This is a genomic window from uncultured Tateyamaria sp. (assembly GCF_947497045.1).
Lineage (GTDB): Bacteria > Pseudomonadota > Alphaproteobacteria > Rhodobacterales > Rhodobacteraceae > Tateyamaria.
The window spans coordinates 221283-331776 of sequence record NZ_CANMEU010000001.1; the positions used below are offsets into that span (position 1 = coordinate 221283).

The 110494-nt window shown below is 60.4% G+C and carries 123 protein-coding genes, 1 tRNA gene, 1 other RNA gene and 1 pseudogene (2 of these 126 only partly in view); 57 read left to right on the forward strand and 69 right to left on the reverse strand.

The window, feature by feature from the left end:
• Both Q0859_RS01260 and ffs read left to right on the forward strand, forming a co-directional pair.
• On the forward strand, positions 1–1391 hold the 3' portion of the coding sequence (locus Q0859_RS01260) for a 5'-nucleotidase C-terminal domain-containing protein (RefSeq protein WP_299147034.1). The gene continues 424 nt to the left of window position 1, outside the view; 1391 of the gene's 1815 nt are visible here — the last part of the coding sequence; the start codon falls outside the window, past its left edge; it ends in the stop codon at positions 1389–1391.
• 41 nt (positions 1392–1432) lie between these two features.
• Positions 1433–1530, forward strand: an RNA gene (gene ffs, locus Q0859_RS01265) — signal recognition particle sRNA small type.
• A gap of 43 nt (positions 1531–1573) precedes the next feature.
• Here the strand turns inward: ffs and Q0859_RS01270 are convergent.
• Positions 1574–2443 (reverse strand): alpha/beta fold hydrolase, encoded by an 870-nt coding sequence (locus Q0859_RS01270; RefSeq protein WP_299147035.1) that lies wholly within the window; start codon positions 2441–2443, stop codon positions 1574–1576.
• Positions 2444–2535: 92 nt separating this feature from the next.
• On the opposite strand from Q0859_RS01270, the gene Q0859_RS01275 reads away from it, so the two are divergent.
• Positions 2536–3084: a TetR/AcrR family transcriptional regulator gene (locus tag Q0859_RS01275; RefSeq protein ID WP_299147036.1), complete on the forward strand. Its 549-nt coding sequence runs from the start codon at positions 2536–2538 to the stop codon at positions 3082–3084.
• 100 nt (positions 3085–3184) lie between these two features.
• On the opposite strand, the gene Q0859_RS01280 is transcribed toward Q0859_RS01275, so the two are convergent.
• Positions 3185–3328 carry a hypothetical protein gene (locus Q0859_RS01280; protein WP_299147037.1) on the reverse strand — a complete coding sequence of 48 codons (144 nt, stop codon included), beginning with the start codon at positions 3326–3328 and terminating at the stop codon, positions 3185–3187.
• Between the two features lie 195 nt (positions 3329–3523).
• Between Q0859_RS01280 and Q0859_RS01285 the strand changes: the two genes are divergently transcribed.
• From Q0859_RS01285 to Q0859_RS01295, 3 genes are read left to right on the forward strand one after another with little or no spacing between them, the layout of a single operon-like run.
• Positions 3524–5266, forward strand: a complete 1743-nt coding sequence (locus tag Q0859_RS01285; RefSeq protein WP_299147038.1) for a DNA polymerase III subunit gamma/tau — start codon at positions 3524–3526, stop codon at positions 5264–5266.
• Complete coding sequence (locus tag Q0859_RS01290; RefSeq protein ID WP_299147039.1) at positions 5253–5654, forward strand: hypothetical protein; 402 nt, start codon at positions 5253–5255, stop codon at positions 5652–5654. The genes Q0859_RS01285 and Q0859_RS01290 overlap by 14 nt, the downstream gene beginning before the upstream one ends.
• Before the next feature lie 19 nt (positions 5655–5673).
• Positions 5674–6018, forward strand: coding sequence for a YbaB/EbfC family nucleoid-associated protein (locus tag Q0859_RS01295; protein WP_299147040.1), 345 nt, complete (start codon positions 5674–5676; stop codon positions 6016–6018).
• 20 nt (positions 6019–6038) lie between these two features.
• Here Q0859_RS01295 and Q0859_RS01300 read toward each other — a convergent pair whose 3' ends face one another.
• Complete coding sequence (locus tag Q0859_RS01300; RefSeq protein ID WP_299147041.1) at positions 6039–6668, reverse strand: hypothetical protein; 630 nt, start codon at positions 6666–6668, stop codon at positions 6039–6041.
• A gap of 107 nt (positions 6669–6775) precedes the next feature.
• Between Q0859_RS01300 and recR the strand changes: the two genes are divergently transcribed.
• Positions 6776–7369, forward strand: a complete 594-nt coding sequence (recR, locus tag Q0859_RS01305) for a recombination mediator RecR (RefSeq protein WP_299147042.1) — start codon at positions 6776–6778, stop codon at positions 7367–7369.
• 4 nt (positions 7370–7373) lie between these two features.
• Here recR and ltaE read toward each other — a convergent pair whose 3' ends face one another.
• A complete protein-coding gene (gene ltaE, locus Q0859_RS01310) occupies positions 7374–8408 on the reverse strand; it encodes a low-specificity L-threonine aldolase (RefSeq protein ID WP_299147044.1) in 1035 nt (344 codons plus the stop codon).
• Positions 8409–8484: 76 nt separating this feature from the next.
• Entirely contained in the window at positions 8485–9246 is a 762-nt protein-coding gene (locus Q0859_RS01315; protein WP_299147046.1) for a DUF1013 domain-containing protein, read from the reverse strand.
• Positions 9247–9372: 126 nt separating this feature from the next.
• Here Q0859_RS01315 and Q0859_RS01320 point away from each other — a divergent pair, with 126 nt between their 5' ends.
• Positions 9373–10002 carry a ribonuclease T2 gene (locus tag Q0859_RS01320; RefSeq protein ID WP_299147048.1) on the forward strand — a complete coding sequence of 210 codons (630 nt, stop codon included), beginning with the start codon at positions 9373–9375 and terminating at the stop codon, positions 10000–10002.
• 303 nt (positions 10003–10305) lie between these two features.
• Here Q0859_RS01320 and Q0859_RS01325 read toward each other — a convergent pair whose 3' ends face one another.
• Positions 10306–11295 carry an NAD(P)H-quinone oxidoreductase gene (locus Q0859_RS01325; RefSeq protein WP_299147049.1) on the reverse strand — a complete coding sequence of 330 codons (990 nt, stop codon included), beginning with the start codon at positions 11293–11295 and terminating at the stop codon, positions 10306–10308.
• Between the two features lie 166 nt (positions 11296–11461).
• The gene (locus Q0859_RS01330; protein WP_299147050.1) at positions 11462–12157 is read right to left on the reverse strand and encodes a COQ9 family protein; all 696 of its coding nucleotides are present in this window, start codon (positions 12155–12157) and stop codon (positions 11462–11464) included.
• Positions 12158–12267: 110 nt separating this feature from the next.
• On the opposite strand from Q0859_RS01330, the gene rpsU reads away from it, so the two are divergent.
• Complete coding sequence (rpsU, locus tag Q0859_RS01335) at positions 12268–12474, forward strand: 30S ribosomal protein S21 (protein WP_007118112.1); 207 nt, start codon at positions 12268–12270, stop codon at positions 12472–12474.
• A gap of 86 nt (positions 12475–12560) precedes the next feature.
• On the opposite strand, the gene Q0859_RS01340 is transcribed toward rpsU, so the two are convergent.
• The 4 genes from Q0859_RS01340 to mscL form a co-directional block, all read right to left on the reverse strand.
• Entirely contained in the window at positions 12561–14309 is a 1749-nt protein-coding gene (locus Q0859_RS01340) for a methyl-accepting chemotaxis protein (protein ID WP_299147051.1), read from the reverse strand.
• On the reverse strand, positions 14306–14596 hold the full coding sequence (locus Q0859_RS01345) for a hypothetical protein (RefSeq protein ID WP_299147052.1): 291 nt from the start codon (positions 14594–14596) through the stop codon (positions 14306–14308). Before Q0859_RS01345 ends, Q0859_RS01340 begins: the two co-directional genes overlap by 4 nt.
• 75 nt (positions 14597–14671) lie before the next feature.
• The gene (locus tag Q0859_RS01350; protein ID WP_299147053.1) at positions 14672–15130 is read right to left on the reverse strand and encodes an Lrp/AsnC family transcriptional regulator; all 459 of its coding nucleotides are present in this window, start codon (positions 15128–15130) and stop codon (positions 14672–14674) included.
• A gap of 274 nt (positions 15131–15404) precedes the next feature.
• Positions 15405–15833, reverse strand: a complete 429-nt coding sequence (mscL, locus tag Q0859_RS01355; RefSeq protein ID WP_299147054.1) for a large conductance mechanosensitive channel protein MscL — start codon at positions 15831–15833, stop codon at positions 15405–15407.
• A gap of 149 nt (positions 15834–15982) precedes the next feature.
• On the opposite strand from mscL, the gene Q0859_RS01360 reads away from it, so the two are divergent.
• Entirely contained in the window at positions 15983–16678 is a 696-nt protein-coding gene (locus tag Q0859_RS01360; RefSeq protein ID WP_299147056.1) for a glutathione binding-like protein, read from the forward strand.
• 49 nt (positions 16679–16727) lie between these two features.
• Here Q0859_RS01360 and Q0859_RS01365 read toward each other — a convergent pair whose 3' ends face one another.
• The 5 genes from Q0859_RS01365 to Q0859_RS01385 all read right to left on the reverse strand — a co-directional run bounded on the left by Q0859_RS01365 (position 16728) and on the right by Q0859_RS01385 (position 22500).
• Positions 16728–18341, reverse strand: coding sequence for a GMC family oxidoreductase N-terminal domain-containing protein (locus Q0859_RS01365; protein WP_299147057.1), 1614 nt, complete (start codon positions 18339–18341; stop codon positions 16728–16730).
• Positions 18342–18455: 114 nt separating this feature from the next.
• Positions 18456–18902 (reverse strand): YtoQ family protein, encoded by a 447-nt coding sequence (locus tag Q0859_RS01370; protein ID WP_299147058.1) that lies wholly within the window; start codon positions 18900–18902, stop codon positions 18456–18458.
• A gap of 15 nt (positions 18903–18917) precedes the next feature.
• On the reverse strand, positions 18918–21317 hold the full coding sequence (gene pheT, locus Q0859_RS01375; protein ID WP_299147059.1) for a phenylalanine--tRNA ligase subunit beta: 2400 nt from the start codon (positions 21315–21317) through the stop codon (positions 18918–18920).
• 103 nt (positions 21318–21420) lie between these two features.
• Positions 21421–22023 (reverse strand): OsmC family protein, encoded by a 603-nt coding sequence (locus tag Q0859_RS01380; RefSeq protein ID WP_299147060.1) that lies wholly within the window; start codon positions 22021–22023, stop codon positions 21421–21423.
• Positions 22024–22059: 36 nt separating this feature from the next.
• Positions 22060–22500 carry a MarR family transcriptional regulator gene (locus tag Q0859_RS01385; RefSeq protein ID WP_299147061.1) on the reverse strand — a complete coding sequence of 147 codons (441 nt, stop codon included), beginning with the start codon at positions 22498–22500 and terminating at the stop codon, positions 22060–22062.
• Between the two features lie 58 nt (positions 22501–22558).
• Here Q0859_RS01385 and Q0859_RS01390 point away from each other — a divergent pair, with 58 nt between their 5' ends.
• Genes Q0859_RS01390 through Q0859_RS01400 form a run of 3 tightly spaced genes read left to right on the forward strand, consistent with a single transcriptional unit; the run spans position 22559 to position 23532 of the window.
• Complete coding sequence (locus tag Q0859_RS01390; RefSeq protein WP_299147062.1) at positions 22559–22732, forward strand: hypothetical protein; 174 nt, start codon at positions 22559–22561, stop codon at positions 22730–22732.
• A 39-nt stretch (positions 22733–22771) separates the two neighbouring features.
• Positions 22772–23140 (forward strand): hypothetical protein, encoded by a 369-nt coding sequence (locus Q0859_RS01395; protein ID WP_299147063.1) that lies wholly within the window; start codon positions 22772–22774, stop codon positions 23138–23140.
• Positions 23137–23532: a DoxX family protein gene (locus tag Q0859_RS01400; RefSeq protein ID WP_299147064.1), complete on the forward strand. Its 396-nt coding sequence runs from the start codon at positions 23137–23139 to the stop codon at positions 23530–23532. Before Q0859_RS01395 ends, Q0859_RS01400 begins: the two co-directional genes overlap by 4 nt.
• Here the strand turns inward: Q0859_RS01400 and Q0859_RS01405 are convergent.
• Both Q0859_RS01405 and Q0859_RS01410 read right to left on the reverse strand, forming a co-directional pair.
• Positions 23529–23840, reverse strand: a complete 312-nt coding sequence (locus tag Q0859_RS01405) for a DUF1244 domain-containing protein (RefSeq protein ID WP_299147065.1) — start codon at positions 23838–23840, stop codon at positions 23529–23531. The two genes, Q0859_RS01400 and Q0859_RS01405, sit on opposite strands and share 4 nt — an antisense overlap.
• Before the next feature lie 85 nt (positions 23841–23925).
• The gene (locus Q0859_RS01410) at positions 23926–24663 is read right to left on the reverse strand and encodes an N-formylglutamate amidohydrolase (RefSeq protein ID WP_299147067.1); all 738 of its coding nucleotides are present in this window, start codon (positions 24661–24663) and stop codon (positions 23926–23928) included.
• A 102-nt stretch (positions 24664–24765) separates the two neighbouring features.
• Between Q0859_RS01410 and pyk the strand changes: the two genes are divergently transcribed.
• From pyk to Q0859_RS01435, 5 genes are all read left to right on the forward strand, one after another.
• Entirely contained in the window at positions 24766–26211 is a 1446-nt protein-coding gene (gene pyk / locus Q0859_RS01415; RefSeq protein ID WP_299147068.1) for a pyruvate kinase, read from the forward strand.
• A 42-nt stretch (positions 26212–26253) separates the two neighbouring features.
• Complete coding sequence (locus tag Q0859_RS01420) at positions 26254–26466, forward strand: hypothetical protein (RefSeq protein ID WP_366523162.1); 213 nt, start codon at positions 26254–26256, stop codon at positions 26464–26466.
• A 147-nt stretch (positions 26467–26613) separates the two neighbouring features.
• The gene (rpmI, locus tag Q0859_RS01425; protein ID WP_027263382.1) at positions 26614–26814 is read left to right on the forward strand and encodes a 50S ribosomal protein L35; all 201 of its coding nucleotides are present in this window, start codon (positions 26614–26616) and stop codon (positions 26812–26814) included.
• 15 nt (positions 26815–26829) lie between these two features.
• On the forward strand, positions 26830–27192 hold the full coding sequence (gene rplT / locus Q0859_RS01430; protein WP_299147070.1) for a 50S ribosomal protein L20: 363 nt from the start codon (positions 26830–26832) through the stop codon (positions 27190–27192).
• Positions 27193–27361: 169 nt separating this feature from the next.
• Positions 27362–27799, forward strand: a complete 438-nt coding sequence (locus Q0859_RS01435; protein ID WP_299147071.1) for a BLUF domain-containing protein — start codon at positions 27362–27364, stop codon at positions 27797–27799.
• A 4-nt stretch (positions 27800–27803) separates the two neighbouring features.
• Here the strand turns inward: Q0859_RS01435 and Q0859_RS01440 are convergent, their stop codons facing one another.
• The 3 genes from Q0859_RS01440 to Q0859_RS01450 are packed head-to-tail and all read right to left on the reverse strand — an operon-like array spanning position 27804 to position 29101.
• Entirely contained in the window at positions 27804–28037 is a 234-nt protein-coding gene (locus Q0859_RS01440; RefSeq protein WP_299147072.1) for a hypothetical protein, read from the reverse strand.
• The gene (locus tag Q0859_RS01445) at positions 28034–28861 is read right to left on the reverse strand and encodes an OmpA family protein (RefSeq protein ID WP_299147073.1); all 828 of its coding nucleotides are present in this window, start codon (positions 28859–28861) and stop codon (positions 28034–28036) included. The genes Q0859_RS01440 and Q0859_RS01445 overlap by 4 nt, the downstream gene beginning before the upstream one ends.
• Before the next feature lie 30 nt (positions 28862–28891).
• Positions 28892–29101 (reverse strand): hypothetical protein, encoded by a 210-nt coding sequence (locus Q0859_RS01450; protein WP_299147074.1) that lies wholly within the window; start codon positions 29099–29101, stop codon positions 28892–28894.
• Positions 29102–29285: 184 nt separating this feature from the next.
• Between Q0859_RS01450 and pheS the strand changes: the two genes are divergently transcribed.
• Genes pheS through Q0859_RS01470 form a run of 4 tightly spaced genes read left to right on the forward strand, consistent with a single transcriptional unit; the run spans position 29286 to position 32399 of the window.
• Complete coding sequence (gene pheS, locus Q0859_RS01455; RefSeq protein WP_299147075.1) at positions 29286–30359, forward strand: phenylalanine--tRNA ligase subunit alpha; 1074 nt, start codon at positions 29286–29288, stop codon at positions 30357–30359.
• A gap of 22 nt (positions 30360–30381) precedes the next feature.
• Positions 30382–31314, forward strand: a complete 933-nt coding sequence (locus tag Q0859_RS01460; protein WP_299147076.1) for a glutaminase — start codon at positions 30382–30384, stop codon at positions 31312–31314.
• Between the two features lie 31 nt (positions 31315–31345).
• Positions 31346–31558 carry a phenylalanyl-tRNA synthetase subunit beta gene (locus Q0859_RS01465; RefSeq protein WP_299147077.1) on the forward strand — a complete coding sequence of 71 codons (213 nt, stop codon included), beginning with the start codon at positions 31346–31348 and terminating at the stop codon, positions 31556–31558.
• 31 nt (positions 31559–31589) lie between these two features.
• Positions 31590–32399 carry a polyhydroxybutyrate depolymerase gene (locus Q0859_RS01470; protein WP_299147078.1) on the forward strand — a complete coding sequence of 270 codons (810 nt, stop codon included), beginning with the start codon at positions 31590–31592 and terminating at the stop codon, positions 32397–32399.
• A 10-nt stretch (positions 32400–32409) separates the two neighbouring features.
• On the opposite strand, the gene Q0859_RS01475 is transcribed toward Q0859_RS01470, so the two are convergent.
• The 3 genes from Q0859_RS01475 to dgcN form a co-directional block, all read right to left on the reverse strand.
• The gene (locus tag Q0859_RS01475) at positions 32410–33270 is read right to left on the reverse strand and encodes a D-amino-acid transaminase (protein WP_299147079.1); all 861 of its coding nucleotides are present in this window, start codon (positions 33268–33270) and stop codon (positions 32410–32412) included.
• 2 nt (positions 33271–33272) lie between these two features.
• Positions 33273–34238, reverse strand: a complete 966-nt coding sequence (gene dgcA, locus Q0859_RS01480; protein ID WP_299147080.1) for an N-acetyl-D-Glu racemase DgcA — start codon at positions 34236–34238, stop codon at positions 33273–33275.
• A 91-nt stretch (positions 34239–34329) separates the two neighbouring features.
• Complete coding sequence (gene dgcN / locus Q0859_RS01485; protein ID WP_299147081.1) at positions 34330–35331, reverse strand: N-acetyltransferase DgcN; 1002 nt, start codon at positions 35329–35331, stop codon at positions 34330–34332.
• Positions 35332–35595: 264 nt separating this feature from the next.
• On the opposite strand from dgcN, the gene Q0859_RS01490 reads away from it, so the two are divergent.
• Entirely contained in the window at positions 35596–36555 is a 960-nt protein-coding gene (locus Q0859_RS01490) for an L-malyl-CoA/beta-methylmalyl-CoA lyase (protein WP_299147082.1), read from the forward strand.
• 60 nt (positions 36556–36615) lie between these two features.
• Here Q0859_RS01490 and Q0859_RS01495 read toward each other — a convergent pair whose 3' ends face one another.
• On the reverse strand, positions 36616–37086 hold the full coding sequence (locus tag Q0859_RS01495; protein ID WP_299147083.1) for a lytic transglycosylase domain-containing protein: 471 nt from the start codon (positions 37084–37086) through the stop codon (positions 36616–36618).
• Positions 37087–37231: 145 nt separating this feature from the next.
• On the opposite strand from Q0859_RS01495, the gene Q0859_RS01500 reads away from it, so the two are divergent.
• Positions 37232–37705, forward strand: a complete 474-nt coding sequence (locus Q0859_RS01500) for a DUF302 domain-containing protein (protein WP_299147085.1) — start codon at positions 37232–37234, stop codon at positions 37703–37705.
• On the opposite strand, the gene Q0859_RS01505 is transcribed toward Q0859_RS01500, so the two are convergent.
• The gene (locus tag Q0859_RS01505; RefSeq protein WP_299147086.1) at positions 37702–38154 is read right to left on the reverse strand and encodes an Lrp/AsnC family transcriptional regulator; all 453 of its coding nucleotides are present in this window, start codon (positions 38152–38154) and stop codon (positions 37702–37704) included. The genes Q0859_RS01500 and Q0859_RS01505 overlap by 4 nt on opposite strands.
• A gap of 73 nt (positions 38155–38227) precedes the next feature.
• Here Q0859_RS01505 and Q0859_RS01510 point away from each other — a divergent pair, with 73 nt between their 5' ends.
• Positions 38228–38821, forward strand: a complete 594-nt coding sequence (locus tag Q0859_RS01510; RefSeq protein ID WP_299147087.1) for a LysE family translocator — start codon at positions 38228–38230, stop codon at positions 38819–38821.
• Positions 38822–38879: 58 nt separating this feature from the next.
• Positions 38880–39842: an acetyl-CoA carboxylase carboxyltransferase subunit alpha gene (locus tag Q0859_RS01515; protein WP_299147088.1), complete on the forward strand. Its 963-nt coding sequence runs from the start codon at positions 38880–38882 to the stop codon at positions 39840–39842.
• Here Q0859_RS01515 and Q0859_RS01520 read toward each other — a convergent pair whose 3' ends face one another.
• From Q0859_RS01520 to Q0859_RS01530, 3 genes are read right to left on the reverse strand one after another with little or no spacing between them, the layout of a single operon-like run.
• Entirely contained in the window at positions 39843–40913 is a 1071-nt protein-coding gene (locus Q0859_RS01520) for a PAS domain-containing sensor histidine kinase (protein WP_299147090.1), read from the reverse strand.
• Positions 40914–40973: 60 nt separating this feature from the next.
• On the reverse strand, positions 40974–41624 hold the full coding sequence (locus Q0859_RS01525; RefSeq protein WP_299147091.1) for a GntR family transcriptional regulator: 651 nt from the start codon (positions 41622–41624) through the stop codon (positions 40974–40976).
• A 31-nt stretch (positions 41625–41655) separates the two neighbouring features.
• The gene (locus Q0859_RS01530; protein ID WP_299147092.1) at positions 41656–42348 is read right to left on the reverse strand and encodes a SprT family zinc-dependent metalloprotease; all 693 of its coding nucleotides are present in this window, start codon (positions 42346–42348) and stop codon (positions 41656–41658) included.
• Between the two features lie 132 nt (positions 42349–42480).
• Here Q0859_RS01530 and Q0859_RS01535 point away from each other — a divergent pair, with 132 nt between their 5' ends.
• Positions 42481–42813: a TIGR02300 family protein gene (locus Q0859_RS01535; RefSeq protein WP_299147093.1), complete on the forward strand. Its 333-nt coding sequence runs from the start codon at positions 42481–42483 to the stop codon at positions 42811–42813.
• A gap of 91 nt (positions 42814–42904) precedes the next feature.
• A tRNA-Ala gene (locus Q0859_RS01540) sits at positions 42905–42980 on the forward strand.
• Between the two features lie 189 nt (positions 42981–43169).
• Here Q0859_RS01540 and Q0859_RS01545 read toward each other — a convergent pair.
• From Q0859_RS01545 to Q0859_RS01555, 3 genes are all read right to left on the reverse strand, one after another.
• Positions 43170–44033: an ATP-binding cassette domain-containing protein gene (locus tag Q0859_RS01545; RefSeq protein ID WP_299147094.1), complete on the reverse strand. Its 864-nt coding sequence runs from the start codon at positions 44031–44033 to the stop codon at positions 43170–43172.
• Positions 44034–44238: 205 nt separating this feature from the next.
• Positions 44239–46644: an alginate lyase family protein gene (locus Q0859_RS01550; RefSeq protein ID WP_299147095.1), complete on the reverse strand. Its 2406-nt coding sequence runs from the start codon at positions 46642–46644 to the stop codon at positions 44239–44241.
• 217 nt (positions 46645–46861) lie between these two features.
• Entirely contained in the window at positions 46862–47515 is a 654-nt protein-coding gene (locus Q0859_RS01555; protein WP_299147096.1) for a peroxiredoxin, read from the reverse strand.
• 143 nt (positions 47516–47658) lie between these two features.
• On the opposite strand from Q0859_RS01555, the gene Q0859_RS01560 reads away from it, so the two are divergent.
• The gene (locus tag Q0859_RS01560) at positions 47659–49098 is read left to right on the forward strand and encodes an aldehyde dehydrogenase family protein (protein WP_299147097.1); all 1440 of its coding nucleotides are present in this window, start codon (positions 47659–47661) and stop codon (positions 49096–49098) included.
• Positions 49099–49225: 127 nt separating this feature from the next.
• Here the strand turns inward: Q0859_RS01560 and Q0859_RS01565 are convergent, their stop codons facing one another.
• Positions 49226–49873, reverse strand: a complete 648-nt coding sequence (locus tag Q0859_RS01565; protein ID WP_299147098.1) for a pseudouridine synthase — start codon at positions 49871–49873, stop codon at positions 49226–49228.
• A gap of 106 nt (positions 49874–49979) precedes the next feature.
• On the opposite strand from Q0859_RS01565, the gene Q0859_RS01570 reads away from it, so the two are divergent.
• Entirely contained in the window at positions 49980–50777 is a 798-nt protein-coding gene (locus Q0859_RS01570; protein WP_299147099.1) for an alpha/beta fold hydrolase, read from the forward strand.
• Here Q0859_RS01570 and rarD read toward each other — a convergent pair.
• From rarD to Q0859_RS01615, 9 genes are all read right to left on the reverse strand, one after another.
• The gene (gene rarD / locus Q0859_RS01575) at positions 50774–51670 is read right to left on the reverse strand and encodes an EamA family transporter RarD (RefSeq protein ID WP_299147100.1); all 897 of its coding nucleotides are present in this window, start codon (positions 51668–51670) and stop codon (positions 50774–50776) included. The genes Q0859_RS01570 and rarD overlap by 4 nt on opposite strands.
• 47 nt (positions 51671–51717) lie before the next feature.
• A complete protein-coding gene (locus tag Q0859_RS01580) occupies positions 51718–54165 on the reverse strand; it encodes an FAD-dependent oxidoreductase (RefSeq protein WP_299147102.1) in 2448 nt (815 codons plus the stop codon).
• A gap of 13 nt (positions 54166–54178) precedes the next feature.
• Positions 54179–55072, reverse strand: coding sequence for a homocysteine S-methyltransferase family protein (locus Q0859_RS01585; RefSeq protein WP_299147103.1), 894 nt, complete (start codon positions 55070–55072; stop codon positions 54179–54181).
• A 66-nt stretch (positions 55073–55138) separates the two neighbouring features.
• Positions 55139–57586, reverse strand: a complete 2448-nt coding sequence (locus tag Q0859_RS01590; RefSeq protein WP_299147104.1) for an FAD-dependent oxidoreductase — start codon at positions 57584–57586, stop codon at positions 55139–55141.
• Positions 57587–57590: 4 nt separating this feature from the next.
• Positions 57591–57962: a GFA family protein gene (locus Q0859_RS01595; protein WP_299147105.1), complete on the reverse strand. Its 372-nt coding sequence runs from the start codon at positions 57960–57962 to the stop codon at positions 57591–57593.
• A gap of 1 nt (position 57963) precedes the next feature.
• Positions 57964–58584 carry a LysE family transporter gene (locus tag Q0859_RS01600; RefSeq protein WP_299147106.1) on the reverse strand — a complete coding sequence of 207 codons (621 nt, stop codon included), beginning with the start codon at positions 58582–58584 and terminating at the stop codon, positions 57964–57966.
• The gene (locus Q0859_RS01605; RefSeq protein ID WP_299147107.1) at positions 58584–59156 is read right to left on the reverse strand and encodes a helix-turn-helix domain-containing protein; all 573 of its coding nucleotides are present in this window, start codon (positions 59154–59156) and stop codon (positions 58584–58586) included. The genes Q0859_RS01600 and Q0859_RS01605 overlap by 1 nt, the downstream gene beginning before the upstream one ends.
• Before the next feature lie 66 nt (positions 59157–59222).
• The gene (locus Q0859_RS01610; RefSeq protein ID WP_299147109.1) at positions 59223–59675 is read right to left on the reverse strand and encodes a GAF domain-containing protein; all 453 of its coding nucleotides are present in this window, start codon (positions 59673–59675) and stop codon (positions 59223–59225) included.
• A gap of 66 nt (positions 59676–59741) precedes the next feature.
• Positions 59742–60914 (reverse strand): acetyl-CoA C-acyltransferase, encoded by a 1173-nt coding sequence (locus tag Q0859_RS01615; RefSeq protein ID WP_299147110.1) that lies wholly within the window; start codon positions 60912–60914, stop codon positions 59742–59744.
• Positions 60915–61007: 93 nt separating this feature from the next.
• Between Q0859_RS01615 and Q0859_RS01620 the strand changes: the two genes are divergently transcribed.
• The 3 genes from Q0859_RS01620 to Q0859_RS01630 all read left to right on the forward strand — a co-directional run bounded on the left by Q0859_RS01620 (position 61008) and on the right by Q0859_RS01630 (position 63702).
• Positions 61008–61346 carry an STAS domain-containing protein gene (locus tag Q0859_RS01620; RefSeq protein ID WP_299147111.1) on the forward strand — a complete coding sequence of 113 codons (339 nt, stop codon included), beginning with the start codon at positions 61008–61010 and terminating at the stop codon, positions 61344–61346.
• Between the two features lie 28 nt (positions 61347–61374).
• A complete protein-coding gene (locus tag Q0859_RS01625; protein WP_299147112.1) occupies positions 61375–61824 on the forward strand; it encodes an ATP-binding protein in 450 nt (149 codons plus the stop codon).
• 303 nt (positions 61825–62127) lie between these two features.
• Entirely contained in the window at positions 62128–63702 is a 1575-nt protein-coding gene (locus Q0859_RS01630; RefSeq protein ID WP_299147114.1) for a gamma-glutamyltransferase family protein, read from the forward strand.
• A 30-nt stretch (positions 63703–63732) separates the two neighbouring features.
• On the opposite strand, the gene hspQ is transcribed toward Q0859_RS01630, so the two are convergent.
• Positions 63733–64059 (reverse strand): heat shock protein HspQ, encoded by a 327-nt coding sequence (hspQ, locus tag Q0859_RS01635; protein ID WP_299147116.1) that lies wholly within the window; start codon positions 64057–64059, stop codon positions 63733–63735.
• A gap of 85 nt (positions 64060–64144) precedes the next feature.
• Between hspQ and Q0859_RS01640 the strand changes: the two genes are divergently transcribed.
• Together Q0859_RS01640 and Q0859_RS01645 are read left to right on the forward strand one after the other, a co-directional pair.
• A complete protein-coding gene (locus tag Q0859_RS01640) occupies positions 64145–65026 on the forward strand; it encodes an AEC family transporter (RefSeq protein WP_299147117.1) in 882 nt (293 codons plus the stop codon).
• A 68-nt stretch (positions 65027–65094) separates the two neighbouring features.
• A complete protein-coding gene (locus tag Q0859_RS01645) occupies positions 65095–65670 on the forward strand; it encodes a lytic transglycosylase (protein WP_299147118.1) in 576 nt (191 codons plus the stop codon).
• Between the two features lie 7 nt (positions 65671–65677).
• Here Q0859_RS01645 and Q0859_RS01650 read toward each other — a convergent pair whose 3' ends face one another.
• The 4 genes from Q0859_RS01650 to Q0859_RS01665 all read right to left on the reverse strand — a co-directional run bounded on the left by Q0859_RS01650 (position 65678) and on the right by Q0859_RS01665 (position 71998).
• The gene (locus Q0859_RS01650) at positions 65678–66271 is read right to left on the reverse strand and encodes an outer membrane lipoprotein carrier protein LolA (RefSeq protein ID WP_299147119.1); all 594 of its coding nucleotides are present in this window, start codon (positions 66269–66271) and stop codon (positions 65678–65680) included.
• Positions 66272–66393: 122 nt separating this feature from the next.
• Positions 66394–69261 (reverse strand): DNA translocase FtsK, encoded by a 2868-nt coding sequence (locus Q0859_RS01655; protein WP_299147120.1) that lies wholly within the window; start codon positions 69259–69261, stop codon positions 66394–66396.
• Between the two features lie 13 nt (positions 69262–69274).
• Positions 69275–70456 carry an aminotransferase class I/II-fold pyridoxal phosphate-dependent enzyme gene (locus Q0859_RS01660; protein WP_299147121.1) on the reverse strand — a complete coding sequence of 394 codons (1182 nt, stop codon included), beginning with the start codon at positions 70454–70456 and terminating at the stop codon, positions 69275–69277.
• A 213-nt stretch (positions 70457–70669) separates the two neighbouring features.
• Positions 70670–71998, reverse strand: coding sequence for an amidase family protein (locus Q0859_RS01665; protein ID WP_299147123.1), 1329 nt, complete (start codon positions 71996–71998; stop codon positions 70670–70672).
• Positions 71999–72078: 80 nt separating this feature from the next.
• Here Q0859_RS01665 and Q0859_RS01670 point away from each other — a divergent pair, with 80 nt between their 5' ends.
• Positions 72079–73305, forward strand: coding sequence for an FAD-dependent monooxygenase (locus tag Q0859_RS01670; protein WP_299147124.1), 1227 nt, complete (start codon positions 72079–72081; stop codon positions 73303–73305).
• Between the two features lie 34 nt (positions 73306–73339).
• On the opposite strand, the gene Q0859_RS01675 is transcribed toward Q0859_RS01670, so the two are convergent.
• The 4 genes from Q0859_RS01675 to Q0859_RS01690 form a co-directional block, all read right to left on the reverse strand.
• A complete protein-coding gene (locus tag Q0859_RS01675) occupies positions 73340–73516 on the reverse strand; it encodes a Trm112 family protein (RefSeq protein ID WP_299147126.1) in 177 nt (58 codons plus the stop codon).
• Complete coding sequence (locus Q0859_RS01680) at positions 73513–74154, reverse strand: LON peptidase substrate-binding domain-containing protein (protein WP_299147127.1); 642 nt, start codon at positions 74152–74154, stop codon at positions 73513–73515. Before Q0859_RS01680 ends, Q0859_RS01675 begins: the two co-directional genes overlap by 4 nt.
• 27 nt (positions 74155–74181) lie before the next feature.
• A complete protein-coding gene (gene trxA, locus Q0859_RS01685) occupies positions 74182–75099 on the reverse strand; it encodes a thioredoxin (RefSeq protein WP_299147128.1) in 918 nt (305 codons plus the stop codon).
• 64 nt (positions 75100–75163) lie between these two features.
• Positions 75164–75952: an exodeoxyribonuclease III gene (locus Q0859_RS01690; RefSeq protein WP_299147129.1), complete on the reverse strand. Its 789-nt coding sequence runs from the start codon at positions 75950–75952 to the stop codon at positions 75164–75166.
• Between the two features lie 290 nt (positions 75953–76242).
• Between Q0859_RS01690 and Q0859_RS01695 the strand changes: the two genes are divergently transcribed.
• The gene (locus tag Q0859_RS01695) at positions 76243–76449 is read left to right on the forward strand and encodes a cold-shock protein (protein WP_005851393.1); all 207 of its coding nucleotides are present in this window, start codon (positions 76243–76245) and stop codon (positions 76447–76449) included.
• A 223-nt stretch (positions 76450–76672) separates the two neighbouring features.
• On the opposite strand, the gene Q0859_RS01700 is transcribed toward Q0859_RS01695, so the two are convergent.
• Positions 76673–77359, reverse strand: coding sequence for a response regulator transcription factor (locus tag Q0859_RS01700; protein ID WP_299147132.1), 687 nt, complete (start codon positions 77357–77359; stop codon positions 76673–76675).
• Positions 77360–77547: 188 nt separating this feature from the next.
• Here Q0859_RS01700 and ribA point away from each other — a divergent pair, with 188 nt between their 5' ends.
• Complete coding sequence (ribA, locus tag Q0859_RS01705) at positions 77548–78636, forward strand: GTP cyclohydrolase II (RefSeq protein ID WP_299147133.1); 1089 nt, start codon at positions 77548–77550, stop codon at positions 78634–78636.
• Positions 78637–78669: 33 nt separating this feature from the next.
• A complete protein-coding gene (locus Q0859_RS01710; RefSeq protein ID WP_299147134.1) occupies positions 78670–79164 on the forward strand; it encodes a L,D-transpeptidase family protein in 495 nt (164 codons plus the stop codon).
• Here Q0859_RS01710 and Q0859_RS01715 read toward each other — a convergent pair whose 3' ends face one another.
• The gene (locus tag Q0859_RS01715) at positions 79165–79821 is read right to left on the reverse strand and encodes a YggS family pyridoxal phosphate-dependent enzyme (protein WP_299147136.1); all 657 of its coding nucleotides are present in this window, start codon (positions 79819–79821) and stop codon (positions 79165–79167) included.
• Positions 79822–79947: 126 nt separating this feature from the next.
• Entirely contained in the window at positions 79948–80940 is a 993-nt protein-coding gene (locus Q0859_RS01720) for a porin (RefSeq protein WP_299147137.1), read from the reverse strand.
• 292 nt (positions 80941–81232) lie between these two features.
• On the opposite strand from Q0859_RS01720, the gene Q0859_RS01725 reads away from it, so the two are divergent.
• The 4 genes from Q0859_RS01725 to holA all read left to right on the forward strand — a co-directional run bounded on the left by Q0859_RS01725 (position 81233) and on the right by holA (position 85787).
• Positions 81233–81691 (forward strand): DUF3576 domain-containing protein, encoded by a 459-nt coding sequence (locus Q0859_RS01725; RefSeq protein WP_299147138.1) that lies wholly within the window; start codon positions 81233–81235, stop codon positions 81689–81691.
• A gap of 90 nt (positions 81692–81781) precedes the next feature.
• Entirely contained in the window at positions 81782–84319 is a 2538-nt protein-coding gene (leuS, locus tag Q0859_RS01730) for a leucine--tRNA ligase (RefSeq protein ID WP_299147508.1), read from the forward strand.
• 2 nt (positions 84320–84321) lie between these two features.
• Entirely contained in the window at positions 84322–84789 is a 468-nt protein-coding gene (lptE, locus tag Q0859_RS01735; protein WP_299147139.1) for an LPS assembly lipoprotein LptE, read from the forward strand.
• A complete protein-coding gene (gene holA, locus Q0859_RS01740) occupies positions 84786–85787 on the forward strand; it encodes a DNA polymerase III subunit delta (protein WP_299147141.1) in 1002 nt (333 codons plus the stop codon). Before lptE ends, holA begins: the two co-directional genes overlap by 4 nt.
• Before the next feature lie 95 nt (positions 85788–85882).
• On the opposite strand, the gene Q0859_RS01745 is transcribed toward holA, so the two are convergent.
• On the reverse strand, positions 85883–86299 hold the full coding sequence (locus tag Q0859_RS01745; protein WP_299147509.1) for a GFA family protein: 417 nt from the start codon (positions 86297–86299) through the stop codon (positions 85883–85885).
• 157 nt (positions 86300–86456) lie between these two features.
• On the opposite strand from Q0859_RS01745, the gene Q0859_RS01750 reads away from it, so the two are divergent.
• The gene (locus tag Q0859_RS01750) at positions 86457–87047 is read left to right on the forward strand and encodes a glutathione S-transferase family protein (RefSeq protein ID WP_299147142.1); all 591 of its coding nucleotides are present in this window, start codon (positions 86457–86459) and stop codon (positions 87045–87047) included.
• Positions 87048–87063: 16 nt separating this feature from the next.
• Here the strand turns inward: Q0859_RS01750 and Q0859_RS01755 are convergent, their stop codons facing one another.
• Together Q0859_RS01755 and Q0859_RS01760 are read right to left on the reverse strand one after the other, a co-directional pair.
• Positions 87064–88242, reverse strand: a complete 1179-nt coding sequence (locus tag Q0859_RS01755) for a TIGR03862 family flavoprotein (protein ID WP_299147143.1) — start codon at positions 88240–88242, stop codon at positions 87064–87066.
• Positions 88239–89570 carry a mechanosensitive ion channel domain-containing protein gene (locus Q0859_RS01760; protein ID WP_299147144.1) on the reverse strand — a complete coding sequence of 444 codons (1332 nt, stop codon included), beginning with the start codon at positions 89568–89570 and terminating at the stop codon, positions 88239–88241. Before Q0859_RS01760 ends, Q0859_RS01755 begins: the two co-directional genes overlap by 4 nt.
• Before the next feature lie 75 nt (positions 89571–89645).
• Here Q0859_RS01760 and Q0859_RS01765 point away from each other — a divergent pair, with 75 nt between their 5' ends.
• On the forward strand, positions 89646–89951 hold the full coding sequence (locus Q0859_RS01765) for an HNH endonuclease (protein ID WP_299147145.1): 306 nt from the start codon (positions 89646–89648) through the stop codon (positions 89949–89951).
• A 1-nt stretch (position 89952) separates the two neighbouring features.
• Here Q0859_RS01765 and Q0859_RS01770 read toward each other — a convergent pair whose 3' ends face one another.
• The 3 genes from Q0859_RS01770 to Q0859_RS01780 all read right to left on the reverse strand — a co-directional run bounded on the left by Q0859_RS01770 (position 89953) and on the right by Q0859_RS01780 (position 91551).
• Entirely contained in the window at positions 89953–90129 is a 177-nt protein-coding gene (locus Q0859_RS01770) for a hypothetical protein (protein WP_299147146.1), read from the reverse strand.
• A 64-nt stretch (positions 90130–90193) separates the two neighbouring features.
• Positions 90194–90802 (reverse strand): enoyl-CoA hydratase/isomerase family protein, encoded by a 609-nt coding sequence (locus tag Q0859_RS01775; RefSeq protein WP_299147147.1) that lies wholly within the window; start codon positions 90800–90802, stop codon positions 90194–90196.
• On the reverse strand, positions 90799–91551 hold the full coding sequence (locus Q0859_RS01780; RefSeq protein ID WP_299147148.1) for an SDR family oxidoreductase: 753 nt from the start codon (positions 91549–91551) through the stop codon (positions 90799–90801). Before Q0859_RS01780 ends, Q0859_RS01775 begins: the two co-directional genes overlap by 4 nt.
• Before the next feature lie 130 nt (positions 91552–91681).
• Between Q0859_RS01780 and Q0859_RS01785 the strand changes: the two genes are divergently transcribed.
• The 6 genes from Q0859_RS01785 (at position 91682) to lpxK (ending at position 97963) form a co-directional block, all read left to right on the forward strand.
• On the forward strand, positions 91682–93214 hold the full coding sequence (locus Q0859_RS01785; RefSeq protein ID WP_299147149.1) for a DUF2125 domain-containing protein: 1533 nt from the start codon (positions 91682–91684) through the stop codon (positions 93212–93214).
• Positions 93215–93317: 103 nt separating this feature from the next.
• Entirely contained in the window at positions 93318–94667 is a 1350-nt protein-coding gene (locus Q0859_RS01790) for a TldD/PmbA family protein (RefSeq protein WP_299147150.1), read from the forward strand.
• Positions 94654–95439: a 3'(2'),5'-bisphosphate nucleotidase CysQ gene (locus tag Q0859_RS01795; protein ID WP_299147151.1), complete on the forward strand. Its 786-nt coding sequence runs from the start codon at positions 94654–94656 to the stop codon at positions 95437–95439. Before Q0859_RS01790 ends, Q0859_RS01795 begins: the two co-directional genes overlap by 14 nt.
• A gap of 69 nt (positions 95440–95508) precedes the next feature.
• Entirely contained in the window at positions 95509–95751 is a 243-nt protein-coding gene (locus Q0859_RS01800) for a DUF4170 domain-containing protein (RefSeq protein ID WP_299147152.1), read from the forward strand.
• An 8-nt stretch (positions 95752–95759) separates the two neighbouring features.
• Positions 95760–96980 (forward strand): glycosyltransferase N-terminal domain-containing protein, encoded by a 1221-nt coding sequence (locus tag Q0859_RS01805; RefSeq protein ID WP_299147153.1) that lies wholly within the window; start codon positions 95760–95762, stop codon positions 96978–96980.
• Positions 96980–97963 (forward strand): tetraacyldisaccharide 4'-kinase, encoded by a 984-nt coding sequence (gene lpxK, locus Q0859_RS01810; protein ID WP_299147154.1) that lies wholly within the window; start codon positions 96980–96982, stop codon positions 97961–97963. Before Q0859_RS01805 ends, lpxK begins: the two co-directional genes overlap by 1 nt.
• 89 nt (positions 97964–98052) lie before the next feature.
• Here the strand turns inward: lpxK and Q0859_RS01815 are convergent.
• The 3 genes and pseudogenes from Q0859_RS01815 to Q0859_RS01825 all read right to left on the reverse strand — a co-directional run bounded on the left by Q0859_RS01815 (position 98053) and on the right by Q0859_RS01825 (position 100388).
• A pseudogene (locus Q0859_RS01815) lies at positions 98053–99172 on the reverse strand (CaiB/BaiF CoA-transferase family protein).
• Positions 99172–99870 (reverse strand): thioredoxin domain-containing protein, encoded by a 699-nt coding sequence (locus tag Q0859_RS01820; RefSeq protein WP_299147155.1) that lies wholly within the window; start codon positions 99868–99870, stop codon positions 99172–99174. Before Q0859_RS01820 ends, Q0859_RS01815 begins: the two are co-directional and overlap by 1 nt.
• Complete coding sequence (locus Q0859_RS01825; RefSeq protein WP_299147156.1) at positions 99867–100388, reverse strand: DciA family protein; 522 nt, start codon at positions 100386–100388, stop codon at positions 99867–99869. Before Q0859_RS01825 ends, Q0859_RS01820 begins: the two co-directional genes overlap by 4 nt.
• A gap of 82 nt (positions 100389–100470) precedes the next feature.
• Here Q0859_RS01825 and mutY point away from each other — a divergent pair, with 82 nt between their 5' ends.
• Positions 100471–101514, forward strand: a complete 1044-nt coding sequence (gene mutY, locus Q0859_RS01830) for an A/G-specific adenine glycosylase (protein ID WP_299147157.1) — start codon at positions 100471–100473, stop codon at positions 101512–101514.
• Positions 101515–101600: 86 nt separating this feature from the next.
• Positions 101601–102737, forward strand: coding sequence for an alkane 1-monooxygenase (locus tag Q0859_RS01835; protein WP_299147158.1), 1137 nt, complete (start codon positions 101601–101603; stop codon positions 102735–102737).
• Here the strand turns inward: Q0859_RS01835 and Q0859_RS01840 are convergent.
• From Q0859_RS01840 to Q0859_RS01860, 5 genes are all read right to left on the reverse strand, one after another.
• The gene (locus Q0859_RS01840; RefSeq protein WP_299147160.1) at positions 102734–103108 is read right to left on the reverse strand and encodes a GFA family protein; all 375 of its coding nucleotides are present in this window, start codon (positions 103106–103108) and stop codon (positions 102734–102736) included. The genes Q0859_RS01835 and Q0859_RS01840 overlap by 4 nt on opposite strands.
• Positions 103108–104460 (reverse strand): adenylate/guanylate cyclase domain-containing protein, encoded by a 1353-nt coding sequence (locus tag Q0859_RS01845; RefSeq protein WP_299147161.1) that lies wholly within the window; start codon positions 104458–104460, stop codon positions 103108–103110. Before Q0859_RS01845 ends, Q0859_RS01840 begins: the two co-directional genes overlap by 1 nt.
• 140 nt (positions 104461–104600) lie before the next feature.
• Positions 104601–105701 (reverse strand): site-specific DNA-methyltransferase, encoded by a 1101-nt coding sequence (locus tag Q0859_RS01850; RefSeq protein WP_299147162.1) that lies wholly within the window; start codon positions 105699–105701, stop codon positions 104601–104603.
• A gap of 112 nt (positions 105702–105813) precedes the next feature.
• Entirely contained in the window at positions 105814–106404 is a 591-nt protein-coding gene (locus Q0859_RS01855) for a ribonuclease HII (protein WP_299147163.1), read from the reverse strand.
• A gap of 199 nt (positions 106405–106603) precedes the next feature.
• A complete protein-coding gene (locus Q0859_RS01860) occupies positions 106604–107098 on the reverse strand; it encodes a hypothetical protein (RefSeq protein WP_299147164.1) in 495 nt (164 codons plus the stop codon).
• 166 nt (positions 107099–107264) lie between these two features.
• Here Q0859_RS01860 and Q0859_RS01865 point away from each other — a divergent pair, with 166 nt between their 5' ends.
• The 3 genes from Q0859_RS01865 (at position 107265) to Q0859_RS01875 (ending at position 109156) form a co-directional block, all read left to right on the forward strand.
• Entirely contained in the window at positions 107265–107546 is a 282-nt protein-coding gene (locus tag Q0859_RS01865; protein ID WP_299147165.1) for a hypothetical protein, read from the forward strand.
• On the forward strand, positions 107518–108222 hold the full coding sequence (locus tag Q0859_RS01870) for a hypothetical protein (RefSeq protein ID WP_299147166.1): 705 nt from the start codon (positions 107518–107520) through the stop codon (positions 108220–108222). Before Q0859_RS01865 ends, Q0859_RS01870 begins: the two co-directional genes overlap by 29 nt.
• Before the next feature lie 154 nt (positions 108223–108376).
• Positions 108377–109156 carry an HpcH/HpaI aldolase/citrate lyase family protein gene (locus tag Q0859_RS01875; protein ID WP_299147167.1) on the forward strand — a complete coding sequence of 260 codons (780 nt, stop codon included), beginning with the start codon at positions 108377–108379 and terminating at the stop codon, positions 109154–109156.
• A gap of 103 nt (positions 109157–109259) precedes the next feature.
• Here Q0859_RS01875 and Q0859_RS01880 read toward each other — a convergent pair whose 3' ends face one another.
• Positions 109260–110387, reverse strand: a complete 1128-nt coding sequence (locus Q0859_RS01880; protein WP_299147168.1) for a DUF3095 domain-containing protein — start codon at positions 110385–110387, stop codon at positions 109260–109262.
• A gap of 106 nt (positions 110388–110493) precedes the next feature.
• On the opposite strand from Q0859_RS01880, the gene Q0859_RS01885 reads away from it, so the two are divergent.
• Position 110494 carries a 1-nt sliver of an MFS transporter gene (locus Q0859_RS01885; RefSeq protein WP_299147169.1) on the forward strand. It continues 1172 nt past the right edge of the window, so only 1 of the gene's 1173 nt is visible here; the start codon is cut by the window's right edge — 1 of its three bases falls inside, at position 110494; its stop codon lies beyond the right edge, outside the window.

Consider the following 110494-nt stretch of genomic DNA (forward strand, 5'->3'; position numbering starts at 1 on the left):
ATGTTGAATGTTCGGACGACGAAACCCGGCAATTGGCCATCGGGGTCACCTCAGTTTTGCCCCCCCAAACCGCCATCTGGAACCACCGATATCTGTCGGGGCGCGTTGCCTTTGCCCGCGGTGTCGCGGCGGCCCGCCGGGCGGTACAGGCCCTCAAGACGGATGGCGCGGACCTGGTTGTCATGCTGTGCCACAGCGGTCTGGCCACCCCATCCGATGACGAGAATTTCGCCACAGCCATTGCCGCGCAGGTCAGCGGCATCGATGCGATGATCATGGGGCACACCCACCGGGAATTTCCTGCCATCATCCATAACGGGGGCGACAAGGCCAGCCCGGACGCGGGCACCGTGTGCGATGTGCCATCGGTCATGCCGGGATATGCGGCCGAGATGTTGGGGGTGATTGATCTGGCGTTGTCATACGGGGACGACACGTGGCAGGTCATGGGCCACAGCGTCGCCCTGCGACGCAACCACGCAACACAGATGCCAGACGCTGCGATCACCCGGATCGCGACCCCCGCAGTACGGCACACCCGCGCCGCCTTGGGCGAGGTTATCACGCAAACTGACACCGGATTTCACAGCTACTTTGAAATGCTGCAATCCGGGCCAAGCACACGGTTGATCGCAGATGCAATGATCGAAACGATCACGGACCATGTCGCAGGCACGGAACTGGCGGCACTGCCGGTCATAGCCTCAGTTGCACCCATGGCTCTTGGTGGGCGGGCGGGCCCCACAAACTTTGTCGAGGTCGCCGAAGGTCCGCTGACCTATGGCCATCTATCGACCCTTTGCCCCTATCCCAACGCGATCTGGGCCGCCGTGTTGACGGGCAGTGATCTATGGGCCTGGGCCGAACGATCTGCGGTCTATTTTTCCCCCACGCGCACCGGGCTCAGCAATTTGGTGAACCCCATGGCACCCTGTTTCAACTTTGATATCCTGCATGGGCCGACGACCCAGATCGACCCGTTTGCGATGCCCAGATACAGCCCTCAAGGGATCCCGACCCATGCTAATGCGGGCCGGATCACCGCGTTGACGCTTAACGGGGCAACCATTGCCGAGGACGCCCAATTCCTTGTCGGGATGACCAGTTATCGAGGTGCGGGCGGTGGGGCATATCCGGGTCTCACCGGAGACACGACACTGGTGCGCACCGATATTGAACTGAAATCGGCGTTGCGCGACCAACTGTCAACGCAAGGGATTGGCCCCGTGCGACAGTCCTCTGTCTGGGAATTCAGCGGGGCACATGACACCCCCACCGTCATCGAAACCTCTCCCAATGCCGCGCAACACCTTGATGACATTGCCGCCTTTGATCCAGTGCCCATCGGACTGAGCGACGAAGGTTTCCTGCGGATCAAGGTTTTGATCTGAGGACATCTTGCGTTGCGCACGCCAGCAACCTATATGCGGGTCGAGAGGTTGGCGCGGGCGAGCGCCTCGCCAACCCGGTCAGATCCGGAAGGAAGCAGCCGTAACGAGCCCCGCTTGGGTCGTTGTCAATCTCTCACCAACTGCCCCATCCGCACGCATGTGCGTGATGCGGGGCGGGCCGTTCAGCCCTCCAGTAGTGTCGCCCAGATCGCCCGATTGCGCCGCGAGAATGCGCCAAGGTGACCAATCGCATCAAGGTCGCAGTCCTTTGGATCTATCGTCACATGTTCGACCCCTGGCCCATAGACGGACCGTAAGCGTTCAACACAGTGGACGGGGATCAGGTCATCATCCGCAAAGGAATGGAGCCGCACCCGCGCAGCACTTTGCCAATTCGGCGCGGGCAAGCGGGTGCCGATATCGGCGTCATAAAAATCCCGCGACGTGCACCATTTGCGCCATTGCCAAAAGACGCCTGCGGGCAGGTCCTCTCCGAATCTCAAGCGTTTGGCAGGCAGATACCCGCACAGCCGGGTGGCGACGGGCCCGAGCCCGAACCAGAAGTTGAGCGCCATCGCACGGTAAGGCCATGGATGATCCGAATGGTGCACCATGCCCGATGCCACGCCGATAACCCGCACGACGTCGTCCATATCGGACTGGTTGGGCAACACCATCGCGCCCAGGGAATGGCCGATGATCCACAGCGAAACACCCGGCACCTCAACGCGCATGATACGACGCGCCGCAGTCTGATCACGGATGCCCCAGTCGGACATGTCCGCACCCACTTTGCGCATCGGTCCAGCATGAGATCGCCCCATCCCGCGATAGTCATAGGTGAGGCAGGCCATCCCCCGCTCTGCCGCCAGCCAACGGGCAAAATGGGTGTAAAACGTCTGTGGCACCCCCGTTGCGCTGTTCAGAACCACAGCCGCAAAAGGACGCCCTGATGGCAGATACAAGCGACCGACCAATTCGGCCCCATCTTCGGTCTTGAACGCGACCGACCGCTCGCGGACAGCACGTTGTGGCGCATCGGCATCGAACATGGTGGACCCTCTTTCAGCACAATCACGGGACTAGACCGAATGGTCTAATCTTGACGCTGGACCAATCGGTCTACTCCTGTCAAGATCAAAGAATGACCACCACCGCCCTCCCCACCAAAGACCGGTTGATCCAGTCGGCGGCCACGTTGTTTCGCACGCGGGGTTATCACGGGGTGGGTCTGGCCGATTTGCTGAGCCATGCCAAAGCACCCAAAGGGTCGCTCTACCACCACTTTCCAAACGGAAAGTCCGACCTCGCGATGGCGGCGGCCACATGGGCGTCAGACCAGATGCTGCGCCTGATTGCGGCCAGTTTCGATGGGGCGGACACGTTCAACGACGGGGCCACGACCTTGTGTTTCAAGCTGGCCAAGCTGTTCGATCTGACCGGATGGGACACGTGCCCGATTGCTGCGACGTTGTTCGAGGGACCGGACAACACCGATTTCCGCGCCCATGCCAGCCATATTTACGAAGGGTGGATCGCCGAAGTGCACGACCATGCCGAACGCTTCGGCCTGCCCGAGGATCAGGCCCAAACCAAGGCTGAAAACCTGTTCGTACTGATCCAGGGCGGGTGGATGCTGGCGCGCGCGCGGCGCAGTTCGGACGTTTTGCGCACCCTACCCGCGCTGTTGTAAGACACCCAGACGCAGAGCAGAGTACGCCGATGGCCAAGAGTGCCGTGTTGTGGTCCCTCTAAACCTCAAAGTCGAGCTGCGACAAACCTATCGCGATCCTTCATCTGACTGGGATCACCGCCGCGCTGTTCGGATCTGCCATGCGCAAAGGTATGGCATCGTAGATGATCGTTGCCGATCCCCGGACCGCCAGCGCGACCACGCCTGCGCCTCTTGCGATCTTCGATGTGGCGGTTTTGGTCATTCCACGCAGGTGCATGATGTTTCCCCGTTGTCATGGTGCGTCAACGCTCAGTGGGTCACAATAATTGCATCGCACGGGGATCTGAAAGGCTGTCACCCCATGCACACTTAGGTGACGCCAGCTGTGGACGCCGCCGCGCGTGGCCCGTAGGTTTGCACTGGCACCGCGAATCCACCCAATCCGACCCAGAGGCTTATGTCCGACGAAACCCAAAAATATCAGGTCCTCGCCCGCAAATACCGGCCCGAAACCTTTGTTGACCTTGTGGGTCAGGACGCGATGGTGCGCACGCTGAAAAATGCGTTCGAGGCAGACCGGATCGCGCAAGCCTTTGTTATGACGGGGATTCGTGGGACGGGTAAAACCACGACCGCACGGATCATCGCGAAGGGGATGAACTGCATTGGGCTCGATGGCAGCGGCGGGCCCACCACCGAACCCTGCGGGCAATGCGAACACTGCGTCGCCATCATGGAGGGGCGGCATGTCGATGTCCTTGAGATGGACGCCGCCTCGAACACCTCCGTCAACGACATCCGCGAGATCATCGATTCGGTGCACTACCGCGCTGCCTCGGCCCGTTACAAGATCTACATCATCGACGAAGTGCACATGCTGTCCAACAGCGCCTTCAACGCGTTGCTGAAGACGCTGGAAGAGCCGCCCGCCCACGTGAAATTCATCTTTGCGACCACCGAAATTCGCAAAGTGCCCGTAACTGTTCTGTCCCGCTGCCAGCGGTTTGATTTGCGCCGCATCGAACCCGAGGTGATGATCGCGCTGCTGCGCAAGATCGCGACAGCCGAAGGGGCCGAGATTGCCGCTGACGCGCTGGCGCTGATCACCCGCGCCGCCGAAGGATCTGCGCGCGATGCCACATCGCTGCTGGATCAGGCGATTTCGCACGGAGCCGGTGAAACCAGCGCAGATCAGGTACGCGCGATGCTGGGCCTTGCGGATCGGGGTCGGGTGCTGGACCTGTTTGACATGATCCTCAAAGGGGACGCGGCCAGCGCGTTGACCGAGCTTGGCGGGCAATATGCGGACGGGGCCGATCCGATGGCCGTTCTGCGGGATCTGGCCGAAATCACGCACTGGGTGTCGGTGGTGAAAATCACGCCCGAGGCAGCGGATGATCCAACCATTTCCCCGGATGAACGCGCACGTGGGCTAACGATGGCCAAAGCGTTGCCGATGCGGGTACTGACCCGGCTGTGGCAGATGCTGCTCAAGGCACTGGACGAGGTTGCCGCAGCCCCCAACGCGATGATGGCGGCGGAAATGGCTGTGATCCGCCTGACCCATGTGGCCGACCTGCCCAGCCCTGACGAGCTTGTGCGCAAGTTGCAGAACGCGACGCCCCCGACTCCGGCAGCCCCCCCGGCACAAGGCGGTGCATCCTCTGGCGTTCAGGCCGTGCAGCAAGCGCAGACCCGGATGGCGGCCCAGCCCAATACCGCAGGGCAAACGACCGCTCTGGCGCAGCATCGCGACGCGGCTTTGGCCCGCTACCCCAGCTTTGATCATGTGCTGGAGCTGATCCGCACCAATCGCGACGTCAAACTGTTGGTCGAGGTTGAAACGACCCTGCGGCTGGCCGCCTACCAACCGGGCCGGATCGAATTTGTGCCCACCGAAAAGGCACCCCGCGATCTGGCCCAACGCCTTGGTGCGCGCCTGCAATTGTGGACCGGCAACCGGTGGGCCGTCTCGGTCGTGAACGAAGGCGGCGCAGACACCATCGCCGAGGTGCGCGACGCCGCTGATCTGGCCCTGAAAGCAAAGGCCGAGGCGCATCCGCTGGTACAGGCCGTCATCGCCCAGTTCCCAAAGGCCACCATCACCGCCATCCGGAAAGCCGAAGACATCGCGCAAGAGGCCCATATCGAAGCGCTGCCCGAAGTCGACGATGAATGGGACCCCTTTGAAGAGGACTAAGCGCACCTTCGCCGCGATTGGTGCCGCTGTGTTGGCATGGCCGACCGTGGCGCATGCGTATGCCTGCACCACTTTGCGCCCGGATTGGGACGGCACGCCTGCGTCGGCAGTCGGCGAAACAATCGGGCTGCTGACCGCGCCGATGGGTCTCTTTTTGCTGGCGGCAACGGTCATGGCGGTTTTGGTGCGCAGCCAATGGGGCGGGCTGGTTGCCGTCCTGCTATGGACGGCTTTCATCACCTTCGTGACCATGGCTGATTCAGACGGACAGCGGACCCTGGCCATGGCAGAGGGCTGCGTTGGCCCGCCGACCTTGTTCATTGCGACGGCGGCTGCGATATGTGTTGCAATTGTTTTATACACCATGCCGCGCAAAAGCGGCGACTGACATGCGGAGATAGCGACAGATGCTCAAAGGACTTGGCGGCCTTGGTGATATGGCCGGGATGATGAAAAAAGCGCAGGAAATGCAGGCCAAGATGGCCGAGATGCAGGACGAATTGCACAGCATCTCGGTGACGGGCGAGTCCGGCGCGGGTCTGGTCAAAGCAACCGCAACGGCCAAGGGAGAGTTGACTGCACTGGATATCGACCCCTCGATTTTCAATGGCGACGACAAAGAAGTGGTTGAGGATCTGATTCTGGCTGCGATCAAGGACGCGCAGGTCAAAGCCTCCGAACGCGCGCAGGAAGAGATGGGCAAGCTGACCGAAGGGATGGGTCTGCCAGCCGGTATGAAACTGCCGTTCTAAACGCAGCCGTCAACGCCATACTAGGACTTGCGCGACAGACGCACGACCGCCGCCGGCATCAGCGCATCCACCACCAGAGCCGGCGTGCGCGTCGATGGCCCTCCGCGTTGGGTGCGTCGAATAATCACGACCGTGCTCAGGAATGCCATATAAAGGGCGAAAGTGATGCTCAACCGATTAAGCCCCTCACGAAACGTGAGCGCGGTGCCACTGCCCTCGTTTGCCCGGCGTGCGCCACTTTCTGCACCCTCTGCCGGCTCGGTTCCTGCGATATTGGAATTGCTGTCCTCGCATCCCTCGCGGATGGCAGTGGCCAGTCGTTCCGTGTGCCGCGTGTCAGCGGGCGATAATCGCACGCCATTGCCTTTGGCCAGTGAGGCAGACACGACCATAAGTGCGTTGACGGATCGCATGTTCGCACGCCTGAGTTCACCGGGTAGGGTTGTGCGCACCACTGCCGGGTCCAGGCGGCTTAACGCAAGACGCAAACGATTGCGTTGATGAATTGCGACCTCGGCACCGCTAAGGCGCACGTCATTCAACGTCTTTACCAATACCCGAATGGCAGGCGGATATGCACAGGCCAGCGCAGGGCCGGACACCATCACCGCACAAACCCATAAATAGCCAATAAACAAAACCCGACGCACTAAAACCCTCACTTTTTTTGACGTGACAGACGAAGCCTAGCGAGCGACCGTTTAAAACAAATGAACGCCCTTCCTGTTCGACCCAAACCGCAATAGATTGTGGCCGCATGAGCAGTACACGCGATATCGACGCCCTGATCGAGATGATGGCAAAGCTGCCCGGCCTTGGCCCCCGCTCGGCCCGGCGCGCGGTATTGCACATGATCCGCAAACGCGCGCTGTTGCTGACCCCGCTGGCCGATACCATGCAGACCGTCGCTGTGACCGCGCGCGAGTGCCTCAATTGCGGCAATGTCGGCACAGCCGATGTGTGCGATATCTGCACCTCGCCCAAGCGGGAAAACGGCGAATTATGCGTGGTCGAGGATGTGGCCGACCTGTGGGCGATGGAGCGGGCTGGCGTGTTCAAAGGCCGCTACCATGTGCTGGGCGGGACATTGTCCGCCCTGGACGCCATCGGCCCGGACGAATTGCGCATCCCACGTCTGATGGACCGGGTGGCCACCGAAGACATCACCGAGGTGATCCTGGCCTTGAACGCCACAATCGACGGGCAGACCACCGCGCACTATATCGCGGACCAGTTGGAGGGGAGGGTCACACTGACCTCGCTGGCGCAGGGCGTGCCGATCGGGGGGGAGCTGGACTATCTCGATGATGGTACTATCAGCGCGGCACTGAAGGCCCGCAAGGCGATCTGAGGGCTTAGGCCAGCGCCTGCTCAAACCCCGAAATCACAGCCTCCAGACCCGCATCCGTCACATCCTTATGCAGCACCAGACGGGTTGTTCCCAATGCCCCGCTCAGGCGCACACCCGAGGTTGCGAGGCGGGAAATAATCTGCGGCGTGATCCCGTTCCTGGGTGTGAAGAACACCATATTCGTGGCCTGGGTCACATCGCCATAGGCCGACAACGCCTGGCCCAGACGCGCGGCCCGCTGACGATCTTCGGTCAGGCGATCCACGTTATGCTTTAGCGCATGAAGGCTCGCGGCCGCCAGAATACCGGACTGGCGCGTACCGCCGCCCAGCATCTTACGCCAGCGCCGCGCACGCGCGATCAGGTCACGCGGCCCCACCAGCACGGAGCCAACCGGCGCACCCAGTCCTTTGGACAGGCAAATCGAAACAGTGTCGAAAATACCCGAAAGGTCAGTTTCCGCACAACCCAACGCCTCGACCGCATTGAAAAAACGCGCACCATCCAGATGGACCGACAGATCCGCCGCACGGGCCGCATCCACCGCCTGCTGGCAACGCGCCAGCGGCACGGCGTGGCCATTATGGGTATTCTCAAGACCAAGCAGACGCGTGATTGCATGATGCGAGTCGTCATCTTTGACGGCGGCTGCGATCGCATCGGGTTCCAATGCGCCATCGGCCGCTACATCCAGCGGATCAAGAGCAACACCGCCCAACACAGATGCACCTGCCGCCTCGTATTTGTAGATATGGTAACCGCGCCCGGTGATGATTTCATCGCCGCGCTGGCAATGGGCGAGCATACCGACAAGGTTGCTTTGAGTGCCTGAGGTCAGAAACAGACCAGCCTCTTTGCCCAATCGCTCGGCCAGTTCGGCCTCAAGCCGATTGACGGTTGCATCCTCACCATACACGTCATCCCCAACCTCAGCGTCGGCCATGGCCGCGCGCATGTCGGCGTCAGGGGTGGTGACCGTGTCACTGCGCAAGTCCGCGATGATGCCAGCGGTGGATTGAGTGGGTGCATATTGGGTCATGGGGATCCCTCAGACAAAAAATGGGCGCAACTCGGAATAAAGCACGCCCATCTGGCCATTACGGATGATGGATTGCTCAGGGCTGTTCGTCTTCGTCCTTACCGCCGTCTTTGGGCAGATTGAACAGGCTGTCCGCATCCACCAAGGTGGACTTGTCATCCTCATCCTCGTCAGCATCCGTATCCATCGACAGCGAGAACGTCTCAAGACCTTCGATGGCCGTCGGGATTTTGGGTTCCGCTTCCATGCCGAGGCTTTGCTCGGTGCTCACCAGCTTGCGGCGTTCATCGTCAGACATGACTACACCGTCGGCCGCCTTCTTGGCGGCGGCCTTCTGAACGGCGGCATCAAGTTCGGACTGTTTCGTCAGGCCCAAAGCAACCGGATCGACGGGCTGGATGTTCGAGATGTTCCAATGCGAGCGATCCCGAATCGACTGGATCGTCGGCTTGGTGGTGCCGACCAGTTTGGAGATCTGACCATCGGTCAATTCAGGGTGAAACTTGACCAGCCAATAAATCGCAGCGGGACGGTCCTGACGTTTGGACAGAGGAGTATAACGGGGGCCGCGGCGCTTTTCCTCGCCCACGGCGGCAGCGTTGTATTTCAGCGCCAGCTTGTGCAGCGGGTTCTTTTCAGCCGCGTCAATTTCGTCCTGCGTGAGCTGATTGTTGGCAATAGGATCAAAGCCTTTGACGCCTGCGGCCACGTCGCCGTCGGCAATGCCCTGCACTTCCAGCTCGTGCATTTCGACAAAGTCGGCGATCTGCTTAAAGCTGAGGGTTGTGTTGTCCACCAGCCAGACGGCGGTGGCCTTGGCCATGATCGGTTTTGCCATTGTCATGCTCCTTCGCGCATATCTGTCCCGTCGCCTGAAATCGGCGGCCTTGGTATTCAAGGCGGGTTTCCGTTGTGGGGGAACTTGGGCGGGATATAAGGGGTGAGGTCGAGAAAGGAAAGCCTTATGCGTGCTGTGGTGATCTGGATGTTGCTGGCGATACCCGCCTGGGCCGAAGGCGAGCAGTCAGGAGTGTTCGACTACTACGTGCTCAGCCTCAGCTGGTCGCCCAACTGGTGCGCCTATGAGGGCGATGCGCGCGGATCGGACCAATGCGACCCCCGCCACGATCATGGCTGGATCATGCACGGGCTGTGGCCGCAATTCCATCGTGGGTTTCCATCCTACTGCCCAACGGCGGAACGTCCGCCGTCGCGTCGCATGACGGCAGACATGTCTGACATCATGGGCACATCAGGGCTGGCTTGGCATCAATGGAAAAAACATGGGGTCTGTTCAGGCCTGTCGGCGGCGGATTATTACGCAATATCGCGCGACGCCTACGCCCGGGTCGCCCGACCGCCTGTCTTTCGCAAACTGCAAGACCCCGTGAAGCTGCCAGCATCCGTGGTGCAGGACGCATTCCTGCAATCCAACCCGGACATGGAGCCCGACGGCATCACGATCACATGCCGCGACGGGCATATACAGGAAGCCCGTATTTGCCTGTCCCGTGATCTTGAGCCCGTCCCCTGCGGACAGGATGTTGTTCGGGATTGCACATTGCGAGACGCGATTTTTGCGCCCGTCAGATAGATACAGACCCGCGGGTGGCGGCCGACCTGCAACACGCACCCACCAAAGCCGGGATCAGCGCGGGCTGAGCCGTCAGGGTGCCTCCGGCGGCGGTATTTTTAGTCAAAAGAATTGAAAAACGCCCGCGCCACTCATCCTGTGAGCACCGCGGGCGATAAAGAAGCACTGCTTCTTCTGGCACGGCCAACGGCTCCGCAGCCTGTACCACGTGCTGACATCACCAGATCAAAGTTAATTTGGCGTTTCTTTTGACCGAAAATACCGCGGGGGTGAGGCCAAAGGCCGAGGGGGCTGGCCCCCTTTTCAACCACCGGCCACCTCAAGCACGATCTTGCCGATATGGCCCGAGCTTTCCATCCGAGCATGTGCCGCTGCGGCTTCGCTCAAGGAAAACTCTGAGTCCATGACAGGCCCAACCCGACCAGACGCAAGCAGCGGCCACACAGCTTCGCGCAAATCCTGCGCAATCCGCGCCTTGGCAAGATCGCTTTGCGGCCGAAGCGTGCTGCCCGTTATGGTCAAACGGCGCGTCATCATCTGCACCATGTTCAACTCGACTTTCGGCCCTTCAAGAAAAGCGATCTGGACAAGGCGACCATCATCCGCAAGTGCGCTCAGGTTCCGCTGAATGTAGGCCCCCCCAACCATATCCAAAATCAGGTCAGCGCCGCCTTGCGCCTTCAGAACCTCAACATAATCTGCGTCCCGATAGTTGATCGCGACCTCAGCGCCAAGATCGCGGCAGGCTTGGCACTTTTCCTCAGAACCGGCAGTGGCGAACACACGCGCACCAAAGGCATGGGCAAGCTGGATGGCCGTTGTCCCAATCCCGCTGGACCCGCCATGGACGAGGAACCGCTCCCCACCCTTGAGGCCACCCCGCGTGAACACATTGGACCACACTGTGAAATAGGTTTCGGGCAGGCAAGCCGCCTGCTTTAGGCTCATACCATCCGGGATCGGTAAACAATGCGCTGCGGGGGTTGCAGCATATTCGGCGTAACCACCACCGGGCAGCAGGGCACAGACAAGGTCGCCGACGGCCAAACCGCTGACGCCCGCGCCGACCGCTACAACCTGTCCGGATGCCTCCAGTCCAGGCAAGTCACTTGCGGTCGGGGGCGGATTATACAGACCGGCGCGTTGCAACGCATCAGGGCGGTTGACGCCCGCCCATGCAACCTGAATGACAACCTCGCCATGTCCAACCTCGGGCCGCGGGCGATCCACGGCCCGTAGCACATCCGGGCCGCCCGGCTTGGTGATCTCGATCGCACGCATCTGCTTGGTCATCATCATTCGCTCCCTTTGGGGCAGCGTATCGTCTTTGGGTCCAGAAATGGAACCCATGCGGTTCGCTTTGCGCTGATGGCTACCTTAGCGCCAGCGGGAAGCAATGATGCAGCAATTGGGTCGCCATCGAAGCGTGGTCACCCGCGCAGTACATCTTGATTTGGATCTATTTGCTGTCTGAAGACCACATTCCGGGCATGTCTGAGGGTCTAACATGCGACGGTGCCTTGATTTGGCCAAGCAGCCAGTTCGGACCCGCCAACAATCCGCTCAATACCTTGTTGTTGCGGATTTGCGCTTTGACCTTTTCGATTTGCATCACATCGTCGATACGGCGGTCGAGAAACGCCCAGGTCGCCTGATTGTCCGCACTGTCGTCGCCCAACCAATACAGGATCGTCGTGCTGTAGACGCCAGACAATGTGGCCCGCTTGGTGTACCAATTCACATCCTCGGACGCATCACCCAACGTGTTCCAGATCAGATCCGACGTGCCCCAGATCGCCTTGGCCCCATCCGCCGCATAGGTCGGCAGCGCAAAAAGGGTCGTGCCGCGGCGCACGGCTTCCTTGTCACTGATCCCTTCAATTCGCACGCGGATCGCGGTGGCTACCTTGTCGCGAAACCTGTCGGGCAGCGGATCCGCCGTGAGCCGGGCCACCATGGTCGCATCTCCGCGCGCGTGATAGGCAAGCGCCAGATCGACGGCACCGCGTGGACACACAGCGCGAGCCATCGCCATATCGATGTCAGCATCGCGCGCTGCGGCCGTCAGCGTCGTCTCGGACCAGCCATCGAAGGGAACATGCATCAAGGCCGCGTCCAGCAACCTGTCTTTGGTGGTTTCATATTCGCTCGACATGGGTATCCTCCGACGCATGTGGTGGTGCTGGACAAGGTAGGGCGTGCTTGCTATACGGCCACCTCCTGCAAATCCTTGCAACTCGAATCTAGAAAGGTGGTGACAACCACATGCAGGTTAGTGTTCGCGACAACAATGTCGATCAGGCTCTCCGAGCTCTGAAGAAAAAGCTCCAGCGCGAAGGCGTGTTCCGTGAAATGAAGCTCAAGCAGCATTTCGAGAAACCGTCCGAGAAAAAAGCGCGCGAGAAAGCTGAAGCGATCCGCCGTGCCCGCAAGCTGGCACGCAAAAAAGCGCAACGCGAAGGTATGATGTAAGTCACCCTTTGTCTGCTTTTTTCAAGAATATTGATCCCCCGAGATGGCAACGTCTCGGGGTTTTTTATGGGCGCGGCAAACGGTACCTATGACGCAGCCGCACCCTGACGGTGATTGGTCGCCACATCAAATTCCATCGGCGTTGTACGAACGGACGGCACCAGTTTGAACGCCCTGAGATTGGCTGCAATCATCTCCATCCCCGCTGTCAAAGCCTGACAGGCCGTCGTCGTCTCTTCAAACATCATGGCGTTTCTTTGGGCGACGGTATCAAGCTCTGTGACAGAGGTTTTGACCACGCCAAGCCCGTCTGACTGTTTGACCGCAGCCGCCGCAATGTGATCAACGGAGGTAGTCATGTCCGCCACAGATTTTACGATTCCGTCCAGCGCATCCCCGGCGTCTTTGACCAACATCACGCCCGCATTCACCTGCCGCCCACTACGCTCGGTCAATTCATTGATGCCCTGCGCCGCTTCCGTGGCGCGGCGTGACAGTGCACGCACCTCCGATGCAACAACTGAAAACCCACGACCTGCTTCGCCCGCGCGCGCAGCCTCTACGCCGGCATTAAGCGCAAGCAGGTTCGTCTGAAACGCAATTGCATCCATTGCGGCATTGATTTCGGCAATCTCTCGGGATGAACTTTCGATCTCACTCATCGCTGTAATCACTTTGCGCACGATGTGCCCGCCTGCGATCGCGTCATTCTTAACAGCCTCAGCGACTACCGCTGTAGAGGTGGCATTGTCGGTGGAGTCGCGCACAACGGCGTGCAGATTTTCAACAGAGTGGCTTGTTGCATCCAAAGAGGCGACCTGCCTTTCCGTGTGGCTTGCCAATTCATCGGCTGAACGGCTGACCGCGGCGACCCGCATCAACAGATCATTGGTGCTGTCAACAATCTGGGTCAGGACGGATGCGAGTTTGGAGATCGCACGGTTATAATCCTTGCGCAGTGGCTCGTAAGCGTGCGGAAATGGAGCATCCAGCGGAGCCGAGAGGTCACCGCTTGCGATCCGTTCGAGCCCCCCGCGCAAGGCTGTGACAACATGGTCCTGTTCTTCCAGGCGGGCACGCTGCATTTCTGCGCTGCGCTCCTCTGCCGCCCGTTTGGCCTGATCCGCCTCCTCCCGTGCCGCTTGTTCCTCATGCAAGACCTTCACCAACTCCTCGGCCTTGACCTGCGCATCTTGAGCACGCCGCGCTTCGGCTTGTGCATCCTGGCGTGCCGCTTCGGCCACGTCACCCGCCTGCGAAGCATGTCGCGCTTGTGTTTCGGCAGTGGTAAAAGCGCCCTGCACCTCTTTGGTCAGCCGCAATCGGTTGGACACGGCCCAATACAAGGCACCCACCTGGAATCCGACGATGATGCCGTGAAACAAAACACGTTCAATATTCTCTATCAAATCAGAAGACGGGAACACCAACTGCGGCAGAAAGACCCCCAAGGACAGGTGGTGCAATACGGTCGTCACCGCCGCCCAGACAATCGCGCGGGTATCAACAAGACCCACGAGTGTGGACATGGCAACAAAGAACAACATGTGCGCATCGATCTGCCACCCGGACCCGGAAAAAGCGGCAACAAGTCCGATGGCCTGTGCGACCGCAGCCTGACCGACCAACAGACGGTGATGCTTGTGCCGGCGTTTTAGCGACCAATAGGCGATCCCTGTAGCACTCAGGGCGATCAGCCCGGGCAGGATGGACTGAACGGGCAGCAACACCCCAAACAACGCGACGATACACCCGATTCCGGCGCACCAATACAAGATCCACTCAGCTGCCTTAAACCGAGAGTGATCCAGCGCGGACAAGACGTCGGTTTTCATAACACCGCTCCGCAAATCGCGGCCAATAGCGCACTGTTGGTCACCCAAATCGCGCCTGACGCGTAGGCTTTGGCATATGCCTCAGGCTCAAAAGACTGAACAAGAAAGGCGAGTGGGGCGCGCGCAGGTCCGATTTCGCGTCCGTCCATCGCGGCCAAAATGGGCTTTGGATCCTGCCACGGTGCGACAATAATCAAAAACAGGCCATCTTTGGGCTTGGGGGCGACGGCCAACGCCGCCACCGGACCCGAAAGCACCAATGCTATCACCATGATCCAAATACGCATTGCGACACCTAAACAAACAAGAGCTTTAAGGCGTGCTACAGGACAGGTCTAAAAATTCTGCTAATTGCAGTTCTGTCAGACCGGCAGCGCCGTTGTCTTGAACACCGTCCGCAACGCAAAGCTGGACTGCATCTGTGCCACACCAGGCAAGCGCGCCAGATGCTGACGGTGAATACGGGCAAAATCTTCGGTGCCTTCTGCGACCACCTTGAGGATGTAATCCGCAGTACCGGCCATCAAGTGACATTCCAGCACGTCCGGGATTCGCGACACGGCCTTTTCAAAGGCGTCCAGCACCTCATCCGCCTGACCCTGAAGGGTAATTTCCACAAACACCGTGGTCGGCACACCCATCTTGCGCGCATCCAAAAGGGCGACATAGCCCCGGATATATCCGGACTCCTCAAGCCGTTGCACCCGGCGGTGGCACGCGGACGGGGACAGATTGGCAGCTTCGCTGAGATCCGCATTCGACATACGCCCCCGCTTTTGCAGGGCAGTAAGGATACGACGATCGGTTGCATCAAGAGACATAGGCGCTCATTTCTTGCACGAGATTTTCCAGTTACGCACAATATTCCGAATTCTGGATCCAATGCGAACTCATTCTCACTCCTGGGGCTGACAATTTTACGTCGCTCACCCAGAGGCACCCACAGCCAGCCCCATATGATGCCCCCAAGCATAGCACATAACATCCCAGGTCGAGGGGTAAGGACCCGGTCAGGGCCTCAGCTTTCGAAACCAAAATACGAAAAAGGCGCCACCCCAATGAAGAAGCAGCGCCTGTCGCAGAATGATCAGTGACTTATTTGGCCAGTGAGTCCCGAATTTCCATCAGGATATCCAACTCGCTTGGGCCACTTTCGGCCTCGGGAGCGGCCTCTTCGGGCTTTTCAGCCGCCGCCTTGATCTTGTTCACACTGCGGACAAGCATAAACACAACGAAGGCAATGATCAGAAAGTTGATGATCGCCATGACAAACGCGCCATAGGCAAACACAGCCGCACCCGCCTCGCGCGCCGCTTCAAGAGAAGCACCCGCAGCCACATCGCCCGACAGCACGAAATACATGTTGGTGAAGTCGATGCCGCCCGTGAACAAGCCGATGAATGGGTTGATCAGATCGGCCACCAGCGACGACACAATGGCCGTAAATGCCGCCCCGATGATGATACCGACGGCCATGTCCATGACATTGCCCTTGGCGATGAAGTCTTTGAATTCGTTTAGCATATCTTGTCCCTTGTTGGCTTGGTCCTGCGCGTTTTGTTGTTTTGGTGCGCAGATGAACACCTGTTAACACATGTTCTCACAGGTCCAAGGTTATTTTGACGGGGAAAATCGCCTATGTCCTACCCATAGTTTATATGGAGATGCCCGATATGGCCGACCTCAGCGCCTTCCCGATTACGCAAAAATGGACACCCAAAAACCCTGACATATTGCAACTGTTTGCGTTCCCGACGCCCAACGGGGTCAAAGCATCTATCGCTCTTGAGGAAATGGAAATCCCTTATGAGGCACACCTCGTCACTCTCGCGGACGCGGATGTCAAAAGCTCTGCGTTCCTGTCGCTGAACCCCAACAACAAGATCCCCGCCATCATTGATCCGAATGGGCCGGAGGGGCCGATCGGGTTGTTCGAATCCGGCGCGATCCTGATCTATCTCGCGGAAAAATCGGGCAAACTGATTGGCAACACGGCCTCGGAACGAGCGAGGACAATCCAATGGCTGATGTTCCAGATGGGGGGCCTCGGCCCGATGCTCGGGCAGATGGGGTTTTTCGTGAAATTCGCAGGCAGCGAGTGGGAAGATAAACGGCCCCGGCAACGCTATGTGGATGAAGCCAGACGGTTGCTCGGCGTACTCGACACCGCACTTTCAGACAGGGACTGGATTACGGGCAACTACTCCATCGCGGATATTGCGATCGCACCATGGCTGAATGCGCTGAATTTTTACGAAGCCAAAGACATGGTGAACTGGGACGATCACAAGAACCTCGGGGCTTATCTGGACCGTTTCATGGCTCGCCCGGCTGTGACCAAGGGAATGAACACACCGCCCCGGCCCTGATTTCCCTTCGCCAAAAAGACCCGAAACAACGACCAAGCGGCGCGCGGCCTTAGGGGTTTTGCGCGCCGCGCATGCCTGCGCTGATTTTTTCAGCCAACATGATGGTGGGGGCGTTGGTATTGCCCCCGATCAGGCGCGGCATCAGCGACGCATCAACCACGCGCAAGCCGTCAACCCCATGAACACAGCCCGACGCATCGGTCACGGCCATGTCGTCCACACCCATCCGGCAGGTCCCCACCGGGTGATATATCGTATCCGAGCGGGCGCGGATGTCCGCCTCAAGGCTCGCATCGGTCCCGTCATGTGCATAAAGCTTTTTGCCCTTCCACGGGGCGAGCGCTGGAGCGTCCAGAATACGCTCCATCTCGCGCGCGCCTTTCATCAACACGGCCAGATCGCGTGGATCAGACAGATATCCCGGATCAATGCGTGGCGGCGCAGCGGGGTCAGCCGATTGCAGCCCGACGGACCCACGGCTTTCGGGGCGCAGCACACAGACATGACAGGAATACCCGAACTTGACGTGGATCTTGCGCATGTGCTGATCGACAATACCGACCACGAAATGCAGTTGAAGGTCCGGGCGGTCGATATCCTGCTCAGATTTGATGAATCCGCCCGCCTCGGCCATCGGCGACGCAAACAGTCCCGTGCCATCCTTGCGCCACTGCAACCCGGCCTTGCCCAAGGCCATCAGCCCCTTTGGGCCCAGGCCTACAACATCATCGCGCTTGGAATGATAGCTGATGATGTAATCCAGGTGGTCCTGAAGGTTCTGGCCCACACCGGGCAATTCTTGCACCGTCTCAACGCCATGAGCCGCCAACTCATCACGTGGCCCGATCCCGGACAACAACAGCAATTGCGGCGATCCGAATGCCCCGGCAGACAACACCACCTCACGAGCGGCCTGCACCAGTTTCACGCCGCCTTCATGCTTGATACGAACGCCTACAGCACGGCCATCCTCAATCTCGACCCTTTGGGCCGTCGCGCGGATCAAGACCGTCAGATTGGCACGGGCACGTACCGCATCGGGCAAATAGGCCGAGGCCGCAGAACACCGCTCGCCTTTGGCGTCGCCCTTATGATGCTGCGTGACCTGATACAGGCCAACGCCCTCTTGATCAGGACCATTGAAATCTGCATTGATCGGGATCTGGGTCTGTGCGCCCGCTTCAACAAAAGCATGGGAAATCGCCCGCGGTTCGGACTGGTCCCCGACTTGCAAGGGGCCATCGCTGCCGTGCAGAGCGTCTGCGCGCCGCGCGTTGCCCTCAGCGTGTCTGAACCAAGGCAAAACGCTGTCCCAGTCCCACCCCGTGGCCCCCAAATCCGCCCATTCATCATAGTCGGCAGGATGGCCACGCACATATAGCATCGCATTGATCGCGCTTGATCCCCCCAAGGCCTTGCCCCGGGGCTGAAAACCACGCCGACCGTTCAGCCCCGGCTGTGGCTCGGTATGAAACGCCCAGTTGTTGATCTTGGGGCGACCCGAGATCATGCCAGCCACCAGCGCAGGGGCACGAATAAAGATGTCGCGTCCTGATCCGCCCGCCTCAATCAGACAGACGCTGATAGCGGCATCCTCGCTCAGACGGGACGCCAGAACGCATCCAGCTGATCCGCCGCCCACTATCACATAATCGAACTTCATGGCGCTCCTCCTGACCAAAAGGCTAGGAGGGCATCTCACCCAATACAAGCGTGACCATGGGTCGGTGGGTGGGCGCATTTCGGGCCAACGGCCCGGAACAGTCCCTCCCGACGACTAGCCGGGCAGCGCACCTGTCAACACATAGCGCAAGATCTCGACCACCTGCGCCGGTTCCTCCGCCACGGCCAGAGCCGCCGCATCGACCTCTTTCAAGGCATGAGCGTGATCAGGCCCGTGCAGGATAATCAACGACTTGCCCAGTGCCGCGGCATAGCCTGCGTCAAAGGCCGCGTTCCACTGCTTGTACTGATCTCCAAAACGGACCACGACCACATCTGCATCCGCAATCCCCTTGCGGGTCCGGATCGCGTTGACCATCGCACCCTTGTGGTCATGCCAGTACTTGTTGTCCTCCGACCCAAGGATCGCGACCCCGCAATCATCGCTGGCACCGTGATCGGTCACAGGGGTAGAAAACTGAACATCCAGCCCTTTGGCACCATCAACAATCTGCTCACGCCAATCGGTGTGAATTTCACCGGATAGATAGACTTTCAGCATCGACACTCTCCCTGATTATCCACGCAAAGCACCGCCCGTGGCCTTGGTCACCTTCTCGACGACCTTCGCGGCAACGGCCTCGATGTCGGCATCCTTCAGCGTCCCATCGCGAGGCTGCAACCGCACGGTAATGGCCAGTGATTTCTTACCCTCGCCCAGACTACCGCCGATAAACTCGTCAAATACGCGCACATCTTCGATAAGCGCCTTGTCGGCCCCCATCGCCGCATTGGCCAGCGTCAGTGCCTCGACCTCGGCATCGACCACGAAGGCAAAGTCACGCTCGACCGCCTGCAAATCACTGATATCCAGCGCGCCCTTGTTGGCACCGGCTTTGCGTGGCATCGGGATCTCTGCTGGCCACAGGGTAAAGGCCATGGCCGGTCCCTTGATGTCCATCGCCTCGGTCACGCGGGGATGCAACTCACCAAAGACGCCCAACACTTTCTTGGGGCCCAGACAAATCTTGCCGTGACGGCCCGGATGCCACCACCCTTCGGCCCCGCGCATGATCTGCACCTTGACAGGTGCGCCCATGGCGGACAACACCGCCTCGGCATCCGCCTTGACGTCATAAACATCGACCGCGCGAGAAGCCCCGTGGACGTCTTTCGGCCCTGTGCGCCCGACCAGCAGGCCGGAGATCAGCAAATGCTGCTCACCCGGTTCACCCCCATGAAAGGCGGGACCAACCTCGAACAGCGCCAGATCCATGAAGCCCCGCGCCTGATTGCGCGCCGCCGCCTGTAGCAAACCGGGCAGCAGTGCCGGGCGCATGTGGCTCATATCCGACGAAATGGGATTTTCCAGCCTGGTTGCCTCATCACCGCCACCAAACAACGCCGCCGCAGCCTGATCAATGAAGCTGTAGGTCACACATTCATTGTACCCCAGTGCCGCCGCCGTGCGCCGCGCGATCTGCTCACGCCGCTGGATCGGAGTCATCACGGGCTTGGGCACACCGCTGGTCAGACGCGGTAAGGGGCGTCCCTGCAACTTGGTGAGCGAGGCCACACGCGCGACCTCCTCGACCAGATCCGCTTCGCCCATCACATCGGGGCGCCAACTGGGCACGTGCGCCATGTCACCCTCAAGACGAAAGCCAAGGGCGGTCAGCGTCTGGCGCTGTTCGCTTTCGGGAATGTCCATGCCCACAAGGCTTTGTACGCGGGCCGCATCCAGACGATAGGCGCGCGACGTGTCGGGGATCGCACCCGCCTGCACACGGCTCGACACCTCGCCGCCCGCATGTTCGACGATCATCTCGCAGGCCAGATCAAGGCCCTTGGGTGTAAAGGCCGGGTCAATCCCGCGCTCAAAGCGATAGCGCGCATCCGAATTGATCTTGAGCGCGCGACCTGTATAGGCCGTCCGGACCGGGTCGAAGTAAGCGGCCTCCACAAAGACATTCACGGTGTCCATCGTGCAGCCCGACGGCAGACCGCCCATCACGCCACCGATGCTTTCGACGCCATTCGCGTCCGAGATCAGCGTCATGTCAGGCTGGAACGTGTATTCCTTTTCATCCAGACCCACGAGGGTTTCACCCCCTTTGGCGCGGTGGATGCGCAAAGTGTCTCCGGCAATCTTGTCAGCGTCAAACACGTGCAGCGGACGGTTGCGATCAAAGGTGAAGTAGTTCGTCACATCCACAAGGAACGAAATCGGGCGCAACCCGATGGCGCGCAGACGATCCTGCAACCACGCGGGACTGGGCCCATTTGTGACGCCCCGGATGACGCGACCAAAGAAGACGGGGCACTGATCAAGGGTGTCGTCGTCGATGCTGACACTCACCGGGCAGGGGAATGCCCCCTCAAGCGACGGTTCGGGTGCCGGCTTCATTGTGCCCACGCCGCGGGCCGCCAGATCCAGGGCAATACCGCGCACACCCAAGGCGTCGGGGCGGTTGGGGGTAATCGCTATTTCGATCATCGGGTCGACCTTGGCGGGGTCATTTTGGGCAAGCCAGTCGACAAAGCGCTCGCCCACCTCGCCCGAGGGCAGTTCGATGATACCGTCATGTTCTTCGGACAGTTCCATCTCGCGCTCGGAGGCCATCATACCGAAGCTTTCGATGCCACGGATTTTGCCCACGCCAATGGTGGTGTCGATGCCCGGCACATAAACGCCCGGTTTGGCGACAACGACGGTGATCCCTTCGCGCGCGTTCGGGGCACCGCAGATGATCTGCTTCATGCCCTCATCCGTGTCGACCTGACAAACGCGCAGCCGGTCCGCATCGGGGTGCTTTTCCGCGCTTATCACCTTGCCGATGGTGAAATCGGCCAGCTTTGCGCCGCGATCCTCGACCCCTTCGACCTCAAGGCCCAGGTCGGTCAGCGCATAGGTGATCTCGTCCACAGAAGCATCGGTGTCCAGGTGCTGCTTGAGCCAGCTGAGTGTGAATTTCATGCCTTAACCTTTTCGCGCCTTGGTCGGGGGTATGGGTTTGCGCCTGCAATGGCAAAGATCGCTCAAAGGTGCAAGCCGGGCGGAGGGCACCTCCGCCTTACATTCAGGGGGCACCGTTGCCGGACCGGCTCACGGTTTCATCCCCATTGTGCACCAGCCGCGTGAACCACGGGATCGGGTTGCGCAGGGCGAAATGCGCCATACAGGCTCCTTCGGCCTCGTCCAGCAGCTCCTGAATTTTTTCGCGCGGCTCGGGGCTGTCGATCAGCACATGGGTTTCGACCAGTTCGGTTTGCCCTGTCGTTGCATGCCCCAACTCGCGCATATGCGACAGGTTCGTGGCAAAGCGCACCCGCTGTTCAAGGCGCAGCGAGGTGATCTCGATCTTGCGCGCGGTGTAGATATCGGTGAGGTGGGTCATCAGGCAAAACCCGATGCCCGCACAGAAATAGGCCAGCGGTGGCGGAGCCTGATCATCGCCCACGGGGGGCTGTTCGTCGCAATAGAGCTTCAGCGGAGAAAAACCGGGGATGTTCACGGACACCGTCCCCGTCTTTTGCTGCTTGCTGTGGGCTTCGGCCACCAAATTGACCTCAAATTGCAAGGGCTGGGGTGGTTTGGCGCGCTTGAACGGGTCCGGTGTGAAGGCGGTTGGGGCGGCGGCGTCAGGGCTGCGTTCGCCCACGCGGTAAGGTGTGTCAGACATGGCGGGTCCTTTTTTGTTACTCTTTTTCGCAAGGTGTCACTGGGTATCAAGCGCCTCACCGATCCGGCGAAAGGCTGAGGCAAAGGCAGCGGTTTCGCCCGGCTCAAGCACGGCCAGCATCGCGGCGGCGTTGCGTTTGTCCTGACGTTTGATCGCTGTTATCACGTCGCGCCCCTCATCTGTGACCGACAGGACCTGTGCACGTCCGTCATCTGGGTCCGGTGCACGTTGCAGCAGCCCACGCTTCTCAAGCGCCTTGACGGCCGCGGACAGCGTTGTCTTTGAGACACCAAGTTTTTGGCCCATATGGGTGGGCCGCGTTGGCCCCTCATCCAGGGTCCGCAGCATGTTGAAGTAGAGCGGGTTGAACGGCATCTTGCCTTCGGCGGGTTGGCCTTTGCGCCCCGCCACGAGCAGCGCACGGATCACCAGCGCAATGCCGCCTGCCAATTCCGCGATTTCTGCCTCTTTGACCATTGATACGTCCTGCGTACTATCTATATAATACGCATATCGTACCACAAGAGATCCCATCATGCGTTTCCTTGTCATCGCAGCTTTGCTTGCCCTTACCAATTGCACCGCCGCGCCGCCAGATGGACCACCTGCGCTGAGCGTGCCGCCCGCGGTCAGTACGGAAGGGTCTGTGGTGATTGAAACCTCGGCCACCGTGCCATTGAGCGCGCCGGAGTTGCGCGCCTTTTTATAACGCGCGCCGCTAATCGATTTTCTGGAACCCGCTGGCGGTTTGGCCCCGCCGATCGAGGGCAAGGTGTTGGAGGGCGATTGGCCTCAGGCCGGGGCGGTGCGCTGGCTGCGCCTTGAGGATGGGCACTATGTAATCGAGCGCATTTTGCTGAATGAACCAGAGCGGTTCGAGTATCAGATCTGGGTGTTTACCAATGCTGCCGGTCGCGCGGTGGAGCAAATTTTGGGCGTCCAGACCTTTACCGAGGTTGGTGCGGGCGAGACCCGCTTTGACTGGACCTATAGCATCAAACCCAAGAATGCCTTTGCGCGCTGGATCGTAAATTCGCGGCGGGATGCCTTTGATGCGTATCTGAGCGGAGCGACGGAGCGCATGGTCGCCGCTGTACGTACGAAGGCTGAGGGATGAGCCGGGTGCAGGCCATCTGGGCGCTGCACATTGGCCGCTCCGTGTTGACCAGCCTGTTCATCTTGGGAGGTATCAACAAACTGAGCGACCCGACTGCGGTGCTGGTGCAGATAGAGGCGGGCGGGCTGCCCGTTCCCAGCCTTGTTCTGGTGCTTGTCATCGCATTGGAACCGGGCGGTGGCCTTTGGGTTGCATCGGGACTGCGCGGCACGGGCCTGATGGCGCTTGGATTGGCGGGCTACACGCTGCTGGTGAACATCCTGTTTCACGCATTCTGGGCTGTGCCGACCGATAATTTTGGCACAGAGCTGTCGTTGTTTTTCAAGAACATTGCAGTGGCGGGCGGGTTGGTTGCGATGGCCGGAGTGTCTGTCTTGCGTCGCGCGGCCTAGTTTTTGTCGACATTCTCGGCAAAGGCGGTCTTGAACGCCTCTTGCTGCGCACCGCTCGCGTCGGTCTGAAAATTCGCTTTCCATTCGGCCATGCTCATCCCGTAGAACGCCTCGCGTCCTTCGTCCTTGGTCATGTCGATCCCGCGTTCATTTGCGGCCTCATGATACCAGCGGCTGAGGCAATTTCGGCAAAAACCGGTCAGGTTCATCATGTCGATATTTTGCACATCCGTGCGGTCCTGCATCAGGTGTTGGCGCAAGCGGCGAAAGGCGGCGGCTTCGAGTTCAAGCTGGGTTTGTGCGTCCATGGATGTGGTCCTTTTGTGGTGCCGGTCGGACTGGGGCGCTGCCCCAGACCCCGAGGTATTTGGGGCGAAAGGAAAGAGCTTGGTGTTAGAGATTGGCCTCTTGCCGGGCCGCTTCAAGGTGCGGGGCGAGGAAATGGGCCCAGTTGGTTTGGCCCGCCTCAGTCTCGATCAGGTCCTGGCGCAGTTCCAGGATGACGTTTGGCCGCCCTTTTGAATGCGCATGCTGTGTCATGGCGTCACCGGGAAAGAAGCCCGCATAGGGCTGATTGTCGCCGACGGGACTGGTCAGCGCCCCCTGAAGGCGTCCGATCAGCGGGTTGGCGATCCGGCGGTCTTGTGCGGACAACACGCCGATTTCCCACGGTCGTGGCGCGCGGGCCTGAAGCTGTCTGGTAAAGCTGTGCATGGACAGGAACGCGATGTCCTTGCCCCGCGCGGTTTCGACAATCGCGTCGTGATAGGGTTGGTAGAATGCGGCGATCCGGCGGGCCCGTTCAGCCGTGTCGATGCGCCGGTTTCCTTCTATGATCGTGCCATCATAAAGCTGCGGAATCAGCGTTGGATCATCCGCACCCCGGTTGGGATCAATCACAAGCCGTGAGAAGTTCGAGCAGATCACCGGCGCGTTAAGCGCCTCGCCAAGCGCGAGTGCTGTTCCCATCGCCCCGATGTCATAGGCGATATGGCGTTCCATTTCGGCCTCGGGCAATCCCAGACTGCCACCGCCCACGACCTCGGGCACCGTGTTTGAGGCATGGTCACAGGTGATCACCCAGTGCCCCGACCGGTCTGCCCCGTGAATGGAAAATGGAGAATACGTCATGCAATCGTCACCCAGGTTCCGCTAGGTTTAGGCCAGTTGCCACACGATGTGAATTGGGCAATAAGGCATGTGTTAGCGGTATCACCAAAAGGACTCTGTCATATGCGACGCCAGCGCAACGTGAAAATTGTGGCCACGCTTGGCCCGGCTTCGGACACATACGAGATGATCCGGGCCTTGCACGAGGCGGGCGCGGATGTGTTTCGCTTGAACATGTCCCATGGCAGCCACGAAGAGATTGCCGTCAAGCACAGAATTATCCGTCAGGTCGAGGAAGATTGCGGGTCGAGCATCGCCATTCTGGCGGACCTTCAGGGCCCCAAACTGCGCGTGGGCGTGTTTGCCGGTGACAGCGAGATGCTGGATGAAGGTGCGAAGTTCCGTCTTGATCTGGACAAGACAGAGGGCGATGCAAGCCGTGTCTGCCTGCCCCACCCCGAGATTTTTGCAGCGCTGGAACCCGGAAAATCGCTGTTGGTCAATGATGGCAAGATCCGGCTGCGCGTCGAAGCCTGTGGTGCCGATTTCGCGGACTGTGTGGTTGTGGCCGGTGGTGTGATTTCCAACCGCAAGGGTGTGAACGTCCCGGACGTAGAGTTGCCCCTTGCCGCCTTGTCCGAAAAAGACCGTGCCGATTTGGAATTTGTCGCCGAATTGGGCGTCGACTGGATGGCGCTGTCCTTTGTGCAACGCCCGGCAGACGTCGAAGAGGCCCGCGAGCTTGTCAAAGGGCGCGCCGCAATCCTGTCCAAGATCGAAAAGCCCAATGCGGTGGATCGCTTTGATGAAATTTTGGCCGCCAGTGACGGGATCATGGTCGCCCGCGGGGACTTGGGCGTCGAATTGCCTGTCCAGAACGTGCCGCCCATCCAAAAGCGCCTCGTGCGCAAGTGCCGCCACGCGGCCAAGCCGGTGATCGTGGCGACCCAGATGCTCGAAAGTATGATCGAAAGCCCCATGCCCACCCGCGCCGAAGTCAGCGATGTGGCCACCGCCATTTATGAGGGTGCAGACGCCGTGATGCTGAGCGCCGAGAGCGCAGCAGGCAGCTTTCCGATTGAGGCGGTAACCACGATGGACCGGGTCGCCGCAGAGGTCGAGCAGGACCCGACCTACACGCAGATTATCGAATCCAGCCGCAGCGCCAATCGCGCCTCGGTCGCCGACGGCATTGTGGCCGCCGCACGCGAGATTGCAGAGACCGCAGACATCAAGGCGATCTGCTGTTTCACCCAAAGCGGGACCACCGCCCTGTTGGTCGCACGAGAACGGCCCCGCGTGCCGATCCTCGCACTGACGCCGCTGAAGGGTACCGCCCGCCGGATCGCGCTGACCTGGGGTTGCAACTGCGTCGTGACCGGCGTCATGGATCGCTTCAAGGGAGCGGTTGTGGGCGCTGCCAAGGCCGCCCGCGACAAAGGGTTCGCAACGGCCGATGATCGGATCGTGGTCACGGCGGGTGTCCCGTTCAACGTCACCGGCACCACCAATATTCTGCGTGTCGCCCCTTGTGATGAACGTTTGATTTACTCGACCGATCCAGAGTAACCTTGCCCCGCGTTTAAGTAGGGTAACGAGATGACTCCGGATATGTATTTGGTGCTTGGCATTGTTCTTGCCGGGCTTTCGATTCCTTCGATGTTATCTGCGATATCCGACCAACGGGCGCCGCGGGCGTCGGCGATTACGGTGCTGATTGCGGGCGGGCTCATCTTGCTGGCGATCCAGACGCAGCCCGGCGGCTATCGGCTGGAAGACATCCCGGACGTCTTTGTGCGCGTGGTTGCGCAATTCATACCCTAACGGCCATTCCCGCCTGAGACCGCCCAAGCTCCACATTTGGCTTGCACTTGATGTGCGCGCGCCCTAAAGAGCGGCTTCGTTCCGCGCGTCCGGCCACAGTGGCATGCCGAGTCGCGTATCGACCGAACTCAAATGATGGAGACGGAAATGCCCAAGATGAAGACAAAATCGAGCGCCAAAAAGCGCTTCAAAGTGACCGCGACCGGCAAAGTCATGGCAGGTCAGGCCGGCAAGCGCCACGGCATGATCAAACGCACCCGCAAATTCATCCGTGACGCCCGTGGCACCACGACCCTGTCGGCCCCCGACGCCAAAATCGTCAAGGGCTTCATGCCCTACGACCGCTGATAGGAGGATAGACACATGTCCCGCACCAAAGGTGGAACCGTCGCCCACGCCCGTCACAAGAAGGTCATCAAGGCCGCCAAAGGTTATTATGGTCGCCGCAAGAGCACCTTCAAGGTTGCCCGTCAGGCCGTCGACAAGGCCAACCAATACGCGACCCGTGACCGCCATAACCGCAAGCGCAGCTTCCGCGCGCTGTGGATCCAGCGGATCAACGCCGCTGTGCGTGCCCATGACGAGGCGCTGACATATAGCCGCTTTATCAACGGCCTGACGCTGGCAGGCATCGAAGTGGACCGTAAGGTTCTGGCCGATCTGGCCGTCAATGAACCTGCTGCATTCGCCGCAATCGTGGATCAGGCCAAGGCACAACTCGCCTGAGCCACCGCGACAAAAAACCTATCCAAGGCCACTTCGAAAGAGGTGGCCTTTTTCAGTTATAGCGTTGGTTGAAAATGCACGCAAAGCAGTGCATGTCGGACTATTTAACTTGATCTTGTGGTAACTTTAGTCGGATCATACCACATCTGCTAAAGTGATAGGTAACGCCATGAATCTCACCCGCCTTGTTTACTATTCGCAACGCAACCCGTCCGAAAGCATGGATGCGCAGGCATTGATCGAGACGTGCAAACGCAACAACGCTCGCATGAACCTGACGGGCATGTTGCATTACAACGGTGATCACTTCATGCAGGTGATCGAGGGCGGCCGGGTCGAAGTGTCGGCGCTCTATCACCGCATTGCGCGCGACCCACGTCACAGCAACATCATCCTTCTGGCCTGTTCCGACGTCCGCGAGCGTATGTTCCCGACATGGTCGATGGGACTGCATCAAGGTATGGATGACCGCACGCAAAACATCTATCTGCGCTATTTTTCGACCGACGTCGTGAATCCGGAAACGGTGAACGTGGAAAGCCTGTTGGACGTGTTGCAGGACTTGTCAGTGGAACTGACACCGCAATTGCGGATCAACCACGGCTAAGCGATCAGCGGCGCGCCTTGCGCCGCTCGCGGGTCAGGGCGTTTTCTGCCGCACGTGCGCGGTCTTCGGCAACCTTGGCCCGGCGCCGCAATTTTGCGGCCTCTCCGGACAGAACGGCAATCCAGCTCTCATTTTGCCGGGTGTATCTTTGGCGGGCAATTGCGAACCCGACCGCCGCAGCCCCACCAAGCAGTACAAGGGCGACGGCAAACTGGACTGCGATCAGACCCATGTTCATCGCGACACCTCTTTGCGCATCACGCGTAGTTCGACACGGCGATTGATTGCGTCTTCGGCATCGCTACCTTCGGTCAATGGCGCGCGCGAGCCGAAACCCACTGCCTCGAACTGCGAAACATCCACGTCCAGTGAGGCCAGAGCGTTCAGCGTATTCTCGGCCCGTGTCCAGCTGAGTTGCAGATTGATGAGGTCCGTACCGGAGGTATCCGAATGACCGGCAATCTGCACACGCGCTGCGGGGCAGTTGTTGATCTGTGCGCCCACCCTAGCCAACGTGATCAAATCATCCGGCCGGATTTCGGCACTGCCCGCATCAAAATTCAAGACCGTTTTGGCGACTTGAGCGGCCAGCGTATCCACACAGTCTGCCAGTCTGGCCGGTTGGGCAGGGCGGGCAGTCACCGGCACGGACATTGCGATATCCTGCAATTCAGTCGCTGGTGATGCGGGTTGTGATGCTGCGTTGTTCAAGGCGGTCACCCACGGCAAATCAGTTGGCGCGGCAGGTGTAGTCCCGATATTTTCCTGTTCCACTTCAACTGCTTGAGCGGTTTCCGCCGGGGCTGGCTTGGCTGCTTCCACCATGACCTCGGCTTGCGCCACCTGTACCGAATCAAGAGGCGTTGCTACCTGCGCTCGGGTCCCTGACAGGTTGAGGCTGTAGACCCCGATCCCTGCCAGAACAAGGATGGAGACCGCGGCGACCCCGATCAGTTTCACCGACGATCCGCCACCTGATTGTGCAACACGATCAGCGCTGGCCAATGTCAGTCCCGCAGCACGCAGAGCCCGGACATCGCGCTCTTTACCTTTTCGAACCATCCCCACTAACCTCTTGTTCTACAATAACTCTTAGTTAAAAAATGTTACCGAAACACCTGAATCCCGCTGTTCGACATGGACTTGCACCCCCAGCAAAGCCGCCGTTTCGCGCAACATCGCCTCGTTCTCCAACAGGCTCATTTCGGACTGACCGTCGTCCAGGACAACCGTCAGCCCCAGTTCGCGTACCGTTTGCTGCAAAACCGATTTCAGACGGTGAGAATACATGGTCGGTTTCATTACGGATCCTGAACTCAGTTACGACGAATTTAACTGTAACGTACACAATATGATGTGTCTCGCAACGGGAACTTGCCCAAATATCGTGTGGGTTGAATCTGATCGCGAAAAGGATGTGATGCGCGTGGCCAGTGTTTGCCATCGCCATGTGTTGTGATAGCAGGGCAGCCAAAAGGAGCACGTCATGGACGATCTCAAATCCAAGTATCTGAGCCTGATTGCAGACGCCGCAGATGAGGCAACGCTGGAGGATATCCGCGTCTCTGCAGTGGGCAAAAAGGGCGAGGTCGCCCTCAAGATGCGCGAATTGGGCAAGATGACCCCCGAAGAACGTCAGGTTGCGGGTCCCGCTCTCAACGCGCTCAAGGACGAGATCAACAGCGCGCTTGCGGCCAAGAAGGTGGGACTGGCGGATGCGGCACTTGATGAACGTCTGCGCTCGGAATGGCTGGATGTATCACTACCTGCACGGAACATCCGTCAGGGCACCATCCACCCCATCAGTCAGGTCAGCGAAGAGGTCACGGCCATCTTTGCCGAAATGGGGTTTAGCGTAGCCGAAGGCCCACGGATCGACACCGATTGGTACAACTTCGACGCGCTCAACATTCCCGGCCACCACCCGGCCCGCGCCGAGATGGACACGTTCTATATGCACCGCGCCGAAGGCGATGACCGCCCGCCCCACGTGCTGCGCACCCACACCAGCCCCGTGCAAATCCGCAGCATGGAGGCGAGTGGTGCCCCCACTCGCATCATCTGCCCCGGCGGTGTGTACCGCGCCGATTACGACCAGACCCATACGCCAATGTTCCACCAGGTCGAGGGCCTTGCCATCGACAAGGACATCAGCATGGCGAACCTCAAATGGGTGCTGGAAGAGTTCGTGAAATCCTACTTCGAGGTCGACGGTGTCGATCTGCGATTCCGCGCGTCTCATTTCCCCTTCACCGAGCCGAGTGCCGAAGTGGATATTCGCTGCTCGTGGGAGGGCGGGACCCTCAAGGTCGGCGAAGGTGATGACTGGCTGGAGATTCTCGGTTCCGGCATGGTTCACCCCAAGGTATTGCAGGCTGGCGGCATTGATCCAAACGAATGGCAGGGCTTTGCCTTTGGGATGGGGATCGACCGGATCGCGATGCTGAAATACGGCATCCCCGATCTGCGGGCATTCTTTGACAGCGACTTGCGGTGGCTGCGTCATTACGGTTTTGCGGCCCTCGATGTGCCAACGCTGCACGGCGGGCTGAGCCGATAGAGCATGTGAAAGGGCGGATAGAATGACACGCGCTTCGCCCCCCGATCTGCAATCATTTCTGACGGACCTGAACACGTCCGTGCATGCCGCAAACGACTGGGGCACGCCCGCGAATTACATCCCCGAGCTGGCCTGCATCGCCCCGGATCAATTCGCGATTTCCGTGGCCTTGCCGGATGGACAGGTCCTGTCGGCAGGCTGCCACGATCAGCCCTTTTCGATCCAGAGCGTGTCAAAGGTGTTCACCTTGGCCTGTGTGCTGGGCCGCATCGGAGATCAGCTTTGGGATCGGGTGGGGCGCGAGCCGTCCGGGACATCCTTTGACTCCATCGTATTGCTCGAACGCGAACAGGGTCGCCCGCGCAATCCCTTCATCAATGCGGGTGCTCTCGTGACCACTGACGCGCTGCTGGATGGCCGGATGCCCGCCGACGCGCTCGCCGAAGTTCTGCACTTTATCCGCGCGGCGGCAGGCGACACAAATATCCACATCGACGGTGACGTGGCGGCCTCGGAAAAGGTGACAGGGCACCGCAATACGGCCCTTGCGCATTATCTGGCCTCGCACAAAAACCTGCATAACCCGCCCAACTGCACGCTGGAGACCTATTTCCATCAATGCGCCATCGCCATGACTACCGATCAGCTTGCGCGAGCCGGAACCGTGCTGGCGCGCTTTGCCAAGGCTCCGCGTTTGCTGTCCTCGGAACGCGCGCGGAGGATCAACGCGCTGATGATGACCTGCGGGCACTATGACGGATCGGGTGATTTCGCCTTTCGGGTGGGTCTACCCGGCAAAAGCGGCGTGGGTGGCGGCATCTTGATCATCGCCCCCGGCAAAGCGTCCATTGCAGTGTGGTCGCCGGGGCTGAACAATTACGGCAATTCCAAAGTCGGGACCGAAGCCGCAGACCGCCTGGCGGAGTTCACCGGCTGGTCCGTCTTCGCGGGCTGAAATTCAGCACTGATGTGCTAGGTTACCACCCATGAAAATATACCTCGTCGCCGCCATGGTTGTCCTGATCCTGATCGCGCACGTGTTCCTGTGGCGCTCGGACATGGCGAGGGGCCTCAAGATCACATTTACTGTCATCAATGTCGCGGGCTGGATGATCATCCTGGCCCCCATATTTCTGATCGACCGCTGGCTTGATGCGGTGAAGCGGCACAATTCCAGTGACCACGAAAATTTGACGTGACACGCCGCCGTGGGTGCGTAGCGTGCATCCCATGAGATATCTGATTGTATTGCTGGCCTTCTGGGCCATCCCCACCGCCGCCATGGGTCCATGGCAACGTGACTGCCAACTGGATGTGCCTTGCGAGGTCGGAGATCGGTCCTACCACGTCAAGGAACCCGATGGCTGGGATGGGAAAAGCCCCTTGCCCGTCCTGATCCACTTTCATGGCTGGCAGCGCACCGGCGCATTGCCTGTCCAGCACCAACGCATCTCCGGGGCAACCCGACGGCGTGGGGTGTTGTTGATTGCCCCCAACGGCAATCGCAAGACGTGGAACATGTGGGCACCAGAGACCGAAGACGTCGCCTTTGCCCAAGAAGTTCTTGAGGATGTGGCCAAACGCTACCCCATTGATCCGGGCAATGTCTTTCTGTCCGGTTATTCCTATGGGTCGATCATGGCATGGCGCGTGGCCTGTGATCGGGGGACACAGATGACCGTGCGTGCGCTGCTTGGGATATCAGGCACACTGAACCAGCAAGAGGATTGCGCCCAGGCACCGCAAGAGGTGCGCCACGTGCATGGGCTTGCCGACAACGTGCTTGATTTTCCCTATGGCCGGAACGGCGACCAGACCTATCCCGTAGCCCTGTGGCGTGCGCAGTTTGGGTGCGGCGCGCCCACAGCGACGCGTGACTGGTCCGCAGTTGATTTTCTGACGCTCAGCCGGACGGAATGGGACTGTGCAGGCGACACAAAGGTCGCCCTTGATATCCACCCCGGCGGGCACTTCATTCCGCATGGCTGGATCGCGCGGCAGCTCGACGAATTGCTCGGGCGCGACCCGGTCTATCCTTAGGATCAGGGCCCTAGATCGCGACCTTGCGGCTCTCATCCAGATAGATTTCGCGCAAACGCGGTGCGACCTTGCCCGGTGTGCCATCGCCCAGAGCCTGCCCGTCAATCTCAACCACGGGCATCACGAAGGTCGAAGCCGACGTGATAAACGCCTCATCCGCCTCGCGCGCCTCTTCGATGGTAAAGTTGCGCTCTTCAACCTCCATCTGCGCCTCTTGGGCAAAGCGCAGAACGGCGGCGCGGGTGATCCCATGGAGGATGTCGTTGGATTTGGCGCGGGTGATGATCTTGTTGCCCTTGACGATATAGGCGTTGTTCGAGGTGCCTTCGGTCACGAACCCATCCTGGATCATCCAGGCATCGTCCGCACCCGCCTTCTTGGCCATCATCTTGCCCATGGACGGGTAAAGCAGTTGCACCGTCTTGATATCACGACGGCCCCACCGGATGTCATCAATGCTGATGACCTTCATGCCGCGCTTGGCCGCCGGATTATCCGCCAGACCGGGTTTGTTCTGAGTAAACAGCACAATGGTGCATGGTGTCGTCTCGGGATCGGGAAAGGCAAAATCACGGTCGTCGGGCGCGCCACGGGTGATCTGGAGGTAGATCATCCCTTCCTCGATCCCGTTTGCCCGCACCAGTTCACGATGCACCTCGAGCAGGTCGTCCTTGGAGATCGGGTTGGCCATATCCAGCGCATCGAGCGAGCGTTGAAGGCGCACCGCATGCCCGTCAAAGTCGATCAGCTTGCCGTCCAGCACTGAGGTCACCTCATAGACGCCATCCGCCATCAAAAACCCACGATCAAAGATCGACACTTTCGCCTCGGTCTCGGGCATATAGTCGCCGTTTACATAGACTGTGCGCATGTTCATCCCCATAGTTCGGACGCAGGCGGGTGGATCCCGGCGTCATCAAAATTCAGCGGTGTTGCCCGGTCTTCGGCCAGGAGCAGCGGGCCGTCAAGATCCACAACCGCCGCACCCTGTGCGACCAGCGTGGCCGGGGCCATCGCAAGGCTTGACCCGACCATGCAGCCCACCATGATGCCATAGCCCTGTGCAATTGCAGCCTCACGCAGGGCCAGCGCCTCGGTCAGGCCGCCCGTCTTGTCGATCTTGATATTGATCATATCGTACTTGCCTTTCAGCGCCGCAAGCGAGGCCCGATCATGGCAGGATTCGTCCGCACAGACCGGGACGGGCCGTGCCATTCCCAACAATGCATCATCATCCCCCGCGGGCAACGGTTGCTCGACCAGATCGACACCAAGACGGACCAGATGCGGAGCGAGATCTGTATAGACCTCCGCCGACCAACCTTCGTTCGCATCCACAATGATGCGGGATGTGGGCGCACCAGCCCGTACCGCCTCAAGCCGGGGCATATCATCGGGCGTGCCCAATTTGATTTTGAGCAAGGGCCGAAACGCATTCTGCGTGGCCTGCGCCTGCATGGCCCCCGGTGTGTCCAAAGACAGGGTATAGGCCGTGATTTCAGGACCCGGCGCTGGCAGTCCAGCCAGCTCCCACGCGCGTTTGCCCGCCTGTTTGGCCTCAAGATCCCACAGCGCGCAATCCACTGCATTGCGGGCCGCACCCGCAGGCAACAGATCATATAAGTCCAAGCGCGACAGATCAGCGGGCAGGCCTTCGATCTCAGCGGTGACACTGTCCAGCGTCTCGCCGTAGCGGGCATAGGGCACACACTCACCCCGCCCCAGATGCAGACCATCCGAGACGGTCACTGTCAGCACTTGCGCCTCGGTCCGGGACCCGCGCGAAATGGTAAAGACCTGTGCCAGTTTGAACACATCCCGGCTCACCTCTATGCGCATCGGTCTTCCCTTCCCTGCTCCAAAAAACCCTACCCCACTTCCCGGCAGGTGGCTGTGCCACCGGCAGGGAAAGATCTCACCACGCGAGATCTCAGATGGTGCTTAGCGCATCAATCAACTTGCCCGCACCAAAGCGGAACGGATCCGTGGCGGGCAGGTTCATGCGATCCTCGATCTCTTGCAAGCAGGCCCGCGCGGCGGCCTCATCCAGCGCCTTGGTGTTGACCGACACACCCGTTACCTGCGCCGCAGGGTTCGCAATCTGGGCAATGGGCAACGCGGTGTCGCGCAATTGCTCAAGCGACGGCAGGCTATAGTGGGGCAGCCCGCGCATATGGGTGCGGGTCGGCTCGTGGCACAACACCAGTGCATCAGGCTGACCACCATGGATCAGCGCCATGGTGACACCGGAATAGGATACGTGGAACAAGCTGCCCTGCCCTTCGATATGATCCCAGTGATCGGCATCGTTGTCCGGGGTCAGGTATTCAACTGCACCGGCCATGAAATCGGCAATGACCGCGTCCAAGGGCACGCCTTTGCCGGTGATCAAAATGCCGGTCTGACCGGTGGCGCGAAAGGTCGATTTCATACCCCGTTTCTGCATTTCGGCATCCATCGACATGGCCGTATACATCTTGCCACAGGAACAGTCGGTGCCGATGGCCAGTGCCCGCTTGCCCGTGCGCCTGACGCCGTTGGCGATGGGATAAGCCACCGATGGGATGCGCACATCATGCAAGGTCCGCCCGTTCACTTTGGCAGCGGCCTGCAACTCATCCTCATTTCGCAGCAGATTGTGCAGACCAGCGGCCAGATCATAGCCCATCTGCAAGGCCTTCACCAAAACCACTTTCCACTCATCTGAAATGATGCCACCGCGATTGGCCACACCAATCACCAGTGTCTTGGCACCAGCCTTCAGTCCCTCTTCGAGGGACAGGTCCGTCAGGCCCATATCCGCGCCACAACCGGGAAGGCGAAGCTGACCCACCGCATTGTTGGGACGCCAATCCTTGATACCTTGTGCAACCTTGGCGGCCAGTTGGTCGGGGGCATCGCCCAAAAACAAGAGATAGGGTGTCTGAATCATAGCGGCCTCCCAAAGGTGTGTGACACCGCAATCTTGCGCATAATGGCTGCAATGACATCGCAAAACGCGCACATAAACATCAAGATCACGAAGTATTTTGCACATTATGAAAAATTTCGCGAATTTCTTGCGTGGTCATGGTCAATCAAAACAGGATCGCCCAAGCCATGCTGCACCTGCACAATCATGCTTGCACCGCCTCGTGTAATTTAATACCTGAACGCACAATTCATACGCAATATTCTTACCGAAAGGCCGCTGCTTATGTCGTTCCGCCTGCAACCCACGCCCCCCGCACGTCCCAATCGCTGCCAATTGTTCGGACCCGGATCACGCCCGGCCATTTTCGAGAAGATGGCAGCCTCGGCGGCGGATGTGATCAACCTCGACCTTGAGGACTCGGTGGCTCCTTCTGACAAGGATAGCGCCCGCGAAAACGTCATCAAGGCAACACATGAGGTTGACTGGGGCAACAAGTTTCTTAGCGTGCGGATCAACGGGCTCGACAGCCCGTATTGGTATCGCGACGTGGTGGACCTGCTGGAACAGGCAAGCGACCGACTTGACCAGATTATGATCCCCAAAGTGGGCAATGCCGCCGACATCTATGCGGTCGATGCGCTTGTGTCGTCCATCGAGGCTGCCAAAGGGCGCACCAAGCCTGTCGCCTTCGAAGTGATCATCGAATCCGCAGCAGGCATCGCCCATGTCGAAGAGATCGCCGCAGCATCGCCCCGCCTGCAAGCGATGAGCCTCGGCGCCGCCGATTTCGCAGCCTCCATGGGCATGCAGACGACAGGGATCGGGGGCACGCAAGCCAATTATTACATGCTGCACGAAGGCCAACAGCACTGGTCCGACCCATGGCACTGGGCGCAAGCGGCCATCGTCGCAGCGTGCCGGACGCACGGAGTCTTGCCTGTCGACGGACCCTTTGGCGACTTCTCGGACGATGAAGGGTTCCGTGCGCAGGCACGGCGGTCCGCCACCTTGGGCATGGTGGGTAAATGGGCGATCCACCCCAAACAGGTGGCCATCTCGAACGAAGTTTTCACGCCATCCGAAGAGGCCGTAAGCGAAGCACGCGACATCCTTGCGGCAATGGAGACGGCCAAGGCCAATGGCGAAGGCGCGACGGTCTACAAAGGGCGGCTTGTGGACATTGCCTCGATCAAACAAGCCGAAGTGATCGTCAAACAATCCGAGATGATCGCGGGGCACTGACGCCCTCAGGGACGGTGGGTGGGGCGTCTTTGCCAAGGGCAAAGCGCGTCACGCGCTGTCCTAATCCGGCCAGACCTTGCGCCCGTCGACCCCGGTTTCGGCAATCAGACCACGACGCTTGGCCTCATAATAATACCCACGGGCATACCACATCACGGCGCGGTCCAGATCGCCGTCCGACACCAACCAGGCCCCACGCAGATAGCGCGTCGCGTATTTCAGATTGGTTTCGGCATCCAGCAGATCGTTCGGCTGGCCGCGAAAGCCCATGCTGCGGGCGGTCGCAGGCAATATCTGCATCAACCCGTAATAAGGGCCGTTGCGCGCGCCGGGTCGATGGGTGCTTTCCCGGATCACCACCTTCTGAACCAGCGCAACGGGGATATCATTGGTCGCTGCCGCCGCCTCGATCTGGGCGCGCAATTGCGGCGTCTCGTTGGGATAAAGCGGAACAGCGGGCACCGACTCTGGGGCCGGGGCGGATGTGCAGGCAGCCAACGTGACCGCAATCAAAAGGACAAACCATTTCATGGGCGCGCCCTAGCATGAAGGCCACAATCCTGCCCAGCCGGAAACGCCCCCGATCAGCAATGTTTTGCCAATTGACCCACACAGACGTGATTGGGAATCACGCACGCCACCATGTTCACTGCGCCAAACCCGTCAGGAGACCGCTATGTACCGCACCCTTGTCGCCCTTGCCCTTATTCTGTGTGCAGGCACGTCGCATGCCGAAATGGCCCTGCGTGACGGATGGGCGGTGACGCCCACGACCAAATCCTACGACATCCTGATTGATGACGTGAAAAAGGCGGCCAAAGCCAACAAGATGGGCGTCGTGACCCAAGCCGGGCCAACCGGAGCCGCCGCGAACCGCGGCATCACGATCCCCGGCAATCGGGTGATCGGCCTGTTCAACAACCTCTACGCAGTCGAAGTACTTAGCCTGTCGACAGCCGCAATGATCGAAGCCCCCATTCGGATCTATGTCACTGAAAACGAGGATGAAACAGCCACCCTCAGCTACAAGTTACCCTCGACAGTCTTTGCGCCCTACATCGCAGAGGCCGGACCCGAACTGGAACGCATTGCGGGTGAATTGGACGCAATCTTTGCCGATATCAGCGCGCAAGCCACGCAACAGCACTAGGCCCGCTCGTCCTTGGGCGAGCCCATCACCACATAGGACGTGATCCCGTTCACCTGAGGCAAGGCACCCAGCATGTCGGTGTGAAACGTCTTGTAGCTGGGTAGGTCAGCGCATTCGATGCGCAGCAGATACTCAATGGTCCCGGTGATGTTGTGGCATTCGCGCACTTCAGGCGCGCGCGAGATGGCACGTTCAAACGCTTCCTGACTGGCCTTTGAGTGGTTGTTGAGGCCGACGCCGATATAGGCCACAAACCCCGACCCCAGCTTGGTCCGGTCCAGTACAGCGCGGTAGCCGGTGATGATCCCGGCGCGTTCCAATTCCTGCACGCGGCGCAAACACGCCGAGGGGGACAGGCCCACGCGGTCGGCCAGCTCGATATTGCTGATACGACCATCTCGACCGAGCTCACGCAATATCCGTTCGCTTATCTCGTCCATTTTAACCATATATTGCGAAAATAGATCTGCTTAGCTGAATTTCGCAACCATAAATCGCATATAGACGGTCACTTATTGCAGCATGACACTTGATCTTCTCTCTGCCCTTGCGGCTTTTGCCTTTGTCAGTTCGATCACGCCGGGGCCAAACAACCTGATGCTGATGGCGTCGGGGGCCAATTTCGGGTTTCGCCGCACGATCCCGCATATGTTGGGGGTCGGGCTGGGCTTTGTGTTTATGGTGATGCTGGTCGGTGCGGGTCTGATCCAGATATTTGATGCCTATCCGCTCAGCCACACCATCCTCAAAGTCGGGTCGGTCGCCTATCTGCTGTTTCTGGCATGGAAGATCGCAACTGCCGCACCGGTCCGCGACGGGCAGGGTCAGGGCACGCCAATGACCTTTCTGCAAGCCGCCGCCTTTCAGTGGATCAATCCCAAGGCGTGGACGATGGCCCTGACAGCCGTGACGGTCTACACGCCCGACACGACCCTTTGGGCGATTGGGATTGTGGCATTGGTCTTTGGAGCGATCAACCTGCCCGCTGTCAGCTCATGGACCGTGCTTGGCCGACAAATCGCGCGCGTGCTGACCAATCCCGCCCGCTTGACGGCGTTCAACTGGACCATGGCGGCGCTATTGATTGCCTCGCTTTATCCGGTCGTTTTCCCCTGAATATTGCAAATCCCCTGCGGCCCGGCCATATATCGCCAAACCGCATCGGGAGCGCTGTGTGACGCAATATCTGGAATTCGAAAAGCCATTGGCTGAAATTGAGGGCAAAGCAGAGGAACTGCGCGCCCTTGCCCGCCAAAGCGAAGATATGGATGTCACCGATGAGGCGGCAGCGCTGGATGCCAAGGCGATCTCTTTGCTGGATGACCTTTACAAGGATCTGACACCTTGGCGGAAATGTCAGGTCGCCCGACACCCCGAGCGGCCCCATTGCGTGGACTACATTGACGCGCTGTTCACCGAATATACGCCTTTGGCCGGGGATCGGAACTTTGCCGATGACCACGCGGTCATGGGCGGCCTCGCCCGGTTTGAGGATCGCCCGGTGGTCGTCATCGGCCACGAGAAAGGCAACGACACCAAATCACGGATCGAGCGTAACTTTGGCATGGCCCGTCCCGAAGGCTATCGCAAGGCGATCCGGCTGATGGACATCGCACATCGGTTCGGGTTGCCAGTAATCACATTGGTTGACACGCCCGGCGCATATCCCGGCAAAGGGGCAGAAGAGCGCGGCCAATCCGAGGCCATCGCACGGTCTACCGAAAAGTGCCTGCAAATCGGCGTGCCACTGGTGTCGGTGGTGATCGGTGAAGGTGGCTCTGGCGGCGCGGTTGCATTTGCCACTGCCAACCGTGTCGCGATGCTGGAGCACTCGGTCTATTCGGTGATCAGCCCCGAAGGCTGTGCGTCGATCCTTTGGAAAGACGCCGAAAAGATGCGCGAGGCGGCAGAAGCCCTGCGTCTGACGGCACAGGACCTCAAACAGCTGAATGTGATCGACCGGATTATTCCTGAATCCGTCGGCGGCGCACATCGTCATCCTGAGGCGACAATGGCAGCCGTCAGTTCAGCCATCGCTGCGATGTTGCAGGATCTTGACTCCAAGGACCCGGCAGCCCTGATTTCGGATCGGCGCAACAAGTTCCTTGATCTGGGGTCCAAAGGCCTCGCGGCCTGATCAGCCAAAGGCGTGGATGCTCGCACTTTGCCACACGATCTGGCCAGGCAGTTCCAGATGCACCTCTGCCCCATGGCCTGAGTGTGGCGGAACAATACTGACCGCCCCACCGTGTGAACGCGCGAGTTTGCTGATGCCCACCAGTCCGAACCCGGATTCATCCGACCCGCGCCCCGGTCCAGCCGCGATGGCCGCCGCGGAAAAGCCCGGCCCGTCGTCGCATACCGAAAACCGGAGCCGCTGTGCATTCATCTCTTCGACCTGAACAGAGACCCGGCGCGGTGTGTTTGGCCCATGCTTGAACGCGTTGTCGATCAGATTGCGCAACACGATTTGGACAGCCGCATAGTCGGTGTCCACGAACAACCGATCATAGGATATGCTGTGCATCCTCTGCGGATCCAGCAACACCAAGACATCGTCGCATAATGCGCCCAGATCGAACACCCGGTTGTGCCCTTGCGCATCCGGTGCCATCGCCCGCTGCATAATGTCCGAAATCACCTCAAGCGCCTGATCAGCAAGGGCGTCGATCATGTCGATCAATTGGATCTTCCCATCGCCGTGATCCACAAAATCGATCCGCATCACATCGGCCAGTGACTTGAGGTTTCCGACCGGGCTGCGCAGGTCATGGGCGGCCATGCAGATCAAATCCTGCATTTCATGGGCCGCCGCCAGCGTCATGGTCTGTTCCGTCAGCCGGGCACGTTCCCGCGTGATATCGCGCGACAAGCCGACCATGTGCGTCATCTGCCCCTCGGCATCATGTACCGGGTGCAATTGGGTATGCACCCATGTCTGTTGCGTGCCGATGGGTAACGCGATTTCATACTCGACCGCCTCCCCACCTTCCCAGGCTTTGCATTGGCGTCGAAACACGGAATACGCGGCCCGCCCCGTAAATAGATCATAGGCCGGCCGCCCGACAATTTGATCCAGTGTCAGCCCAAGCCGATCACGCACCGCCTGATTTGCAAACCCATAAACCGGAAACCCGTTCTCGCCCGCCACCAATACAAATACCGGCTGATCCACAAAGTCATAGGGGCTGAAATCAATGGATGACATGGCGCGACTCCTCCGTCGACGCCGGTATACCGCACGGGCACCTACCAAAGCTTTAACGCATCAGCTTGCCAGCATCCTCAACCCTTGGGTGACATCGGAACGGACGGCAAGGCGCAGGCCCGGCTCGTCCCCTGCACGCAAGGCTGCAATAATCAATCGGTGATAATGGGGCGGTTCGGTGCGCCGCAATCGTCCGTAAAGTGCCCTCATGGTTGGCCCCATTTGCAGCCACACCGTTTCGGACATCGCCAGCATCGCAGGGGCTTGGGCGCGCAGATAAAGGGTACGGTGAAATTCAAGGTTCGTGCGGATGTAGCTGACCGCATCCCGGTGCGCGACCGCTTCGGCGACGGCCCCGTTGATGGTTTGCAACCGCTCGATCAGGGCAAGGTGCGCGCGTGGCAAGGCGCGGGTGGCCAGTTCAACCTCGATCAAGGCCCGCAAGGCGGCCAGTTCCTCGATCCGTTCGTTGGACAACTCTGGCGTTGACACGCGTCCCGAGGGCGACAGCGTCAGCGCCCCTTCGGCCACCAGCCGGCGCACCGCCTCGCGCGCGGGGGTCATCGACACGTCGTATTGCTTGCCGATCCCACGCAAGGTCAGCGCATGACCCGGTGGAATATCGCCGTGCATGATCCGCGTGCGCAAGCGACGATAAACCCGGTCATGGGCGGCGGTCGTGGCATCGCGGGGGCGGAGGTTTGGCTGCATATGCGTTTGTGATCACAAACCCGCCAGGCCGTCAATCACCGAAGCGATATCGGTGCAGCGCGTTACCTTCCGTCTTAAGCCACCGCCGCACGGCCTTGTAGGGGCCATGGATCCGCTCGACCTCGGCCCAGAACGCGGGCGAGTGGTTCATTTGTGCCAGATGGGCGACCTCGTGGGCAGCGACATAGTTCAGCACCTCGGGCGGGGCGAGGATCAGCCGCCAGGAGTACATCAGCCGACCTTGCGACGAACACGACCCCCACCGGGACCGGGTATCGCGGATCGTGATGCACGAATAACCGACCCCGAGGCGGCGCGCATAGGCATCGCTTTGGGTTGCCAGCTGATCCCGTGCGCGCGCCTTGAGAAACCCCAATGTCCGGCGCGCGGCGGTGTCGGATCGGCCGGGCACAATCAACGCGTCCCCCTCAAGTCGAATACCGCGCCCCGTCCCCTGCACAAGAGTTCGCACCTGCCCCTCAACCGGCAAGGACGCGCCAAGGCCAACAACGCTTTCCTGAGGTCGGGAGGCTAGGTGGCGGGCAATCCAGTCGCGTTTTTCGGCAGCAAAGGCCAACGCATCGCGTTCCGACACCCGATGTGGCAGCGTCAGTGTCACCCGCCCATCAAGTTGCGAGATACGCAATGTGATCCGGCGGGCCCGGGCCGAACGCCGCAGCGTCAGTGCAATGTCGGGGTCCCCTTGAAGGACACGTTCATCCATCCCATCTTCCCCATCTGACCATAAGGCTTTGACTCCGTCCCGGCCTTATGGCACTTGCCCAGAATCGCCGCAATATGGACGGCCTGTTTGCGCATCCGCGCCGGGGCCTGCACTGTTAGACAAGGATCTCGCATGCCAAAGGAAGAATGGGGCACCAAGCGCCTGTGCCCAACCACCGGTAAACGGTTTTACGACATGAACCGCACACCCATCATCAGCCCCTACACGGGTGAAGCGGTGCAGCTGGACAGCACCAAAACCCGCATGATCGCCGCTGACGCCGAAGACGCGGTCACAGCCAAAGCCAAGGCCACAACCGCGACCGAGGACGAAGATCAAGTGCTGGACGATGATGACGTCGAAGTTGATTTGGACGATGATCTGCTGGATGACGATGATGACGACGAGGACACAGTCCCGCTCGAAGAAATCGCAGACGTGGCCACGGATGACGACGACTCGTAAATCGACCCTGCATGCGGGATCTTTTTCGCTTGATCCCGCAGTGCAAAGCGCCTAATCAGCGGCGCACGGCTGGCAACAGCCACCCAAGAATGGGGCATTAGCTCAGCTGGGAGAGCGCCTGCATGGCATGCAGGAGGTCAGCGGTTCGATCCCGCTATGCTCCACCATTCTTGAACCACTCCCCGGCATTTCGCAGACCACGAACCGCAGATGCGGACTGACGTGCAGCGGCCAAGGCCGCTAAACTTCACCAATCCTGATTTCCTCGAGATCAGACCATCACGCGGATTTGGAGGTGGATGAGCATGTTAAGGCCAAAGCCAGCCCAGAAAGCCAACAGGTCCCAAATCGAACCCTCAGCTTTCCTTCATCGCGATGTTCAGCAACGCACGATATTGCTCACTTCCGGTCTCAAGCTCTTTCTTTGTGCCAATGGACACTAAACGCCCCTCATCCAGCAGCAAGATGCGGTCGACATAATCAAGCGTGGCGGGGCGGTGCGTCACGAACAGAACCGTTTTGTGATCTAGCTCCTTGGTCACATTTTCCAGCACTTGCTTTTCGGTTTCGACGTCCAGGGCGCTGGTCGCCTCATCAAAAACGCAGATATCCGCATCTTTGACCAAAGCGCGTGCAATACCGATCCGCTGCTTCTGTCCACCTGACAGCGACGAGCCATTCGGGCCAACGACGGTTTGCAGGCCAGCGGGCATATTGCCCAATGTTTCAGTCAAGGCCGCACGACGGGCGGCACGTTCCACATCTTCGTCAGACGCGCCCGCATTGCCGTCCCGGATGTTCTCGAGGATCGTACTGTCGAACAAGAAGACGTCCTGACTGATCAGCGCGGTGGCTGCGCGCATGGATTCATTGGAGATATCAGACGCATTGTATCCCCCGATACGGATGGTGCCGCCGGTTGGGTCATGAAATCGCGGAACCAGGTCGATCAGCGTGCTTTTGCCAGAGCCGGATCGCCCGATAATAGCTACCTTTTCCCCCGCTTTGATGTCGAAGGACACGTTTCGCAGGGCCAGCTTCGCGATGAGACGCGTGGAATACGCAAGCGCCCCGGTGAACCCGGCAACGCCATGCATGCAGATGATGGACAATGCGTACAGTTTCCAGCGCGGCGGCTGCGCCTCGCGTATCAGGCGGATACCTGTCGCTGTTGTTTCCCGTCCCGTGATACTCTTGGAACTGCTTTCCGGCGCGATCATGCTGCACTCTGCATGCGGATTGGAGTTTGGGCGCTACGCATCGCATGAACTCGGGGCGATGGCGATGGCTGGAGGTTTGTATCGTTGATCTGATCCGACGACATCCGCTGTCCGCTCGCGCTGTATATCGGCTTCCTGCCTACAGACGTCAATGCACATGACCTGACGAAACGCACAACTGCTGCATATGATGTTAATGCGCAGCCTAGGCTGTCCCCTTAAATTCATCCGCGCGTCGGGGCTCGGCGGGCATTTTGTTCATGTCCGAAACGGCACGGTCCGCGCTCATCATCAGCGGCCAAAAGCCCGGAAGCCCATCATATGGGTGAAAACGAGGCTTTGTGTGTGCGATGCTTTCATCCCCCGCCTGCGTGGTCGCCTCCATGCCGAGGCTGTCTGCGAGCATCGCAAGCGGCGCGTATCGATCCTCGTCAAAATCCAAACCTTGGTTGTGCGGCCACTCAGCCCCACGATGCGACAGAAACCACGCGACCCCTTTACGTAATCTGGCGAACTCAGGCTGATGTTCCAGCGCGAAACCACAGGACTGATAAAGGCGATACAGGCTCAGCCAACCACTCAGATTGAACGCACAGTGATGCTGCGCCGCTGATCGCTGCAATTCTTGAGGCTGACGACCCTCATCGTCAAAATGGGCTTCCAGACGCGCGGTGGATTTCAGATAACAGTCCATCAACGTATCAACATCGCCAAGAAAGGCGGCGATGGAGGCGAGTTGGAGGTCATGGAACATACCAAGATTGTTCGGAGTGCGACACGCACCCCTGCCCTGCGCACTGCCCAAAAGCCAATCGCGATACGGGCGCAGCCAGTCCGCCATTTCCGCACTCAGATCCGGATCATCCAACATCCGCACCCCGTCCAGCAGATACGCAATATCCTTGAACGCGATGATCCCGGCTTTGTCGCCATTGTTCTCATTGTGCCCCCGACGCACCTGCGCATAACGAAGATGGGGGGTCATCGCGGTTTTCTGGTCCAGAAACCACGCCTTGATCAGGCGGCGGGCATGATCGCGATATTGCGGTGCGCCAAAGGCCACCCATGCAAGACTGCACGCCGTTGCATCATCAAACACATGCTGCAACCGAGTTCGGTCGAAGGCGTCACTGTCCGGGGTGTAAAGCACTGTGCCGGGCAGTCGCTCCCCGGTGCGCTGGACATATGGGGCGTCATCCCTACGTTGCGCGTCAGGCCACCAATAAGGCGCAAGCTCGAGATAATCACCCTTGTCCCTACTTGGCGCGGTCTCGGTCTTGTCGAACACCGAGAACGGGCCACGCCCGAGCGCAGAATCCGCCGCCTCACGCAAACGCCTGCTGTGATCTGAGGTCGGGTTTTGCCCAAGGTGCGCCACGGTGTCCCTGTCATAAAACACCGGATGTCGGAGGTCGTAGCCGCGGCGTTCCATGACCTGCCGATCGAGCGACCTGAGTTGGGCAACAATTGCGTCATTGCGCGCAAACCCACGTTCTCTCAACGAGTCATAACCATCGGTTTCCAGCGCGACCTGCCCCGAGGCAAGACGGCGCACCATGCCAGCGCGCCCCACCAAATGGGACGCCGGAACACGGGGGTTTGCCCTGATATCCCACGGATCCATCCGGGTCCTCATCCATGGACCCTCGACCCCGAGGCGGGCCAGCAATTCGACCTTGGGACGACGCCCATATGGGAACGCCTCGTCGTAGCGTTCCCTGGCATCGAACCGGAAAGCAAGCTGTGGTTCTTCCCCGGCCTGTTGAGGGGTCATCGGATCGAAGGCCGACGCGTTGGACCCGAGACGGGCCATGGGCACGACAAAGTACCTCAGCGCCTCCTGTGCCTCGATCGAGGTTGTTATCCCGGCCCAGTCATCTGACGTGACAAAGCAATTGCCGTCCCATGGCAGCACCCACTTCGCATCGGCTAGCCCCCATTCCAACGCAGCATTGCGCGCGCCGTTGTTGTGCATCGCATAGATATTCTTGAGCCGATAGATCGCGGCCAAGGCCCTGCTGCGGTCCTTGTCGTCCAATTGGTCGAAGTCGTCGTCAAAAATATAGCTGGCTGTCGGGAATTGAGCGACATCCAGTGGCGCTTTCTCATAGTCCTCCGATACGAAAGGAAAGCGCTTGTACGCATGTCCGGCGGCATCGATCGCCTTGATGATCCGGGCTTCCTGCTCTGCATCCCGTATCCGGTTGAGCACCCACATTTTCGTGCAGTTGGGGAACTCGGGTTCGTTGTTCAGGATGAACTGCACATTCTGGAGAGACTGCCCGACAGCATGGCGCGGCGGCAAGTCATTCCCCACTATTCGGATAAGTGCATAGGTGTGAGGCCGGGCCCGCGATGCCGCTTCGGCCATGTCGTCCGTCTCTGGCTTCGGGACTGTGGAGGGCGAGACGAAATACGAGGCACTTCCGGAGAGCCCACGCGGTTTTGTGCGCGCCTTTTTGCCATTGGTCACCGCCTTTACGGCCACGATGGGCAGCACGATGGGCAAGGTCCCGAGCAAAAGCAAACCCCAGCCCAAGCGTGCGACACCCTGCGCAGACCGCAATTTCCATTTCAGGCGAAAGAAAAACGCCTTGGCCTTGGATGCCATAGACTTACCTCGGGTCACATTCAGACCTTGTCCCTACTGAATGATCACTCAAGGGTCCAGCATCAGCCGGGCGCTTCAGCACCGCGACCATATGATTTGTCGCTAAAACAAGCGCTGTTTCGTACGCATTCCAGGACAGAGGCGGGATCAAGCTGGTGCCGGAGATATTACCAGAGGGGCGACCCGGACACTGCGAACCGCCCCTCTTTGTGGTTGCCTATTCGGGCGCTTTGGTGGTGCGCAGATAGGGCAGCACAGTTGTGAATTCGCCAAACTTCGCCTTTGCATCTTCGTCCGAAACGGTTGCGGGGATGATCACATCATCACCCACATTCCAGTTCGCAGGTGTCGCCACCCCCTTGCCCGTCGAGGTTTGCAAACCATCAAGCGCGCGCAGCACCTCGGCAAAGTTGCGGCCAACTGTCATCGGATAGGTCATCGACAGCTTCAATTGCTTGTCGGGGCCAATGATAAAGACCGAGCGCACGGTGGCACTATCTGCAGGCGTGCGGCCATCGGGCAGGTAGGCCTCGGCGGGCAGCATATCGAACGCCTTTGAGACCTCGAGGCCGGAATCGGCGATGATCGGGAATCCGGCGGTGGTACCGGCGACCTTTTCGATGTCACCTTTCCATTTCTTGTGGTCCTCGACACCATCCACTGACACGCCAATGACTTTGGTGCCGCGCCTGGCCCATTCGTCAGCCAGCTGAGCGACCACACCGAATTCGGTTGTGCAGACGGGCGTAAAGTCCTTGGGGTGAGAAAACAGGATCGCCCAGCTGTCCCCGATCCAGTCATGCAGCGAAATCGTGCCGTGGTCTGTTTCGACCGTCAAATCCGGGATCGTGTCGTTAATGCGCAAACCCATGGTGTCCTCCGTCGGGAATAATTGGTGTTGCAAAGTAACCTAAGGCATCACGCAGGTGTTTTCATCCCCTGATGTGTGGGCCCACTTGTGGGCACGCCCCAGCGGTGTCAGAGTTTTGCCAAACGTCAACGAAAGGCTCAGCCATGCTCGAAAAACGCGACTTTTACATCAACGGCCAATGGGTCGCCCCGCAAAACGGCACGGACCACCATGTGATCGACCCCTCGACAGAGGAACCAACGGCCGTGATCTCGCTTGGGGGTGCCGAAGATACGGAGGCCGCGATTGCGGCGGCCAAGGCGGCGTTTCCCGCGTGGATGGCAACGCCCGTTGCAGAGCGAATCGCGTTGGTCGAAAAACTGATCAGCGTGTACGAGGCCCGCGCCGAGGACCTGGCAGGCGCAATGTCCGCCGAAATGGGCGCGCCGATAGACATGTCGCGCAGCCAGCAGGTCGGCGCAGGCACGTGGCACCTCAGGAACTTCATTGATGCAGCCAAAGGGTTCGACTTCGATCACGCTTTGGGCGATCACGCCCCCAACGACCGGATCATCCACGAACCGGTGGGGGTTGCGGCCCTTATCACGCCGTGGAACTGGCCGATGAACCAGATAACCCTCAAGGTCGGGGCTGCCGCCATTGCGGGGTGCACGATGATCCTGAAGCCAAGCGAAGAATCGCCCCTGAACGCCGTTATCTTTGCCGAGATGATGCATGAGGCGGGCTTTCCATCGGGTGTGTTCAATATGCTGAACGGTGATGGCCCCGGTGTGGGTACAACCCTGTCGGGTCACCCGGATGTGGATATGGTCAGCTTTACCGGCTCGTCCCGCGCGGGCCGCCTGATTTCCAAGAATGCGGCTGAGACGCTGAAACGCGTGCACCTCGAATTGGGGGGCAAAGGGGCCAACCTGATCTTTGAGGATGCGGATGAAAAGGCCGTCAAACGTGGCGTGCTGCACATTATGAACAACACAGGCCAGTCCTGTAACGCACCATCGCGGATGCTGGTGCAGCGCTCGAAATATGACGCTGCTGTGCAAGAGGCTGCGGAGGTGGCAGGCAAAGTTACTGTCGGCCCCGCAAGCAAGGAAGGGCGCCATATCGGCCCCGTCGTGAACGAAGTGCAATGGAACAAGATCCAGGATCTGATCCAGAAAGGCATTGATGAGGGGGCCAGGCTGGTCGCCGGTGGCACGGGCCGCCCCGACGGTTTCAACAAAGGGTTCTATGTGCGCCCGACCGTGTTCGCGGACGTCAACAACGACATGACCATCGCCCGCGAAGAGATCTTTGGGCCCGTCCTATCCATTATCCCCTTCGATACCGAAGAAGAGGCTGTCAAAATTGCCAATGACACGCCTTATGGCCTGACCAACTATGTTCAGACCCAGGATGGCGCGCGGCTGAACCGGATGGCCATGCAGTTGCGATCCGGCATGGTGGAAATGAACGGCACCTCCCGCGCGGCGGGGTCACCGTTTGGGGGGATGAAGCAATCAGGCAACGGGCGCGAGGGCGGCATTTGGGGGATCGAAGATTTCCTCGAAGTGAAATCCGTTTCCGGTTGGTCGACAGATTGATGGGCTGAGGGGGCGCTGCCCCCGCCCTGCGGGCCCCCCGAGGTATTTGTGGCGAAAGGAAGAGGCGGGCGACGCTTTCGTGTGCTCCGGTCTGCCAAGTTGGGGTGATGGTGCCAGTGCTGGCAGGTCAGAACGGCGTGGGTTGTCGGAACCGCATCATCTTGGCGCTGTCGGGATGTTTGATCCGCAACTCTTCGGAATGCAGCATCAACCGCTCGAACGCCAGTGCATCCCCAGTGGCGTAGAACGGATCGCCCAGGATCGGATGTCCGAGTGCGAGCATATGGACCCGCAGTTGATGGCTCCGCCCGGTCTTGGGCATCAGCCGCACTCGGCTCTCGGCTTCACTATCGCGCAGCACTCGCCAGTCGGTGATCGCGGGTTTGCCCGTCTCGTGGTTCACATGCTGTCTGGGCCGGTTTTCCCAATCCACGATCAGCGGCAGATCGACCCGTCCCGTCTTCGGCGTCAGCCGCCCCCACACCCGCGCCACATAGGTTTTTCTGGCGGCCCTCAGTTCAAACTGCCTGGACAGGAACCGCTGCGCGTGGGGCGTCAGCCCGAACACCATCACACCGCTTGTATCCCGGTCCAGCCGATGCACCAGCAGCGCCTGCGGCCACACCGCCTGTACCCGTGCGATCAAACAGTCCGCCAGATGCGCGCCCTTGCCCGGCACCGACAACAACCCCGAAGGCTTGTCGACCACGAGCATCTCGGCATCATCATGCAGCACCACCAAGGGGTCCTGCGGCGGGGTATAGGTGTCATCCATGCCTGTCGCCTGTCAAATGTGTGCGCTCAGCGCAAGACCCTTCACATTTCAGCGACATCGGCGCGCTGTGCCTGTCAACGGGCGCGCGCATGTGCACTGTGCACCCATGCGTTACATACTTGCCCTGTTTTTTGCCCTTCCTTCCCTTTCCCATGCGGCCTGCGGGCCAGATGCCCCTTGCGAGATCGCGGGTGGATCCTATCACATGCTTGTGCCTGACGGTGTGGCGGATGATGCGCCTGCGCTCGTGTTCTTTCATGGACACAATGCGACCGGGCAGATGATCTTTCGCGGCGGGTTGCGGTCCGAGTTTGCGAGCGCGGGATACGTGCTGATCGCGCCCAACGGCACCCCAATTGAGAGGCGCAATACGCGCCGATGGGCGGGACGCGAGGGCGGCAGCCGCGATGATGTGGCCTTTACCCTTGATGTGATTGCCGACGCGGCAACCCGCGCGTCGATTGATCTGGACCGGGTGTATATCGCGGGCTTTTCAGCGGGAGGGTCCATGGCGTGGTTGATGGCCTGCAAGAGCGCAGAGCGATTTGCCGGCTTTGCGTCCGTATCTGGCGCGCTGCGTCAACCCAATGACACCGCCGACTGCCCCTCTGCCCCTGTCAACTTCCTGCAAATCCACGGCTTTGCCGACAATCAGGTCCCGTTCGAGGGCCGCGCCATTCGGGACTGGCACCAAGGCAGCCTGTGGGACAGCCTGTCCCTCGCGCGCCGTGCCAACCAGTGCCGCAGCCATCCCGACACCATTGCAATCGGCAATCAGTTCCGGTGCCGGACGTGGGATAACAGTTGCGGTGCGGGTGCGATCAGGTTTTGTGAACATGACGGGGCGCATGGCCTGCCCCGTGGCTGGACAACTCTGGCCCGCGAGTGGTTCGAAAGCCGTTAGGTTCGCACGCCCCGCATCTGCCGGATCATCGACACCGAATAGATCACAAGCGCCATCCATATCATCGGAAACGCGATCATGCGCGCCTGTCCAAAAGGTTCCTTGAACACGATCACCGCACATAGGAAGATCATCGTGGGCGCGACGTATTGCAGGATCGCGATGGTCGTCAGCCGCAGCCCCTTGGCCCCGTTGGCATAGAGGATCAGCGGGATGGCCGTGACCGCGCCGCATCCCAGCAACAGCCAGTTTGTTTCCATGTCTCCGACCAGAAACACCCCCTGCCCGGTCCATCCCAGCCAAGCAACATAGGCCAGTGCCGGGATCAGCAGGATCAGCACCTCAAGCAGAAACCCCTGATTCGGCCCGATTGGCAGCTGTTTCTTGGCCAGGGCATAGAACCCCCACGAGACCGTTAGCCCAATGGCCGCCCATGGCACCGACCCTGCCGAGATGGCCAGCACCGCAACCGCGCAGGCCGCGAGGGCAATCGCCACCATTTGCGCGCGTGTCAGCCGTTCGCGCAGGATCAGCGCGCCCAAGGCGACCGAAAACAATGGGTTTATGTAATACCCCAAGGCCGCATCAAGTGCCCGGTCAGACGTGATCGCCCAAACATAGATCCCCCAGTTCACCGTGATCAGCGTCGCCGTCACGCATCCCATTGCCAGCGTGCGTGGGCTGGAAAACGCAGTGCGCAAATCGCCGGTCCGGCGCAGCGCGATCAGCAGAACGCCCGCCAAAGGCACCGACCAGATCACGCGGTGCGCGACCACTTCGGCGGGGCCAACATGGCTGAGTAATTTCATGTAAAGCGGCAAGAACCCCCACAGAATGTAGGCCCCAAGCGCAAAGCCGAGACCCTGCGGCGTATCACCGGAACTTTGGGTCATAGGGAAAGGTCCTTTCGTCCCCTGCCTAGCACCCGATCAACAGGGCGTCACGCCTTCACCCGTTCGGATTTGGGATCATACATCGGCTTCAGCGACACCTCCGCCTTGACCCGCGTGCCTGCCACCCCAATCTGGTAGGACGAGGCGAGCACATCCGCTGCCGTCTCGCCTGTGCAAGGCACATAGCCAAGGCCCATGGCCCCACCCAAGTGGTGCCCATATGCGCCCGAACTGAGGTAACCGACGATCTCGCCATCCCGCACAATCGGTTCATTGTGATAGAGCAGCGGCTCGGGGTCCGTCAGCCTGAATTGCAGCAGCCGGTTGTTCAGCCCCTCGTCCTGTTTGCGCAGCACCGCATCGCGCCCCATGAAGGCAGGCTTGTCCTTTTTGACGGCAAAGCCAAGGCCCGCTTCCATCACATGATCCTCGCAGGTGATATCGTGGCCAAAGTGGCGGAACCCCTTTTCGATACGGCACGTGTCCATCATGTGCATCCCGCACAGTTTCACATCCATGGCCTGCCCGGCCTCGTGGAGCACTTCGAACACGTGGCCGCATTGATCCGCGCCCACGTAGACTTCCCAGCCTAATTCACCCACGTAAGTCACGCGGTGAATGCGGGCGAGGCCCATACCGATCTCGATCTCTTGCGCAGTGCCAAACGGGTTTACCTCATTGGACAGATCCGCCGGGCTGACCGCATTCAGCAATTTACGCGCGTTGGGGCCCATGATGGCCAAGACGCCCTCGCCTGCTGTCACATCCGTGATCACCACGTTGAAGTCGCCCACATGGCGCTGCATCCATGTCTGATCCGCCAGCCGGGTTGCCGCAGGGGTGACCACCAGATAGGCGGTTTCGGTCAGCCGTGTGACGGTCACGTCCGCCTCGATCCCGCCACGGTCGTTCAGGAACTGGGTATAGACGATCTTGCCATTGGGTACTGAATAGTTGCCCCCGCCCACAAAGTTCATAAACGCCTCGGCATCGCGCCCTTCGACCCGGATTTTGCCGAAGGACGACATATCGTACATGCCCACATTTTCGCGCACCGCCCGATGTTCTTCGGCCACGTTGTCAAAGAAGTTCTGCCGCTTCCACGAATACTCATAGGCCGCATCCTGACCAGGGCGCGCAAACCAGTTGGCACGCTCCCATCCGGCCAACTCGCCCATGACCGCGCCGTTTTGCATCAGGTGGTGATGGAACGGCGTGCGCCGGACCCCACGTGCTGTCGCCTTTTGGCGGTAGGGGAAGTGGTCGGCATAGAGCAGGCCAAGTGTTTCGGTCGAGCGTTCGGCCAGATATGTCTTGTTGCCCATGAAGGGCTGCATTCGGGAAATGTCCACATCACCCAGATCGAAGGGTTTTTGCCCCTCATCCATCCATTGCGCCAGCGCCATGCCCGCACCGCCTGCGGATTGAATACCGATGGAGTTGAACCCGCAAGCCACCCACACATTGTCCATCTCGGGCGCGAGGCCCAGGTGGTAGGCATCGTCGGGCGTAAAGCTTTCGGGTCCATTGAAGAACGTGTGGATACCGGCCTCCGCGAGCATGGGCATCCGGTTCACCGCCGCCTCAAGGATTGGTTCGAAATGATCGAAGTCCTCGGGCAGTTGATCAAATTCAAAGTCGCGTGGAATGCCATTCACCGCCCATGGTTTGGCATTGGGTTCAAACGCGCCAAGCAGCATCTTGCCCGCGTCTTCCTTGTAATAGGCGCACTCGTCCGGCACGCGCAGGACCGGCAATTGCTGCAAATCCTTGATCGCCTCAGTCACGATATAGAAGTGTTCGCAGGCTTGCAGCGGCACGTTCACCCCCGCCATACGTCCGACCTCGTGGCCCCACATGCCCGCACAGTTCACCACGTGATCGCAAGTGATGTGGCCGTCGGTCCCATCCTCGCCCGTCCAGTCGATGCCTGTGACCCGTCGCCCGTCGCGGGCAATCCGCGTCACGGCCACCCGTTCCTGCACCTTTGCCCCGCGTTGCCGCGCACCCTTGGCCAGGGCCAGCGCAATATTGGCCGGATCGCCCTGCCCGTCGAGCGGCAGGTAAACGCCTCCGGTCACATCATCGATGTTCAGATGCTCGTACTTGGCCTTGACCTCGGCGGGCGAGATGTCCTCGACCTCGACCCCGAAGGCGCGCGCCATGCCCGCCTGACGGCGCAATTCTTCAAGCCGTTCATCCGTCAGGGCCGCCGTGATCGACCCCACGCGTTTGAAGCCCGTGGCAACCCCGGTTTCCGCTTCCAGATCGCCATAGAGTTCCTGCGAATAGCGCGCCAGTTTCGTCATATTCGCCGTGGCGCGCAGTTGCGCAATCAGCCCCGCCGCATGCCATGTCGTACCGCTGGTCAACTGCTTGCGCTCCAGCAGCACAACATCTTTCCAGCCCAGCTTGGTCAGGTGATACGCCACCGAACAGCCAATGACGCCCCCACCGATAATGACGACGCGCGCGGAGTTGGGAAGATCAGGCATAAGCTTTGGACCCTTAGACGATGGTGTGGCCCGCATCACGCAGACGACGGGCGATTTCAGCGATATGGGCGGGGCTGACTTCGCAGCATCCCCCCACGATGGTGGCCCCTGCGTCGATCCAGCCCATGACCTGATCGGCGTAAAGGTCAGGGGTGAAGTCGCGGCGCAGGGTCAGGCTGTCGACGGTCGGTTTGTCCTCAAGAAAGCCCTCGGCGATCTGTTCGAACCCGTTGGCATAGGCCCCGAACGGCAAAGTCGTGTGCGCGATGGACGCAAGGGCCGCGGGGATCACTTCGGGGGTCGAACAGTTCACCAACAAGGCGTTTGCGCCCGCTTCGGCGACGGCGACCACATCTGCGATCGGCTCACCCGAGCGCAGCCTGGTGCCGTCGCGGTCATCCACCGTCATCGCCAGCCAGACAGGGATGTCCGCGCCTGCACATCCCGCAAGGATGTCACGCGCATGATCGATGGATGCGACGGTTTCGCAAATCAACAAGTCGCAGGCGGGGGCCAGCAGGGCCGCGACCTCGGCAAACAGGGGCACGGCCACAGCCGAGGCAGGATGCAGGTCAGGGCGATAGCTGGCCACAAGCGGCCCAATCGCACCTGCAATACGCCCCGACCCATGTTCGCGCCGCGCGGTCCGCGCCTCAAACAGCGCGCTTTGATGCAAGGCCGTGAACGCGCCCTCGACGGGGGTGCCTGTCAAGCGGTCGTGATGGATCGCATAGCTGTTGGTTGTCGCAACCGTCGCCCCGGCTGCGAAGAAATCCGCGTGCACGCTGGTGACCATGCCTGGATGGTCCAGCATGATCTGGGTCGACCACAGCGGGGTGGGCTTGTCACCAGCCCGGTGGACCAGTTCTTGTCCCATGCCCCCGTCCAGAAGGGTGATGTCAGCCATGGCGGTACTCCTTGCACGCGCAGGCACCGACGCAGTGCCCGTTTCGTTTCCCGTGTCGGAAAACGATCACGCCCGCAAGCGTTCGTTGCCGGGGTCCCACAAGGGTTGATCGGGTTGCACCGTGGCCCTGTAGCGCTGGCCAAAGATTTCGACCTCAAGGTTGGTGCCTGGTTCGGACAGGTCCGTGCGCACGACACCCAACGCGATCGAGGCATCAATCCGATACCCCCACGCGCCCGAGGTGGTTTCACCCACGACCTCATCCCCGTTCCAGATGGTCGACATATAGGGCGCGTCCTGATCGCCCGCATCCACCAGCATGGTCACAAACCGTTTCTTGGCCCCCTGCTGCTTTTCGTTCTGCAAAGCTGCCTTGCCGGGGAAGTCCTGCGGCTTGTCCAGCTTGATGAACCGATCCAATCCGCCCTCAAACAAGGTATAATCAGTGCTGAGGTCACCCTTCCACGCGCGGTACCCTTTTTCCATCCTCATGGAATTCAACGCATACATCCCAAACGGCGTCGCCCCCGCCCCGATGATCGCATCATAAAGCGCGGGAATATCTGCCATCGGCGCGTGCACTTCCCAACCCAACTCGCCCGCAAAGGACACCCGCAGCATTCGGCATCTTACACCAGCGACAACTGCGTCCTGATGGGTCAGCCAGCCAAGCGACAGATCTGCCTCGACCCCAAGGCCCTCGAACAGCGCACGCGCCTTTGGTCCGCTCACGATCAGCGTCGAAAGTTCGGTCGTGTGATCGCTCAGGGTCAGCCCCTCGGGCAACGCGTCGTTCAGCACATCCCAATCGTGCCATTGCGCAGTCGCGGCGGTGATGAGGGTAAAGTGATCCTCGGCATGCCTGATCAGCGACATTTCCGTCAGGATGCGCCCCCGGCTGTCGGGGAAATAACCAAGCGTCATGCGGCCTGCCTTGGGCAAAGCCCCCGCAATCCGGCCCCGCAACCATTCGGCTGCCCCCGCCCCGCTCAACTCGAAACGCGAGAAACCCGGCAGGTCCAGCACGCCGACGCCGTCGCGCACAGCTTCGACCTCGGCCTTGACACGCGGAGCCCACGGGCCGTTACGATCCCACGTGTGTGTCGCTTCTTCGGAAGTGTCGTCGCCGTCCTTGGCGAACCAGTTGGCCCGTTCCCAGCCGTTATAGGCCCCCATCTGCCCACCCGCAGCCCGGAGGCGGTTATCGATGGGCGACAGCTTCTTGTCGCGCCCAGCGGGCCATTCGTGATGCGGAAAGTGCATCGCATATTCGTGGCCATAGGTTTCAAGTGCCTTGGACAGACAATAGTCCTGATCCGTGTAGTCGGTATAGCGGCGCGGGTCGGTCGCCCACATGTCCCACTCGGTCTCACCGTGCATGATCCATTCGGACAAGACCTTGCCTGCGCCGCCCCCTTGGGCGATGCCGAAGGTAAAGGAATGGCCCTCGAACGCGTTCTTGACGCCCGGCATCAGCCCGATCATCGGCAGACCGTCGGGCGCGTATGGGATGGGACCGTTGATGTTACGACCAACACCGGCCGTGCCAAGGGCCGGCACCCGCTCCATCGCGTCCTCTATATAGAATTCGAGCCGTTCGAGATCATCGGGATAAAGCTGGAACGAGAAATCCTCGGGCATCGGATCGGCAGGCGTCACCCAATGGGCTTTGCAGTTACGCTCATAAGGGCCAAGGTTCAGCCCGTTCTTGTCCTGACGCAGGTAATAGCTGATGTCGACATCGCGGATAATGGGCAGTTTATGGCCCTTTTCCTTGGTCCAGGCGGCGACCTCGGCGATTTCATCCGTCAGGAAATACTGGTGCGACATGACCACCATCGGCACCGTGCGTCCGCCAAAGGGCTTGAACATCTCGCCCACGCGCTGCGCATAGTAGCCTGCACAGTTGGCCACGTATTGGCAGCGAATGTCGCCCTTGTCGGTCTTAACGATCCACTCGTCGCCGTCCCGCTCGATCCCCGTCACAGGACAGAACCGTTCGATCCGGGCCCCTGCATCCCGCGCGCCTTTGGCAAGGGCCTGGGTCAACTGGGCGGGGTCAATATCGCCATCCAGCGGATCCCACATGCCCCCTGCAAGGTCGTGGGTTTCCATGAACGGATGATATTCCTGCATTTCGGCAGGTGTCATCAGCGGCATCTCAAGCCCCTGATAGCGGCCCATGCCCGACACCCGCTCAAATTCCTGCATCCGCTCCTTTGAGTGGGCGAGGCGCAGCGATCCGGTGACGTGATAGTTCATCGGATAGTCCACATCATCCGCGAGGGTGCGGTACATCTCCAACCCGTAGCGCTGCATGTTCATCACCGCCCAGGACCCCGAGAAGTTGGGGCAGTTGCCCGCCGCATGCCATGTGGACCCGGCTGTCAGCTCATTCTTTTCCAGCAGCACACAGTCGGTCCACCCCGCCTTGGCAAGGTGATACAGCGTCGAGGTCCCGACCACGCCACCGCCGATGATGACCACGCGGGCCGTCGTTGGGAAATCGCTCATCGCATTAGTCCTTTCGTTGCGGCACGTCGTCCGCGATGTCGTAGTAGTCGCCCTTGTCGGCGGTAAAGATATGTCGGTCGATCCGCAGGCCGGTGGCCCCGTCAATGGTTCCAAGCGAGAAACTGATCTTGCCCTCGCCCTCCATTTTCCAGAAAAGGAAACTGCCACAGGTCGGGCAGAAGCCGCGCTTGGCGGTGGGGCTTGAGGCGTACCATGTAACTGGTCCGTTGATGGTCAGATCGCCGTCATGGGCAAGGCCCGAGGCCCAGTGGTGCCCCGACTGCTTGCGGCACTGCCCACAATGGCACGCGCTGGTGCGTATGGTGTCGACCACCTCAAAAGTGACTGCTCGGCAGTTACAGGATCCACGCAGCATGTCAGGCCCGTCCCGGTGTACTGACCGCGCCCAGAAGCACGCCGTAAATGACAAAGCACACCGCCATCACACGCCGCACCCAGATATTGAACACCGCGCCCAAGGCCGCCCGTCCGATCCCGGCCCCAAGGGCGGTGAACCCTGTGTAGCTAAGCGCGGTGATCGTCAGCGCCGTGGGCATGATCACCCACATCTGATCCCAGATCGGTACGTCCGGCTGGATGAACTGCGAAAAGGCGGCGAGGTAGCCGGCCACGCTTTTGGGGTTGATCGTCGCGATCGCAAAGGCGCGCAGATAGATGGATCGCCCGGTCTGATGGGCGAGCTGTGGCACTATGCCAGCCCGCATCCAGCCCCGAACGCCAAGATAGATCAGGAAGCCCGCCCCGATCAGTTTGGCGATCCAGAAGGCGGTGGGCGAGGCGGCAATCAGGGCCGTGATTCCCAAGGCCGACAGGATCAGAAACAGAGTAGCCTGCGTCAGGATCGCCAGCACACCGGGCATCGCCCGCCGCATGCCCAATGTCATTCCATTTGTGATGCAATTGACCGCGTTCGGCCCCGGCGTGGTCACAAACACCACCCAGAACAGCGCGAATATGATCCACCCCTCAAACGACATCAGTAGACCGGCGGCGCAATAACCCAGATCGCGACGGCTGGCTGATCATAGGGGTTTTTCCAGCAGAACGGCTCGCCCCGTACCCGAAAGCTGTCACCAGGCCCAATCGTGAAGGTCCGCCCCGAAATCTCGAGATCCAACTGGCCCGAGATCAGATAGCCGACCTCTTGCGTGGGACGCGTCACAGCCTCGCTGATCTCGCTGTGCGCCTCAAAGGTTGAGTGCACCATTTCAAAGTCATCCGTGAGGTCGGGCGATAGCAACTCTTCGACCAGTCCAGCGGCGCGGGACCCGATGGGCCGCCGCGCGCCATGGCGCACCACATATCCCTCTTCGGCGGCGGGTGCAGCACCTCGGCGGAATAATGTGGACACCGCGATATCCAGCGTGGCCGCGATATGGCGCAGGTCCGTGATCGAGGGTTCGGACAGGTCCCGCTCCACCTGACTGAGCCACCCAACCGAGCGCCCCAGCACATCGGCCATGTCCTGCAAGGTTAACCCCCGCGCTTTGCGCAGCGCACGCAGGTCTGCGCCAAGGCTATGTGCGATTGTGGGGTTGGTTTGCAGCATGTATCGTGAAAATTCCTGTTTGATTTTCACGTAAATCTAAGTTGCGTGAAAAATCAAGTCGGATTTTCAGACCTGTCCGAAAATGTCCGTCAGAATGGTATCCAATTGATCCGCATCGCGCTCGGTGAACGCGCTCGGTTGGTCGCTGTCGATATCAAAAACTGCGATCAACTCCCCGACCCCGTTTCGAACCGGGATCACCAGTTCGGATCGTGTGGATGACGCACAGGCGATGTGGCCCGGAAAGGCATCCACGTCCGCCACCAATTGCGTCTGTCCCGTGCGGGCCGCAGCACCACAGACCCCGCGCGAGAACGGGATATGCAGGCACCCGTGCCCGCCCTGATAGGGCCCGATCTTGAGTATTTCAGGCCCGATGACGCGGTAAAAGCCCGTCCAGTCGAAACGGGCATCGCTATGGTGCACTTCGCAGGCGACGGTGGCCATCAGCGCAATCACATCATCCTCGCCTTCCGTCAGGCTTCGGAGTGTTTGGGACAGGGTGGAATAGGCAGGCATATGTCACTCGATATTGTGGAAAGAGGTGCTGTCCCGGACACCGGGATCTGTTCAAGACAGAGAACATCAGACCCGTTCAATCGCGATGGCTGTCCCTTCGCCGCCACCGATACAAATCGCCGCGACCCCGCGTTTGAGGTTTCGCGCCTCAAGCGCGTGCAGCAAGGTGACGATGATCCGTGCCCCTGACGCACCGATCGGGTGCCCCAATGCGCAGGCCCCGCCGTTCACGTTTACGATCTCATGGCTCAGCCCCATTTCGTGCATGAACGCGAGGGGGACGACGGCAAAGGCTTCGTTCACCTCCCACAGGTCAACGTCGTCTTTGGTCCAGCCGACCCGATCCAACAGCTTTTGTGCGGCAGGGACAGGGGCCGTGGTGAACAGTCCGGGGGCCTGAGCATGGCTCGCATGGCCCAGGATATGCGCGCGGATGTTCAGATTTTGAGCCTTTGCAGCCTCTTCGCTAGCCAACAGAAGCGCCGCTGCTCCGTCAGAGATCGACGAGGAGTTGGCGGCGGTGACTGTCCCACCCTCGCGGAAGGCGGGTTTGAGATGCGGGATTTTGTCGGGGCGTGCGGTGCCTGGTTGTTCGTCCTGATCAACGGTCACGGCCCCCTTGCGTGACGCGATGCCGACGGGTGCGACCTCGGCTGTGAACGCCCCCGTTTCAATCGCAGCCTGCGCCCGCGCAAGAGACACCAGTGCATAGCTGTCCTGGATGTCCCGCGTGAACTGGTAGGTTTCGGCGCAGTCTTCGGCAAAGGTGCCCATCAGGCGGCCCTTGTCATAAGCATCCTCAAGCCCATCAAGGAACATGTGGTCGATGACCTGCCCGTGCCCCAGCCGGGCACCGCTCCTCATTTTGGGCAGAACATAGGGCGCATTTGTCATGCTCTCCATACCGCCCGCAATCATAGTGTCGGTCTGGCCCAAGGCGATCTGATCAAAGGCGATCATGGCCGCCTTCATACCTGATCCGCACATCTTGTTCAGCGTCGTGGCGGGCACCTCTTCGCCCAGACCCGCGGCAAAGCCGGCCTGACGCGCAGGGGCCTGCCCTTGGCCCGCAGGCAAGACGCAGCCCATCAACACTTCGTCCACGGTGTCGGTGCCTGCGCCATCCAGTGCGTGTTTGATCGCGATACCGCCAAGGTCGGAGGCTGTCATGTCGGACAAAGCGCCCTGAAAACCGCCCATGGGCGTGCGGGCCGCACCCGCAATCACGACTGGTTTCATGGTCTGACCCTCCGATCTTGGTGAATGGAAACTGATTGGTAACGATTGGACCCTACACACGCAATGTAACCAGACAATTGCAAGAGGGCATACATGGATCTTCGCAGCCGATCAGAGGATAACCTGCAAGTGGTGTCGGTGCACGATGCGCGCATTGATGCGGCCGTTGCAATTGAATTCAAGGACGCGATGCGCGCCTCGACGGATGGGGGCAGTGAGACTGTCATTCTGGATCTGAGCGAGGTGCAGTTCATTGACTCAAGCGGGCTTGGCGCAATTGTCGCCGCGATGAAGAATATGGGACAAGCGCGCACCCTTGCACTGGCGGGCCTGACACCCACGGTCGACAAGGTGTTTCGCCTGACCCGCATGGACAGCGTGTTTGCCGTGTTTCCAACCCTGGATGGTGCCCTGACCGAGTTGAAAGCCTGATGTGTCGATCCTGATGAAAGAAAGCGTTATGTCATTCGTTTCACAGATGCCCGATATCCAAGTGTGCGTTCAAAGCAGCAAGTTGGCGGTACGCGAGGCGCTCAAAGAGCTCTTGGCGGGGCTCGGGCCACTCCACCTCGACGTTGAAGAAGTAGGAACGGTCGAACTGGTCATGGCCGAAGCGTTGAACAACATTGTCGAGCATGCCTATCCCGCAGGCGATCCCGCGGGTCCGATCCGGATCGCGTGCAAACATGCAACCGACGGCCTGCACCTGACTGTCACCGATGAAGGCCGCGGCATGCCGGATGGGCGTACACCGCTTGGGCTGGCTGCCAATCTGGACGTGGATTTTTGCGACATGCCCGAAGGCGGGTTCGGTTGGTTCCTGATCAAGGATCTGGCCAAAGAGGTGACCTATAAACGGATCGACCCCCAGAACCGCCTGACATTGCGGCTCGCCGTGGCAATGGCTTAGGCACACGGGACGCATCGGCTGACGTATCGGCAAGCGGCGACGGTTGGCCCATCTGGCCCACTCTCAACAGCACTTTTTCGCCGCCAGCCGAGACTTCGCAAAACGGCCCCGTCCTGATCACATTTCTGCCCTGTTTTGCCGCCATACGTTTCACTGTAGCTGCATATAGCTTCCCTTGGTGCCGCGTGTAATAGCCCCCACCCAGTGCGCGGCACCGAGGAACTTTCTTTTCCGACATTCAAGTGGACAACAGGTACCTCTCGCGTAGGGTGCCCGCGTCTGCCATCGTCGGAGAGGTCTTTCATGCGCGATTTTCATTTACCGGGCCGTTCGCCTGTTCTGGCCACTTCAGGGATGTGCGCAACGTCGCATCCGCTGGCCGCACAAACCGCAATCGAAATCCTGAAATCCGGCGGCAACGCCATGGATGCCGCCATCGGGGGGGCTGTTCTGCTTGGCATATGCGAACCGCAAATGACCGGCATCGGTGGCGATTGCTTTGTGTTGTGGTCCGGGCCGGACGGGCAGATCAAATCGATGAACGGGTCCGGGCGCGCACCTGCGGCGCTGAATGCTGCGGACTTGCGCAGCCGCGGTGACAAAGTCGTCCCCCCCTACAGCGCGGACGCCGTGACCATTCCCGGGGCCATCGACGCCTTCTGCACCCTATCCGACACGGTTGGCACGCTCGGCCTTGATGCAGTTCTGGCACCTGCGATCCATTACGCCGAAACCGGAGTGCCGGTGGCTCCGCGCGTCGCCTTCGACTGGGCCAAGGACACGACCATCCTGCAAGGGGCCGCCCGCACACATTATTCGATCAACGGCAAAATTCCTGCCGTGGGTCAGGTGTTCGCAGCCCCCGGTCAGGCCGAGGTGCTGCGCCGCATCGCAAAACACGGCCGGGATGCCTTTTACACGGGCGAGGTCGCGGACGACATGCTCGCCGCACTCAGGGTCCTTGGTGGCAAGCACACCACACAGGACTTTGCCGATCATACCAGCACCCCGACCACCCCGATCAGCACAGCATATAAAGGCGTCGATGTGGTCGAACATCCGCCAAACGGGCAAGGGGCCACCGGCAATCTGATGCTGAACATCCTTGCGCAGTTCGACATCGAGGGCATGGACCCCTGGGGCAGCCAGCGCGCGCACATCGAGGCTGAGGCCGCCAAACTGGCCTATGATGCGCGCAATCGGTTTCTGGCGGATGCGGACTACACCAAACGGCTTGATCACATGCTTGCGCCGGAAACGGCCTCAAAGCTTGCCGCGCTGATTGATCCGCAAAGGGCAATGGCCGCCGCCGCGCCGATCAGCGAACAGGTGCACAAGGATACGATCTATATCACCGTCGTGGATCGCGATGGGATGGCAGTCTCTCTGATTTATTCGATCTTTCACGGCTTTGGGTCCGGCATTGCGTCCGACAAGTTCGGGATCCTGCTGCAAAACCGGGGGGCGGGGTTCACGCTCGAAGAAGGGCACCCGAACGAGCTCAAGGGCGGCAAGCGCCCGATGCACACGATCATTCCGGGCATGCTGGCCAGGAACGGCAAACCCTATATGCCGTTTGGTGTGATGGGCGGGGCCTATCAACCCAACGGGCATGCGCGCTTCGTGTCCAATCTGGTGGATTTCAACCTCGACCCGCAGACCGCGATTGATGCGCCGCGCGCATTTTCCGATCAGGGTGATATGAAGGTCGAGCGTGGATATCCAGATACCGTACGCGCCGAGTTGAGCGATCTTGGTCACAAGGTCAGCATCCCCGACACGGCGATCGGCGGGGCCCAAGCGATCCTGATGCGGGATGATGGTGTGCTGGAAGGCGCAAGTGATCCGCGCAAGGACGGCTGCGCGCTTGGGTACTGAGGTGTAAGGCGGGCGTGTCGCCCGCCACCATCAGTTCAGTTGGAAGTGTAAGGGATAGGTACCGTCCTCGAACGGGCCAAACAGGTCCGGGATGTCAGGGTGATCCACAGGCTCGCCGGAATAGTCGGCCACAAGGTTCTGCTCGGACACATAGGCCACGTAATAGCTTTGGTCGTTCTCGGCGAGCAGGTGGTAAAACGGCTGCGCCTTCTTGGGGCGGCTGTCTTCGGGAATCGCTTCGTACCACTCGTCTGTGTTCGAAAACTCCGGGTCCACGTCAAAGACCACACCGCGAAAGGGGTGTTTCTTGTGCCGCACGATCTGGCCCAGATGATATTTTGCGCGTGTTCTCAGCATAGCGTTGCGCCCCCTACCGACCGTGACTACACGTTGCAAGGGACAGTTGTCCAATAATTGAGCACATTTTTGCTGGAAACAGTCTGTGAACCTTACCTTAACAGTGCTGGAAATCGTGGCCCCCGTCTTTCTTCTGGCAGGGATCGGCTTTGCGTGGGTCAAGGCGGGGCTCGAATACCGGATCCAGTTCGTGACGCAGCTGGCGATGACCCTGTCCCTGCCCTGCCTGATCTTCGTGTCGCTGATGCAGACCCGGATCGACCCGGCTGCCCTGACCGCCCTGTCTCTCGCCTCCGTGGTCTCCTACGCCGTTGTGACGGTTGTGTTTGTGATCCTGATCAAGGCGTTACGCTTGCAAACACGCACCTATACCGCGCCCCTGATCTTTGGAAACACCGGCAATCTGGGTCTACCCCTCGCCCTTTTCGCGTTTGGAGAGATCGGGCTCAGCTACGCGATCATCGTCTTTGCGATCATGGCGCTGTGGTCCTACACCTTCGGGATCTGGCTGGTGGCGGGTGCGGGTTCCTTCAGCAAGGTCCTACGCGAGCCGCTTGTCTGGGGCACGGTTCTGGGGGCGCTGTTTCTTTGGCAAGAGTGGGAAACACCGATATTCCTGACCAACACCCTGACCCTTGTGGGGCAAATGGCGATCCCGATGATGCTGATCACGCTTGGCGTCGCGGTCGCGCGCCTGTCGGGGCGAGGCCTTGCCTTCGCCGCCCTTCTGTCAGCAATCAAGCTGGCCTTGTGCGTTGCAATTGCCTGGGTCGTCGGGCGCTATTTCGCTCTCGATCCGGTCGCGTTCGGCGTGCTGGTCCTGCAGGTCGCCACCCCGGTGGCCGTGACCTCGTATCTGCTGGCCGAGAAATACGGGGCCGATGCGCAATCGGTGGCCGGGCTGGTGGTCGCCTCGACGCTGATGTCCGTCGGCGCGCTACCGCTGCTTTTGGCCGCCGTTCTCTAGAAAACGTGATTCCCACGGGGCCATTTTTTCGCTACACTGCAAAAAAAACAAAAAAGCGAGTGAGGCAGATGAGCAAACTCTTTCGCGCTTTGGCATTGGTATTGTTGGCAGCCAGTTGTGGCGGCGGGTCGGACACGGCCCCCAATCAACTGGACAACGCATGTTCCATTGTCCGCGAGCGCCCGGAATACCTGAGGGCCTTCAGGGCCACCGAACGCAAATACGGCGTTCCCGTCCACGTGCAGATGGCGACCATCTATCAGGAAAGCAGATTCATTTCCGATGCACGCACGCCCAACCGCTATGCCGCCGGGGTGATCCCGATTGGCCGTCAATCCAGCGCCTTTGGCTACAGTCAGGCTCTCGATGGCACATGGGAGGAATATCAGCGCGAGACCGGCAAACGGTCATCTCGCCGGGATCGCATCGGCGATGCGACCGACTTCATGGGGTGGTATATGACCAAGACCTACGAAGGTCTCGGCGTGCCGCTGACGGACACCCGCAACCAGTACCTCGCCTATCACGAGGGGCGCACTGGCTATGCCCGCGGTACCTATAACTCAAAGCCATGGCTGTTGCGTGTGGCGGGCGAAGTTGACGCCCGTTCAGACATGTATGCAGTCCAGCTCCGGTCCTGCTGAGCGGGGTCTAGTTGCTTCGCCCACGCGGCGCATCGAACAGGCGGTTCGACAGGGAACCGCCTGTGCTCAACTCACCCAGCACAACCGTCGTCTGCCCGCCGCCGCTGTCATTCACGACCCATTGGCGCAACTGCACCGGGCTGTCGGTGAACTTCATCTGGATATTGCCGTATTCGGGGTTTTCGGGGTCTTGCGCTGTCACAATAGTCGCGGTGCCGTCAAAGTCATGGCCCACCACCATATTCGCCCGCCCAAGGTTGACGTTGCGCGCAAGGATCAGCGACAGCGGCGTACGCCGCAGCGGATAGGTTTCGGGCGGCTGGTTCGATTTGGAATCCGCGATATAGACCGCATTTGCACTGGCCACGACCAGCGATGTGTTGGGGGCGTTGTACTCAAACCGCATCTTGCCCGGGCGCTTGATATAAACCGTGCCAGTATCAATCGTCCCATCATCGTTGATCTGGGTAAAGCTGCCTTGGGCTGTTTTCAGATCGTTGAGATAGCTTGAAATGCTGTTGAGCGGCAGTTTGTCTGCCCATGCTGCTTGTGCCGTCAGGGCCGCAAGGGCCATTGCTGCGATCCGTGTCATCATCTTCATATCGCGCACCTTTCCTGGTCGTCGCCTGTTGTCCCGGATATAGGGCGCAGGCCGACGATATGCGATAGCAACGGTGATCAATGCCCGGCAGTTCCCCGCCGGAGCGGAGTATTCCGGCGGGTTCAGCCCTGTTCTGGCACCAGAATTTCGCGCTTACCCACATGGTTGGCCGCACTCACGACCCCTTCGTCTTCCATCTGTTCCACAAGACGCGCGGCCTTGTTGTACCCGATGGCGAGTTTGCGCTGGATATAGCTGGTCGAACATTTGCGATCCTTGATCACGATGGCAACGGCGGTGTCATAAAGCGCATCCTCGCCATCCGTGTTCCCGCCAAGACCCAACACCGCGTCGATGTTGTTTTCCTTGTCCTCATCCGGCCCTTCCACCACGCCCGACACATAGTCCGGCGCGCCAAAGGCCTTGAGGTGGTTGACGATCTCTTCGACCTCCTCGTCGGACACAAACGGTCCGTGACACCGGGTGATTTTCGCCCCACCGGCCATATAAAGCATGTCACCCATACCCAAGAGCTGCTCGGCCCCCATTTCGCCCAGAATCGTCCGGCTGTCGATTTTGGAGGTTACCTGGAAACTGATCCGCGTGGGGAAGTTCGCCTTGATCGTACCCGTGATCACATCAACCGACGGGCGCTGCGTGGCCATGATCAGGTGAATGCCAGAGGCCCGCGCCATCTGCGCAAGACGCTGGATGCACGCCTCGATCTCTTTGCCCGCGACCATCATCAGGTCGGCCATCTCGTCCACGATCACCACGATATAGGGCATCGCCTCCGGTGCGAATTCCTCGGTTTCAAAGATCGGCTCGCCTGTGTCGTCATCAAACCCGGTCTGCACGGTGCGGCTGAACATCTCGTCCTTGGCCAGCGCCTCTTTGACCCGGCCATTGTAGCCATCAATGTTGCGCACGCCCATCTTGGACATCTTGCGATAACGTTCCTCCATCTCCCCCACGACCCATTTCAGGGCCACAACAGCCTTTTTCGGGTCCGTCACCACGGGCGAGAGTAAATGCGGAATGCCGTCATAAACGCTCAGTTCCAGCATCTTGGGATCGATCATTATCAGGCGACACTCTTCAGGCGTCAGCTTGTAAAGCAGGCTCAGGATCATGGTGTTGATCGCCACCGACTTACCCGAACCCGTGGTCCCGGCAATCAGCAGGTGAGGCATCTTGGCAAGGTTGGCAACCACCGGATCACCGCCAATGTCTTTCCCAAGGGCAAGGGGCAGCTTTTGATTGCCGTCGCCAAAGTCACGGCTCGACAGGATTTCGCGCAAAACCACCTTTTCACGATTTTCATTGGGCAGTTCGATCCCGATCACGGATCGCCCCGGCACGGTCGAAACACGGGCCGACAGCGCCGCCATGGACCGCGCAATATCGTCCGCCAGACCGATCACACGGCTGGCTTTCAAACCCGGTGCAGGCTCAAGTTCATACATCGTGACCACAGGGCCGGGGCGCACCGCAACGATCTCGCCCTTGACGCCATAGTCATCCAGCACGTTTTCAAGCATACGCGCATTTTCTTCGAGGGCCTCGTCGCTCAAGTGATGGCGCTGCACTTCGATCGGGTTTTCAAGCAGGTTCAGCGGCGGCAATTCGAAACCCGGATGGGTGTCCTCGAATTTCAGGGCCGGCTGCGCCTCGGCTTGGGCACGCGTGCTCGGTTGCATGGGTTTGCGCGCAGGCTGCTGCACCACTTTGCGCGGTTCGGCCACGGGAATCGCGGGGACCGCAGCCAAAGGTGCGGGCACGTCGAGTTCTTGCGGCGCATAGTCAGGCTCAACCACCTGATCAACATCCGCGTATGCAGGCGCAGGCGGGGCCGACAACGGCGGCTCAACTCGGCGCAAGGATGCCGCAGCCGTAAGCGGTGGCTCGGGCGGCAACGTCGTGTGCGGCGTCGTGTTCAAGACCAGTGGATCGGGGCCGCGGCCCCGTCCTTTTGTCAGCGGTGCCACGGATTCGGCTTGCACCGCAGGGTTCGACCGTACACGCGACTTGATGACATCGCTGATCTTGTTCTTGATCCGGTCCGCGCCTGGTGCTTCGACCCCATCCACATTGTGATAGGTTTCCACCAGTTCCATCTCAGGCAACTCTTGGGGCACAGGATCAGGACGTTTGATCAACGCAGGCATGCGCGCCAACAGGCCCGTTTTAGCGGGTTCGCCGTAGTCCGTTTCGTCATATTCCGGGATCGACGGTACGCTCGCCGCATAGGCTTCGGCCTCAGCGGCAAGAGCGGCACGCTCGACCTTACGTGCGTTTTGACGATCCTGCATGGCCCGCGCGGCCTGCACGGCCCCGCTCGCCCCGCGACCCAGGACCGTCATAATACCCGCATAGGCGACCACCAGACCGACCAGCATGAACCGGATGCAACGCGCGATTTCAGGCCGGGTAAAGCCCAGAACAAAGGCCCCGAATACCACAATCCCTGCCGCCATGATCAGCGACATCAGCTTGACCGTGAACGCCGACCCGACCGGCAACGCCGTCAGAATAAAGGCCATGACCGTGTCACCAAACAGCCCGCCCAGTCCAAAGCCGTGGGTGGCCTGCCACGCCGCCTCGGGTTGCAGGGTCGCTGCGTAAATGGAGCCGAACGCAATCGCAATCGGGGCAAAGATCAAGCGGCCAAGCGCCCGTTCTGTCCCCAGATGCAGGACAAACCGCGCGCCCCACGCCAGCAACACGATCGCAATCCCGAACACGCCCCACCCGGCAATCATAAACATCGGGGCCGCCAGCGACGCACCCGTGCGCCCCATCCAGTTCTGCACAGGCGCATCCGTCGAGGCCATCCAATTGGGATCGTCCGGCGTGTAGCTCAGCATCATGGCCGCCGCCATAACGCCCACCACAAACAAGCCGATCCCGATCAGCTCGCGGCTGCGTTTTTCGATCGCAGCCTGCATTGTGTGGTCAAAAAGCGGATCACGCCGTGTCTGATATGCCATGCTTCGTCCCTCGTTATTGCGCGGCATAGAGCGTGTCGCGAATGGCCATCAGCCCCCGCTCCGTCTGTGCCTTTGGGGCGACCAGTGCCGCCCGGATATATGTGTCACCGGGGTTCACCCCATCAATTTCGCGCGCCAGATACGCGCCGGGCAAGACCCGGACCCCCGTGGCTTGCCACAGCTTTAGTGCCGCCGCCTCGCCATCCTCGACCGGCAGCCAAAGGAAAAAACCGGCCTCGGGCGCGCTGTATCCCGGTACGCGCCCAAGGATGCGGTCGGCCATGTCGTATTTCTCGTGATACTGCGCGCGGTTATCAATCACGTGGTTCTCATCCGCCCAAACCGCAGCAGCCGCATGTTGCAGCGGGGTGGGCAAAGGTGTGCCCGCATAGGTGCGCAACTGCTTGGCCTCGGCAATGGTGGCAGGCCCGCCAACAATGAAACCCGACCGCAAGCCCGGCAGGTTCGACCGCTTGGACAGCGAATGAAACGCCACAACCCGCTCGGGGTCTGCATCGCCGATACACTCCAGAACACCCACAGGCGGGACATCGCGGTAAATCTCGGAATAGCACTCATCGGCGAAAATCTGGAAATCATAACGCTCGGCCAGCGCAATCAGATCCCGCCAATACTCCGCACCCGCGACAGCACCCTGCGGATTGGCGGGCGAACACATGTAGCAGGCGACCGTGCGGTTCAAAATCGCGGGGTCGACAGACGCATAATCCGGCAAATGCCCCGTCGCAGCCGTGGCAGGCACCAGCACAGGCTCCGCCCCAGCCGAAATCGCGGCCAACATATAGACCTGATAAAACGGATTGGGCATCAGCACCGCAGGGCGCTGGCCGTTCTTGACCTCAGGGCACAAGGCCATACCCGCATTATAAAGCCCCTCGCGGGTCCCGTTCAGCGGCATCACATTGGCGTCCGCGTCCATGGTTACGCCATAGCGACGAGCCAACCAGTCGCAAAACGCCGCACGCAACTCGGGGATACCTTCGTTCGGCGGATAGTTGTTGAAACCCGCCGCATGCTCCGCAATCACATCCGTGACCCAAGCCGGAAAGGCGTGTTTGGGCTCACCGATGGTCATATGAACAACATCACCACCGGGTGCATGCACATCCAACAGTTCGCGCAAACGCGGAAACGCATAAGCCGGAAGGTTCGAAAACCGCTCGGGAAACTTCATAAAACTGCCTCAGGTTCGGGATCATTTGCGCCCCGGTTACGCAATCCTACCCCATGGCCCTGACTCTCGTCCAGAAAAACCACGCCAAATGCACAGCTTGTGGCAAATCCGCCAGCACGCACCTTTCATTGTACCAAAAATATGCCGGGGGGAGTCCGCAAGGACGGGGGCTGGCCCCCCTTAAACATCGCGTCGCGGCACGCGTCCTTGGGATTACGCCAATGCGGCCTCTGCCGCGACACCGACGCGCAGCAGCGCCTCTTCACAGTCGGGTGCACCCATCAGCATGATACCGCAACTTGGTACCCCCGTTGGCAAGGTCAGCGCGCAAATACCCATCAGGTTGCCAATCCGGGTGTTGCGCAGGGCCAAAAGGTTCTCGGTTTTGTAATACGCGCTATCAGCATTCAATCGCTCGAGGTTCGGGGGCAGGATCGGCGCCGTCGGTGCAAGGATGGCATCAAAGCCTGTAGCGGCGGCATCCCATGCGGCCCGCGCAGCGTCCAATTGCGCCCATGCTGCATTGTAGTCCGGCGCGCTGAAGGCCCCTCCAAGACGGAAACGCTCCAGAATTTCGGAATACATCGCATCCGGGTTGGCCTCGATCACATCGCGCCACAGCCCATAGACTTCGCCGGGCAGCAAGGGGCCTGTATTCTCCATCGCACCGACAACTTCAGGCACTTCAAGGGGTTCGATAGTGGCCCCTGCGGCCCGTAACCGCTCAAGCGCGAACTGATAGGCCGCCATAGGGGCGTCTCGGACATCATCCAGAACGACGGTCTGAAGTGCCGCAAAACGTTTACCGCGCAGATCAGCGCCGCGCAAATCGGCAACACGCCCTCCCTCCAGAATGGCCAGCAGTGCGGCGGCATCCTCGACCGTGCGGGTCAATGGGCCCACCGTATCGAATTTGAGGCTCAGCGGCACACAGCCCTCTATCGAGACACGACCCGCAGTCGTTTTCAGGCCCACCATATCATTCCATGCCGCCGGAATACGCACGGACCCGCCCGTATCCGACCCGATCGCCGCCGGGGCCAGCCCAAACGCGACCGAGGCCGCCGCACCGGACGATGACCCCCCCGGCACCGCGGCATCATCATTCACGCAAGGCGGCGTCGCGGTGGAGGGATTGTAGCCCAACCCCGAAAACGCCAACTCGCTCATATGCGTTTTGCCCAGACAGACCAGCCCCATGGCCGTCGCATTGCGCAACGCGACCGCATCCGCGTCCGGCACGCGGCCCACCAACAGCTTTGATCCCGCTTCGGTTCCGACCCCTGCGGTGTCAAACAGGTCCTTCCAGCTCAGCGGCACCCCGTCCAGCGGCGACAGGCGCGCGCCCGTCTTGGTGCGGTCGGAGGCGGCCTGCGCTTCGGCCATCGCGCGATCTTCGGTCACGCGCGCATAGATCCGGTCACGCAAGGGATGGGCGTTGATGCGGTCGAAAAACGCATGCGCAAGGTTCACCGGATCAATCTCGCCCGCGCCAATGGCCCGCCCCAGATCACTCGCGCTTTTGCTTAACCACTCTTGCATCACATCCTCCGTCAGTCAGGGCGACGGTAGCGACGTCGCAACGCATGGACAATCCTTGGAACGCGCCCATATTGCACAGCATGAAATATGACAGCGACATCCTGATCATCGGCGGCGGGCTTTCGGGGCCGATCCTTGCCATTGCCCTGGCCCAGACGGGACACGATGTGACGGTGATTGACGCCCTTGACGAAAAGGTGCGCAAGAACGCCGCCTTTGACGGGCGCAGCTATGCAGTGGCGCTGACCTCGCAACGTCTGCTCGACGGGATCGGCGTGTGGGACAGTATCGCAGAACAGACCCAACCCATTCTTGAGATCAAAGTGTCCGACGGGCGCGCAGGCCAAGGCCCCTCCCCCTTTTTCATGCACTTTGATCACGCCGAGATCGAAGAAGGGCCGATGGGTCACATGGTGCAAGACCGCCACCTGCGCCGCGCCTTGCTTGACGCGATGTCGAACACATCCGGTGTGGCACATCTGGCAGGCGAAACGGTGACGAGCCAGCAAATCGTGGCGGGCGGCGCATCGGTTACATTGGCGTCTGGCAGGACATTGACAGGGCGCATGATTGTCGGCGCAGATGGACGTGGCAGCGGCACCGCCACACGCGCGGGCATCAAGCGCACCGGGTGGGGGTATGAACAAACCGCGCTGGTTTGCGCCATTGCCCATGAAAAGCCACATAACGGCATTGCCCACCAGTTCTTTATGCCTTCGGGCCCGCTTGCGATCCTGCCCTTGCCCGGCAATGTGAGTTCTATTGTCTGGAGCGAGACAGCCCAGAATGCTGCCGCCTTTGAAGCACTTTCGGACGAGGATTATCTGACCATGCTGCGCCCACGCTTTGGCGATTTTCTGGGCGAGATCAGCCTTGCCGGGCAGCGCTTCAGCTATCCACTGTCCCTGTCGCTTGCCGCGCATCTGGTGGCGGATCGCGTGGCGCTGATCGGGGATGCCGCTCACGGTGTGCACCCCATCGCAGGTCAGGGCCTGAATGCAGGGATGCGTGATATCGCCGCCCTCGCCGAAGTGATCACCGATGCCACCCGGCGCGGCGAAGACCTTGGCAGCGCGGCCGTTCTGGCCCGTTACGAGCAATGGCGCCGGTTCGACAACACGGCACTCGCCGTGGCCACAGACGGCTTTAACAAGCTGTTTTCAAACGATAACACCGTGGTACGCGGTGTGCGTGACATCGGTATGGCCCTCGTCAATGCCCTGCCCCGCCTGCGGCGCAGCTTCATTCGCGAAGCGGCGGGGCTGACAGGCGATTTGCCCCGGTTGATGAAAGGGCAATCCTTGTAAACAGGGCGGACGACACGTCCGCCTTACAGGGGTGTCAGTCAATCTTGCGCGCCTCATCCACCAGCATCACAGGGATCCCGTTGCGGATCGGATAGGCCAGATGCGCACTGTCCGAGATCAATTCCTGCGCCGCCCCGTCATAGCGTAGTGTCGCGTGGGTCTGCGGACAGATCAGCGCTTCCAGCATCCGACGGTCCACGTCTGTACTCATTGCATCATATCCCCTTCACCACTGCGCATTTCAAATTCGATCAGTGTCACCAGCGTTTCACGCCGGGTACTGAGTGAGGGCGCTTCCAGCAGCGCCTGTTTGTCTTCGGGGTCGAAATCCAGCATCATCGACAGCGAATTGATCAGCAACTCGTCCTCCGCATCCTTCAGCGTTTCCCAATCGGCAGAGAGGGACCTCGCATCAAAGTATCGGCCCAAAAGATCAAGAAACATCGGCCGATCAAAGCGCACGTCCTCTTCGGTCTTGCCCCTATCCCGGTCAAACCCGTTCCAGTTCACTTCACATTTGCGATAAGGCGCGAACCCCTCGACTTCGTTGACCACCCGGAAGCGGGAGATACCCGACAGCGTGATCAGGTATCTATTGTCCTCAGTCTCGGAAAACTGCGTGATCCGGCCCGCGCAGCCAATGGTATGCAGCCCCGATCCGGACCGCCCTGCGATCTCGTTGGGTTGCACCATTCCGATCAGCCGCCCCGGTGTCTTGAGCGCATCATCCATCATCTGCAAATAGCGCGGCTCGAAAATATGGAGGGGCAATCGGGATCGCGGCAACAGCAGCGCGCCCGGCAGAGGAAATACCGGGATCGCTCCGGGAAGGTCATTCACCTTGATCATACAGTGTCAGCTAGCCCGCCAAGTGGCTCAGGCAAATATCATTGAGCTTAAACGTCGCCGCCCGTTCAACACGACCGGGTCGTTGGGCTTGAGTGCATCGAACACGGTGAACAATTGCGCCTTGGCAGCCCCGTCATTCCATTCCTTGTCCTTGCCAAAGATCGTCAGCAATTCGTCCACCGCCGCCTCGGCGTCTCCACTCGCGTGCAGGGCCTGAGCCAGATCGAAACGCGCTTGCAGATCGTCCGGAGATGCCTCGACCGCGGCGCGCAATTCGGCCACCGGGCCTGCATCTGCGGCTTGGCGCGCCAGTTGCAACTGGGCGTGTGCCGCCTCCAGCTCGGGCGCGGTCGAGATTTCGGCAGGGGCCCCATTCAGGATCGCCTCGGCCTGATCCAGATCATCCATCGCGATATGGGCGCGCACCAGTCCGCCATAGGCACCCGCATGGGCGGGCTCTTCGCCCAGAATGGCCGCAAAGGTTTGTGCGGCATCAACGGCCGCCCCTTCGCTCAGCATGTCCTCGGCCGCCTCAACCGCATCATTCAGGCCGTCACCGGGGGCCTCGCCACCGGATGCCTTGATGACACGCTCGATGAAAGCGGTGATTTCCGATCCAGGCTGCGCGCCCTGAAACCCATCAACCGGCTGTCCTTTCCAGAAAGCATAGACCGTCGGAATGGATTGCACCTGCAACTGGCCCGCAATCATCTGGGCCTCGTCCACGTTGACCTTGACCATCTTGACCGCGCCTTTGGCCGCCTTCACGGCATCCTCAAGCATGGGGCCCAAGGTCTTGCACGGTCCGCACCACGGGGCCCAGAAGTCCACGATAACGGGCACGGTCTGGCTCATCTCGACGACATCGGCCATGAAGGTGGCCTCTGATCCATCCTTGATCAGGTCGGCATCAGCGGGCCCACTGGACAGTCCCAAATCAATCATCACTTCATCCTCATTCTTGGCTTGGGGGTTATATGGACCCCCGCGCCCCGGAATCAAAGGTCATTCAAAGGTCAAAGGTGGCAAAGACCGGGGCGTGGTCACTTGGTTTTTCCCAACCGCGCACATCGCGCAACACACGGCTGGAATGAGCTACACCGGCAATATCGGAGGTCGCCCACACGTGATCAAGGCGGCGCCCCTTGTCGGCGGCATCCCAATCCTTGGCGCGATAGGACCACCAGGAATAGAGCAACCCTTCGGGGATATCCTTGCGGGTGACATCCACCCAGTCGCCCGCATCCTGAACTGCACTCAGGTGATCAACTTCGATCGGGGTGTGGCTGACGATCTTGAGGAGTTGCTTGTGGCTCCAGACGTCATCCTCGCGCGGGGCGATGTTGAGATCGCCGACGAGGATGGATTTTTGGGGCTTGGATGCGGCAAAATGGTCGCGCATTTCGGTCAGGTAGTCGAGCTTCTGGCCAAACTTGATGTTCTTTTCGCGGTCCGGCACGTCACCGCCCGCAGGGACATAGAAATTGTGGATGGTGACCCCATTCTCCAGACGGCCTGCGATGTGCCGCGCATGACCGAGTGCGGCGAAGTCTTCGGCTCCGGCCTCTTCCATCGGCAGTTTGGACAGGATCGCAACACCATTATAGCCTTTGTCGCCACGTGCGACCATGTGCGTGTAGCCGAGCGCGTTGAACCCCTCGCGGGGGATCTTGTCGACCGGGCTCTTGCACTCTTGTAGGCACAGAACGTCCGGCGCTTGTTCCTCAAGCAGTTTAAGGACAATCGGTTCGCGCAGGCGCACTGAATTGATGTTCCAGGTGGCGAGGGTGAAGGGCATATTGGCAGACTCCGGTCCGAGTAGGGCGGGCAGACCCTAGCCCGCCCCATGGAGCGGCACCAGCCCGAATGAAGCGCATTGTGATACGGATCGGCATTGGCGGGAATGCGCCGCTTGCAATCGGCCGCGTACGTCGCCCTTGCTATTATATGAAACGGGGCCTATGTGGGCGGTGCGACGTTACCACTATCGACCTCACTGCTCCTTTCATCGGCTCAGTCTTGCGATCTTGTTCTGACTTAGCCGACCTGCCGCATTCTGCGGGCAGTACTTGAAAAGGAAAAAATGACATGGCCACTGGTACAGTCAAATGGTTCAACACAACTAAAGGCTTCGGCTTTATCGCGCCCGACGGCGGCAGCAAAGATGTGTTCGTACACATCTCTGCGGTTGAGCGCGCCGGCCTCACAGGTCTGGCAGACAACCAAAAAGTGACATTCGACATTGAAGCCGGCCGTGATGGCCGCGAAAGCGCGTCGAACATCGCACTGGCATAAGCCAACGCCGGCCCAATCCGGGCCACCAGGACTTCAGAAAGGCGCATCCATCCGGGTGCGCCTTTTTCGTGTCCGGTCGGCGGACAAAAAAAGGCCCGGGCACGCGGCCCGGGCAAGTCCAACAGGGAGGTGCATGTTTTGCCGCAACGCGGCCCCGACATGCGCGGGTATCTGGAATGAACCTGGATCAGCGCAAAAGGTGGAGTGCTGGTCCAGATCAATGTCAGGCTATCAGACGATACCCACCGGATTCGGTCACAAGAAGGCGCGCATTTGACGGATCGGGTTCAATTTTCTGGCGCAGGCGGTAAATGTGGGTCTCAAGTGTATGCGTCGTCACCCCCGCATTATACCCCCACACTTCGTGCAAAAGCACATCGCGCGCCACCACGCCTTCGGTTGAACGGTAGAGAAACTTGAGAATATTCGTCTCTTTCTCGGTCAGGCGGATTTTCTTGTCGTCCTCGGTGATCAGCATCTTGACCGAGGGCTTGAACGTGTATGGCCCAAGGGTAAACACGGCATCCTCGGATTGCTCGTGCTGGCGCAGCTGGGCGCGGATACGGGCCAGAAGAACAGGAAATTTGAAGGGCTTGCTGACATAATCATTCGCGCCCGCATCAAGGCCCAGAATGGTATCGGCATCGGTGTCATGGCCGGTCAGCATCAAAATCGGGGACTTCACGCCCTGCTTGCGCATCACCCGGCACAATTCGCGTCCGTCTGTGTCGGGCAGACCCACATCAAGGATCACGAGGTCATAAATCGCTTCCTTGGCCTTGATCAACGCGTCCTGACCGTTGCCCGCCTCGAAGACATCGAAGTCCTCGGTCATGATAAGCTGTTCGCTCAGCGCTTCGCGCAGATCCTCGTCATCATCGACCAGCAGAATCTTCTTGAGTTGTGCCATCGGTCCCGTCTCCTTCTCTTGTCGGAGACGCGGTCCCCGGCTTCGTGTTGAAAGATAGATGAGGGTCCGCAGCGATTTGAGCAAGTTTTCACAGTTTGTCTCACGCCCATGTGTGGGCATCACGGCAATTGTTTCAATTCCGGGGGGTTTTGCGTATGTCGGGTGTAACGGATTTTGGATTTTGTAACATGGGCCTCGCCCCCGACATCATCGAAACACTCGCGCGCGCACGTGCTGACCTACGCATGGGTGTGCCCGTGGTCCTTTTGGGCACGCCAAGCATGGTCGTAGTTCCGGTCGAAACGCTGTCGACAGAGCGGTTGGTGGCCATGCGCACGCTGGACGGGGAGAGCGTTCTGGCGCTGAGCGGGCGACGCGCAGAAACCCTCAAGGCGCGGGCCTATGACGGTGATGTCGCGCGGATTACGCTGCCGCGGGATGCCACATTGACCTGGTTGCAGGCGCTTGCGGACCCCGCCGACGATCTGAATACACCCATGAAAGGTCCGCTCAACAGTGTTCGCGGCGGCGATGCGACTCCCCACAAAACGGCCATCCAGTTGTGCAAATCCGCCCGATTACTGCCGGCGGCCCTGTGCGCGCAGGTGACGGACGGCCTTGCGATAGCGATGGAATACGGGCTGACGGCGGTATCACTAGCGCTGGTGGTGCCCTTAATGACGACAGGCAGCCCCTTGCATCCGGTCGTGCATGCCCGCCTGCCGATTGACGCGTCCGAGGCCGGGCGGCTCCATGTGTTCCGTCCCGAGGACGGGGGCGAGGAACATTACGCCATTGAAATCGGTCGCCCTGACCGAAGCGCGCCCGTGCTGACCCGATTGCATTCGGCCTGTTTCACCGGTGATGTCATGGGCAGCCTGAAATGTGACTGCGGCCCGCAATTACGCGGCGCGTTGGCACAAATGGGGGCTGAGGGCACCGGCGTGCTGCTATACCTCAACCAAGAGGGGCGCGGCATCGGTCTGGCCAACAAAATGCGGGCCTATGCGTTGCAGAACCAGGGCTTTGATACGGTCGAGGCCAATCACCGCCTTGGGTTTGAGGATGATGAGCGGGACTTTCGCCTCGGCTCTGACATTTTGAAGTCACTGGGCTTTTCGTCTGTGCGCCTGCTGACCAACAACCCCACCAAGGTGGCCATGATGGAGGCAAGCGGGGTGCAGGTGACCGAACGCGTCCCCCTGAAGGTTGGCGAAAATCGATTCAATCGGGACTATCTGGCGACCAAAGCCGCCAAATCGGGGCATTTGCTGTGAGAGGGGCGCACGACACGTGCGCCTTACGTGCGCATGACCCCATATGATCTTGTGTTGACCCCCCGCGGTCTGCGCTTTGGTGGCCGTCTGTTTCCCTGCACCATCGGACGCGGCGGCATTTCTGCGCGCAAGCGAGAGGGCGACGGGGCGACACCGACGGGCACCCACCGGATCGTCGGGATGCTGTTTCGCCCGGATCGGATCGCACCCCCAACGGATTGGGCTGTTCCGATCCGGCCGGGCGATCTGTGGTCTGATGACCCAAAGGCAGAGGACTATAATCAAATGGTTCGGGGTCCCTATGCGCACAGCCACGAAACTTTGAGGCGCGCAGACCCGTTATACGATCTGGTGATCCTGACAGATTGGAACTGGCCCTATGCGGTGGCAGGGCGCGGCTCCGCCATCTTCATTCACCGTTGGCGGCGTCCCGGCTATCCGACCGAGGGGTGCATCGGCCTCGATCCGCAGCATTTGGCTTGGATTGCGCCACGGATCACCTATCAGACACGGCTGATCGTGCGCTGATCAGCCCTGCGTGGTACGCGCGCCAAAGATTGCGGACCCAACCCGCACATGGGTTGCCCCAAGCGCGATTGCCGATGCGAAATCCGAGCTCATCCCCATGGACAGCCCCGACAGGCCATTACGCGCCGCAATCTTGGCAAGCAGTGCAAAATGCAGCGATGGTTCTTCATCGATTGGGGGGATGCACATCAATCCCTGCACCGGCAAATCAAGCGCGCGGCACTCGGCCACGAACGCATCTGCCTCGGTCGGTAGGACGCCTGCTTTTTGATCCTCCTCCCCGGTATTTACCTGAATAAACAGATCGGGGCATTGGCCAATCTCTTGGGCTACACGGGCAATGGTCTTGGCGAGTTTGGGGCGATCGACCGCGTGGATAGCCTGACACAGTTCCATCGCCTGGCGGACTTTGTTGGATTGCAGCGGCCCGATCAGGTGAACATCAATGTCACCATAGGTCTCGCGGAAATCCGGCCATTTGCCTGCGGCCTCCTGCACCCGGTTTTCCCCAAAGACCCGGTGGCCTTGATCGAGGACAGCCGCAACGCGTTCATTGGGCTGCACCTTGCTGACAGCGATCAGAGTGACAGAGCCGGGGGCACGGTCTGCTTGGGCCTCGGCATCGGCAATTTGCCGTTTGATTTCGCTGAGGGACATGGCGCGTACCTTTGGCTGTAAGGACCTGTGGCACCGAATTAACACCCCATTCCAGCGGACGAAAGAGGCGCAAAAGAAAAGGGGCGAACCAAAGGCCCGCCCCAAAACTTCAGATGTGTTCAACTCTTAGAAGTTGAAGACCACACCCAGGTCAGCAACTGTGTCGCCGTCTGTCGCTTGGCCAACACCGCCGCGCAGGGACACGCCGCCACCCAGACCGTGCTGGAAGCCGATTGCGACTGTTTCGTCGTCTGCATCGTTACCCGAGTCAGCAAAAGCGAAACGGATGTCTGTGGATGCGCCAACGTCGTACTTGACCGAGAAGCCGTACGATGTGTCGTCGTTTTTGTCCTGGTCAGCGATCAGGATCGAGAACGCGAATGCGCCCAGCTCACCGTCAAAGGACAGGGCCCAGAAGTCGTTGTCGACTGTCTGTGTTGTCACGGAAGCGCCTGTTGCAACTGTTGTGACAGTTGTGTCCTGCTCTTCTGTACCGAACACAACACCGGCGGAGTAGTTGCCGAAGTTATAGCCGAAACCGATTTGATACTCGGTGTCGTCTTCAACCAGCGTGGATGTACCCGCAGCTGTGTCGGTTGTTGTGGTCTCCAGATCGTCTGTCAACGATGCCGACACAGTGAAGTCACCCACTTGGTAACGCAGTTTCACTGTTGGGCGAATGTCGTCTGTACCTGTGCCGAAGCCAGTAGTTGGCAGGCCGATGCCGGACGACTGTTCAGCGAACGATGTCAAACCAACGCCGAAGCCGTAGTAGTTAACAACGTCACCGGAGTCGATCACGTTGGAAACGTGGCCCACGTCCAAGCGGAGACCGCCTGTGGACACAGCGAAGCCAGCTGCGGAGTTGTTCGCAACGCTGCCTGTGCCGTCAGCATTATCGTCTGTCTGGAAACGGATACGACCTTCGAATTCCAGGCCGTTGTCCGACGTGGTTGTGCCGGTCGCTGTCAGACGGAAACGCTGTTCAATCCGTACATCTTCGTCCGCACCATCATCATAGAACAAGCCAAAACGACCGAAGCCGCCAAAGCTGATTTCCGCTGCTGCCATGCCGGTTGTGGCGATCAGAGCGGTTGTAGCAAAGAGAACTTTTTTCATGAGTTTTCCCTCGGTTTTCAATTCACACGCCCTAACCGGGGAATCCGGTGAGGGGATGAGAGGTGTTTCACTCATTTGACCGCACACCTCAAGCAACGCATGAACCCACACCTTAATTCCGCCATGGTTGGTGCAGCTTTGCCACAGTCCGTCTGACACTCTCTATGGGCACCCATCACGTCTGCGCCTTGCGGGGTGAATTCAACTTGTCTATCACAGGCGCAAAGAATTGACGTTGCGGGGCAGGTTCATGGGTATTTCTCAGTCTAAAGGACGCTTTACGAGGCACGCATTGCTGCTGTGCGCCTTGGTGGCGATGGCAGGATGTGGCCAAACCTTTACATCACCGGGGTCGACCGACATCGATACCGACAGCGATATCGCCCGGGTTCGACAGGGTGCGGGGGGTACGACTCTGGGCGAGGCATTGCGCTCACGCCGCAATCAGGAAGCGATCGTCAAAGTTAACAAATATATCTGGTCCGCCTCGATCCAGGTTCTGGACTTTCTGCCCATTCAGACGGTCGACCCGTTCACCGGCGTGATTGTGACCGGATTTGGCACCCCGCCCAGTGGCGGACGCGCTTACCGCGCCACCGTGCTGATCAGTGACCCGGCCCTTGATGCCCGGTCGCTGAACGTCGCATTGCAAACCCGCAATGGCCCGGCCAGTGCCGCCGCCGTGCGCGCCGTCGAGGATGCGATCCTGACGCGCGCCCGTCAGTTGCGGATTGCGGACAACCGGCTCTAGCCCCTTTTCGCGCCTTCTATTCCACACTATGACAAGCGCCGGGCCCACCAGCCCGGCGTTTTCATGTCCAAGATCAGGATCAGTTTTCCCATGCCCACCTATTCCCCGCCCGAGATCGAAGCCCGCTGGCAAAAGGCATGGGAAGAGGCCGATGTGTTCAAGGCCCGTCGCAGCGCGGACAAACCCAAATATTATGTGCTCGAGATGTTCCCCTATCCGTCGGGACGCATCCACATGGGCCACGTGCGCAACTACACGATGGGCGACGTGATCGCGCGCTACAAGCTCGCTACCGGGCATAATGTGCTGCACCCGATGGGCTGGGATGCCTTTGGAATGCCTGCCGAAAATGCGGCCATGGCCATTGGCGGCCATCCCAAGACGTGGACCTATGACAATATTGCGGACATGCGCGGCCAGATGAAACCCTTGGGACTGTCCATCGACTGGTCCCGCGAGTTCGCTACCTGCGATCCCGAATATTACGGCCAGCAGCAATCCCTGTTCCTCGACTTTCTTGAGGCCGGTCTTGTCTACCGCAAGAATGCGCAGGTGAACTGGGATCCGGTCGATATGACCGTGCTGGCCAACGAACAGGTCATCGACGGCAAGGGCTGGCGCTCGGGGGCAGAGGTCGAACGACGCGAGTTGACCCAGTGGTTCTTCAAGATCTCCGACATGGCGGGCGAGTTGAAATCTGCCCTTGATGGGCTGGACAACTGGCCCGCCAAGGTGCGGCTGATGCAGGAAAACTGGATCGGCGAAAGCCGGGGCATCGACATCCCCTTCGTGCGCACCGATGACGCAGGCACGATCCGTTGCTATTCCACGCGCCCCGACACGATGCGCGGCGCGTCCTTCATCGCTGTCTCGCCCGATCACCCGGTTGCCAAATCGCTTGAGGCCGACAACCCCGACCTTGCCGCCTTTATCGATGAGTGCCGCAAGATGGACACAACCGAAGCGGCGATGGAAAAGGCCGAAAAGAAAGGGATCGACACGGGCGTGCGCGTCAAACACCCGGTCTATGACGGCGTCGAACTGCCCGTCTGGATCGGCAATTTCGTGTTGATGGACTATGGCACCGGCGCAGTCTTTGGCTGCCCAGCCCACGACCAGCGCGATCTGGACTTTGCGCGCAAATACGACCTGCCCGTGCGCAACGCCTTTCACATGCCCGGCAACCCGGTTGAGGTTGAAAGCGAAGCCCTCGTGCCCGCCAAGACCGAAACGGTCGTCTATATCGACCACTTCGCAGGCATCACCGAAACCACCAGCCAACACGGCATCGACGCCACCATTGATTATTTCGAGGCGCATGATCTGGGCGAGGGCCAGACCCAATACCGCCTGCGCGACTGGGGCCTTTCGCGCCAACGCTATTGGGGCTGTCCCATTCCGGTCGTGCATTGTGAGGACTGCGGCGTAGTCCCGGAGAAAAAGGAAAACCTGCCGGTCGAATTACCTGACGACGTGACCTTCGACATCCCCGGCAACCCGCTGGATCGTCACCCGACGTGGCGCGACACCCCCTGCCCGTCCTGTGGCAAACCGGCGAAGCGCGAGACGGACACGATGGACACATTCGTGGACAGCTCGTGGTATTTTGCCCGCTTCACTGCGCCGCGCGCCGACACGCCCACCAATTTGGATGATGCGGCCTATTGGATGAACGTGGACCAGTATATCGGGGGGATTGAGCACGCGATCCTGCACCTGCTCTATTCCCGGTTCTTTGCACGGGCGATGCGGATCACGGGGCACCTGCCGCAGGGCTGTGAGGAACCGTTCGATGCACTGTTCACGCAAGGCATGGTCACGCACGAGATATACCTGACCCAGGACGACAAGGGCCGCCCCGTCTATCACCTGCCCGAGGACGTGACAGACGGCAAACTCAGCGACGGCACCGAGGTCGAGATCATCCCCTCCGCCAAAATGTCCAAGTCGAAAAAGAACGTAGTCGACCCGCTTGGGATCATCGCGTCCTACGGGGCGGACACGGCGCGCTGGTTCGTGTTGTCCGACAGCCCGCCCGAACGGGACGTGGAATGGACGGCGTCGGGGGCCGAGGCGGCTTATAAACACCTCACCCGCGTCTGGAACATCTGCGACCGGATCGGCGCAATGGACAAGGAGGCAAGCGGCGAGGGCGACAACGACCTGCTGCGCGCCATGCACAAGACGATCCATGACGTGACGCTCGGGGTCGAATCCTTTGGGTTCAACGCCGCCATCGCCAGACTCTACGGCTTTACCGCAACCTTGCAGAAATCCAAGGCCAGCCACAAAGCCCAACGCGAGGCGATTATGACGCTTGCGCAACTCATGGCCCCCATGACGCCGCATCTGGCCGAAGACATCTGGGCGCATCAAGGCGGGGCAGGGCTGGTCACCACCGCGCCATGGCCGGTCGCGGATGAAAAAATGCTGGTCTCGGACACGGTCACCCTGCCCATCCAGATCAACGGCAAACGGCGGGGCGAACTGACGGTACCCGCAGACCTCGACAAAGCAGAGGTTGAAAAGCAGGCGCTTGCGACCCAAGCTGTGCAAAAGGCGCTGGATGGCGGATCACCCAAAAAGGTGATTGTCGTGCCGGGGCGCATCGTCAACGTGGTGATCTGAACATGCACTGGCTCAAAACCGCTCTGCTTTGCCTGACACTCGCAGCCTGCGGGTTCGAACCCGTCTACGGACCGAACGGGTCGGGCACGGCATTGCAAAACCGGGTTCAGATTGACCCGCCCAATGACCGCGAGGGGTTTCTGCTGGTCCAACGGCTTGAAGAGCGGTTGGGGCGCGCGGGCGATCCGGCCTATCGGCTTGCGGTCAGCTTGTCGGCCGCGCTGCAATCACGCGCCATCGACCCTGACGGGGATGTACGGCGCTTCCATCTGATTGGTGGGGCGAATTACACGCTGACGGACACGGGCACGGGCGCTGTGATCCGCTCGGACCGGGTGAACAATTTCGTGGGCTATTCGGCGACAGGCACCAACGTCGCAACGGTGGCCGCGCAACGCGATGCCACGCAGCGGCTGATGACGATCCTTGCGGACCAGATCGTGTTGCAACTGCAAGCCGGCGATCTGTGAAACTCTCGGCCGGACAATCCGCCAGCTATTTTGCCAAACCTGACGCCGATGCGGCTGGTCTGCTGATCTTTGGCGCGGACGGGATGCGCATCGCGCTCAAGCGGCAACAGGTCGTGGCCGCCCTGATTGGCCCCACCGGCGAAGAAGAGATGCGGCTGACCCGGATGTCCGCCAGCGAAGCCCGCAAGGACCCCGCGCTGTTGCTGGATGCGGTCAAGGCTATCGGCTTTTTCCCCGGCCTCCGCGTGGCGCTGATCGAGGATGTGAACGAGATCACAGGCCCCATCGTGATCGACGCCCTGGCCGCGTGGGCACCGGGCGATGCCCAAATCATCGCAACCGCCGGAAACCTCAAACCCACCTCGAAACTGCGCAAGGCGTTTGAGGGGCACGCATCCGCCTATGCGGTCGGCATCTACGACACCCCCCCCACCCGGGACGAGATTGAGCGTGACCTCAAGGCCGCAGGCATTAACGACGCCCCTCAGGATGCGATGCACAGCCTGATGGATCTGGCGCGCGATCTCGAACCGGGGGATTTTCGCCAGACGCTGACCAAGATCGGGCTCTACAAGCTCAACGACATAACCCCGCTCAATGCCGATGACATCGCTGCCTGCGCCCCGGTGTCAATCGAGGCGGACGTGGATGATGTGCTGCTGGTCGTCGCAGACGGACAGGCCGCGGCCATCGGCCCGGTGATGCAGCGCCTGCAAGCCCAAGGGGTGAACGCGGTGACCTTATGCATCGGGGCCATGCGTCACTTTCGGACATTACATCGCGCGGCGACCGATACCTCAGGGCGGCCCCAGATTTGGGGTCCGAACCGGGACAAGATGATGGCGCAGGCCCGCGCCTGGGGCCCGGTCAAGCTTGAAACCGCATTGACCGAACTGACAGACACAGATTTGCAACTACGCTCGGCAGGTCAACATGCGCCGGCCTTGGCGCTGGTGGAACGGACATTCATCCGGCTGGCCATGCTGGCCCGGCGCTGAGACCCTCAATCTTCTTTTGACCAAAAATACCGCAGGGGAGGCCGCAGGCCGGGGGCAGAGCCCCTCAAAGAAAAGGGGGTGGCAGACCGCACGTGTCAGTCAGGCACAACCCCTCCAAACAATTCCACAACCTGCGCTTCGGTCATCAGCGTGCGACCCTCGCCAGCAAAGGCATAGATCGCCGGTTTGCGGTCAATATATATCTCGCTGTTGAAGCTAAGATCAGAGACATCATCCAACGTCCCCAGCCCCACATGCATCTCGCCCTTCATGGGGCCGTCCGCAGTGACACGGTAAAACACGCTCGACCCGCACAGCTTGCAAAACACCCGCTCGGCCCATGGAGACGAGGCATAGGCCGTCAGGTTTTCAGCGCCCTCAACCTCCATCCCGCCTTCGGGCACGGCCACACTCATAAACACGCCCCCAGACCACTTACGGCACATCGCGCAATGGCATGCCCCCGTTTCCGCCAGGGGTGCGGTGACATTGAACGACACCGCACGACACATGCACGAACCAGAATGAGGCATAGCTATCTCCTAAAAACGCTCTTTCGTCAGAGCCTACACCCTAGAGGGCAATGCTGACAGGTTCTGTCACCGGCTTGCATCCGGCACGCCACGCTGCAATCGTGCGCACCACTGCTGTCAGCCGAAAGGGGCCGTCATGTACCGCGTTATCGGAACCGTCAAAAGCCGCGCCTTTCGGGTCATGTGGATGCTCGACGAACTGGGTCAGGACTACGAGGTCACGCTCGCCGCCCCGCGTTCGGACGAGGCGCGAGCGTATAACCCGTTAGGCAAGATCCCGGCCCTGGTCGATGGCGACAATGTACTGACCGACAGCGTGGCGATCATGGCCTATCTTGCCGACAAGCACGGCAAACTCACGGCCCCCGCTGGCACCCCGGAACGCGCACGACAGGATGCAATGACCTTATGGTTGATCGACGAGATGGACGCGATCCTGTGGACCTATGCCAAACACAGCTTTGTTCTGCCCGAACATCTGCGCGCGGCTGATGTCAAACCCACCCTGAAACAGGAGTTTGCGCGCACCGCCGACACCTTCGCCGCATCGCTTGATGCTGCGGGCGACTTCATCATGGGCGATCAGATCACGCTGCCGGACCTTCTGGCGGTCCACTGTTTTGGCTGGGCATTTGGCGCGGGCTTTCCACCGATCCCCGAGACGGTCAAGGCCTATACAAAACGACTGCGCGCCCGCCCCGCCTTTCGTGCAGCCGCCGCACACTGACACTGTAAGGCGGTCTTCAGCCCGCCAACCAGTCCACAACACCGCGCCCCGCGTGACGACCCGTGGCCAGACAGGCGGTCAGCAAATAGCCACCTGTCGGGGCCTCCCAATCCAGCATCTCACCGGCGCAAAACACCCCCGGAGCGGCCCGCAACATCAAATCGGGACCAAGTGCCTCCGCACGGACACCGCCTGCCGTCGAAATCGCTTCGTCCAGCGGACGCAAACCCACATGGGCCACCGCCAGCTTTTTCAGGCGCCGCGCTGTCGCCACATCCCCTTCGGGCCATGGACGCCCCCATTCCTGCGCCAGCGCGATCTTGAGCGGATCAAGCTTCAGCACCTTGCGCAGATGGTTGGCGAAACTCGTCTTGCCGCGCGGACGGGCCAGACGTGCGGCGACCTCGTCCACGCTGAGGTCCGGCAGCAAATCGACAAACAACCGCGCACCTTCGCGCACACCGCGTGACACGGAATAAAGCCCGCCACCTTCAAGCCCACGACGCGACACGACACCTTCGCCGCGACTGCGATGGTCCCCCGCACGCCACGCCACACCTTTGAGGGGCTTGCCCACATGGCCGTCCATATGCGGCGACCATTCGACCCAAATCGCGGCGTTGGCGGGGGCAAACGGGCTGAGCGGCACGCCCGCCCCGCCCAGAATATCCGCCCACGCCCCGTCCGATCCCAACCGCGCCCAGCTTGCGCCACCAAGGGCCAGCACCACCGCATCACATGCAACGCTTTGCTGCCCGTCGGGGGTGTCAAAGTGCAAGGTCTCACCCTCCCATCCGGTCCAGGACCAGCGGGTTTTTGACACGACGCCAAGGCTCTCCAGCCGCGCCAGCCATCCCCGCAACAAGGGTGAGGCTTTCATCGCACGCGGAAAGACACGCGCGGTGGTACCGGTGAACATCTCCTGGCCCAACCCCTCGGCCCAGGCGACAATGGCATCACTGTCGAATGCGGCCACAGCGGGATACAGCCAAGGGGCCGCGTCCGAATACCCCTGCATCAAATCAGGCAACGCCGCCGCATGGGTCAGGTTCAGCCCAGATTTGCCCGCCATCAAAAACTTGCGACCCAAGGACGGCTTGGCCTCGTATATCGTGACGGCCAAACCGGCCTCAGCCATCACTTCGGCTGCGGCCAGCCCCGCGGGTCCGCCCCCGATCACTGCCACCTTTTTCATTCGGCGCGGGTCCGCAATTCGCCCGTCAACTCGACCGTGCGGTGCGGGTACGGAATGGTGATGTCATTGGCCTTGAGCGCGTTCCAGATCAGGAACAGCACGTCGGATGTGTATTTGTTCGGGCCGTCATCGATGCCGTTCACCCAGAATTCAACCGCAAAATTGATGCCGCTGTCGCCAAACCCGCGCAACTCGCAATCGGGTGGATAGGGCGCATCCAGCACTTCGGGATGCGTGGCCACCGCCGCTTCGATCAGCGCAGGGATCGCATTGATATCCGTGTCATAGCTCACCGAAAACGGTGCCTCATAGCGGTTGGCCGATCCGCTGTCGGAATAGTTGACCACGCGAGTGGTGATGAAATCCTCGTTCGGGACAACGATCCACCGCCCGTCATAGGTCTCGAGGATCGCCGCCCGCGCCGTCATCTTCACGATGGTCCCGGATTCGCCCCCATCCAATTCCACATAGTCGCCCACCGTCGCCTGCCCTTCGACCAGCAGGATCACGCCCGAGATGAAATTCGATGCGATCTTTTGCAGCCCAAAACCAAGCCCGACCCCGATGGCACCGCCCAATACGGCCAAGGCGGACAGGTTGATGCCCATAATGTTCATCAACACCAGAAACGCGACGCCAAAGATCAGGAACTCGACCGCCTTCGTCACCAGCTGGCGCAGCGAGGGCCGCATTTCTTCCTGTTTCTGGATGAACTCGTTTGATTGTGAATTGGACCACTGCCCAAGCCAGAAGATGACGCCCGCAACGGTTACGAATTGGAGCAACCACAACAGGTTGAATGACAGGTTGCCTAGGGGGATGACAGTTGCCTCAAGCTGCACCATCGCCGGGGCCAGCAGACCCACCGCATAGAGCGCCGCAATCGGCATCAGAACATAGCGGCCAAGCAATTTGAGGAACGGATCGGTGATGATGTCACGCACCAGCGCCCGCACCGCCAGAAACATGAACACACGCTTGCCAAAGGCGATGACCGCGCCGGAGTCAAAGATCGAGCGGACAATCGCCTCGCCCATGGCTGTGAACATATAGGCAAGCAGGGCAAGCATCAGCGGCAGGAATTGTGCAACAAACCGGCGGGCCCTGGCGATCACGGTATTGCTTGGGCCGGGATCAAGCAGTTGGGCCAATGTCGGGCGCAGGCGGCGCGTCACCAGAACCGCAATGACGTAGGCCACAATCAGCACACCGAACTGGGACCAGGCCGCGGGACTCAGCAGCCATGTCAGCGCCAATTCCCACGCTTGAATGACATAGCCTGCGATGGTTTGCACAATCTCAGGCTGGCTTTCCAGATCAAACTCCACGCCCCGACCCCTTGTCTGATGCACGTCTTGGACCAGTTGTCATGTCCGAGCCCGTCCACGCAAGGGATCACACCAATGTCCGACCCAAAGACTGCCCCCCTGTGCCCGCTTTGCCAACGCCCCATTCCGGCGGACGCCCCCCAAAGCCTGCATCACCTGATCCCAAAACTGAAAGGTGGCAAGGGCGGCCCGACAGTGCTGTTGCACCACATCTGTCACCGCGAAGTTCACGCAACGCTGACGGAAGCGGAACTGGCCCGCGACTATACCACGCCAGAGGCATTGCGCGCCCATCCTCGCCTTGCCAAATTCTTTGCGTGGGTAGCCAAGCGCCCGCCCGGCTTTGCCTCAAAGGTGCCGGGCAAGCGGCGCAAACGCTAGGTCAGCGGCGTGATTTGATCGGGGGCACGGCGGCTTTGTTGTCAAGATCATGTGCCACCTTGCCCAAGGCAAAAATGGCCAGTAACGCTACACGCTCCGGGCGGGTCAGCGGTTTCGGCGCAGCCCTCGCAGGGCGGGTGGGGCGCGCAGGGCGTATGATATGGGTGTCTCGGGCCATCTGGAACGCCCTCGAATCGTATCACATTTTTCGACTTCATACTACTCGCAGAACGGGTGCGGGGTCAGGGGCACAGCCCTTTGATAGCCCGTGCCGTCGCGGCACCGGCACTCACCACATCGCTGCACAGTGCCCGCGCGCGCGCCGTCATATCCCCATCGTCAACGATTTCGTCAACCAGCCCAAACTGATACGCGGTGGCTGCATCAATCTTTTGTCCCGCCAGCAGCACCATCTTGGTCCGCGCAGGCCCGACCAGCGCCGTCATGCGCACCGGATCACTGGGTTGGGGCAGATACCCAAGCCGCATCACCGGATAGAAAAACTTGGTGCCCGGAGCGGCGATCCGCATGTCACAGGCCAGCACCATCCCGTTTGCACCACCGGCCACCGTCCCGTTCAGCGCCGCAATTGTCAGGCAGGGCAATGCGGCGATAGTGCCCGACAGCGCCTCCCACAAAGGAGAGACCGCCAACCCGGATTTTGCCGCATCCAGATCTGCACCCGCGCTGAACACCTTGCCCGTGCCCGTCAGGATCAGGGCGCGTGCATCCTTGGCCGCGCCGCAGCGTGCGACCAGCTCTTGCAGCATCGCTTCCGTCAGGGCACCTGCTTTGTGGGGACGGTTGATTGTCAACGTCCAGATCGGCCCGTCTGTGTCCGCCTCAATCACGCGAGGCCAACCCGCGCCCGAATGTCGGGATCACGCAGCGAAATTTCGGTGCCGATCCACCCATCTGCATCGGCACTGCACATCCACAGCAATGCCCTGGCCACCCAATCAGCGGGGATGTGATCGGACCAGTCCAGCTGGCTGACCGGGTTGATCCCGCTGGCCTTGATCTCGCGTTGCATTTCCGTGGCGACCGTACCGGGGCTGAGGCCCATCGCGCGGATGCCGTCCTGAGCGTTTTCCTTGTGCGCGCAGGCGGTCAGCATCGCCGCCCCAGCCTTGGAAGCGCAATAGTGCGACCATGCCTCGACCGGGCCATGAGCCGCGCCCGAACTGATCGTGAGGATGCTCCCACCCCCCGCCTTGAGCATCACGGGCAAGGCGGCACGCATCCCGTAGAACACCCCCTTCAGGTTGATGTCGATCACCTGAGACCACGCGTCCGGGTCGGCACTGGCCATATGCGAGATTGGCTCGATAGCCCCCGCATTACCGATTAGCACATCCAGCCCGCCAAAATTCTGCACCGTTTGGACCACCGCCGCCTCGACCGCTGCAAAGTCGCTGACGTCGCAGGGGATCGCAATGGCTTGGGGACCGATCTCGGTCGCAAGCTGCGAAATGGCGTCGGCACCGCGGGCCACCAAGGCCACCTGCGCGCCCGCTTTGGCGAACACGCGTGCGGTTTCAGCTCCGATACCCCGGCTGGCACCTGTGATCAAAACAGACTTTCCTGACATATCCTGCATCAAACTATCCCACTCCTTGCACAGTCTGCCTTGTGGTAGGCTGGGCAGCGCCTTACGTCCACCCCGTGGCCTTGACGCTCTGACCCCAACGGCAGACGATGCACCCAAATTGTGAATTGAGGATTCTTGTATGCCCCGTATTTCCTGCCTGACCCACAGCACCGCAATTGCGCTGTGCCTGCCGGCCACGGCCGCCCTTGCCGACCTGACCGCTGCCGAGGTGTGGGCGGATTGGAAATCCTACATGACCAGCACCGGGTACAGCGTGACAGGGTCCGAAGTCATGGCGGGCGATACGCTGACCGTCAGCGATGTGGTGATGAGCGTCGATATGGACGGCGATGCTGGCGACGGGGTGATGGACGTCACACTTGAGGCCTTGCGCTTTGTCGAACAGGGCGACGGGTCGGTCTCCATCGAATTGCCTGCGACCACTGCGTTCAACATGAATTTTGACACCGAAACCGACGAACAGATCGACGTGATTGTGGACTTCACCCAGACGGGCCACAGCATGATCGCCACAGGTGATCCAAGCGCGTTGCGCTATGTTTACGGTGCCACAACCGCACAGATGGGGATCAGAGAGATCACCGTGGACGGCACCACCCTGAGCAGCGAGACCGCCCAGGTTGACGTCACGATGAACGACATCAGCTATACCACCGACACCACTATTGGCGATGTGCGCAGCTTTGAGCAGGTGACGTCCTTTGCTTCGGTCGACTACAGCGTCAATTTTACTGACCCCGATGGCGAAGGGTCGGTCAAGCTGGTCGGGGCGATGCAGGGCCTTGGATTTGACGGCGGCGGCGCGCTGCCTTTGAACACCGACGTGCAGGATCTTGATGCAATGCTCGACAACGGGTTTGCCTATGACGGGACCTTCTCCACCCAAAGCGGCACCTATGACGTGGCCTTCACCAACCCCGATGGCAGCGGCACCATCAACGGTGTGTCCCAAGGGGCCGATATTGCCCTGAATATGGGGACGATGGGACTGGCCTATGACATTGTGCAGCGCAATGTGGCGATAAACATGCTGGTCACCGCCTTTCCCCTGCCCTTGTCCTTCAACGCAGCCGAGTTGGGCACGAAAATCCTGATGCCCTTGCAAGAATCACCCGAAGAACAGGATTTCGGCCTTGGCCTGACCCTCAGCGATTTCACCATGTCCGACGTGATCTGGTCGCTGTTTGATCCAAGCGCACAACTGCCCCGCGACCCTGCCACAATCGCGGTGGATCTGTCGGGCAAGGCCAAGGTGCTGTTTGACTTCCTTGATCCCGATCAGGCCGTTGTGCTCGAAGAAGCCGGCGCGGTGCCGGGGGAGTTGAACGCGCTGACACTCAACACGCTGAACATCGACGCCGCAGGGGCCAAGCTGACCGGCTCGGGCGATTTCGTCTTCGACAACACCGATCTGACCACCTTTGACGGGCTGCCCCGTCCCGAAGGTGGCGTCGATCTGCAACTTGTGGGCGGCAACGGGCTGCTGGACAAGCTGGTCGGCATGGGCCTGTTGCCCGAAGATCAGGCAATGGGGGCCCGCATGATGATGGGCCTGTTTGCGGTGCCCGGTGAGGGGGCAGACACGCTCAATTCCCGCATCGAAGTGAACGATCAAGGTCACGTGCTGGCCAATGGGCAGCGCATTCGCTGAACTTACTGGCACGAGCCGAGGGGCAAGGGCGGCGCATCTGCACGTGCCCTTGCACCCCAGCCCCGACACCTCTACCTGATGCGCAACCCTGCGGAGCGTTTTTATGACCCCATCTGATCTGTCCACCCTGACCGAACGGCTGATCAACGCGGCCAAATCCGCGGGTGCAGACGCCGCAGATGCGATGGCGGTACAGGGCACGTCGATCTCGGTGGATGTGCGCGCCGGGGCGCTGGAACAGGCCGAACGGTCCGAGGGGATTGATCTGGGTCTGCGTGTGTTTGTGGGTCAAAAGCAGGCCAACGTGTCATCGTCCGACGCCTCGGACCGCACGATCGAGGAGATGGTCACCCGCGCCGTTGCCATGGCAAACGAGGCCCCCGAGGACCCGCATGCTGGTCTGGCGGACCCGGACCAATTGGCAACCGATTGGGATCTGGACGCGCTTGAATTGTTTGACCCAACCGCCGAACCGAGCCCCGCAGAGTTGCAGGCCGATGCGTTGGCCGCAGAAGCCGCCGCGCTGGCCATTGCTGGTGTCGATCAGGTGCAGCAATCCACCGGCGCTTACGGAGCGCGCGACATCTGGCTGGCCGCCTCGAACGGATTTTCAGGCGGCTATCGGCGCACCGACCGGGCCACAAGCTGTGTGGCCATCGCAGGCACAGGGGCCGAGATGGAGCGGGACTACAGCGCGGACAGCCGGATTTTTCAAAGTGACTTGCGCGCGCCAGGCGAGATCGGACACGAAGCAGGCACCCGCGCCACCGCCCGCACAGGCGCCCGCAAGCCACCTACGGGGACCTATCCGGTTCTGTTTGACGAACGCATTTCTTCCTCGCTGATCGGGCATCTTTTGGTCGCCGCCAACGGGTCGAGTGTGGCGCGCGGTGCCTCGTGGTTGCGCGATCTGATGGGGCAGCAGGTGCTGCCCACCTCGCTGAACCTGATCGAAGACCCCCACCGCCCCCGCACCGGCGGCACCCGACCCTTTGATGCCGAAGGTCTGCCCACGCAGCGCCGTGCCATCGTAGAAAACGGTATTCTGACAGGCTGGACGCTTGATCTCGCCTCAGCACGCAAACTCGGGTTGTCCTCGACCGGGAACGCAGCGCGGGGCACCTCTGCGCCGCCCAGCCCTTCGAATTGGAACGTGGCATTGGACCAAGGCAGCGCGCACCAGGCCGACCTGATCCGCGACATGGGCACGGGGCTGCTGGTGACGTCGATGATCGGCTCGACCATCAACCCCAACACCGGGGATTATTCGCGCGGTGCCGCGGGCCTGTGGGTCGAAAACGGCGAGGTCACCTATCCGGTCAACGAGTGCACCATTGCGGGCAGCTTGCCCGAGATGCTGCGCAATATCGTGCCCGCCAATGATGCGCGTACCTACCTTAGCCGCGTTGTGCCCTCGCTGCTTGTGCCCGGAATGACCCTTGCTGGCAGCTGACCTGCCTCTGTTGATTGACGCGGCGCGAATCGCTGGCCGGGTGGCCACCAGCTTTGCTGGTGCCACGGCCACGCGGTGGGACAAGCCCGACAATGCGGGGCCCGTAACCGAAGCGGATCTGGCCGTGAACGACGCGCTGTCAGCCACATTGCGCACCGCGCGCCCCGATTACGGCTGGCTGTCCGAAGAAACCGAAGACGACGCGACCCGCCTGTCGCGCGATACCGTGTTCATCATCGACCCCATCGACGGCACCCGCAGCTTTGTCGAAGGGTCAAAGACCTGGGCGATTTCAATCGCCATCGCACATCTGAGCCAGATCACAACGGCGGTCGTGTATCTGCCGCTGCGCAACCGGCTCTATGCAGCGGCGCATGGCGCAGGGGCCTCGTTGAACGGGCAACCCATTGCGGTCAGCGAGGCAGCGATTTCCCCTGCCAGCACCATGCTGGCCGCGCGGCCCATCATGGACCCCAAGCACTGGGGCGATGGCACGCCCGATATCGCCCGCCACTACCGCCCTTCGCTCGCCTACCGTCTGGCCTTGGTCGGCGAGGGGCGCTTTGATGCGATGCTGACCCTACGCCCCAGTTGGGAGTGGGACATCGCAGCGGGCGCATTGATCATCACCGAGGCAGGCGGCACAATCACGGATCAGACCGGCGCACCCCTGCGCTTTAACAACCCGCATCCCACCCTGAACGGAGTGGTGGCAGGCAGCGGGCCCGTGCATGGTGCACTGGCCTCCAGACTAAAGACCTACCGCGCTTGACCCTCGCCGCCATATGCGCAAACTGCGCGGCACATCGCCTATTCCCGAACCGATCAAAGGAAACGCCCCATGTCTCAACGCCTGCACCTCGTCTTTGGTGGCGAATTGGTGGACCCTTCGAAAAACGTGTTCAAGAATGTGGACGACCTGCACATGGTCGGCATCTTTCCCGACTATGACACCGCCTACAACGCGTGGAAATCCGAGGCGCAGCGCACCGTGGACAACGCCCATATGCGGTATTTCATTGCCCATCTGCACCGCTTGCGGGACGAAGAAAACGCAGCCGCCCCCACCGAAGAGTTGGGCTGAGGCCCAATATGCGCGGATCTCTGGGGCTTGCGGCCTATCGCACGCTGTCGGGTCGGCGCGCACCCCCTGATTACACCCCCGCGCAAAAGCGCCCCGAAGGCGAGGTGGTGTGGATTCACGCCGCCGAAGAGGGCAACAACCGCGCTCTCAATGATCTTGCACATCGGCTGGTGGCGATGCGGCATGGTTGCCACATCGTCCTGACCTGCGCCAGCGGCAGCTTTGAGGTGCAGCGCGGAGCCTCGGTGATCAACGCAGATGTGCCGCCCGATCACCCGGTTGTCACGGACGCCTTTATCAAACACTGGCACCCGGATGTGGTGATCTGGTCATGGGGTGGCTTCCGCCCCAACCTGATCCTGTCCGCCGCCGAAAGTGGCGCGCGCATGATCCTGATCGACGCTGCCCGCGACGGCTTTGACGGGCGGCGCGACCGATGGTTGCCCGAAGTCCCCAAGCGGCTGTTGTCCCAGTTTTCGCACGTCATTGCGCGCGATCAACAGGCCCACCTGCGGCTTGCGCAATTGGGGCAGGCGCTCAATGCCATTGAACTTGCCGCCCCGCTCCATCCGTTTGGGCGCACGCTGAGTGTCGCTGAAACCGACATCGCCGAAATGACCGAAGCCCTCGGGGGACGGCCCGTCTGGTTGGCGGCCCGCGCCGTCATCAACGAGGGGCGCACGATTCTGGCCGCACATCGGATCGCCGTGAAAACCTCGCATCGCCTGTTGCTGATCCTGCATTTCTCGGATCACAGCGAAGAGGAAAAGCTGGCCGAAATCGCCCAGGAGATGGGTCTGCGCATCGCCCGGTGGAGCGTCGGTGAATTGCCCGATGACAACACCCAGGTCTTGCTTGCGGATGATGACGAAGACCTTGGCCTGTGGTTGCGGATCGCGCCGGTCACCTTTCTGGGCGGCTCCTTACGCTCGGGGCAGTCGGTGATCGACCCCTACGCGGTGGCCGCCCATGGCACGGCAATGATTTATGGACCCAATGTAGGTGCGCATGTCGATGCTTTCACTCGGCTGATGAATGCGGGGGCGGCCCGTATCGTGAATTCGACCGAATCCCTGGGTCGTGCCGTGATCCAGATGATTGCCCCTGATCACGCCGCGCAGATGGCCATGGCCGGGTGGGAGGTCGTGACCCAAGGGGCCGACACGCTTGATCGGATCATTGAGTTGGTTCAGGCGCATCTGGACCGCATCGATCAAGGGCTGGCCTGATGCGCACCCCGGCATTCTGGACCTCACAACAGGGCGCACGCGATTGGCGGGCCAGACTGCTGCTCCCGGTCGGGGCGCTTTATGGGAAAGCCACCGCATACCGACTGCGCAAAGGACCCCGCACACGCCTGCCCGTCCCGGTCATCTGTGTGGGCAACATCAACGCGGGCGGCACCGGCAAAACGCCCACGGTCATGGCGCTGGTCGAGCGGTTGCGGGACCGCTTTGTCGAACCGCACATCATCAGCCGCGGCTATGGGGGCACCCTTGCAGGCCCGGTGGAGGTTGATCCCGGTCAACACAGCGCCAAAGACGTCGGGGATGAGCCGCTGTTGCTTAGCGCCTTTGCGCGCACATGGGTCGCGCGGGATCGCAGTGCCGGTGCTCAGGCCGCGATCAAAGCGGGCGCGCAGGTGATAGTTCTGGATGACGGCTTTCAGAACCCCGGTCTTGTGCATGATCTGTCCATCGTGGTGGTGGACGCCCAAACCGGGTTCGGCAACGGGTTATGCCTGCCCGCAGGTCCATTGCGCGAACCAAGCCATGTCGGATTGCAACGGGCTGACCTTCTGCTGAGCATCGGGCCACCGGCGGCGCAGGCCAGCTTCGCACCCGACACCACGCTGCCACGGGTGCAGGCCACACTGGCCCCCCTGCAAACCGGGATGGATTGGACAGACACGCCGCTGATCGCTTTTGCCGGGATCGGACGACCGCAAAAGTTCTTCGACACGCTCAATGATCTCGGGGCCACACTCCTGCGCGCCGAAAGTCTGGCAGACCACCAGCCGCTTTCACCCGCATTCCTCACCCGGTTGGAAACCGAAGCACGGGCGCGCGGCGCACAGCTGGTCACCACGGAAAAAGACGCGGTCAGATTGCCGCCCGCCTTCCGCTCCAAGGTGATCACACTACCCGTGCGGCTCCAGATTGCGGACCCAACGCATCTGGACGCAGCGCTCGACACCCTGCTCAACCCATAATCTTCTTTTGACCAAAAATACCGCCCGAGCGGAGCGGAAACCGCAGACCCCGGAGGGGGATGCAAAACATCGTGTGGCGCGTCAGCGCCTCAATCATCCTCACCCAAGGTCGGCGCGGGACGATCAAGGGTCAGATCGGCACCCGAAAACCGAATGGGGGTGCGAATGCCGGGCACGCCATCCAGTTCGATCTGCATCCTACGCGCGCGGACCTGCGGGTCAGCCATCACATCGGCCATGTCATTGATGGGGCCAGCGGGCACACCCTGAGCCTCACAGGCGGACAGCAAATCATCCCGGCTGCGCAAGCTCGTGGCAGCAGTCAAAAGTCGGGTCATTTCATCACGATTGGCAATGCGGTCCGCATTCTTCAGGAACGCCGGGGCCACCGCCATATCGGGCAACCCCAGCAAACCACACAGACGTTGGTACTGCCCGTCATTGCCGGTGGCGATGATGATATGGCCATCCGCGCAATCAAACACCTGATAGAGGGTCAGGTTCATATGGGCATTGCCCATGCGCCCCGGCACGTCCCCACTGGTCAAATAGTTCATGCCCTGGTTCGAGGTCATGGCAACGGCAACATCCAACAAAGCCATATCAATCTGCTGCCCCCGCCCTGTGCTGCTGCGCTGATGGACCGCCGCCAGAATGGCCGTGGTCGCATAGACCCCGGTGAACAGATCGGTGATCGCAACACCGGACTTTTGAGGCTGCCCTTCGGGCGCGCCCGTGATCGACATCAACCCGGACATGCCTTGGATGATAAAGTCATATCCGGCCCGGTGCGCATATGGACCCGTTTGCCCAAAACCAGTGATCGAGCAATAGATCAAGCGCGGAAACTGATCGCGCAGGCTCTCGTAGTCGAGGCCGTATTTGGCCAGCCCACCAACCTTGTAGTTCTCGATCAGGATATCGGCATCCCCGATCAGGTCCAGCAGCTTGGCCTTGCCCTCGGGCGTGCGAAAATCGACGGTGACGGATGCTTTGCCCCGATTGGTGGAGTGAAAATAGGCCGCCGACACATCTTCATCCCGGATGACAAAGGGCGGCCCCCACTGGCGCGTATCATCACCACGTGGGGCTTCGACCTTGACCACTTCAGCGCCAAGGTCGGACAGGGTGCTGGCCCGCCCAGGGACCGGCCAGCACCCGTGCCAATTCAACGACGCGCAGGCCCGCAAGAGGCCCACCGCCAGGCATCAGCTGCCAGCCGCTTCTTCGATCAGGCGGGCCATTTCTTCGTAAGCCATGTTGTTATAGGTGGTGCCGTTGATCACAAAGCTGGGTGTGGAGCGCACGCCGTCCTCTTCGGCGTTCCCCTGATACCACGCCACGAGGGTACGCAGTTGGTCGGCATCGTTCAGGCAGGCTTCGACCGCGTCACCACTCAGACCGGCCAAGCGGCCAATCTTGCGCAATTCATCTGCGATCTGGGCCGGATCGCCGCCACCAGCGCGGCTCCATTCGGCTTGGGTACCGTACAGGATATCGGTGATCCCAAAGAAGGACTCAGGCGTGCCCGCACAACGCGCAATCGCCGACGCCCACAGCCCGAAACGGTCAAAATAGACTTCGCGGTAGACAAAGTTGATCTTGCCCGTGTCGATATAGTCCGCCTTCAGCTGCTTGTAGGGCCCTGTGTGAAAGCTGCCGCAATGGGGGCAGGTATAGCTGGCATATTCGATGACCGTCACGGCGGCATCCGGGTTGCCGATCTGCATTTCGACCACACCTGACGTGTCGATGTCTTCGGCAGTGGTCTGGGCGTTGGCAGCGCCCAGCAACCGTTCGGCCTGGGCCTGCTGGTCAGGCGAGGTGCCGCCGGTCTGCGTCGAGGAATACCAGAAATAACCAGCCACTCCGATCACGATGGCCAGTATGGCAACAATACGGTTCATGTACGTGTTCCTTGTTTTTCACGTGTCAGAATGTTTGCGCCCAGCCGCTCGAGCGCGGTGCGCAATCCGTCATCGGCCACCGGCGCGACGACTTGCCCTGCGGCCTTGTGCATCTCTGCATTCGGGGCCTTGGGGCTGTTGTCTTTGGGGCGGTGATCAAAGGCCACCTGCCCTTCGGCGAAGCCTGTGGCCGCCGTTTGGGTGATCCGGATGCGCGCGATGGCATTATACCCATAAACCGCGTTTACACGGGCGCGCAGCTGCTCTTTTTGCATCTCGAGCATCGGGGCCTGCGCACCGGTTGTCAGCAATGTCAGTGTCGCGCCCATCCCGCCGCGACCATAGCTGACCTCGACCGGCCGGGCGATGGCCGCCACATCTGCACCCGCCACCTCGGCCCAATCCGTCAATAGGCGGCTTTGCGCAAAGCCCCGGCTTTCGCTGGCCTGCCGAATCCGCCCGGTCAGCAGCGATGCTGTCCGTTTGAACCCTTTTGTTGTGGCGCGGCGCGCAGCCATGGCTATGTTCCTTTTCACCCGTGCGTGATCATAGCGGATGGGCCTGTGATAACCAGCCTTCCGATCAAGGATTCCATAACTCTTGCGTGACCTCAGCGATACCCTGCTCTACTGGTACGACGTGCATGCGCGCGTGATGCCGTGGCGCACCGCACCTGCCGGCAAAAAGGCGGGCCTGCGCCCGGATCCATATGCCGTGTGGATGTCCGAGATCATGCTGCAGCAGACGACCGTGGCCGCCGTGACCGCCTATTTCCAGCGCTTCATGGCCCGCTGGCCCACGGTGAGCGATCTGGCAAGCGCGCGGGACGCGGACGTGATGGGCGAATGGGCGGGCCTTGGGTACTATGCCCGCGCGCGCAACTTGCTGAAATGCGCGCGCGCCGTGGTGGCCGAGCATGGCGGCGTGTTTCCTGCCGATCATGCCGCCTTGCTGAGACTTCCCGGGATCGGGCCGTATACCGCGGCGGCCATATCCTCGATCGCGTTCGATCTGCGCCACACGGTCGTTGATGGCAATGTCGAACGGGTCATGGCGCGGATGTTTGATGAACACACACCCCTTCCCGCTGCCAAACCGATCCTGACCGCCCATGCCGAGGCGTTGACACCGCAAGAGCGTCCCGGTGACTATGCGCAGGCGGTCATGGATTTGGGTGCCACGATCTGCACCCCAAAGTCACCCGCATGCGGCATCTGCCCCTGGCGCGACCCCTGCATTGCGCGGGCAGAGGGGACGGCACCGGATCTGCCAAAAAAGGCACCCAAAAAACCCAAACCCGTCCGGCATGGGACGGTGTACCTCGCGCAGCGCGAAGATGGGGCATGGTTGCTGGAAACCCGGCCTGACAAAGGATTGCTGGGCGGCATGCTCGGGTGGCCCGGATCTGATTGGGTCGACATCAGTGCGCCGCGCCCAACCGCCCCACCCTTTGATGCCGCGTGGACAAAGCTGCCCGGCGACGTGCGCCATACATTTACCCATTTCCACCTGATCCTCGATGTGATGGTGGCCCCCGCCATCGACAAAGTGCCTGATCGGGGCCGATATCTGAGCCGCATCGAATTTCGCCCCTCTGACCTGCCCACCGTAATGCGCAAAGCCTTCGATCTGGCGCAGATGTGAGCAATCGGACCGCCGCGTCACGCTTGGCAGAGCACGCATAATCGCTCTACACATATCAGGTGCGCGACAACCCCAAGGACCCGACCATGATCCTGCCTCCTCAGACTGTGGCCAAGGTACAAAATGCCCTGCCATTTGGCCTATCATTCCTGCTGATCCCATTGGCCTTTATCAGCGCCATTTATGGCGGGTGGACGGTGATCCTGTTGCCCGTGGTGACCTGGTATACGTTTTCATTTCTTGACCTTGCGGTTGGTTTGAACACCGACAATGCGGACCTTGAAACGACCGAAGAAGAACTGTTCTGGTACACCGCCATCACCATCGCCTGGGTGCCGGCGCAATTCCTGATGTTGTTCACGCTGATCTGGTATGTCGCCCCTGCCGAGCACCTCAACACCTTTGAGAAAATCGCGATCTTCTTTGGGGTTGGTGTGATCACCGGTACGGTCGGCATCAACTACAGCCATGAATTGATGCACCAGAAGAACAAACTGGAACGCTGGCTTGGGGATGCGCTGCTGGCCATGGTTCTTTATTCCCATTTCCGGTCCGAACATCTGCTGGTCCATCACCGCTATGTGGCGACACCGCGTGACCCGGTGACCGCGCGGATGGGCGAGAGTTTCTATCGCTTCTACCCCCGCGTCCTCAAACAGTGCTTCCAATCCGCGTGGAAGGCCGAGGCCGCGATGCTCGCCCGCAAGAACCTGCCTGCGACCGATTCCAGCAACCCGTTCTGGAAATATGCCTACCTACAGGGGGTGTGCTTTCTGCTGGCCTTTGCACTTGGGGGTTGGGCCGGGATCGGGCTGTTCCTTGTGCAGGCCGGGGTCGCGATCTGGCAGCTTGAGCTCGTCAATTACATCGAGCATTACGGTCTGACCCGCAAACATCTGGGCGATGGCAAGTATGAACATGTCCAGCCCCGCCATTCGTGGAATGCAGCCCAAAAGGCATCGAACTGGCTGCTGATCAACCTTCAGCGCCATTCCGATCACCACTATAAACCCGACCGCCGCTTTCCTGTGCTGCAAAACTACACCGAGGCTGATGCGCCCCAACTGCCCTATGGCTATCCGGTGATGACCATCGCGGCGATGTTCCCATCGCTCTGGCGGCGCGTGATGAACCCACGGGTCAAGAAGTGGCGCGACATGTACTATCCCGAGATCACGGATTGGAGCGCGTATAACAAGGCCGCCAACCCGCTGCCGCGCTAGTCTTCGCGCCCTCGGTCATATTGGGTCATCCCGGCAAAGGGTGCCAGCCACGGTGCCCTGCGCACCGTCCAGCATTCGTAGGTTGGTGTCAGGCCGTCAGGATCATCCATCGCGCCAAGGTGCAGTTCGATCTCTGCCCCGCTGCGTGCAAAAACCGATGATCCGCATGCGGGGCAAAAGTGGCGTTCGGCCTGATGCCGGGTTGGTCCGGTGACGCGCACACCGCTTTCGTCAAAGACCGCCGCAGCGTAAAACAGTGCACCATGATGCCGACGACAATCAAGGCAATGGCAGATGCCGACGCGCAAGGGCGCACCCGTCGCCACAAACCGCACAGCCCCGCAGGTGCATCCGCCCGTAACCTGTTTCATCAGTCGATCACCCAGACAGACACGGGTGCCGCCACGCCGCGCACCGGCTGATCGGGGGCCGCCCGAAATCCGCCCGGACGCCCCGCAGCGGTGATCGCTGCATCACTGACAATCGCACGCACATCCAGCACCCGCGTCAACGCCTCAAGCCGACTGGCCACGTTCACCGTGTCGCCCAACACCGCAAATTCCAGCCGGTTCGCGCCAATGTCACCCAAAACAACCTGCCCGAAATGCAGACCAAAACGCGCGTCGATCTCCGTCAGGCCATCAGCGCGGCGTGCCACGTTCAACGCGTCCATCCGATCCACCATGGCCTGCACGCAAGCGACGGCACGCGCCGCATCGTCCTCCTGCGGCAAAGGGGTACCGAATGTCGCCATCAACCCATCACCCAGATATTTGTCGAGCGTGCCGCCATGGGCAAACACCTCGCTTTCCATCCGGGCATGAAAGGCGCGCAAGGTCTCGATCACCTCTTGGGCCGGGCGTCCGTCCGCAAAGGCTGTGAAACCGACGATATCGACAAACAAAACTGCCGCATCATGCGTGCGCACCTGCCCAAGGGGTTCATCCTTGGTCGACAAAGCCTCAACCATGGTCGGGGAAAAGTACCGGGCCAGATTGGTACGCGCACGCGCAGTCTCGGCACTGTCGAGCACGAGGGTCTGATAGCGACGCACAGTGATGGCCAAAATCCCCGCAACAAGGATGAACACCACCACTTCCTGAATGCGAAAGTCCCAATGCACCACTCCCGGATCCATCTGCGCACTCAAAACCGGGTTGCCCGGGAACAAGGCCAGTGCGGCAGTGCTGACATCCGGATCGGTCCAGCCAAACCACCAGACGCACAAGGCCCCCAACAACCACAACCCGGCCGTCCACGTCCCCATCGAAATGATGGTACGCCACGAATAGGACAGCACGCCGGCCGCCAGCAGCACATAGAAATACTGAAACACCTCGAACTGATAGATCAGCGCGGGTGGATTATGCGCATCTGACAGCGGGTTGGGCAGCAACAGCGCCAAAGTCATCAACAGAAGGTCGGCAAACAGCCACGCCAACTCGGCGCGTGACTGGCCGACCCGCCCTACACGGCGCTGTGCGAGGCTGACAAGTACCAGGCAGCCCAGAAGGGCCAGATACCAGATCACCTCCCAATTCGGGTTAAGATAGATCAGCAGCAGGGCCGTGACGGACAGGGCCGCGATGCGCGCACGCACCGCCAGATCCATACCTTCGCGCTTGTTGCGCTCAAGGGCGGTGCGGGCATGCGGATTTGCAGGAAGTTCAGCCATGGGATCGACCCGCACGGGCACGCTATCGGCTTGGGTGATGTCACTCATTCCAGTTGCTCCTGCATCGGGTTGACCTATGCAACTGTAGCGCAAGAAAAAAGCCCCGCCAAAAGAAAGGCGGGGCATAGGTACAGTGCCATAGGTCGGCGGGTTAGGCCGCAGGCACCTGGCGGTGTTCGAAAATTCGGTTAGTCGTGCATCTCGGCCCGGATTTGCTGACGCAGCACGTCGATAGGCACAACCTTGCCTTCGCGCTTGAAGCACCAGTAGGTCCAGCCGTTGCAGCTTGGGGCACCTTCAAGATGGGCACCGACCTGGTGGATCGACCCTTTGATGTCGTCCCCGATCAAGGTCCCGTCGGCGCGCACCTTGGCCTTGTGACGCTTGTTCATCGAATAAAGCTCTTCGCCCGGACGCAGCATGCCGCGTTCCACCAGCTGCCCGAAGGGCACGCGGGGCTCAGCCCGTTTGGAGGTCGAGACAGCCAGCGCCTCGCGATCAAATTTGCGCACAGAAGCGATGCGTTTCTCGGCCACCTTGCGATAGGCGGCCTCGCGCTCGATCCCGATATACTCACGGCCCAGCATCTTGGCGACGGCGCCTGTGGTGCCGGTGCCAAAAAACGGATCGAGGATCACATCGCCGGGATTGGTCGAACCAACCAGCACACGGTGCAACAGGCTTTCGGGTTTCTGGGTCGGATGGGCCTTGTCGCCCTGATCATCCTTCAGACGTTCGTGGCCCGTGCAGATCGGGAGCACCCAATCGCTGCGCATCTGGATCCCTTCGTTCAGGGCCTTCAACGCCTCGTAATTGAAGGTGTACTTGCTGTCTTCGGACTTGCCCGCCCAGATCATCGTCTCATGGGCATTGGTGAACCGCTTGCCACGGAAATTGGGCATTGGGTTGGACTTGCGCCATACCACATCGTTCAAAATCCAGAAACCTTCGTTCTGCAACGACGTACCAACACGGAAAATGTTGTGGTAGCTGCCAATGACCCAGATCGCGCCATTGGGCTTGAGTAACCGGCGGGCGGCCTTCAGCCAGGCGGTGGTAAACTCGTCATAGGCGCGGAATGAGTTGAACTGATCCCAATGATCATCAACCGCATCCACCTTGGAGTTGTCGGGGCGATGCAATTCGCCCTTCAGCTGTAGGTTATACGGCGGATCAGCAAAGATCAGATCAACGCTGCCAGCTGGCAGGCTGTTCATTACATCAATGCAGTCACCCGCAATAATCTGGTTCAAGGGAAGCGCCTCAGCGCCCTTTACATGTTTCGTCATCGTCTGCCTCTGTCCCCGGCACATTTTGTGCTCGTTGGTTGGGATCAGGATGAGTCATTGACGATTCGCGGTCAATTTCTTTTTTGAATCAGTAGGTTAAGAAAAATACTTGTCACAACATATTGTGGACGGGTTTGAACGAACGTCTATGGTGTGGGGTCACCCCGAGATTTTGCAGCGCGGCCATGTGGCTTTTTGATCCGTAGCCCATGTTTGTCTCCCAGCCATAGCCGGGATGCTGTTGCGCCAAATCCACCATGATCCGATCGCGACATATTTTGGCCACAATTGAGGCCGCCGCGATAGAGAGCGAACGCCCGTCCCCCTTGATCACGGATGTGGCCGGAAGGGCCAGACCACGCGGGATCATATTGCCATCAATCAACAGATGTTCAGGCGGGGCGCGCAGGCCCGCAACAGCACGCTCCATCGCAAGGTGCGATGCGCGCAGAATGTTCAAATCGTCAATTTCGGCGACGCTGGCATGGGCGACAGAAACATCGGCACAAGCGATGATCTCCTCCCACAATACCGCACGGGTGCGCGCACTCAGCTTTTTGGAATCATCCAGGCCCACAGGACACCGGGCCATATCCAACACCACAGCCGCCGCCGTCACAGGCCCCGCCAAGGGGCCACGGCCCACCTCATCCACCCCGGCAACCCGACACCCAAGCGCGTTCTCCAACTCAAAATCCGGCATAGATGCCCCCAAACTTCTTTTGACCAAAAATACCGCCGCCGGAGGCAAAACGCACTTTCGGGACGAAAGTGCAAATATCACGTGCCACCGCAAGGTGGCTCAATGCGATCACAAATCAAAAAGAGGGCGGTGCCCGAACACCGCCCTCTTCAGTTTGACTGCGACATGGGGGAACCTTGCCGCACTCACGGACCCGCTCTTAGCGACGGGCCAATTGATAGCCATGACGGTTCAGGCAGCGCGCAGCATATCCCTGACGCCAGCCACGGTTGGTGCGAAACTCACGGTGACACTGCACGGGCAGGCTGTGCACATGGCGATAGTTGTTCTCCAGACACCGCTGACCAAACACACGGGCATATCCGCGATGGGTGTCAAAGCTGCGCAGACACTGCTGCGGTAGCAATTTACGGCTGACCCGATTTGGAATTGGGCGCGGATTGTGTTTGTGGCGCTGTATGTGCTGGGGTGCCTTGTGAACCTTTTTGCGCTTTGTCTCTTTGCGATGGCGGTCCTTGCGATCATCCTTGCGGTCCTTGATGATCGCACCCACCACAGCCAGTCCAAGCAATGCAGCAATCGCTGCCGCAGCCTGATCATCCTGCGCGCGGGCCGGGGCGGCGCTGAACCCTGTGATGGCAATGGCGAGTGCGGCAATGGTTGCAATAAAGGGGCGATGCAGTTTGAGGGTCATGGGGGTAAGTCCTTTCAGATGTGGCAGGCCGAGCAAGGCGGCGATGACACCAAACTGGCTGTGGAGCACCCGGACAGGCAATAACGGGGCTTTGTTATGCGATATCATCCGCCCTAGCCCACTGAGGTTATTGAATATCCGCACCGTTACGCCCACTCTGAGGCCTATGAAACAGATCGCTCTCTCCCTCGCTTTGACCCTCGCCTGTACGGGCGCGGCTCAGGCGGCGTGCTTTGCCGATTACAAGGCCAAGCAGGACAATCCCCTCCGGCTGCATTATGGCGTGGCTGAAATCTCGGGCCAATGCGCACGCGCCTCCGCGCAATCCCAACTGCGCGCACGGCTTGCCGCAAATGGGTGGACATTGTTGCAGGTTCTGTCCGTATTTGACGCCCAAGGGCTCGACCAAAGGAAAAACAGTGCCGGACAATACTACCTCCGCTTCTGACATGCGGCGCGCGGGCGGACGTCTGGTCACGTTCGGAATCGCCGGAATCATGGCACTGTTGTTGCTTGCGGCCTCACTGTTGTTTCTGACGTTGCCCGATGCCGGGGCGTTCGATACGCGGGTCGAACAGATCTTTATCGAAAACGCCGACCTCACCAGTCCGGCTGAAATCAAGCTGCTCGAAATCCTGGCCCAATCGGGCACGGCATTCTCGGACACACTTGCCAGCTACCGGGTGGTGATCTTCGTATTGCTGGTATTTGCCACGGGGATGATGATTGCAGCCCTCATCTTCCTTGTGCTGCTGGTAACCTTCAACCGTCGCATGGCGCAGATCGAGCGAGCAGGTATTCAAGTGAACTCCCTGCTGATCAGCCGCGAGGAAAACACGGTCTACCTCAACAACCTCGGATTCAAACTGACAGATGCGGCAATGGAAACCATGTCCGTACTGGCCGAGGCGCGCATGGATGACGACGTGTTGTCAGGCTCGGAGATCGAAGGGGTTATCTCGGGGCGCAGTGCTGCCGATTGCGACGAGGCGGCAGGGGCCACTCGGATCAAACGGCTGCGCGACACGCTCGGCAACCAGATCGTGAGCGAACTGTTGGTGAAAAACATCGCGCGACGCGGCTACATGCTGAGCGTCGAAAAAGACGTGATCAAAGTTCTCTGACCCTTTCCTTTCGCCAAAAATACCTCCCCGGAGGGCAGGGTCTTTGCGGATGCAAAGGCCAAGCATCGTGTGGCGCGCATGCGCCTCATTTCGACAGTGGCCATTTGGGGGCGCACGCAGCTAGGGTGCGCCAACACCACAAGGAGAGATGCCCATGCCCGCCCCCCACAACCCGTTCAAGGCCGCAATCAACAACGGTGAAACCGTCATTGGCTGCTGGCTGTCTCTCGGTGACCCCCTCGCAACCGAAATCGCGGGCACCGCCGGGTTCGACTGGTTGCTGATCGATGGGGAGCACACACCATACGACATCTCGCGCATACGGATGCAACTGATGGCACTGCAAGCTTCCGACAGCCACGCGGCTGTGCGCGTTCCGAGTTCGGAAACATGGATTATCAAACAGGTCCTCGATGCAGGCGCGCAGACCGTGCTGGTGCCCATGGTCGAAAGTGCGGAACAAGCCCACCAACTGGTTGGCGATATGCGCTATCCTCCGACCGGACACCGCGGCGTGGGGTATTCCGGGGCCCGGTGCAGCCGGTTCGGCGCGATCACGGATTACGGCCAGACCGCGGATGATCAGATCTGCCTGCTGGTGCAGGTCGAAAACCGGGCGGGCATCGCCAATCTTGACGAGATCCTCGCAGTCGAAGGCATCAATGGCGTCTTTATCGGCCCTGCTGATCTGTCGGCTGACATGGGTCATATGGGCGATCTGACCCATCCGGATGTGCAGGCGACCATCAAGGATGCGTTTCAGAGGATTGAGGCGGCGGGGAAAGCCCCCGGCGTCCTCGCCACCACGCCCGAGATGACGCAGGATTGCCTCGATTGGGGCGCACGTTTTGTTGCTACAGGCATTGACCTTTTAATCCTTGCCAAGCAGTTGCGCAGCTTGGCGGCGACCTGGAAAGGCAAAGTTACGCGCTAGCGCTGTGGTTTCGCCGCGCTGGCGCTGCGGCGACAGGCCGGGGGTTCCACCCCCGGACCCCCGAGGTATTTAAGGCGAAAGGAAAGACAGTCCTACTGCACCGTCAGCCCCCTTTGATCCCCATGGCGGCTTGGGTATAGCCGCCCGCTGCACCGTCGATGAAGTGCACGTGCGTGTCGTCCATGATGGAGGGTACAATACAGGTCATCATCGCCTCGTCCTGGGTGTGCAGGCCGTATTTGATCGTGCCTGCTGCGCGCGCGCGTTCAAGGATCTCTGTCAGTCGCGCCACAGTCGCGGTGTCGCAATCAATTGTCATTTTCAGCCCATCGTCGAACTTGCGGTAGTCCGCATTTGCGCCCACAGTTCGCTGATAGTGGGCCGGGTCGAAGCCGCCCAGCTTGATCCTGGTCTTGAGCAGCACCCACGCAATTGCCGTTTCAAACAGAATTTGACGACGCCGTTTGGCAAGTGGCATATCCCCCCGGCTCGCATGGGCCTCTAGCACCGCTCCGGGCGGCGGCCAGCCCGTTCCCGGCCCCTCGGGTGGTGACGGATGCCCGCCTCGGTCGAGGGTTTGCACAATGTCGAGCACGTCTTGCGCCACCACACTGAAGGTTGCCGCATCCACACCTTGCCCCGGTTGCACGAGCAGTGACAGGATCGTCCCGCTTTGGGCCTTCATATGGCTCCACCGGCAACTCAGGCCCGTGAGGTCAGGTTGCGTGCCGGCGGGTGCCTCGGCCACCGTTTCGATCCCTGCTTTCATCTGATCCTCGGCCCAACTGACCCCGCCTCCGGTGAACATGGCATAATCCACCCCCTGAGACGCCGAATGACGGGCGACTGCCACCTCGTGCCCGGCCGCCCGTATATCCGAGACCGCGAACAGCCCCACCCGCAGCCCCATGTCAAATTCTGCCCGCGCCCAGACTTGCACCGCTGCCAGCGCAGCCTCTGCCTGTGCGCGAAACTCGGGTGGGTGCGCGAACGCCGCTCCGTCCCCGCCAAAGACAAACGGAAACGCCCGCCCGTTTGCGGCGTTGATCTGGGACGAGATCACGGCCGCCCCGATCATATTCACCACTTTGTACTTTCCTGCCGCAATCGCATCTGTTGACCCGATAATATCAGACGTTCCCACCACCCAATCGTCAGGCAGCGGGTCGTAATGCACTGGGTCCGCCAATTCGGAAAAGGCCGCACGCCGCGGCAGATCATCGTAAAACATGCATCCCCTCTTTCATATTGGACCCTAACACGCCCCCAACAATCGGCAATGAGGCTTGCGCAGCCGCCCCGCCCATGCCACCCCATGCCCCAGATTGGAGACCCCCA

Bases quoted from the DNA above. Each gene is read 5' to 3' on its own strand.
- Q0859_RS01270 (WP_299147035.1), bottom strand. From the start codon at position 2,443: ATGTTCGATGCCGATGCGCCACAACGTGCTGTCCGCGAGCGGTCGGTC.
- Q0859_RS01275 (WP_299147036.1), top strand. From the start codon at position 2,536: ATGACCACCACCGCCCTCCCCACCAAAGACCGGTTGATCCAGTCGGCG.
- Q0859_RS01280 (WP_299147037.1), bottom strand. From the start codon at position 3,328: ATGACCAAAACCGCCACATCGAAGATCGCAAGAGGCGCAGGCGTGGTC.
- Q0859_RS01285 (WP_299147038.1), top strand. From the start codon at position 3,524: ATGTCCGACGAAACCCAAAAATATCAGGTCCTCGCCCGCAAATACCGG.
- Q0859_RS01295 (WP_299147040.1), top strand. From the start codon at position 5,674: ATGCTCAAAGGACTTGGCGGCCTTGGTGATATGGCCGGGATGATGAAA.
- recR (WP_299147042.1), top strand. From the start codon at position 6,776: ATGAGCAGTACACGCGATATCGACGCCCTGATCGAGATGATGGCAAAG.
- ltaE (WP_299147044.1), bottom strand. From the start codon at position 8,408: ATGACCCAATATGCACCCACTCAATCCACCGCTGGCATCATCGCGGAC.
- Q0859_RS01315 (WP_299147046.1), bottom strand. From the start codon at position 9,246: ATGGCAAAACCGATCATGGCCAAGGCCACCGCCGTCTGGCTGGTGGAC.
- Q0859_RS01320 (WP_299147048.1), top strand. From the start codon at position 9,373: ATGCGTGCTGTGGTGATCTGGATGTTGCTGGCGATACCCGCCTGGGCC.
- Q0859_RS01325 (WP_299147049.1), bottom strand. From the start codon at position 11,295: ATGACCAAGCAGATGCGTGCGATCGAGATCACCAAGCCGGGCGGCCCG.
- Q0859_RS01330 (WP_299147050.1), bottom strand. From the start codon at position 12,157: ATGTCGAGCGAATATGAAACCACCAAAGACAGGTTGCTGGACGCGGCC.
- rpsU (WP_007118112.1), top strand. From the start codon at position 12,268: ATGCAGGTTAGTGTTCGCGACAACAATGTCGATCAGGCTCTCCGAGCT.
- Q0859_RS01340 (WP_299147051.1), bottom strand. From the start codon at position 14,309: ATGAAAACCGACGTCTTGTCCGCGCTGGATCACTCTCGGTTTAAGGCA.
- Q0859_RS01345 (WP_299147052.1), bottom strand. From the start codon at position 14,596: ATGCGTATTTGGATCATGGTGATAGCATTGGTGCTTTCGGGTCCGGTG.
- Q0859_RS01350 (WP_299147053.1), bottom strand. From the start codon at position 15,130: ATGTCTCTTGATGCAACCGATCGTCGTATCCTTACTGCCCTGCAAAAG.
- mscL (WP_299147054.1), bottom strand. From the start codon at position 15,833: ATGCTAAACGAATTCAAAGACTTCATCGCCAAGGGCAATGTCATGGAC.
- Q0859_RS01360 (WP_299147056.1), top strand. From the start codon at position 15,983: ATGGCCGACCTCAGCGCCTTCCCGATTACGCAAAAATGGACACCCAAA.
- Q0859_RS01365 (WP_299147057.1), bottom strand. From the start codon at position 18,341: ATGAAGTTCGATTATGTGATAGTGGGCGGCGGATCAGCTGGATGCGTT.
- Q0859_RS01370 (WP_299147058.1), bottom strand. From the start codon at position 18,902: ATGCTGAAAGTCTATCTATCCGGTGAAATTCACACCGATTGGCGTGAG.
- pheT (WP_299147059.1), bottom strand. From the start codon at position 21,317: ATGAAATTCACACTCAGCTGGCTCAAGCAGCACCTGGACACCGATGCT.
- Q0859_RS01380 (WP_299147060.1), bottom strand. From the start codon at position 22,023: ATGTCTGACACACCTTACCGCGTGGGCGAACGCAGCCCTGACGCCGCC.
- Q0859_RS01385 (WP_299147061.1), bottom strand. From the start codon at position 22,500: ATGGTCAAAGAGGCAGAAATCGCGGAATTGGCAGGCGGCATTGCGCTG.
- Q0859_RS01390 (WP_299147062.1), top strand. From the start codon at position 22,559: ATGCGTTTCCTTGTCATCGCAGCTTTGCTTGCCCTTACCAATTGCACC.
- Q0859_RS01400 (WP_299147064.1), top strand. From the start codon at position 23,137: ATGAGCCGGGTGCAGGCCATCTGGGCGCTGCACATTGGCCGCTCCGTG.
- Q0859_RS01405 (WP_299147065.1), bottom strand. From the start codon at position 23,840: ATGGACGCACAAACCCAGCTTGAACTCGAAGCCGCCGCCTTTCGCCGC.
- Q0859_RS01410 (WP_299147067.1), bottom strand. From the start codon at position 24,663: ATGACGTATTCTCCATTTTCCATTCACGGGGCAGACCGGTCGGGGCAC.
- pyk (WP_299147068.1), top strand. From the start codon at position 24,766: ATGCGACGCCAGCGCAACGTGAAAATTGTGGCCACGCTTGGCCCGGCT.
- Q0859_RS01420 (WP_366523162.1), top strand. From the start codon at position 26,254: ATGTATTTGGTGCTTGGCATTGTTCTTGCCGGGCTTTCGATTCCTTCG.
- rpmI (WP_027263382.1), top strand. From the start codon at position 26,614: ATGCCCAAGATGAAGACAAAATCGAGCGCCAAAAAGCGCTTCAAAGTG.
- rplT (WP_299147070.1), top strand. From the start codon at position 26,830: ATGTCCCGCACCAAAGGTGGAACCGTCGCCCACGCCCGTCACAAGAAG.
- Q0859_RS01435 (WP_299147071.1), top strand. From the start codon at position 27,362: ATGAATCTCACCCGCCTTGTTTACTATTCGCAACGCAACCCGTCCGAA.
- Q0859_RS01440 (WP_299147072.1), bottom strand. From the start codon at position 28,037: ATGAACATGGGTCTGATCGCAGTCCAGTTTGCCGTCGCCCTTGTACTG.
- Q0859_RS01445 (WP_299147073.1), bottom strand. From the start codon at position 28,861: ATGGTTCGAAAAGGTAAAGAGCGCGATGTCCGGGCTCTGCGTGCTGCG.
- Q0859_RS01450 (WP_299147074.1), bottom strand. From the start codon at position 29,101: ATGAAACCGACCATGTATTCTCACCGTCTGAAATCGGTTTTGCAGCAA.
- pheS (WP_299147075.1), top strand. From the start codon at position 29,286: ATGGACGATCTCAAATCCAAGTATCTGAGCCTGATTGCAGACGCCGCA.
- Q0859_RS01460 (WP_299147076.1), top strand. From the start codon at position 30,382: ATGACACGCGCTTCGCCCCCCGATCTGCAATCATTTCTGACGGACCTG.
- Q0859_RS01465 (WP_299147077.1), top strand. From the start codon at position 31,346: ATGAAAATATACCTCGTCGCCGCCATGGTTGTCCTGATCCTGATCGCG.
- Q0859_RS01470 (WP_299147078.1), top strand. From the start codon at position 31,590: ATGAGATATCTGATTGTATTGCTGGCCTTCTGGGCCATCCCCACCGCC.
- Q0859_RS01475 (WP_299147079.1), bottom strand. From the start codon at position 33,270: ATGCGCACAGTCTATGTAAACGGCGACTATATGCCCGAGACCGAGGCG.
- dgcA (WP_299147080.1), bottom strand. From the start codon at position 34,238: ATGCGCATAGAGGTGAGCCGGGATGTGTTCAAACTGGCACAGGTCTTT.
- dgcN (WP_299147081.1), bottom strand. From the start codon at position 35,331: ATGATTCAGACACCCTATCTCTTGTTTTTGGGCGATGCCCCCGACCAA.
- Q0859_RS01490 (WP_299147082.1), top strand. From the start codon at position 35,596: ATGTCGTTCCGCCTGCAACCCACGCCCCCCGCACGTCCCAATCGCTGC.
- Q0859_RS01495 (WP_299147083.1), bottom strand. From the start codon at position 37,086: ATGAAATGGTTTGTCCTTTTGATTGCGGTCACGTTGGCTGCCTGCACA.
- Q0859_RS01500 (WP_299147085.1), top strand. From the start codon at position 37,232: ATGTACCGCACCCTTGTCGCCCTTGCCCTTATTCTGTGTGCAGGCACG.
- Q0859_RS01505 (WP_299147086.1), bottom strand. From the start codon at position 38,154: ATGGTTAAAATGGACGAGATAAGCGAACGGATATTGCGTGAGCTCGGT.
- Q0859_RS01510 (WP_299147087.1), top strand. From the start codon at position 38,228: ATGACACTTGATCTTCTCTCTGCCCTTGCGGCTTTTGCCTTTGTCAGT.
- Q0859_RS01520 (WP_299147090.1), bottom strand. From the start codon at position 40,913: ATGTCATCCATTGATTTCAGCCCCTATGACTTTGTGGATCAGCCGGTA.
- Q0859_RS01525 (WP_299147091.1), bottom strand. From the start codon at position 41,624: ATGCAGCCAAACCTCCGCCCCCGCGATGCCACGACCGCCGCCCATGAC.
- Q0859_RS01530 (WP_299147092.1), bottom strand. From the start codon at position 42,348: ATGGATGAACGTGTCCTTCAAGGGGACCCCGACATTGCACTGACGCTG.
- Q0859_RS01535 (WP_299147093.1), top strand. From the start codon at position 42,481: ATGCCAAAGGAAGAATGGGGCACCAAGCGCCTGTGCCCAACCACCGGT.
- Q0859_RS01545 (WP_299147094.1), bottom strand. From the start codon at position 44,033: ATGATCGCGCCGGAAAGCAGTTCCAAGAGTATCACGGGACGGGAAACA.
- Q0859_RS01550 (WP_299147095.1), bottom strand. From the start codon at position 46,644: ATGGCATCCAAGGCCAAGGCGTTTTTCTTTCGCCTGAAATGGAAATTG.
- Q0859_RS01555 (WP_299147096.1), bottom strand. From the start codon at position 47,515: ATGGGTTTGCGCATTAACGACACGATCCCGGATTTGACGGTCGAAACA.
- Q0859_RS01560 (WP_299147097.1), top strand. From the start codon at position 47,659: ATGCTCGAAAAACGCGACTTTTACATCAACGGCCAATGGGTCGCCCCG.
- Q0859_RS01565 (WP_299147098.1), bottom strand. From the start codon at position 49,873: ATGGATGACACCTATACCCCGCCGCAGGACCCCTTGGTGGTGCTGCAT.
- Q0859_RS01570 (WP_299147099.1), top strand. From the start codon at position 49,980: ATGCGTTACATACTTGCCCTGTTTTTTGCCCTTCCTTCCCTTTCCCAT.
- rarD (WP_299147100.1), bottom strand. From the start codon at position 51,670: ATGACCCAAAGTTCCGGTGATACGCCGCAGGGTCTCGGCTTTGCGCTT.
- Q0859_RS01580 (WP_299147102.1), bottom strand. From the start codon at position 54,165: ATGCCTGATCTTCCCAACTCCGCGCGCGTCGTCATTATCGGTGGGGGC.
- Q0859_RS01585 (WP_299147103.1), bottom strand. From the start codon at position 55,072: ATGGCTGACATCACCCTTCTGGACGGGGGCATGGGACAAGAACTGGTC.
- Q0859_RS01590 (WP_299147104.1), bottom strand. From the start codon at position 57,586: ATGAGCGATTTCCCAACGACGGCCCGCGTGGTCATCATCGGCGGTGGC.
- Q0859_RS01595 (WP_299147105.1), bottom strand. From the start codon at position 57,962: ATGCTGCGTGGATCCTGTAACTGCCGAGCAGTCACTTTTGAGGTGGTC.
- Q0859_RS01600 (WP_299147106.1), bottom strand. From the start codon at position 58,584: ATGTCGTTTGAGGGGTGGATCATATTCGCGCTGTTCTGGGTGGTGTTT.
- Q0859_RS01605 (WP_299147107.1), bottom strand. From the start codon at position 59,156: ATGCTGCAAACCAACCCCACAATCGCACATAGCCTTGGCGCAGACCTG.
- Q0859_RS01610 (WP_299147109.1), bottom strand. From the start codon at position 59,675: ATGCCTGCCTATTCCACCCTGTCCCAAACACTCCGAAGCCTGACGGAA.
- Q0859_RS01615 (WP_299147110.1), bottom strand. From the start codon at position 60,914: ATGAAACCAGTCGTGATTGCGGGTGCGGCCCGCACGCCCATGGGCGGT.
- Q0859_RS01620 (WP_299147111.1), top strand. From the start codon at position 61,008: ATGGATCTTCGCAGCCGATCAGAGGATAACCTGCAAGTGGTGTCGGTG.
- Q0859_RS01625 (WP_299147112.1), top strand. From the start codon at position 61,375: ATGTCATTCGTTTCACAGATGCCCGATATCCAAGTGTGCGTTCAAAGC.
- Q0859_RS01630 (WP_299147114.1), top strand. From the start codon at position 62,128: ATGCGCGATTTTCATTTACCGGGCCGTTCGCCTGTTCTGGCCACTTCA.
- hspQ (WP_299147116.1), bottom strand. From the start codon at position 64,059: ATGCTGAGAACACGCGCAAAATATCATCTGGGCCAGATCGTGCGGCAC.
- Q0859_RS01645 (WP_299147118.1), top strand. From the start codon at position 65,095: ATGAGCAAACTCTTTCGCGCTTTGGCATTGGTATTGTTGGCAGCCAGT.
- Q0859_RS01650 (WP_299147119.1), bottom strand. From the start codon at position 66,271: ATGAAGATGATGACACGGATCGCAGCAATGGCCCTTGCGGCCCTGACG.
- Q0859_RS01655 (WP_299147120.1), bottom strand. From the start codon at position 69,261: ATGGCATATCAGACACGGCGTGATCCGCTTTTTGACCACACAATGCAG.
- Q0859_RS01660 (WP_299147121.1), bottom strand. From the start codon at position 70,456: ATGAAGTTTCCCGAGCGGTTTTCGAACCTTCCGGCTTATGCGTTTCCG.
- Q0859_RS01665 (WP_299147123.1), bottom strand. From the start codon at position 71,998: ATGCAAGAGTGGTTAAGCAAAAGCGCGAGTGATCTGGGGCGGGCCATT.
- Q0859_RS01670 (WP_299147124.1), top strand. From the start codon at position 72,079: ATGAAATATGACAGCGACATCCTGATCATCGGCGGCGGGCTTTCGGGG.
- Q0859_RS01675 (WP_299147126.1), bottom strand. From the start codon at position 73,516: ATGAGTACAGACGTGGACCGTCGGATGCTGGAAGCGCTGATCTGTCCG.
- Q0859_RS01680 (WP_299147127.1), bottom strand. From the start codon at position 74,154: ATGATCAAGGTGAATGACCTTCCCGGAGCGATCCCGGTATTTCCTCTG.
- trxA (WP_299147128.1), bottom strand. From the start codon at position 75,099: ATGATTGATTTGGGACTGTCCAGTGGGCCCGCTGATGCCGACCTGATC.
- Q0859_RS01690 (WP_299147129.1), bottom strand. From the start codon at position 75,952: ATGCCCTTCACCCTCGCCACCTGGAACATCAATTCAGTGCGCCTGCGC.
- Q0859_RS01695 (WP_005851393.1), top strand. From the start codon at position 76,243: ATGGCCACTGGTACAGTCAAATGGTTCAACACAACTAAAGGCTTCGGC.
- Q0859_RS01700 (WP_299147132.1), bottom strand. From the start codon at position 77,359: ATGGCACAACTCAAGAAGATTCTGCTGGTCGATGATGACGAGGATCTG.
- ribA (WP_299147133.1), top strand. From the start codon at position 77,548: ATGGGCCTCGCCCCCGACATCATCGAAACACTCGCGCGCGCACGTGCT.
- Q0859_RS01710 (WP_299147134.1), top strand. From the start codon at position 78,670: ATGACCCCATATGATCTTGTGTTGACCCCCCGCGGTCTGCGCTTTGGT.
- Q0859_RS01715 (WP_299147136.1), bottom strand. From the start codon at position 79,821: ATGTCCCTCAGCGAAATCAAACGGCAAATTGCCGATGCCGAGGCCCAA.
- Q0859_RS01720 (WP_299147137.1), bottom strand. From the start codon at position 80,940: ATGAAAAAAGTTCTCTTTGCTACAACCGCTCTGATCGCCACAACCGGC.
- leuS (WP_299147508.1), top strand. From the start codon at position 81,782: ATGCCCACCTATTCCCCGCCCGAGATCGAAGCCCGCTGGCAAAAGGCA.
- lptE (WP_299147139.1), top strand. From the start codon at position 84,322: ATGCACTGGCTCAAAACCGCTCTGCTTTGCCTGACACTCGCAGCCTGC.
- Q0859_RS01745 (WP_299147509.1), bottom strand. From the start codon at position 86,299: ATGTGTCGTGCGGTGTCGTTCAATGTCACCGCACCCCTGGCGGAAACG.
- Q0859_RS01750 (WP_299147142.1), top strand. From the start codon at position 86,457: ATGTACCGCGTTATCGGAACCGTCAAAAGCCGCGCCTTTCGGGTCATG.
- Q0859_RS01755 (WP_299147143.1), bottom strand. From the start codon at position 88,242: ATGAAAAAGGTGGCAGTGATCGGGGGCGGACCCGCGGGGCTGGCCGCA.
- Q0859_RS01765 (WP_299147145.1), top strand. From the start codon at position 89,646: ATGTCCGACCCAAAGACTGCCCCCCTGTGCCCGCTTTGCCAACGCCCC.
- Q0859_RS01770 (WP_299147146.1), bottom strand. From the start codon at position 90,129: ATGGCCCGAGACACCCATATCATACGCCCTGCGCGCCCCACCCGCCCT.
- Q0859_RS01780 (WP_299147148.1), bottom strand. From the start codon at position 91,551: ATGCAGGATATGTCAGGAAAGTCTGTTTTGATCACAGGTGCCAGCCGG.
- Q0859_RS01785 (WP_299147149.1), top strand. From the start codon at position 91,682: ATGCCCCGTATTTCCTGCCTGACCCACAGCACCGCAATTGCGCTGTGC.
- Q0859_RS01790 (WP_299147150.1), top strand. From the start codon at position 93,318: ATGACCCCATCTGATCTGTCCACCCTGACCGAACGGCTGATCAACGCG.
- Q0859_RS01800 (WP_299147152.1), top strand. From the start codon at position 95,509: ATGTCTCAACGCCTGCACCTCGTCTTTGGTGGCGAATTGGTGGACCCT.
- Q0859_RS01805 (WP_299147153.1), top strand. From the start codon at position 95,760: ATGCGCGGATCTCTGGGGCTTGCGGCCTATCGCACGCTGTCGGGTCGG.
- lpxK (WP_299147154.1), top strand. From the start codon at position 96,980: ATGCGCACCCCGGCATTCTGGACCTCACAACAGGGCGCACGCGATTGG.
- Q0859_RS01820 (WP_299147155.1), bottom strand. From the start codon at position 99,870: ATGAACCGTATTGTTGCCATACTGGCCATCGTGATCGGAGTGGCTGGT.
- Q0859_RS01825 (WP_299147156.1), bottom strand. From the start codon at position 100,388: ATGGCTGCGCGCCGCGCCACAACAAAAGGGTTCAAACGGACAGCATCG.
- Q0859_RS01835 (WP_299147158.1), top strand. From the start codon at position 101,601: ATGATCCTGCCTCCTCAGACTGTGGCCAAGGTACAAAATGCCCTGCCA.
- Q0859_RS01840 (WP_299147160.1), bottom strand. From the start codon at position 103,108: ATGAAACAGGTTACGGGCGGATGCACCTGCGGGGCTGTGCGGTTTGTG.
- Q0859_RS01845 (WP_299147161.1), bottom strand. From the start codon at position 104,460: ATGAGTGACATCACCCAAGCCGATAGCGTGCCCGTGCGGGTCGATCCC.
- Q0859_RS01850 (WP_299147162.1), bottom strand. From the start codon at position 105,701: ATGACGAAACATGTAAAGGGCGCTGAGGCGCTTCCCTTGAACCAGATT.
- Q0859_RS01855 (WP_299147163.1), bottom strand. From the start codon at position 106,404: ATGCCGGATTTTGAGTTGGAGAACGCGCTTGGGTGTCGGGTTGCCGGG.
- Q0859_RS01860 (WP_299147164.1), bottom strand. From the start codon at position 107,098: ATGACCCTCAAACTGCATCGCCCCTTTATTGCAACCATTGCCGCACTC.
- Q0859_RS01865 (WP_299147165.1), top strand. From the start codon at position 107,265: ATGAAACAGATCGCTCTCTCCCTCGCTTTGACCCTCGCCTGTACGGGC.
- Q0859_RS01875 (WP_299147167.1), top strand. From the start codon at position 108,377: ATGCCCGCCCCCCACAACCCGTTCAAGGCCGCAATCAACAACGGTGAA.
- Q0859_RS01880 (WP_299147168.1), bottom strand. From the start codon at position 110,387: ATGTTTTACGATGATCTGCCGCGGCGTGCGGCCTTTTCCGAATTGGCG.